Origin of the sequence: Clostridium ihumii AP5, from assembly GCF_000612845.1 — a bacterium.
Lineage (GTDB): Bacteria > Bacillota > Clostridia > Clostridiales > Clostridiaceae > Clostridium_J > Clostridium_J ihumii.
In genome coordinates, this window is record NZ_CCAT010000083.1 from 1 (window position 1) to 115,343 (window position 115,343).

At 26.2% G+C, this 115,343-nt stretch carries 98 protein-coding genes, 1 riboswitch and 1 other annotated feature (1 of these 100 running past the window's edge); of the genes, 85 read left to right on the top strand and 13 right to left on the bottom strand.

What is annotated here, in order from left to right; genetic code table 11:
* The coding region (locus tag BN346_RS21355; protein WP_040329927.1) for a DUF7507 domain-containing protein at positions 1-6,740 on the top strand (6,740 nt) is incomplete at its 5' end.
* A 113-nt stretch (positions 6,741-6,853) separates the two neighbouring features.
* Here the strand turns inward: BN346_RS21355 and BN346_RS15830 are convergent.
* Positions 6,854-7,279: a hypothetical protein gene (locus tag BN346_RS15830; protein ID WP_040329928.1), complete on the bottom strand. Its 426-nt coding sequence runs from the start codon at positions 7,277-7,279 to the stop codon at positions 6,854-6,856.
* Between the two features lie 850 nt (positions 7,280-8,129).
* Here BN346_RS15830 and BN346_RS15835 point away from each other — a divergent pair.
* The 12 genes from BN346_RS15835 (at position 8,130) to BN346_RS15890 (ending at position 20,660) form a co-directional block, all read left to right on the top strand.
* Positions 8,130-8,588 carry a hypothetical protein gene (locus BN346_RS15835; RefSeq protein ID WP_040329929.1) on the top strand — a complete coding sequence of 153 codons (459 nt, stop codon included), beginning with the start codon at positions 8,130-8,132 and terminating at the stop codon, positions 8,586-8,588.
* A gap of 80 nt (positions 8,589-8,668) precedes the next feature.
* Positions 8,669-9,124 (top strand): hypothetical protein, encoded by a 456-nt coding sequence (locus tag BN346_RS15840; RefSeq protein ID WP_040329931.1) that lies wholly within the window; start codon positions 8,669-8,671, stop codon positions 9,122-9,124.
* Entirely contained in the window at positions 9,125-9,628 is a 504-nt protein-coding gene (locus BN346_RS15845; RefSeq protein WP_040329932.1) for a hypothetical protein, read from the top strand. It begins immediately after the preceding gene.
* A gap of 210 nt (positions 9,629-9,838) precedes the next feature.
* Positions 9,839-10,963: an SEC-C metal-binding domain-containing protein gene (locus tag BN346_RS15850; RefSeq protein ID WP_040329933.1), complete on the top strand. Its 1,125-nt coding sequence runs from the start codon at positions 9,839-9,841 to the stop codon at positions 10,961-10,963.
* Positions 10,964-11,469: 506 nt separating this feature from the next.
* Positions 11,470-12,180 carry an EcsC family protein gene (locus BN346_RS15855; protein ID WP_040329934.1) on the top strand — a complete coding sequence of 237 codons (711 nt, stop codon included), beginning with the start codon at positions 11,470-11,472 and terminating at the stop codon, positions 12,178-12,180.
* 91 nt (positions 12,181-12,271) lie between these two features.
* Positions 12,272-12,727 (top strand): hypothetical protein, encoded by a 456-nt coding sequence (locus BN346_RS15860; protein WP_040329936.1) that lies wholly within the window; start codon positions 12,272-12,274, stop codon positions 12,725-12,727.
* A 194-nt stretch (positions 12,728-12,921) separates the two neighbouring features.
* A complete protein-coding gene (locus BN346_RS15865; protein ID WP_040329937.1) occupies positions 12,922-14,571 on the top strand; it encodes a ribonuclease J in 1,650 nt (549 codons plus the stop codon).
* Positions 14,572-14,855: 284 nt separating this feature from the next.
* Positions 14,856-15,545, top strand: a complete 690-nt coding sequence (locus BN346_RS15870) for an NAD(P)H-hydrate epimerase (RefSeq protein WP_051540458.1) — start codon at positions 14,856-14,858, stop codon at positions 15,543-15,545.
* A gap of 96 nt (positions 15,546-15,641) precedes the next feature.
* Positions 15,642-16,832, top strand: a complete 1,191-nt coding sequence (locus BN346_RS15875) for a pentapeptide repeat-containing protein (protein WP_040329938.1) — start codon at positions 15,642-15,644, stop codon at positions 16,830-16,832.
* 151 nt (positions 16,833-16,983) lie between these two features.
* Positions 16,984-17,745: a MerR family transcriptional regulator gene (locus BN346_RS15880; protein WP_081771044.1), complete on the top strand. Its 762-nt coding sequence runs from the start codon at positions 16,984-16,986 to the stop codon at positions 17,743-17,745.
* A gap of 119 nt (positions 17,746-17,864) precedes the next feature.
* Positions 17,865-19,316 carry a UDP-N-acetylmuramoyl-L-alanyl-D-glutamate--2,6-diaminopimelate ligase gene (locus tag BN346_RS15885; protein ID WP_040329940.1) on the top strand — a complete coding sequence of 484 codons (1,452 nt, stop codon included), beginning with the start codon at positions 17,865-17,867 and terminating at the stop codon, positions 19,314-19,316.
* Between the two features lie 504 nt (positions 19,317-19,820).
* Entirely contained in the window at positions 19,821-20,660 is an 840-nt protein-coding gene (locus tag BN346_RS15890; protein ID WP_040329942.1) for a GNAT family N-acetyltransferase, read from the top strand.
* A 48-nt stretch (positions 20,661-20,708) separates the two neighbouring features.
* Here the strand turns inward: BN346_RS15890 and BN346_RS15895 are convergent, their stop codons facing one another.
* Complete coding sequence (locus BN346_RS15895; protein WP_040329943.1) at positions 20,709-21,254, bottom strand: NADH peroxidase; 546 nt, start codon at positions 21,252-21,254, stop codon at positions 20,709-20,711.
* A 280-nt stretch (positions 21,255-21,534) separates the two neighbouring features.
* On the opposite strand from BN346_RS15895, the gene BN346_RS20685 reads away from it, so the two are divergent.
* Positions 21,535-23,856 carry a sensor histidine kinase gene (locus BN346_RS20685; RefSeq protein WP_051540459.1) on the top strand — a complete coding sequence of 774 codons (2,322 nt, stop codon included), beginning with the start codon at positions 21,535-21,537 and terminating at the stop codon, positions 23,854-23,856.
* Positions 23,857-23,952: 96 nt separating this feature from the next.
* Here the strand turns inward: BN346_RS20685 and BN346_RS15905 are convergent, their stop codons facing one another.
* Entirely contained in the window at positions 23,953-24,396 is a 444-nt protein-coding gene (locus BN346_RS15905) for a DMT family transporter (RefSeq protein ID WP_040329944.1), read from the bottom strand.
* Between the two features lie 16 nt (positions 24,397-24,412).
* Positions 24,413-24,835, bottom strand: a complete 423-nt coding sequence (locus BN346_RS15910) for a DMT family transporter (protein WP_040329946.1) — start codon at positions 24,833-24,835, stop codon at positions 24,413-24,415.
* Between the two features lie 375 nt (positions 24,836-25,210).
* On the opposite strand from BN346_RS15910, the gene BN346_RS15915 reads away from it, so the two are divergent.
* The 9 genes from BN346_RS15915 (at position 25,211) to BN346_RS15955 (ending at position 35,979) form a co-directional block, all read left to right on the top strand.
* Positions 25,211-25,906: a cyclic nucleotide-binding domain-containing protein gene (locus tag BN346_RS15915; protein WP_040329947.1), complete on the top strand. Its 696-nt coding sequence runs from the start codon at positions 25,211-25,213 to the stop codon at positions 25,904-25,906.
* A gap of 97 nt (positions 25,907-26,003) precedes the next feature.
* Positions 26,004-26,708 (top strand): ABC transporter ATP-binding protein, encoded by a 705-nt coding sequence (locus tag BN346_RS15920; RefSeq protein WP_040329948.1) that lies wholly within the window; start codon positions 26,004-26,006, stop codon positions 26,706-26,708.
* Between the two features lie 2 nt (positions 26,709-26,710).
* Positions 26,711-29,953 carry an ABC transporter permease gene (locus BN346_RS15925; protein WP_040329951.1) on the top strand — a complete coding sequence of 1,081 codons (3,243 nt, stop codon included), beginning with the start codon at positions 26,711-26,713 and terminating at the stop codon, positions 29,951-29,953.
* A gap of 123 nt (positions 29,954-30,076) precedes the next feature.
* Complete coding sequence (gene trmB / locus BN346_RS15930; RefSeq protein ID WP_040329952.1) at positions 30,077-30,733, top strand: tRNA (guanosine(46)-N7)-methyltransferase TrmB; 657 nt, start codon at positions 30,077-30,079, stop codon at positions 30,731-30,733.
* Between the two features lie 128 nt (positions 30,734-30,861).
* Positions 30,862-30,964, top strand: a riboswitch (TPP riboswitch).
* Positions 30,965-31,117: 153 nt separating this feature from the next.
* On the top strand, positions 31,118-31,714 hold the full coding sequence (gene thiT / locus BN346_RS15935) for an energy-coupled thiamine transporter ThiT (RefSeq protein WP_040329953.1): 597 nt from the start codon (positions 31,118-31,120) through the stop codon (positions 31,712-31,714).
* A 308-nt stretch (positions 31,715-32,022) separates the two neighbouring features.
* Positions 32,023-33,258 carry an ABC transporter substrate-binding protein gene (locus BN346_RS15940; protein ID WP_423219658.1) on the top strand — a complete coding sequence of 412 codons (1,236 nt, stop codon included), beginning with the start codon at positions 32,023-32,025 and terminating at the stop codon, positions 33,256-33,258.
* Between the two features lie 5 nt (positions 33,259-33,263).
* Positions 33,264-34,133, top strand: a complete 870-nt coding sequence (locus BN346_RS15945; RefSeq protein WP_040329955.1) for an ABC transporter permease — start codon at positions 33,264-33,266, stop codon at positions 34,131-34,133.
* A 3-nt stretch (positions 34,134-34,136) separates the two neighbouring features.
* Complete coding sequence (locus BN346_RS15950) at positions 34,137-34,946, top strand: ABC transporter permease (protein WP_040329956.1); 810 nt, start codon at positions 34,137-34,139, stop codon at positions 34,944-34,946.
* Positions 34,947-34,962: 16 nt separating this feature from the next.
* Positions 34,963-35,979 (top strand): ABC transporter ATP-binding protein, encoded by a 1,017-nt coding sequence (locus BN346_RS15955; RefSeq protein ID WP_040329957.1) that lies wholly within the window; start codon positions 34,963-34,965, stop codon positions 35,977-35,979.
* Between the two features lie 117 nt (positions 35,980-36,096).
* On the opposite strand, the gene BN346_RS15960 is transcribed toward BN346_RS15955, so the two are convergent.
* The gene (locus BN346_RS15960) at positions 36,097-36,834 is read right to left on the bottom strand and encodes a trimeric intracellular cation channel family protein (protein WP_040329958.1); all 738 of its coding nucleotides are present in this window, start codon (positions 36,832-36,834) and stop codon (positions 36,097-36,099) included.
* 276 nt (positions 36,835-37,110) lie between these two features.
* On the opposite strand from BN346_RS15960, the gene BN346_RS15965 reads away from it, so the two are divergent.
* Positions 37,111-37,524: a hypothetical protein gene (locus tag BN346_RS15965; protein WP_040329959.1), complete on the top strand. Its 414-nt coding sequence runs from the start codon at positions 37,111-37,113 to the stop codon at positions 37,522-37,524.
* 145 nt (positions 37,525-37,669) lie between these two features.
* Here BN346_RS15965 and BN346_RS15970 read toward each other — a convergent pair whose 3' ends face one another.
* The 4 genes from BN346_RS15970 to trxA form a co-directional block, all read right to left on the bottom strand.
* Complete coding sequence (locus BN346_RS15970; protein ID WP_040329960.1) at positions 37,670-39,073, bottom strand: alanine/glycine:cation symporter family protein; 1,404 nt, start codon at positions 39,071-39,073, stop codon at positions 37,670-37,672.
* A gap of 483 nt (positions 39,074-39,556) precedes the next feature.
* The gene (locus BN346_RS15975) at positions 39,557-40,705 is read right to left on the bottom strand and encodes a double-cubane-cluster-containing anaerobic reductase (RefSeq protein ID WP_040329961.1); all 1,149 of its coding nucleotides are present in this window, start codon (positions 40,703-40,705) and stop codon (positions 39,557-39,559) included.
* 554 nt (positions 40,706-41,259) lie between these two features.
* On the bottom strand, positions 41,260-42,120 hold the full coding sequence (locus BN346_RS15980) for an NAD(P)/FAD-dependent oxidoreductase (protein WP_040329962.1): 861 nt from the start codon (positions 42,118-42,120) through the stop codon (positions 41,260-41,262).
* Between the two features lie 12 nt (positions 42,121-42,132).
* A complete protein-coding gene (gene trxA, locus BN346_RS15985) occupies positions 42,133-42,444 on the bottom strand; it encodes a thioredoxin (RefSeq protein ID WP_040329964.1) in 312 nt (103 codons plus the stop codon).
* Positions 42,445-42,899: 455 nt separating this feature from the next.
* On the opposite strand from trxA, the gene BN346_RS15990 reads away from it, so the two are divergent.
* From BN346_RS15990 to BN346_RS16010, 5 genes are all read left to right on the top strand, one after another.
* On the top strand, positions 42,900-43,382 hold the full coding sequence (locus BN346_RS15990; protein ID WP_040329965.1) for an LURP-one-related/scramblase family protein: 483 nt from the start codon (positions 42,900-42,902) through the stop codon (positions 43,380-43,382).
* Positions 43,383-43,505: 123 nt separating this feature from the next.
* Positions 43,506-44,282 (top strand): ABC transporter ATP-binding protein, encoded by a 777-nt coding sequence (locus tag BN346_RS15995; RefSeq protein ID WP_040329966.1) that lies wholly within the window; start codon positions 43,506-43,508, stop codon positions 44,280-44,282.
* 3 nt (positions 44,283-44,285) lie between these two features.
* Positions 44,286-45,929, top strand: coding sequence for a hypothetical protein (locus BN346_RS16000; RefSeq protein ID WP_040329967.1), 1,644 nt, complete (start codon positions 44,286-44,288; stop codon positions 45,927-45,929).
* Positions 45,930-46,407: 478 nt separating this feature from the next.
* On the top strand, positions 46,408-47,223 hold the full coding sequence (locus tag BN346_RS16005) for a RelA/SpoT domain-containing protein (protein WP_040329968.1): 816 nt from the start codon (positions 46,408-46,410) through the stop codon (positions 47,221-47,223).
* A gap of 126 nt (positions 47,224-47,349) precedes the next feature.
* Positions 47,350-48,267 carry a DMT family transporter gene (locus BN346_RS16010; protein WP_040329969.1) on the top strand — a complete coding sequence of 306 codons (918 nt, stop codon included), beginning with the start codon at positions 47,350-47,352 and terminating at the stop codon, positions 48,265-48,267.
* Positions 48,268-48,321: 54 nt separating this feature from the next.
* Here the strand turns inward: BN346_RS16010 and BN346_RS16015 are convergent, their stop codons facing one another.
* Complete coding sequence (locus BN346_RS16015; RefSeq protein ID WP_051540460.1) at positions 48,322-48,837, bottom strand: ferritin-like domain-containing protein; 516 nt, start codon at positions 48,835-48,837, stop codon at positions 48,322-48,324.
* A 198-nt stretch (positions 48,838-49,035) separates the two neighbouring features.
* On the opposite strand from BN346_RS16015, the gene BN346_RS16020 reads away from it, so the two are divergent.
* The 8 genes from BN346_RS16020 (at position 49,036) to BN346_RS16055 (ending at position 58,157) form a co-directional block, all read left to right on the top strand.
* The gene (locus tag BN346_RS16020; protein WP_040329970.1) at positions 49,036-50,115 is read left to right on the top strand and encodes a uroporphyrinogen decarboxylase family protein; all 1,080 of its coding nucleotides are present in this window, start codon (positions 49,036-49,038) and stop codon (positions 50,113-50,115) included.
* A 653-nt stretch (positions 50,116-50,768) separates the two neighbouring features.
* Positions 50,769-51,746 carry a DUF4003 family protein gene (locus BN346_RS16025; RefSeq protein WP_040329971.1) on the top strand — a complete coding sequence of 326 codons (978 nt, stop codon included), beginning with the start codon at positions 50,769-50,771 and terminating at the stop codon, positions 51,744-51,746.
* 408 nt (positions 51,747-52,154) lie between these two features.
* Entirely contained in the window at positions 52,155-52,523 is a 369-nt protein-coding gene (locus BN346_RS16030; protein ID WP_040329973.1) for a GntR family transcriptional regulator, read from the top strand.
* Position 52,524: 1 nt separating this feature from the next.
* Complete coding sequence (locus BN346_RS16035) at positions 52,525-53,400, top strand: ABC transporter ATP-binding protein (protein ID WP_040329974.1); 876 nt, start codon at positions 52,525-52,527, stop codon at positions 53,398-53,400.
* A gap of 2 nt (positions 53,401-53,402) precedes the next feature.
* Complete coding sequence (locus BN346_RS16040) at positions 53,403-54,173, top strand: hypothetical protein (protein WP_040329975.1); 771 nt, start codon at positions 53,403-53,405, stop codon at positions 54,171-54,173.
* Between the two features lie 495 nt (positions 54,174-54,668).
* Positions 54,669-55,142 (top strand): HAD family hydrolase, encoded by a 474-nt coding sequence (locus BN346_RS16045; RefSeq protein ID WP_040329976.1) that lies wholly within the window; start codon positions 54,669-54,671, stop codon positions 55,140-55,142.
* A gap of 92 nt (positions 55,143-55,234) precedes the next feature.
* Positions 55,235-55,461, top strand: a binding site (T-box leader).
* 173 nt (positions 55,462-55,634) lie between these two features.
* Positions 55,635-56,918: an aspartate--tRNA(Asn) ligase gene (aspS, locus tag BN346_RS16050; RefSeq protein ID WP_040329977.1), complete on the top strand. Its 1,284-nt coding sequence runs from the start codon at positions 55,635-55,637 to the stop codon at positions 56,916-56,918.
* Between the two features lie 516 nt (positions 56,919-57,434).
* A complete protein-coding gene (locus BN346_RS16055) occupies positions 57,435-58,157 on the top strand; it encodes a LytR/AlgR family response regulator transcription factor (protein ID WP_040329978.1) in 723 nt (240 codons plus the stop codon).
* Between the two features lie 33 nt (positions 58,158-58,190).
* Here BN346_RS16055 and BN346_RS16060 read toward each other — a convergent pair whose 3' ends face one another.
* Positions 58,191-59,552 (bottom strand): MATE family efflux transporter, encoded by a 1,362-nt coding sequence (locus BN346_RS16060; protein ID WP_040329979.1) that lies wholly within the window; start codon positions 59,550-59,552, stop codon positions 58,191-58,193.
* Positions 59,553-59,748: 196 nt separating this feature from the next.
* On the opposite strand from BN346_RS16060, the gene BN346_RS16065 reads away from it, so the two are divergent.
* Together BN346_RS16065 and BN346_RS16070 are read left to right on the top strand one after the other, a co-directional pair.
* Positions 59,749-60,555 carry a MerR family transcriptional regulator gene (locus BN346_RS16065; RefSeq protein WP_040329981.1) on the top strand — a complete coding sequence of 269 codons (807 nt, stop codon included), beginning with the start codon at positions 59,749-59,751 and terminating at the stop codon, positions 60,553-60,555.
* Positions 60,556-60,622: 67 nt separating this feature from the next.
* Positions 60,623-62,062 carry a lipopolysaccharide biosynthesis protein gene (locus BN346_RS16070; RefSeq protein WP_051540461.1) on the top strand — a complete coding sequence of 480 codons (1,440 nt, stop codon included), beginning with the start codon at positions 60,623-60,625 and terminating at the stop codon, positions 62,060-62,062.
* Positions 62,063-62,086: 24 nt separating this feature from the next.
* On the opposite strand, the gene BN346_RS16075 is transcribed toward BN346_RS16070, so the two are convergent.
* Positions 62,087-63,262 (bottom strand): aminotransferase class V-fold PLP-dependent enzyme, encoded by a 1,176-nt coding sequence (locus BN346_RS16075; RefSeq protein ID WP_040329983.1) that lies wholly within the window; start codon positions 63,260-63,262, stop codon positions 62,087-62,089.
* 190 nt (positions 63,263-63,452) lie between these two features.
* Here BN346_RS16075 and yedE point away from each other — a divergent pair, with 190 nt between their 5' ends.
* The 29 genes from yedE (at position 63,453) to BN346_RS16220 (ending at position 94,719) form a co-directional block, all read left to right on the top strand.
* Positions 63,453-64,541, top strand: a complete 1,089-nt coding sequence (gene yedE, locus BN346_RS16080) for a YedE family putative selenium transporter (RefSeq protein ID WP_040329984.1) — start codon at positions 63,453-63,455, stop codon at positions 64,539-64,541.
* Entirely contained in the window at positions 64,534-64,740 is a 207-nt protein-coding gene (locus tag BN346_RS16085; RefSeq protein ID WP_040329985.1) for a sulfurtransferase TusA family protein, read from the top strand. Before yedE ends, BN346_RS16085 begins: the two co-directional genes overlap by 8 nt.
* A 1-nt stretch (position 64,741) precedes the next feature.
* Positions 64,742-64,981, top strand: a complete 240-nt coding sequence (locus tag BN346_RS16090; RefSeq protein WP_040329986.1) for a putative Se/S carrier protein — start codon at positions 64,742-64,744, stop codon at positions 64,979-64,981.
* 458 nt (positions 64,982-65,439) lie between these two features.
* Positions 65,440-66,348: a hypothetical protein gene (locus BN346_RS16095; RefSeq protein ID WP_040329987.1), complete on the top strand. Its 909-nt coding sequence runs from the start codon at positions 65,440-65,442 to the stop codon at positions 66,346-66,348.
* Positions 66,349-66,642: 294 nt separating this feature from the next.
* Positions 66,643-67,698, top strand: coding sequence for a uroporphyrinogen decarboxylase family protein (locus BN346_RS16100; RefSeq protein WP_040329988.1), 1,056 nt, complete (start codon positions 66,643-66,645; stop codon positions 67,696-67,698).
* A 106-nt stretch (positions 67,699-67,804) separates the two neighbouring features.
* Entirely contained in the window at positions 67,805-68,479 is a 675-nt protein-coding gene (locus tag BN346_RS16105; protein ID WP_040329989.1) for a response regulator transcription factor, read from the top strand.
* A gap of 1 nt (position 68,480) precedes the next feature.
* Positions 68,481-69,509, top strand: coding sequence for a sensor histidine kinase (locus tag BN346_RS16110; protein WP_051540462.1), 1,029 nt, complete (start codon positions 68,481-68,483; stop codon positions 69,507-69,509).
* Between the two features lie 88 nt (positions 69,510-69,597).
* A complete protein-coding gene (locus tag BN346_RS16115; RefSeq protein ID WP_040329990.1) occupies positions 69,598-70,362 on the top strand; it encodes an ABC transporter ATP-binding protein in 765 nt (254 codons plus the stop codon).
* Positions 70,349-72,253 (top strand): FtsX-like permease family protein, encoded by a 1,905-nt coding sequence (locus tag BN346_RS16120; RefSeq protein WP_040329991.1) that lies wholly within the window; start codon positions 70,349-70,351, stop codon positions 72,251-72,253. Before BN346_RS16115 ends, BN346_RS16120 begins: the two co-directional genes overlap by 14 nt.
* Before the next feature lie 1,135 nt (positions 72,254-73,388).
* Positions 73,389-74,012 carry a DUF4004 family protein gene (locus tag BN346_RS16125; protein WP_040329993.1) on the top strand — a complete coding sequence of 208 codons (624 nt, stop codon included), beginning with the start codon at positions 73,389-73,391 and terminating at the stop codon, positions 74,010-74,012.
* Between the two features lie 124 nt (positions 74,013-74,136).
* Positions 74,137-74,517, top strand: coding sequence for a DUF2089 family protein (locus BN346_RS16130; RefSeq protein ID WP_040330309.1), 381 nt, complete (start codon positions 74,137-74,139; stop codon positions 74,515-74,517).
* A 27-nt stretch (positions 74,518-74,544) separates the two neighbouring features.
* On the top strand, positions 74,545-74,988 hold the full coding sequence (locus BN346_RS16135; RefSeq protein WP_040329994.1) for an SHOCT-like domain-containing protein: 444 nt from the start codon (positions 74,545-74,547) through the stop codon (positions 74,986-74,988).
* A 35-nt stretch (positions 74,989-75,023) separates the two neighbouring features.
* The gene (locus BN346_RS16140) at positions 75,024-75,278 is read left to right on the top strand and encodes a hypothetical protein (RefSeq protein ID WP_040329995.1); all 255 of its coding nucleotides are present in this window, start codon (positions 75,024-75,026) and stop codon (positions 75,276-75,278) included.
* A 25-nt stretch (positions 75,279-75,303) separates the two neighbouring features.
* Complete coding sequence (locus BN346_RS16145) at positions 75,304-76,302, top strand: ABC transporter ATP-binding protein (RefSeq protein ID WP_040329996.1); 999 nt, start codon at positions 75,304-75,306, stop codon at positions 76,300-76,302.
* 9 nt (positions 76,303-76,311) lie between these two features.
* Positions 76,312-77,136: an ABC transporter permease gene (locus tag BN346_RS16150; RefSeq protein WP_040329998.1), complete on the top strand. Its 825-nt coding sequence runs from the start codon at positions 76,312-76,314 to the stop codon at positions 77,134-77,136.
* 10 nt (positions 77,137-77,146) lie between these two features.
* Positions 77,147-77,962 carry an ABC transporter permease gene (locus BN346_RS16155; protein ID WP_040329999.1) on the top strand — a complete coding sequence of 272 codons (816 nt, stop codon included), beginning with the start codon at positions 77,147-77,149 and terminating at the stop codon, positions 77,960-77,962.
* Positions 77,963-77,992: 30 nt separating this feature from the next.
* On the top strand, positions 77,993-79,285 hold the full coding sequence (locus BN346_RS16160; RefSeq protein WP_040330000.1) for an MFS transporter: 1,293 nt from the start codon (positions 77,993-77,995) through the stop codon (positions 79,283-79,285).
* 1,088 nt (positions 79,286-80,373) lie between these two features.
* Positions 80,374-80,940, top strand: a complete 567-nt coding sequence (locus BN346_RS16165; protein WP_051540485.1) for a CNNM domain-containing protein — start codon at positions 80,374-80,376, stop codon at positions 80,938-80,940.
* Between the two features lie 351 nt (positions 80,941-81,291).
* Entirely contained in the window at positions 81,292-82,044 is a 753-nt protein-coding gene (locus BN346_RS16170) for an ABC transporter ATP-binding protein (protein WP_040330001.1), read from the top strand.
* On the top strand, positions 82,031-82,852 hold the full coding sequence (locus BN346_RS16175; RefSeq protein WP_040330002.1) for an ABC transporter permease: 822 nt from the start codon (positions 82,031-82,033) through the stop codon (positions 82,850-82,852). The genes BN346_RS16170 and BN346_RS16175 overlap by 14 nt, the downstream gene beginning before the upstream one ends.
* 97 nt (positions 82,853-82,949) lie before the next feature.
* Positions 82,950-83,969: an ABC transporter substrate-binding protein gene (locus tag BN346_RS16180; protein ID WP_040330004.1), complete on the top strand. Its 1,020-nt coding sequence runs from the start codon at positions 82,950-82,952 to the stop codon at positions 83,967-83,969.
* A gap of 170 nt (positions 83,970-84,139) precedes the next feature.
* Complete coding sequence (locus BN346_RS16185) at positions 84,140-85,312, top strand: MalY/PatB family protein (RefSeq protein ID WP_040330311.1); 1,173 nt, start codon at positions 84,140-84,142, stop codon at positions 85,310-85,312.
* A gap of 144 nt (positions 85,313-85,456) precedes the next feature.
* A complete protein-coding gene (locus BN346_RS16190; protein ID WP_040330006.1) occupies positions 85,457-86,038 on the top strand; it encodes a biotin transporter BioY in 582 nt (193 codons plus the stop codon).
* A gap of 392 nt (positions 86,039-86,430) precedes the next feature.
* Positions 86,431-88,140, top strand: a complete 1,710-nt coding sequence (locus tag BN346_RS16195) for a methyl-accepting chemotaxis protein (protein ID WP_040330007.1) — start codon at positions 86,431-86,433, stop codon at positions 88,138-88,140.
* Positions 88,141-88,635: 495 nt separating this feature from the next.
* Complete coding sequence (gene deoD / locus BN346_RS16200; protein ID WP_040330008.1) at positions 88,636-89,337, top strand: purine-nucleoside phosphorylase; 702 nt, start codon at positions 88,636-88,638, stop codon at positions 89,335-89,337.
* Between the two features lie 567 nt (positions 89,338-89,904).
* On the top strand, positions 89,905-91,587 hold the full coding sequence (locus BN346_RS16205) for a carboxypeptidase-like regulatory domain-containing protein (protein ID WP_040330009.1): 1,683 nt from the start codon (positions 89,905-89,907) through the stop codon (positions 91,585-91,587).
* A 284-nt stretch (positions 91,588-91,871) separates the two neighbouring features.
* Entirely contained in the window at positions 91,872-93,830 is a 1,959-nt protein-coding gene (locus BN346_RS16210; RefSeq protein WP_051540463.1) for an OPT family oligopeptide transporter, read from the top strand.
* A gap of 130 nt (positions 93,831-93,960) precedes the next feature.
* On the top strand, positions 93,961-94,299 hold the full coding sequence (locus tag BN346_RS16215) for a PqqD family protein (RefSeq protein WP_040330011.1): 339 nt from the start codon (positions 93,961-93,963) through the stop codon (positions 94,297-94,299).
* A gap of 63 nt (positions 94,300-94,362) precedes the next feature.
* The gene (locus BN346_RS16220) at positions 94,363-94,719 is read left to right on the top strand and encodes a hypothetical protein (RefSeq protein ID WP_040330012.1); all 357 of its coding nucleotides are present in this window, start codon (positions 94,363-94,365) and stop codon (positions 94,717-94,719) included.
* A gap of 29 nt (positions 94,720-94,748) precedes the next feature.
* Here the strand turns inward: BN346_RS16220 and BN346_RS16225 are convergent, their stop codons facing one another.
* Positions 94,749-97,397: a cation-translocating P-type ATPase gene (locus BN346_RS16225; protein WP_040330013.1), complete on the bottom strand. Its 2,649-nt coding sequence runs from the start codon at positions 97,395-97,397 to the stop codon at positions 94,749-94,751.
* Positions 97,398-98,548: 1,151 nt separating this feature from the next.
* Between BN346_RS16225 and gcvT the strand changes: the two genes are divergently transcribed.
* From gcvT to BN346_RS16310, 17 genes are all read left to right on the top strand, one after another.
* Positions 98,549-99,661: a glycine cleavage system aminomethyltransferase GcvT gene (gene gcvT / locus BN346_RS16230; RefSeq protein ID WP_040330014.1), complete on the top strand. Its 1,113-nt coding sequence runs from the start codon at positions 98,549-98,551 to the stop codon at positions 99,659-99,661.
* A 28-nt stretch (positions 99,662-99,689) separates the two neighbouring features.
* Positions 99,690-100,082 (top strand): glycine cleavage system protein GcvH, encoded by a 393-nt coding sequence (gene gcvH / locus BN346_RS16235; protein WP_040330016.1) that lies wholly within the window; start codon positions 99,690-99,692, stop codon positions 100,080-100,082.
* 2 nt (positions 100,083-100,084) lie between these two features.
* Positions 100,085-101,425: an aminomethyl-transferring glycine dehydrogenase subunit GcvPA gene (gene gcvPA, locus BN346_RS16240; RefSeq protein ID WP_040330017.1), complete on the top strand. Its 1,341-nt coding sequence runs from the start codon at positions 100,085-100,087 to the stop codon at positions 101,423-101,425.
* Entirely contained in the window at positions 101,425-102,882 is a 1,458-nt protein-coding gene (gene gcvPB, locus BN346_RS16245; RefSeq protein WP_040330018.1) for an aminomethyl-transferring glycine dehydrogenase subunit GcvPB, read from the top strand. Before gcvPA ends, gcvPB begins: the two co-directional genes overlap by 1 nt.
* 437 nt (positions 102,883-103,319) lie before the next feature.
* A complete protein-coding gene (gene lpdA, locus BN346_RS16250) occupies positions 103,320-104,705 on the top strand; it encodes a dihydrolipoyl dehydrogenase (RefSeq protein WP_040330019.1) in 1,386 nt (461 codons plus the stop codon).
* Between the two features lie 302 nt (positions 104,706-105,007).
* Positions 105,008-105,982 carry a lipoate--protein ligase gene (gene lplA / locus BN346_RS16255; RefSeq protein WP_040330020.1) on the top strand — a complete coding sequence of 325 codons (975 nt, stop codon included), beginning with the start codon at positions 105,008-105,010 and terminating at the stop codon, positions 105,980-105,982.
* A 265-nt stretch (positions 105,983-106,247) separates the two neighbouring features.
* Entirely contained in the window at positions 106,248-106,742 is a 495-nt protein-coding gene (locus BN346_RS16260; RefSeq protein ID WP_051540464.1) for a GNAT family N-acetyltransferase, read from the top strand.
* A gap of 194 nt (positions 106,743-106,936) precedes the next feature.
* A complete protein-coding gene (locus tag BN346_RS16265) occupies positions 106,937-107,290 on the top strand; it encodes a DUF3785 family protein (protein WP_423219659.1) in 354 nt (117 codons plus the stop codon).
* Between the two features lie 88 nt (positions 107,291-107,378).
* Positions 107,379-107,705, top strand: a complete 327-nt coding sequence (locus BN346_RS16270) for a DUF1904 family protein (RefSeq protein ID WP_040330022.1) — start codon at positions 107,379-107,381, stop codon at positions 107,703-107,705.
* 229 nt (positions 107,706-107,934) lie between these two features.
* Entirely contained in the window at positions 107,935-108,786 is an 852-nt protein-coding gene (locus BN346_RS16275; protein ID WP_040330023.1) for a DegV family protein, read from the top strand.
* A gap of 187 nt (positions 108,787-108,973) precedes the next feature.
* Positions 108,974-109,471 (top strand): transglycosylase SLT domain-containing protein, encoded by a 498-nt coding sequence (locus BN346_RS16280; RefSeq protein WP_040330025.1) that lies wholly within the window; start codon positions 108,974-108,976, stop codon positions 109,469-109,471.
* Positions 109,472-109,541: 70 nt separating this feature from the next.
* Entirely contained in the window at positions 109,542-110,306 is a 765-nt protein-coding gene (locus tag BN346_RS16285; RefSeq protein WP_040330026.1) for an ABC transporter ATP-binding protein, read from the top strand.
* Positions 110,293-112,203, top strand: a complete 1,911-nt coding sequence (locus tag BN346_RS16290) for an FtsX-like permease family protein (RefSeq protein ID WP_040330027.1) — start codon at positions 110,293-110,295, stop codon at positions 112,201-112,203. The genes BN346_RS16285 and BN346_RS16290 overlap by 14 nt, the downstream gene beginning before the upstream one ends.
* A 670-nt stretch (positions 112,204-112,873) precedes the next feature.
* On the top strand, positions 112,874-113,569 hold the full coding sequence (locus BN346_RS16295; RefSeq protein ID WP_040330029.1) for a response regulator transcription factor: 696 nt from the start codon (positions 112,874-112,876) through the stop codon (positions 113,567-113,569).
* A 3-nt stretch (positions 113,570-113,572) separates the two neighbouring features.
* Entirely contained in the window at positions 113,573-114,550 is a 978-nt protein-coding gene (locus BN346_RS16300; RefSeq protein ID WP_040330030.1) for a sensor histidine kinase, read from the top strand.
* Positions 114,551-114,565: 15 nt separating this feature from the next.
* A complete protein-coding gene (locus tag BN346_RS16305) occupies positions 114,566-115,318 on the top strand; it encodes an ABC transporter ATP-binding protein (protein ID WP_040330031.1) in 753 nt (250 codons plus the stop codon).
* Positions 115,308-115,343, top strand: the start of a protein-coding gene (locus BN346_RS16310; protein ID WP_040330032.1) for an FtsX-like permease family protein. It continues 1,836 nt past the right edge of the window; the window shows 36 of its 1,872 coding nt (coding positions 1-36); its start codon is at positions 115,308-115,310; its stop codon lies off the right edge, out of view. Before BN346_RS16305 ends, BN346_RS16310 begins: the two co-directional genes overlap by 11 nt.

The following is a 115,343-nucleotide window of genomic DNA, read 5'->3' on the forward strand; positions in this document are numbered from 1 at the left end:
TATTACCAAATCCAAATCCTGTACAAAATATAGGAATAGTAACAGTACCAGGACTTCCACCAGTAAATACAAATCCAGTAAATACTACAATAAATCATGCAGATCTAATAAGCCAAGGAAATTTAGTTAAATCCGTAGATAAGACTGTAGCTACTGTTGGAGAAACTGTAACTTATACAATTAAAGTAACAAATACAGGAAATATACTTGCAAATCCAGTAACACTTACAGATGTAGTACCAAATGGAACAAGTTATAAGACTGGTACGTTAACAATAGATGGCAATCCAAATGGAGGAAATCCAAATAGTGGAATAGCAATAGGACCAGTAAATCCAGGTCAAACAGTGACGGTAGTATTTGGGGTAGTAATAAATACTTTACCAAATCCAAATCCAATGCCAAATAGTGCGAAAATAGATTATCAGTATCTAGTAAATCCAAATGGAACGCCAACAGAAGTTACAGGAAATAGTAATACAGTAGAAACAGCAGTTGGAGATATAAAAGTTAATAAATTAGTAGATAAAGCGTTTGCAGATTTAGGTGATACTATAACCTATACAGTAACAGTAAACAACCCAGGAATAACACCAGTAAATAATGTATTATTTACGGATGCATTACCAAGTGGAACAAGTTATGTAAATGGCTCATTAACAGTAGATGCACCATTTACTGGAATAAATCCTATGACAGGAATAACACTAACAAGTGTAGGTTCAGGTCAAACAGTAACAATAACTTGGAAAGTTACAGTAGGAAATGTATTACCAAATCCAAATCCAGTACAAAATATAGGTGTAATAACAGTACCAGGATTACCACCGATAAATACAAATTCAGTAGATACTACAGTAAATCATGCAGATTTAATAAGCCAAGGTAACTTAGTTAAATCCGTAGATAAGGCCATAGCAGCAGTTGGAGAAACTGTAACTTATACAATTAAAGTTACAAACACAGGAAATGTAATGGCTAATCCAGTAACACTTACAGATGTAGTACCAAATGGAGCAAGTTATGTAACAGGAACGTTAACAATAGATGGAGTTCCAAATGGAGGAAATCCAAATAACGGAATAGCAATAGGACCAGTAAATCCAAATCAAACAATAACAGTAATATTTAAAGCTAAAATAAATACAATGCCAAATCCAAATCCAATGCCAAATACGAGCACAATAGATTATGAGTATTTAGTAAATCCAAATGGAACACCAACTGAGGTTACAGGAAATAGCAATACAGTAGAAACAGCTGTTGGAGATATAAAAGTTACTAAAGTTGTAGATAAAGCATTTGCAGATTTAGGAGAAACTATAACCTATACAGTAACAGTGAATAATCCAGGAGTAGCACCAGTAAGTAATGTATTATTTACTGATGGAGTACCAAGTGGAACAAGTTATGTAAATGGTTCATTAAGTGTAAATACAGCTTATACAGGAACTGATCCAGCATCAGGAATAACACTAACAAGTGTAGGTGCAGGTCAAACAGTAACAATAACTTGGAAAGTAACTGTAGGAAATGTATTGCCAAATCCAAATCCAGTAGAAAATATAGGTATAATAACAATACCAGGACTTCCACCAGTGAACACCAATCCGGTAGAGACACAAATAAATCATGCAGGACTACAAGGCATAAAAGAAGTAGATAAAGTAGAAGCAGCAGTAGGCGAAACTGTAACTTATACAATTACAGTAACAAACACAGGAAATGTTATAGCAAATCCAGTAACACTTACAGATGTGGTGCCAAATGGAACAAATTATGTGAGTGGAACATTGACAATAGATGGAGTTGCAAGTAGTGATGATCCAAGTACTGGAATAAATTTAATATCTATGTCACCATTACAAACAAAAGTAGTTAAATTTAATGTGATAATAAACAAATTACCTGTTCCAAATCCGATGATAAATTCAGGTGATTTACAATATCAATATCTAGTAAATCCAAGTGGAAATCCAATACAAGCAAATACTAAAACTAATGAAGTAACAACAGCAGTTGGAAATGTTGTGGCACAAAAATCAGTAGATAAATCATTTGCAGACCTAAGTGATACAGTAACTTACAAGGTAACATTAATAAATTCAGGAATAGTAGCAGTAAAGAACGTATTATTTAAAGATGCAGTACCACAAGGAACAAGTTATGTAACTGGTTCATTGAGTATAGATGCACCATATGCAGGAGTGGATCCACAATCAGGAGTTACTATAGCATCTATAAATCCAGGTCAAACAGTAACAATAACTTGGAGAGTTTTGGTGGGAAATGTAATACCAACAACAAATCCAATAGAAAATATAGGAACTATAGAAGTGCCAGGAACAACACCAGTTAATACTAATCCTGTTGAAACTCAAGTAAATCATGCTGATTTACAAATTGCAAAAGCTGTAGATAAAATTGAAGCAGCTGTAGGACAAAATGTAGTTTATACAATTACAGTAACAAATACAGGAAATATAGTAGCGAGTCCAGTTACAGTTACAGATTTGGTTCCAAGTGCAACAAGTTATGTGAATGGAACACTAAAAATAGATGGTGTTACAAGTTCAGATAATCCTAATACTGGAATAAATTTAGGAGCCATAGCTGTAGGTCAAACAAAGGTTATAGTATTTAGCGTAGTGATAAACACATTACCAAATCCAAATCCAATGAAGAATACAGCATTAGTAGATTATGAGTATTTAGTAAATCCAAACGGAGCACCAGTAGAAGCATCAAAAAATAGTAATATAGTAGAAACAGGAGTAGCAGATGTAAGAATTAACAAATTAGTAGATAAAGCATTTGCAGATTTAGGAGAAACTATAACTTATGCAATAACAATAAATAATCCAGGAATAGTAAATCTAAATAGTGTGTTATTTACAGATGGAGTACCACAAGGAACAAGTTATGTAAATGGTTCATTAACTGTGGATACAGCATATACAGGCACTAGTCCACAAACAGGAATAACAATAACTAGCATAGCACCAAAGCAAACAGTAACAATAACTTGGAAAGTAATAGTAGGCAATGTAATTCCAAATCCAAATCCAATAGAAAATACAGGAATAATAACTGTTCCAGGAGCACCTCCAGTGACTACTAATACTGTAAAAACTACAGTAAATCATGCAGATTTGGCAAGTAATGGAAATCTTGTTAAGCAAGTTAATAAAAATTTTGCAGATTTAGGTGAAGTAATAACCTATACAAAAACTATAACTAATACAGGAAACGTGCCAGCAAATAATGTTGTTTTAACTGATATAGTACCAAATGGAGCATCTTATATAAATGGAACTTTAACAGTTGATGGTGTACCAAATTCAAGCAATCCAAATACAGGAATAAACATTGGAACTATAAATCCAAATCAAAGTGTAGTTGTAGTATTTGATGCAAGGGTAGACACATTACCAAATCCAAATCCAATGCCAAATAGTGCAGATGTAGTTTACAATTATGTAGTAGATCCTAATAAACCAGCAGCAAATGGTTCAGGAACTAGTAATGTAGTAGAAACACAAGTAAATCATGCAGATTTAATAAGTTCTGGTAATTTTGTAAAAACTGTTGATAAGGCAATAGCTGATGTAGGAGATGTAGTAACTTATACAGTAACAGTTAAGAATACAGGAAATGTAGCAGCAAATGGAGTAGTGGTAACAGATATAGTACCAAATGGAGCATCATATGTAAGTGGAACATTGACAGTTAATGGAGTAGCAAATATAAGTGATCCTAATAATGGTGTAAATATTGGAAGTATAAATAGTAATCAAACAGTAACTATAGTATTTAAAGTAAAGATAAATACTATACCAAATCCAAATCCAATGCCAAATAAAGCAAGTGTTGTTTATAATTATATTGTAAATCCGACAGAACCACCAGTAAGTGTAACAGGAAATACTAATATAGTAACAACACAAGTAAATCATGCTGATTTAGTTAGTCCAGGCAATTTTGTAAAAGCTGTAGATAAAGAGTTTGCTGATGTAGGGGATACAGTGACCTATACAATAACAGCTAAAAACACAGGAAATGTAGCAGCTAACAATGTTGTAATAACAGATACAGTACCAAATGGAGCATCATATGTAAATGGAACATTAACTGTGAATGGAGTAGCTAATGCAAGTAATCCAAACAATGGAATAAATATAGGAAATATAAATCCAAATCAAACAATAAGTATAGTATTTGATGCTAAAATAAACACAATACCAAATCCAAACCCAATGCCAAACAAGGCTGAAGTTGATTACACTTATATTGTGAGTTCACAACTTCCACCAGTGGGCGTAAATGGAAATACTAATACAGTTTTGACTACAGTAAATCATGGCGAAATTCTTCCTGAAAATGCAGTTAAGAGTGCAAATAAATCAGCAACAACACCAGGTGATTTAGTGACTTATACAGTAACTTTAAGAAATACTGGTAATACAGCTATTAATAATGTAACAGTTACAGATGTAGTACCTTCTGGAACTACATTCCAAACAGGCACTGTTACTATAAATGGAATAGCAGATGTAAATGCAAATCCAACAGTTGGAATAAATGTTGGAACTATAGGAGTAAATGAAACTTGTACAGTGACTTTTGTTGTTAAGGTTGAAAGTGATACAATAGAAACATTAACTAACAAAGCAACAGTTGATTATAGTTATGTAGTTAATCCAAAAGAACCACCAAAGAATCAGACAGTTGATACTAATACTGTAAGTATAGATAATTTAATTCCTAAATTAACAATAGTAAAAACAAGTAACGTTTCAGGAGCATTAGTTAATGATATTATAAGATATACTTTAAATGTAACTAACTCAGGACAAGTAAATTTAACAAATGTAATAATTAAAGATGTATTAACATCAAATCTTCAATATGCTAATAATCTAACAGTAAATGGTATATCAACTACAGGAGATATAACTACAGGAGTTAATATTGGGAATTTAGCTATAGGTTCAAATAAAGTAGTATCATTTGATGCAAAAGTTATTTCTATACCAGCTAGTTCAAAAGTAATAAATTCAGCAACTGGTAGTTATAGTTATACAGTTTCAGGAACAAGGTTTAACGGAGAGACAACAAGTAATGATAGGATAGTTACTATTTATAATCCAAAATTAACATTAACAAAGGTAAGTGATAATAATGCTGTAGTTGTTGGACAAAACTTTAATTACGTTATTAATGCAATTAATGAAGGCGATATTATAATAAATAATGTTATTATAAAAGACGCACTTCCAAGTGAATTTAAAGTTGAAACAATAACAGTTGATGGAAATGTTGTAAATGGAGATATAGGTGCTGGCATAAATATAGGAAATTTAAATGTAGGTGTAAATAAAGCTATAGTTTTATCAATAAAAGTTTTAGAAGACTTGAAAGATACCTTTAAAAATATAGTTAACGGAACTGGAACTATAAATGTAGATCCATCACAAAATCCTAGATCAGTAAATGGTAGTGCAACAGATACAACAGGAGTTACAGTTTATAATCCACAGCTAAGTTTGGTGAAAACTGCTAGTTCTAAATATGTTGTTTCAGGAGATATAGTAACTTATAAAATAGTTGCTAAAAATACTGGAGATATTGCATTAAATAATGTAATAGTTTCAGATATATTAAATTCTGGACTTCAATTTATAAGTGGAACTGTAAAAATAAATGGAGTATTAAATAAAGATGGATCAATTATTTCTGGTGTAAATATAGGAACCTTAGATATCGGAGCATCAGTAGTAGTTACTTTTGATGTAAAAGTTATAGCTAACGTAAGTGGAGATGTTCAAAATATTTCAAGTGGTAGCTATGAGTATACTCTTCCAGGCAAAAAACCACAAAATGGAAGCAATAATAGTAATCCAAATGTTATAAATGTTAATATTGCAAATATAACAGTAGATAAATCTGTAGATAAAAAAGAAGCATCATTGAATGATATACTAACTTACACTGTTAATTTGACTAATGATGGAAATTTAGATGCTATAAATGTAATATTTAGAGATATTTTGCCACAAGAAGTTACCTTAATTGATGGATCATTTACTGTAAATGGAATTGTTATAAATAATGTTGATTTAGCTAAGGGCGTAAATATTGGAAATATAGCTAAGGGTAAGACTAGTACAATTCAGTATAAAGTAAAAGTTATAGACAATAATTGTAATGGAGTAGTTGTGAATTTAGCAAATGTAACTTTCCAATATATATTGAAAGATGGAACAATAGGAACTAAGACAAGTGAATCAACAAGTAAATCATCAACTACAGTAAAAGTTAATATTTCAAACTTTAAGCAATTAAGTGTAGATGAATATTTAGCAATACCATCACAAAAACCAAATATGGAAAGTATAAATAATATTACAGCAACTGCTAAGATAGTTTCTTCATATGTTATTAACACTATAGAGAGTACTTCAAAGGAAGGTCAAATATTATCAGGATATAAACTAATAATAAATGGAGTACTAGAACAAGCATTAGAATATACTGCTTGTGATATGGAGCAAACAGTTCATTCAGCACATTATTCTGTACCATTTAGCACATTTATAATTTTGCCATCAACTTATAGTAAAGGTAATAATATAAATGTAGAAGCAATTGTAGAAGATGTTTATTATAAACAAATAAATGAAAGAGAATTCTTCAAGAATGTAACACTTTTAGTAGTTGCAAATATTATGAAATGCTAGATAGTAAAAGATAAAATATATTTAATTTAAAAAAACTTAAATTATAAAATAAAAAAAGAAGAGCTATCTTATTCTAAAGTTATATAAGATAGCTCTTTATTAAATTAATTTTATCAATTGATAGAAAAAACTAAGGATATATATTCTAGAATAGTTCGATTATTTATGTATTTTATATTAGTTGCATCTATAAAACTTTTAATGTTAAAGTTTAAATTTTCATAGTTTTCATATGAATTTGAAGGGAGTGTTACCAATGAACATTTCCTAAGAGAAGGTAAAATTGCAATAAAGATGTTGTTATTTTCATTATTACTCAGATATTTAAGGGAGTGATTTATTTTATAATCAATAACAAGTTGATAACCAGATAAATAATCACCACTAAATGAACGGGCAATAGGTGTTGAAATTATTTTTTTATCTACAATTTCTATATCAGTTATTATGGAAATTGGAACTTTTATATCCATAGCGTTTTTAGAAATAGAAATATAATTTGAAAAAATTTCGTTTTTAAATAATGTTAGTTTGCTCAAATTCTTTAAACCTCCTTTTCTATTTTTAAGATAGATAATTTTATGTAGGTACTTTAAATTATTAATTTATAATTGTTTCCCTATATAGGGTTCCAAGTTGAAACTTTAAATAATAGCTTTCTCAAATGATATTATTAAGCTTACAGTTTATTCTAATATCATGTTTGGACCCAAGTAAAAAGTAAGAGTGAAGAGTGAAAAGTTATGGTTAATATTACTCACTTCGTTCTTAATATTTAAAATAGGAATACTTAAAAACTATGTTTTTATATTGTTTTCAACTGATTTGCTTTGCAAATTTAATAAAAAACCATTGTTTAAAATTGGAAATCTAATTTTTACATTCACTTTCAATTTTTAATTTTCCATTTTCAATTAAATTAATTAGAATTCTAAATTGAAATAAGAGTAATTTCATTTTTAAGCTTGGAATATTATATAAAAATAAAAAACTATATTTATATAATAATATAAAAGTTTAATTCAATTTATGCATACAGTGTATACATAAAGTCATATATATATATTGAAATTGAAATTTAATTATAGTTAATAAAATACAAAGTAAAATTTACTAATTAAAATTAAAAACTAATGAATTAATTGATAAGTTATATAATTTAACAAAATATAAGTATGAATCATATAATATAAATAGGGTGTATATAGGGTTCCAAGTTAATCTTCATAATTATTAGTTCCAAAACTTGGATAACCTTAAGAGTGAGACTAGCTCGGAATCATTTTAAAGTAAGCATCTCTTTTAAAAGTAATATATTTACAGCTAAAAAAATACTTTTTAATTCGAGCTTGTTTCCCTATATAATTAGTATCTTGAAAGGGGGATAAAATGGAAGGAGAATTTTCCCTAAAAGAATTATCCAATAATACTAACAATGAAAAATATGGAGAAAGAATCAAATTTAATAAGTTAGCATCTTTTAATAAGATAGTATATATAGATAATAGTGAATTAGAATATTGTTATACTATAGAAAATTGCTCTCAACTTAAGAGTGAAGCTATAAATTTTATGGTAGAAGAATGTGAAAATGAGTATAAGTTAGATGTAACATTAAAAAATAAGGAATATGTAAAAATTTATGGACAAGTAAGATATACTCAAAAAGATATGTTAGCAAGTGATGTAATTGTTACATTATATAAATTAAGCATTTTAAATTTTAAGGAAGAATATATTCCCATATGTGAAACTATTACTGATTCTATAGGAGTTTTTCAATTTGTATTACCTATAGATATAGAAAATGATAATTATAAGATTAAATTAAGTGAAATTGCTATATAAGTTATAAAATAGCTCTGATTATATTTTATAAACAGGGCTATTAACTATAATTATTTGTGTAAGAAAAGGACGAGGAGGATATGAAAAATGATTTACAATATATAACTGATAAAATTTTATATGAAGATAGAAGGTTATTTAAGGAATTTAATATAAAAAAGACAATTTATATAAAAGAATTTTCAAATGGAAAAGATAAAATATTAGATATAAAAGTAAAAGAAGTTTTAAATAAAAAAAGATTTATAAATACTCCAATGGGTATATCATTAGATGGGAAAATTTTAACAGGAATAAAGATTAAGTTAAGTTATCTATTAGAAATAAGTATTAAATATATAAGCAATGATTTGAATGGAGAATTAAGAATATACAAAACCAATGTATGGGTAAATAGCAGCATTAATTGTGATGAAAAGATTTTAAAAGATAATAATTTTTCTTCAAAAATATTAATTGAAGATGTAAAAGTAGTAAATTTAAATGAATTATTTTTATATATTACAGGATTTATAATGTTGGAAGAGGATTTTTAAATGGAGGATAATGAAAACAAAGTTATATATATAGGTGTTAGTGATCATCTACCAAAGCTACCAAAATATTTTTCCGAATTAGATGCAGGAATAGAGGTAGATTTCAAAAAATATAAATTAAATATATCTAATATATTATCTATAGATTTAGATACAGAACTTTTAGATAAGAGAATTATTGAATTAGAGAAGATGATTTCAAATGATGGACAAATAGTAACTAAATATACATTAAAAACTAATATATTAGTAGATTTGAAAATCAAATGTATGACTAGTAATGATTTATCTATGGTTAGAATTGTACATGAGAAATTTATAAAAAGCATAATGATAAGTTTACCTGATAAGGAAAAAGATATAGATACAAAAAAGTTATTTAAACAGAATAGATTAAAATTAGAAACTTATGTTGAAGACATATATTGTGAATTATACAATAATAAAATGAACTGTCAAATAGCAATCTTCATAAATTGTAATTTTGTAAATATTAACAATTAGTATTCAAATTAAGTAGTTTAATTACTTTATTTGAATTTTTTTACTTTAAAACTTGCATAAAAATATGATAAAGTTATAATAAATAGTAAAGTGTAAAAATAGGACTAGATTATTATTTTGTAAAATAATAATAAATTTTAGTCTATTTAAGGTAGTTAGAACGTTAAAACTACTAAAGAAAATTAAAATATTTTGGGAGAGAGTTTACGAATGATTGATGATATTCAAAAGAATATAGTTGAATTAAATAAAAGTTTAGCTATTAAAAAAGAAATAAAATATAATTTAAAAGATTGTTTAAGTGATCTTACAAAAAATAATTTAAATGAATTAGCTGCAATATATCAAGTTGTTGGACGTCATAAAATGAAAAAAGATGATTTAGTTTCAACATTATTTGATTCAATGCAAAACGAAGATGTAATTTATAATGACTTAATTTCCATAGATGAAAATGGTATGGAATTACTTAAACAACTTCAAAAAGAGAAATGTATAGAATGTACTACATCTCCAGTATACAGTTATTTATTTTTATATAATGTAGGTGTTATATTTACATATGTTAAAGATGATAAAGTATTTATGGTTATGCCTAAGGAAACAAAAAAAGTTATAGCAAAAGTTGATTTTGAAAAATTAGCTTTAGAGCAAGAAAGATATAGAAGTATAGAAAAGTATCTTGTTGCTTTTTCTAACTTATATGGAATATTTGAACCAGAATTACTTATTGAAACATTTAACGAACAAAATAGTGAAAAGTTAGATGATAAGGAATTAGAAATTGCATTAAATAAGTTTATTGGTAAAACTGGGCTAGTTGATATAGTAGATGGTGAAATTGTTCATGAAGCTTTATTATCAGTAGAAGGTGATATAGAGCAATTAAAAGAGTTAAGAAGAGGAAAAGAGTATTATAAAGCTAATGAAGAAACTGTAAATAACTATGCTCATGATGGATATATAGATATAACTGATGAGCATATAAAGTTTAAAACATATTTAGAAAATATCTGCAATGATGATGATAAGGTAAGTAAGATATTTGAAGATATATGTATAACATTAAGTACTATAGATTTTGATGCTCATGATTTAGGTGGATATTTACAAAGAAATAATATAGAAATAAAGAATAGTAAACAATTTGAGGAAGTTTTAAAATTAGTTATAAATGTTAGCAACAATACAAGAAAGTGGGCTAATAAAGGATTTACAGCTAATGAAATTTCAAAAGAAGTATTAAATGACAATGCTATGAAAAAAGTAGTTGGAAGAAACGACCCATGCATATGTGGTAGTGGGAAAAAATATAAAAAATGTTGTGGGAAATAATTAGTTAGATATAAAATACTGTTATCAAGATAATTTTTAAATTATCTTGATGCAGTATTTTTATTTTAAAATGAAATTATAATATATAAGATTATACATATGTTAATTATAAATTTAAGATATAATTAATATATAGGAATACAAGTTGAAACTTTAAGTTACTCATGTTTCAGTTGAGAAAGATAAATTGAAAGTGCTATACAAAATTAACAATTAACGATGAACAATTAACAATGAAGGATAAAACTGACGTCTCAGTTTTTTGAATTAAATTTTATAATAATTTGCAAAGCAAATTAGTTAACGAATAAAAAAATAGTTTTTTATATTTCTATTTTAGATATTAGTAATGAAATGAGTAATATCAACCATCATTGTTAACTGCTAATTGATAATTGTTAATTGGTTACAAATATGATAATAGAATAAATTGTAAGATTAATAGTATCATTTGAGAAAGCTATTATTTTAAATTTAAACTTGGAATCCTATGAAGTGGAGGAAGTATGGATTATAATGAATTTGCAAAGTTAGAGCTGGAGAGATGGAAATATGATATGAAAAAGAAGCCATCAATATTTGATATGGCATCAAAGGGTATTCAAAATAAGTTTAATGGAATTTTGCCTAATAAGTATCATGAATTTATGACTACAGCTATAAAGAATATGGTTAAAGCAGTATTGTTTGGGTCTACGTATTTGACTAAAAAGCCATATTTGGGACTAAGTTTAAAGGAACGTGAAGAATTAATTATTGAAAAGACTAAGTTGTATAAGAATACTGCAATTATAGAAGGTGCTGGAACAGGGGCTGGAGGTATAATGTTAGGACTTGCAGATTTTCCATTGCTATTAAGTATAAAGATAAAATTACTTTATGATATTGCTGCAATTTATGGATTTGATGTTAAAGATTATAAAGAGAGAATATATATATTAAATATATTTCAGCTAGCTTTTTCCAGTCAGGAACATATAAATAAAGTATTCCATAGAGTAGAATATTGGGAGGCATATGTAAATGGATTGCCAAGTGATATAAATTCACTTGATTGGAGAGAGTTTCAGGAGCAGTACAGAGATTATATAGATTTGGCAAAACTTTTGCAAATGGTTCCAGGGATTGGAGCATTTGTAGGTGCATATGTAAATAATAAACTTGTAGACAAATTGAGTAAAACGGCTATTCAAGCATATAGGATGAGAGTTTTATAAATTATATTTAGAAAAGGTTACACTTACGTAAATGAATGCATATTATGTAAATAATAGAAACAAATCGGTACGTGAAGGAGGTAATCTTTATATGGAAAATAAAATTTATTGCAAGGAGATACCTTATGCAGCAAACTTATGTATTAAAGCATCTAAACCAAGTATTAAAAGTGTTAATAAATCAAATCTTAAGATAAGAATGCTAAGTTGTAAGATAATTAAAACTTGCCTAGGAAATAGATTACTTATAAAGGGATATAAGCTTACAGAAGTGAATTATAAACCTAATGACAGTAAAGAGAGAAATACATTTATAACATTCAAGCAACCATTTTTAGAAATAGTACCATTAAATAAAGATGGAGATGTAAAAATTCGCAATGTTGTACCTAAAGTAGAATTATGTGAAATTGAAAAGGCAAATGAAAGATGTTTTCAAGTTTTTGCTTTAATTAGTATACAAGTAGAGGTGGAGGAAGAAACTCAAGAACAAGTTTTTGATAAACATGAATATGATAATGAAAATGACATAGAGGAAGAAGAATAGAGAAAATACATTGTTTAAAAATTGAGATTTTGAGTTTGTAAAATTAGAAATAAGTATATCTTATTTCTAATTTTTTATTTTAAGAATTTAATCTATAACATTAGGAATAATAATAAATAAAAAAAGCAAGAAATTGAAAATGTAATGTTTCATAAAAATAAATTTTGAAATCACAGTGAATAGGAGGAATTTATATGGTTAAAGTTATTCCTTTAGGCGGACTTGGAGAAATTGGGAAAAATATGACGGTTATTGAGAGTGATAAAGAGATAATTATAATAGATTGTGGAGCTGGATTTCCAGATGAAGAAATGTATGGAGTAGATTTAGTTATTCCTGATATAAGTTATTTAAAAGAGAAAAAAGATAAGATACGAGGAATATTTATAACGCATGGACATGAAGATCATATTGGAGCACTTCCATATATTCTAAAACAAATTAACATACCTATTTATGGAACAAAGTTAAGTATCGGGCTAATAGAAAATAAATTAAAAGAACACAATATATTTTCTGAATGCAAATTAAATGTTGTAAATTCAGGTGATAATATAAGTTTCAAAGAGTTACGAGTTGAATTTATTAGAAATACTCATAGTATAGCTGATTCATGTTCATTAGCAATTCACACTCCAGAAGGAACAATAATACATACAGGAGATTTTAAAATTGATTATACACCTATTGATGGATTAGTTATGGACTTAGAAAGAATGTCAACATTAGGCAAAGAAGGAGTTCTTCTTTTAATGGCAGATAGTACTAATGTTGAAAGAAAAGGTCATACTATTTCAGAAAAAGCTATAGGGGATAAATTAAATAGAATTATTGAAAATGCTGATGGTAGAGTAATAGTAGCTACTTTTGCATCTAATATACATAGAATACAACAAATAGTAGATGCATCAATAAAGAATAATAGAAAAATTGCATTTAGTGGTAGGAGTATGGAAAATATATCAAATGTTGCTACAGAACTTGGCTATTTACATATTGAAGAATCATACAGAATAAGTATTGATGAAATAAAAAATTATAGAAATGAAAATATAACTATAATAACAACGGGGAGTCAAGGAGAACCAATGGCAGCGCTTGCACGAATAGCTTTTGGAACACATAGAAAAATAAGTATAGAACAAAAAGATTTATTTATAATTTCAGCATCACCAATACCAGGAAATGATAAACTTATATCAAGAGTTATTGATGAATTATTTAGAAAAGGTGTAGATGTAATATATAAAGATTTAGAGGAAATTCATGTGTCAGGTCATGCATGTCAAGAAGAGTTAAAATTAATTCATGCACTGGTTAAACCTAAATATTTTGTTCCTGTACATGGTGAATACAGACATTTAAAACATCATAAAGATTTAGCAGTATCTTTAGGTATGAAAAAGGAAAATGTTTTTATTTTAGAAACAGGAAAGGTCTTAAGTATAGAAAATGAAGAAGCAAAAATAAATGGAAGAGTGAAAACAGGAAAAATATTTGTTGATGGTTTAGGTGTTGGGGATGTAGGTAATATTGTTCTTAGAGATAGAAGGTTCTTAGCAGAAGATGGAATGCTTACTATAGTTGTTGCAATAGATAATGAAACATATAGTATAGTAGCAGGTCCAGATATTATAACAAGAGGATTTGTTTATGCAAAAGAAGCTGGTGATTTAATAAATGAAATGAAGGATATTGCAAGAGTTGAGCTTGATAAATGTTTAGAAAATCAGATAGTAGAATGGTATGTTTTAAAAAATAATATGAAGGTAGCTTTAGAAAGATATATATATGAAAAAACCAAGAGAAGACCAACTATAATACCTATAATAATGGAAGTTTAAAATAATTTTAAAGAATGGTTTTTTATTAGATTTGCAAAGCAAATTGGTTGAAAATAATATAAAAACTTAGTTTTTAGGTATTTCTATTTTTAATATTAGGAATGAAATGAGCAATATTAACCATAAATGTAAATTTTCAATTGTAAACTGGTTCCAAATATAAATATAGTAATATAGTTAGTATAATTTGATAAAGAGATTGCTTTGGATTTGGAACCCTATAATGTATTATAATTTTATATGTAAGAAAGTATAAAGAGTTTTGTTTATTTGGGGGGAGTATTATGATTAATGTTAATGCAGAAACTATGAGAAGTATAGATAAATATTGTATAGAGGTTCTTGGGATAAGTGGAATGATTTTAATGGAAAATGCAGCTATTAAAATATTTACTGAAGTTAAAAATGAGTTAGTTAAAAATAATGGACAATATATAAGTATTTTTTGTGGAGTTGGAAATAACGGAGGAGATGGTCTTGCAGTAGCAAGGCATTTGTATTTAAGTGGATATACAGTAAATGTGTTTATTTTAGGAAAACTTGAAAAAGCAAGTAATGATTTTAAAGAGAACTTTAAAATCATAAATAACATAAATAAATTTGATGATATGAAGATAAATATAGAGATGGTTACAGAAGAAAATATTAATTTTATAAATGAGAAAATTAGAAATAGCCATATAATTTTAGACGGAATTTTTGGTACTGGATTAAAAAGAAAAGTTGAAGGAGTATATAAAGAAGTTATTTTAACTATAAATGAAAGTGGCAAACATATAATGTCTATAGATGTACCATCTGGACTTGATAGTGATAATGGAATTGAATTAGGGGCAGCTGTTAGAGCTAATAAAACCATAACTTTACAATTAAAGAAAAATGGATTTTTAAATGAACAAGCAAGAAAGTATTGTGGAAAAATAAAAATAGTTGATATAGGAATACCTGATTTTGTTATAAATAAGTTTTTATAAAATATTTAAAATAATATTTAGTACATATTTACTGTTAACTTTGAAAATACTAAATTAGACTTTCTAATAGTTAATTTTCTTAGTGGAGGATTAAATATGGGATATATTAATTTTAAAGAAGAAGTTTCAGTTGCAAAGACTGAATTAATTAATAGAATAAATAACAATGAAAATATATTAAATAAAATGAAGAAAGATAAATCATTAGCTAAAGGATTTAGTCCAGATAAGGATTATAGTTATAAAGAAACAGAAGATGTATTAATAGGGAAAAATACTACAGAAGATGAAGAAAGTTTTTTAATTATAAGAAATACAGATTTTGTATGTGCTAAGTTTATTCAATGTAAATTTGAAAATGTAAAATTTATAGAATGTAATTTTATAGGATGTATTTTTGAAAAATGTAAGTTTTGCAATGGTGGAGTAGTTTTTGATAAATGTAATTTTATTAAAGATGATAGCAATAAAACTCCATCATTAAACAAAGAAGATAATTTCAGTTGTTATTTTAAAGATTGCAAATTATATGCTAAGTTCTTAAATAGTAAAGTAAGTTATGCAATATTTGAACAATGTTTAATGAAGAATACTAATTTAGAACAAAGCAATTTTAGCAATGCAATTATTATTTATAGTGAATTAAAAATGTTTATAGTAAAAGATTGTAATTTAACTGGAACTAAATTTGTTAAAACATATATTAGTGATTTAGAATTTAGAGATATAAATAAAACTAAGTTAGATGAAAAAACTTTTTTTGATAAAATAGAAGTTAGAAAAAAAACAAGAGATGAATATGAAGGATTATATACTGTTTATGAGACATTAGCAGATAAGTTTAAAGAAAACACGTTGAATAACAACTTTGGTGAATACTATTACTTATGCAAAACTATGCAAAGAAAAACGTTAAAATTAATACCTAGAATTGGTTCATACTTATATTTAGTTACATGTGGTTATGGTGAAAGACCTTGGTATGCATTAATAACATCATTAGTACTAATTTTTATATTTGCTGTTATTTATTTATTTAGTGGAATAGATTTAGAAGGAGATGCAATTCAGTATACAGTTAACACAATTTCAACTATATCATTTAAAGATTTTATTATGCATATGAATGAAACATTAAACTTAAGTACAGGAGCATTTGTAGGAGTTGGATACAATAATGCTAAACCAACAGAAATAAGTTACACTGTAGAAAATATAGAAATGATAGTTGGGGCAATAATGATGGGCATTGGTGTAGGAACGGTAACAAGAAAATTAGTAAGATAAATTAAAACATCTATATTTTTAGATGTTTTTTTATTTATAAATGAATTAAAATTTTGCAATAAAATATATTAAAAACTTTATGATTGAATGAAAAAAGTATTGACTCTAACGTTACGTGACAAATTATTATTAGTTTATGGGAGGTGTTAAAGTGAATTATAAAATTAAGGAATTATCAATTTTAGCAGGTGTAAGTGTTAGAACACTTCAGTATTATGATGAAATAGGAATTTTAAAGCCAAAATCAGTTAATGAACATGGTTATAGACTTTATAGTGATAATGAATTAGAAAGATTGCAGCAAATTTTATTTTTTAAGGAGTTAGATTTTTCTTTAATAAGAATAAAAGAGATATTAGATAATCCTAATTACGATAAAGAACATGCAATGAAACTTCAAAAAGAATTGTTAATTGAAAAAAGAAAAAGGTTAGATAAAATAATAAACTTAATAAATAAGACAATAGAATGTAATAAAGGAGAAATAGAAATGAGTAAAAAAGAAATGTTTGAGGGATTTAGTATGAAAGATGTAGAAGCATGTAAGGAGAAGTATTCTAAAGAGGCGGCAGAGAAGTATGGTAATACAAAAGCTTATGATGAATGCACAAAGAAAACAGAAAAATATAAAAAGGATGATTGGAATAAAATCAATGAAGATGCTAATGAAATATATAGGAATATTGCAAAACTAATGGATAGGAAGGCTGATGATAAAGAAGTACAACTGTTAGTTGAAAAGTGGAGAAATCATATTTCTAAAAATTTCTATGATTGCACTCCAGAAATATTTAGAGGTCTTGCTAAAATGTATGTACAAGATGAGAGATTTACTGAAAATATAGATAAGTTTGGTGAAGGACTTGCTAAGTTTTTAAGCGAAGCAATGATTGTATATTGCAATAGACTTTAAAATTAATTATATAATAGCATTTTTTACAATGAAATTAGCATTTTAAACAATAAACATTGCAAAAAACAACTATATAATAAATATTATAACATTAAATTTGTATAGTTGGAGGATATGTTATGAAAATATATGAATTACTTGATAGTATAGATTATGAAATACTTCAAGGGGATGTAAGTGGAGAAGTTAATAATATATGTTGGGATTCAAGAAAAGTTAAATTAGGTGACTTATTTATATGTGTAAAAAACAGAAATATTGATAGACATGATTTTATAATGGAAGCAATATCAAATGGAGCGAAGATAGTTGTTGTTGAAAAATTAGTAGAAAGTATCCCAAAGAGTATAACATTAATAAAAGTTAATGATTCTAGGAGAGTCATGGCTCAAATTGCAAATAAGTACTATGGAAAATTATCCGATAAAATTAAATTAATAGGGGTAACTGGTACAAATGGGAAAACATCTATAGCTTATTATGTTTATGAGATTCTTGAAAAAATGAAAATAAAAACTGGAATTATAGGAACTATAGAGAACAGTGTATGCGGTAAAAAATTAAATATAGAAAAATTAAATCCTACTACGCCAGATTGTATTGAACTTCAAAAAATGTTTAAAGAAATAATAAAGAATGATGCAACACATATAGTTATGGAAGTATCATCTTCAGCATTATCTCAGGATAGAGTATATGGGTGTAATTTTGAGATAGGTATATTCTCAAATTTTACTCAAGATCATTTAGAAGAGCATAAAACTATGGAAAATTATAAAAAAGCAAAAATGAAGTTGTTTAATATGTGTAAAACTGCAATTATAAATATTGATGATTCAGTTGGAAAAGAAATTGTAGATAGTAAATGTTGTGATATTATAACTTATGGAATACAAGGAAATGCAGATTTTAAAGCATCTGATATAATATATTTAAATAATGGAATGAAATTCAAACTTAGATATAAAAATTATGAAAAGGAAGTTTATTCTAAATTAAGTGGTAAATTTAATATTTATAATATACTTGCAACTATTGCAACTTGTTATAAATTAAAAAAAAATTTAGATGAAATAATATTATATATTAGTAAAATAAAGGGAGAACCAGGTAGATTTCAAGTAGTAAATAATAAAAAAGGAGTTATGAGTATTGTAGATTATGCCCATAATCCTAATAGTTTAGAGAATATATTGAAATCAGCACGACAAATATGTAATAAAAGGGTTATAGTTGTATTTGGGTGCGGTGGAGATAGGGATAAAAGTAAAAGATCCATAATGGGGAAAATAGCAGGAGAACTAGCTGATATGTGTATATTAACGTCAGACAATCCTAGAAATGAAGAAGCTAATAAAATTGTAGAGGAAATAGAAAGTGGATTAAAATATACAGAATGTTGTTATAAAAAAATAGTAGATAGAAAAGAAGCCATTTTATATGCAATAAAAGAAGCAAATCAAGATGATATTGTAATCATTGCTGGAAAAGGACATGAAAAATATCAAATATTTAAAGATAAAACAATATATTTTAATGATGTGGAAATTATAAAAAATTATGATGTATAAAATAAGAAGTCAATTCTTTAAAGAGAGTTGACTTTTTATTTTTAATTATTTTCTCAAATATCTGTTTAATAATGCGTTGAATGTAGCCAAGCTCTAAAGCAATGCTTGTATATTTCATTAAAAGTATAATGACTTATAGCTAAGTTCAATTTTAAAGTAAGTGTAGCTAAATTTTTTGTGTTATTATGATTTACAATCAGCATCAATTCTAACTTGTAGGTTAGGTCTTGAATAATTTAAAAAAACTTCAATTAAAAAGGTTTGCATGTTTTAAGAATGGGATTTGAATTGATTATTTACAAATGAATAGCCATTTCATAGAAGTTTTCAGTGAAATGTTTTAGTAAAGTATCATTGAAAGAAATTATAGAAGATTTGGAGAAAAGCAAAAATTATAATTTTAAGTTTACTTATTTTTACTGCAATGATAAAATTTAAAATATAAAAACCACACAATGAGATGGTTGTTAATGAAAATTTTTACATTTAACAAGGAGAAGTATTATGATAATTTATAAATCTTTGAAGGACGTTTCATATGAGGAAATTTCAAGATGTTTCAATCTCGCTTTTTCTGATTATAATTTGCCATTGCAGTTAACCGAAAAACAGATTCAAACTCACTTTGAAATGAGTGGAGTGAATAAGGAATTGTCATATGGAGCATTTTTAGATAATGAAATGGTAGGATTTATTTTTAATTCATGTAACATTTATAATGAAGAAAAAGTGGTGTTTGATGCTGGTACAGGTGTTGTGCCCGAACAAAGAGGGAAAGGCGTTTTTACTAATCTCTTTAATTTTAATGAACAAGAGCTACAGAAGTATAAAATAAAGAAATACTATTTGGAGGTTTTGCAACAAAACAATAAGGCAATAGAAGCATATAAAAAGAATGGATTTGATATTGTAAGAGAATTTTCTATTGTAAAAGCAACTAACACTGGACTAAATATTACTACAGAACCGATGGATTACATGGAACTTAGCGATTTTAATATTTCAAGTATAGAGAATTGCAATTTAGTAAAACCATCATATGAACATAGCACGAATGTGTTAAAAATAAATTCTGACTGCTATAGTGTAGCTTTTACAGAAAAGGAGAATAAAGTAGTGACTGCATTTTGTATTTTCTCTAAAGTAACAGGTAGCATTGTTCAGCTTGGATATACCAATATAGAAGATTTGAAAATAATTATTGAACAATTACTATTAAGGTTCAAAGACGTTACAATTAAAAATATTGACATTAATTATTCTGAGGTATTAAATTTACTTCATGATATAGGTTTTCATGAAATCACAAAGCAATTTGAAATGTCAAAGAAAATGTGCAATTAGATATAAATAAAAAATCAACTCTTAAAATAGAGTTGATTTTTATTATTATTATTTTCCAAAATATCTATTTAATAATCCATTGAATGCAGCTCCATGTCTTGCTTCATCTTTACACATTTCATGAACTGTGTCATGAATAGCATCTAAGTTTAATTTTTTAGCTAGTGTAGCTAAATCTTTTTTACCTTGGCATGCTCCGTGCTCAGCATCAACTCTAGCTTGTAAGTTAGCTTTTGTATCAGCTACAACAACTTCACCTAAAATTTCAGCAAATTTAGCAGCGTGCTCAGCTTCTTCCCATGCTATTCTTTTATATGCTTCAGCAACTTCAGGGAATCCTTCTCTATCAGCTTGACGGCTCATAGCTAAATACATACCAACTTCAGTACATTCTCCTATAAAGTTAGCTCTTAATCCTTCGATAACTTCAGCATCTATATCTTTAGCAATACCAATTCTATGCTCATCAGCAAATGTCATAGTATCACATTTTTCTATAAATTTATCAGCTCCAACTTTGCAAACTGGGCAAACTTCTGGTGCCATTTCTCCTTCATGAATATATCCACAAACTGTACATACAAATTTTTTCATAATTATATACCCTCCTAAAAATTCAAATCAAATTTCGTTTAGTATGAAATATGTTAAATTATTTTATTTATTTTCCTTACAAGATTTAGTATACCAACTTAAATAATGAATGTCAACAAATAATTAATATTATTTACAAATAAATTTGTAAATTTTATAGTAAATAATATAAAAAAATGTATATTTGTGTTATAAATAAGATGATAAAGATAAATAAGATGTTATAATTTAAATATGTAATATTTAGGCCTTTGGTATAATTTAGGGGGAATAAAAATTTATGAATATAGAATTAACAGGATCAACGGAAAAAATATGGTTGCTTAGATTTAATAGAATTGCAACAAGGTTAATATTTTTAATAAGTATTATATTTATATTAGGTATGTCATTTATAAGTGAAACTCCAGGTTATGAAATTAAATTTATATATAATTTGAAAGTTGTAAATTCTACGCTAGCCATTATTTCTATAGCTAGTTGTTGGTCGTATTATTATATGCATAAGAAAAATGATTTTTTTATAATTGCATTAATGTATTTAAGTTTTGCGATAGAAAGATTTTTAGTAAATGCTATGTTTGATAGTATAGAGTATGAACAATTTGCAATTTTAAATGCATCAATAATACCATATGCAATGAGAGCTATATTGATAACATATACAATTATTGAAGATAATAAAAAAATAGATAAATTTTTAAGCAAAAAATTTATTTTAGCCAGCTTAGTATGTGTTGCAACATGGGTGTTAATTATGTTAGATAAAAGATCTATAGTAAATAATTATAAAAATCAAAATATTAAGTTAATAACATTTGTAAATATAATATTTATAATTTATTATTTTAGTATAATAATTGCTTGGAGTATAAAAAATATTAAAAGAAAAGATTGGTTATATACAATATTTATTATTAGTATGAACTTTTTTACGTTAAGAAGAATTTGTGTGGTAAGATTTCTAAATATAAAAAATATTAATTTGTATAATATAGGCAATATATTTACTTTTATTGGATTTTCAGTCGTGATTTTAGGTTTATTTATTGAAATGGATATGAAAATGAAAGAAAGTGAAGTCTTAAAAAAAAGATTAAAACTATTTTATGATATAACAGAAAATAATCAAAGTAGTGGTGTCATTATATGTGAAGAAGGAACTGAGATTATTTATACAAATAAATTAATAAGACATGAACTTAGTAAGGGCAATGGAGAATATAGAAATTTAGAAGAGTTCATAAAAAATTATATAAAAGATATAAATAATACAAAAAGCAATAGTAGTGAAAAGAATGCATTTAAGGACATAGTTTTTGATGATAATGAAGTTAGAAGTATAAGTGTAGAAAAAATGAAGGTAGGTCATGGAAATATAGAAGTAGCTACTATTATAGATGTGACAGAAGAATACGTAAAAAATGAAAAGTTAAGAATAAATGAAGAAAAGCTTAAAACTATAAATGACAATATAAAGGATTTAATTATAACTATAGATAGTGAAGGATATATAACATATGTTAACAATACAGTAATAGAAATTTTAGGATATACAGAAGATGAAATTAGAAAATTTAGGTATATAGATTTAATGACAATAACAAAAGAAAATTATGATAAAAATTTAAACTGTGGACAAGGTAAACTTTGGATAGAACATGATATGAAATGTGTAAAAGGAAATAATATACCAGTAGAGTCATTAATAAGTCCTATGATTAATGATAGAGGAAAAGAAATAGGAAGAATAATAGTAGCTAGAGATTTAAGCTACAGAAAAGTTGTTGAAAATTTACAAAAACAATATGAAGAAATAAAAGAGTATGATAGAGTAAAAACTGAGTTTTTTGCTAATCTTTCACATGAAGTAAAAACACCAATAAATGTTATTTATTCATGTATACAGCTTTTAGAGAGTAAGAAAAGCAATGATAGTTACAATTTTGAAACATATTATAATAAGTATGAAGAAACTATGAAACAAAATTGTTTAAGATTATTAAAACTTGTAAATAATTTGCTTGATATTGTAAAGATAGATTCTGGTTTTATAAAAATGAATTTTGGTAATTATGATATTGTAAACTTAGTTGAAGATATAACTTTATCAGTAGTACCATATGTTCAAGTTAAAAATATAAATATTATATTTGATACAGAAGTGGAAGAACTTATTATAAGGTGTGATCCAGAAAAGATTGAAAGAATAGTACTTAATTTATTATCAAATGCAATAAAATTTACTGAAAATGATGGGAATATATTAGTAGACTTAAGTATAGATGAAGAATGGGTTACTATAAAAGTTAAGGATGATGGAATAGGAATACCAAAAGAATTAAGAAAAATTATATTTGAAAGATTTATTCAGGTTAATAGTGAGAAAAGTAGAAAGAAGGATGGAAGTGGAATTGGATTGTCATTAGTAAAATCATTAGTGGAATTACATGATGGTAATGTATTTTTAGATGATAATGTAGAAAAAGGTAGTGAATTTGTAGTTAAGTTACCTAATAAGAGAATAAATGAAGATATAGAAGAAGTTAAAAATTATGAAAAAAATCAAGGTAAATTATCTGTAGAATTTTCGGATATATAAAAAGTTAAAATATAAATTGAAATAACTTTTTAAAATAGGTTTTGAAATGAAGATGAAATGCTATAAAGCTATGATTATTAATAATCATAGCTTTATTTATATAGACTTAAAATCTTTTTTATCAATTAATATATTTATAATTAATCCAATTAATACAAATAAACCTCCAATTATTTTACCTTTGGGTATCATGTCTAAAGTAATATAATCAATTAATATTCCAGTAAATAGTTGACCAACAAATATTATTATTGTGGCATAAAACACTGAAATCTTAGGTGTTACATAATTAGAAAGAAGTATTACTAAAACTCCAATTCCACCACCTATATATGCAAATAAAGGTATATTAAAAAATGAAATAGTGGACAATAATGGGAGTTCTTTCGTGAATAATAAAAATAATATAGAGGTTAGTAAACCCACTAGAAAATTATAAAAGGTGCCTTCAAGTAAACCAAGTTTATCTGCAAGATTAGAATTTAAAATTCTAGCAATTGTTATGGTGACACCTGCTAAAATACCAAGTATAAAAACCAATGTAAATCCCTCATTTCTAATAAATTGTCATTATGATAATTCCTATAGTCATCAATGCAAAACCTAAGATTTTCTTTTTGTTAAATTTATTTATTTTCATACCCAATAGTCCGTAATGATCTATTATCATAGATGTCAATGATTGTCCTAAAAGGCCTAAAGATAAAGTAAGTGAAATTCCAACAGCATTAAATGAGATATTATTAAATAAAACAGTTAAAACACCTATGGCTCCAGCACTATAAAGATATAAGGGGATATTTTTATTAAATATAATTTTTCTCTTAGAAAATAACATTACGAATATTGTAGATAAAAGACCAACTAGATGGACTATAACAGTGGATGTATAATTACCGATATTTTCTGATAAAATTCCATTAAATGTAGTCATTAGAGTAATCAATATACCTATTAATAGACAATATAAATTATTCATTAGTATCACTCCTTAAACATTTCATAGTATGAACAAATATGAATAAAACATACTATAAGGGTTAAAACTTAAAGTTTAAGTTTTAAGGTATTTTTTATAATAAAAGGACAGTAGAGGCTTAATCTACTGTCTATAAATATAATAATGGTAGTTGCAAAGTTAGACATATCATTTGTATGTGATGTTTGGGTAAATTTATATAAATCACTTGTAAAATTTATCATACGGAATGAATAAGTGAAATTTAAACTTTGCTTTCAGAAATAAATTATTTCCTTGTATATTAAATTAACACAAAAATTTACGATATATATATGACATATGTCATATGCGTAGTAAAATAATATAAAATATTTTAATTTGGAGGAAAACATTTTGGTAGAGATTAAAGAAGATAAAAAAATAGATAAATATATAAAAAAATATAAATTAGATGAAATATTTAGTGTAGATATGAAACCATATATGAAACTTTTTAAAATCAATAAAGGTGAATACATATGTAGAGCTAATGAAAAAATGGATAAGTTATTTTTTTTAGTAGAAGGAAAGGCGAAAGTTTATATTTCTCTAGAAAATGGTAAGTCATTATTGCTTACTTTTAATAAGCCATTAGAAGTTATAGGGGATATAGAGTGTGTAAAATTGGATAAGAGTGATTCAAATATAGAAGTTATAGCGGAGAGCTATTGCGTAGCAATTGATTTCAAAGATATAAGGAAATATGCAATAAATGATTCTAAATTTCTAATATATATGATTGAAAGTTTAGGAAAAAAACTTTCAAGAAGTTCTAAACATAGTTCTATAAATCTTTTATATCCTTTAGAAAACAGGCTTTCTAGCTATTTGCTAGCAACATCAGTAAAAAAGAGTAATGAAGATTTTAGATTAGTTACAGAATGCAACTTGATAGAAATGTCTGAACTATTAGGTTGCAGCTATAGGCATTTATTGCGTACTTTAAAAAGTTTAAGTGAGATGGGGGCTATAAAAAAGTCAGGTTATTTTTATGAAATTGTAAATAAGGAAATTTTGGAGAATTTAGCAAGCGATTTATATGATGAATAGATTATAAATTAAGATATATTATAATTATAGAATTTTAAAAAAATCATATATAATTATAATATATTTTAAATTATGAAAACTAAGAGGAGAAAAATTTATGAATAAATACATAGAGTTTATAGATGTGAAAAAGACATACAAAATGGGTGAAGTTGAAATAAAAGCATTAGATGGAGTAAATTTTTCTATAAATAAAGGTGAATTTGTCATAGTTGCAGGGGCAAGTGGTGCTGGGAAAAGTACAATTTTAAATGTACTTGGAGGCATGGATACTGTAACAACAGGAAAAGTTTTGGTAGATGAAAGTGAAATAAGTAGTTATAATCAAAAGCAATTAACTACATATAGAAGGTATGATATAGGATTTGTGTTTCAGTTTTATAATTTAGTACAAAATTTAACAGCACTTGAAAATATAGAATTGGCAACACAAATTAGTAAAAATCCATTAGATCCAGAAAAGACACTTAAAGATGTAGGCTTAAAAGATAGAAAAGGAAATTTTCCAGCTCAATTATCTGGTGGAGAACAACAAAGAGTTGCAATTGCTCGTGCTTTAGCCAAGAATCCCAAATTATTATTATGTGATGAACCTACTGGAGCACTTGATTATAACACCGGGAAAGCAATATTAAAGTTACTTCAAGATACTTGTAGAGAAAAGGGCATGACAGTAATTGTTATAACACATAATTTAGCATTAACAGATATGGGTGACAAAGTTATAAAAGTTAAAAATGGAAAAGTTGATAGTATAACTATAAATGAAAATCCTACTCCAGTAGAAAGGATTGAGTGGTAGTTATGAATAATTCTATAAGAAAAGATACTTTAAGAGAAATAAAAAAATCTTTGGGTAGATTTTTATCTATATTTGCAATAGTAGCCATAGGTGTAGCTTTTTTTTCTGGAATAAATGTAGGTTCTCCGGATATGAAAATAACTGCGGATAAATATTATGATGACTACAATTTTATGGATATTCAGTTAATATCAACATTAGGATTTACAAATGAAGATATTAAAGCAATAAATGAAGTAGATGGTGTTAAAGGAATATATCCAACATATTCTATGGATGTTATTAGCAATATAAAAAATGTTGAGACAGTATTAAGAATTCATGGGTTACCTAAATATGAAGATACAAAGGATAATGAAAATTATATAAACAAAGTAAAAATAGTAGAAGGAAGATATCCAGAAAAATCTAATGAATGTCTTGTAGAAAATAGTAAAATAGCAGATTTTGATGTAAAAGTAGGATCAAAGTTGAGTCTTCAGTCTGGAACAGATAAAGATATTAAAGATAGTCTAAAAGAAAATGAATATACTGTAGTTGGATTAGTAGAGACACCATATTATTTATCTTATGAAAAAGGAAACAGTAATATAGGAAATGGTTCTGTTGGAAACTACATAATGATTCCACAAGAAAATTTTAAAAGTGAAGTATATACGGAAACTTTTATAACAATAAATAATGCTAAAGAAAAATTTACATATGATGATGATTATTTTGATGTTGTAATTCCAATAAAAGACAAGCTTGAAGAGGTTGGAAAAGAAAGAAGCAAAATAAGGTATCAGGAAGTTATAGTAGATGGAAAAAAGAAAATTGCTGATGGAAAAGAGCAATTAAAAAATAAAAAGTTAGAGGCTGAGAAAGAATTAAACATAGCAAAAAATGAAATAGAAAATTCTAAAAAAGAATTAGAATTGGCACAATCAGAGTTACAATCCAAACAGAATGAATTTAGAGTATTTATTGAGAATGCCGAAAATGAAATTTCTAATGGATATTCTGAGTTAAAAAAAGGAGAATCTGAATATAATAGGGGTTACAATGAGTTTATAAGTAAAAGAAAAGAAATAGAAGATTCTATTAGAATTGGTGAGGAGCAAATTAAAGCTAGTGAAAATGGAATTAATGAACTAGAAAATAAAATATCCAATTTAAAATTAATGCTAAAAACAGATATTGAAGAGGATGATAAAGAGAAAATACAAGAGCAAATAGTAATATTAGAAAATATATTAAATGAAAGTAAGAAAAAGTTGAACTTAGCTAAAGTTGAATTGAATAGTAAAAAACAAATGTTCACTGAGAATGAAAGCAAATTAGCTTATAGTAAAGAACAATTAACATTAGCAAAAATAGAGCTAGATAAAAATAATGAAGAATTAATAACAAAGAAAAAGGAAGCGGAAAATCAGTTTATTGAAGCACAAAATAAGATTAATAATGGAAAAAGTGAATTATCTAAAGGTCAGTTAAAATATGAAGAAAGTAAAAAGAAAGCAGAAGCAGAATTTTTAAAGGCAGAAAAAGAGATAAATAAATCTGAAGAAAAATTAAAAGATATAAATGAAGTAAATTGGTATGTTCTTGATAGAAAATCTAATTATAGTTTTGTAGACTATGAAGGGTCTGCAGATAGAATAGAAGCAATAGCAAAAGTGTTTCCATTATTCTTCTTTTTAGTAGCAGCATTAGTTTGTTTAACAACTATGACAAGAATGGTTGATGAACAAAGGGAAACAATAGGAACGCTAAAAGCATTAGGATATAATAAAGCAACTATAGCATCTAAATATATTTTATATGCAGCATTTGCAAGTGTAAGTGGAAGTATATTAGGTATAGCAATAGGATTTACAGTATTTCCAACAATAATATTTAATGCATATGGAATAATGTATTCTATGCCAAATGTAATATTAAAGTTTAATTGGTATTATGCTACTGTATCCACTGTTGCTGCAGTTTTAATAACTACAATGGCTGCAGTATTTGCGTGCAATAAAGAACTTAAAGAAACACCATCTATTTTAATGAGACCTAAATCACCGAAAAATGGTAAACGTATATTTTTGGAAAGAATACCTTTTATATGGAAAAGGTTTAGTTTTACTGAAAAAGTTACAGCTAGAAATATATTTAGATATAAGAAACGTTTCTTTATGACAGTAATAGGTATTGCAGGGTGTACAGCATTGCTTTTATGTGGATTTGGTATAAAGGATTCAATAAAAGCTATAGTAGATAAGCAGTTTGGTGAAATATATAAATATGATATGTCCATAAATATTGATTTTAACCAGAGGGAGAATAAATTAGATGAATTTAAACATACGTTAAAAAATGATAGTAGAATATCAGATTATATGATGTTACAAAGTAAAAATATAAAAATTTCATCTAATGATATAGAAAGGGATGTAAAATTTATTATTCCTGAAAATAATGATAGATTAGAAGAGTTTATTTCCATGAGAAACAGGAAGAGTAAAGAAACTTTAAAACTAAATGAAGATGGTGTTATTATTAGTGAAAAAATAGCAAATCAGCTAAATGTTAAAGTTGCTGATGTTATTAAGGTAAAGGATGGAGAAAAGGAATTTGAAATTAAGATTTCAGGAATTACAGAGCAATATACGTTTCATTATTTATATATGGATAAATCACTTTATGAAAACAAAACTAAAAATAAAGTTGAATTCAATGAAATTATAGCAAAAACAGTGGATAATTCTAAAAATTTTGAGGGTGAATTGTCTAAAGATATTATTTCCAAGGAAAATGTAAAATCTGTAGGATTTAATTCTGGAATAAAAAATAATTTTAAGGATACAATATCCAGCTTAAATTATGTTGTTTTAGTAATGATAGTATCTGCTGGAGCATTAGCGTTTGTAGTACTGTATAATTTAACAAATATAAATATTAGTGAAAGACTAAGAGAAATTGCAACAATTAAAGTTTTAGGCTTTTATGATAATGAAGTTGCTAAATATGTCTATAGGGAAAATATCATTTTAACGGTTATAGGTATAATTGTAGGACTAGGTTTAGGAGTAGCCTTACATAAATACATTATGTTAACTGTAGAACTTGAAACTATTATGTTTGGAAGAAGCATAAGAAATATTAGCTATGTATATTCATTTTTATTAACTTTCATGTTTGCCATAGTAGTTAATTTTACAATGTATTACAAATTAAAAAAAATACAAATGGTTGAATCATTAAAATCAGTAGATTAAAAGTTAAATATAAGTTGATAGAATTTAAGTAAATATGTATAATAATTGAGTATAAAATATAAGGAATGAAATTTAAGAAAACAATCCTTGATAAAATAAAAGGTAAGGATGGAGCGAATAGATATGAGAATGAGAAGAAAGCCTTGGGCTAGACCAGAATTAGAAGAATGTAGTTTTTTTATAACAAATCCTACTGAATATAAAGGAAAGTGGAGTGAATCTTTCACTAGAAATCAGCCAATATACTTAGAACTAGGATGTGGAAAAGGAACATTTATGGCTGTACATGCAGCAGAAAATGAAAATATAAATTATATAGCAATAGACATAAAAGATGAAGTACTTGTTTTAGCTAAAAGAAATATAGAAGCTTCATTTGAGGAAAAGGGAAGAAAAGTAGATAATGTAAAATTAATGGCACAAGAAATTGCTATTATTGATGAAATGTTAGATAGCAATGATAAAATAGATAAAATTTATATAAACTTTTGCAATCCTTGGCCTAAGGAAAGACATAAAAAAAGAAGATTAACACACACAAGACAATTAAATAAATATAGGGAATTCTTAAAAGAGGACGGAGAAATCTGGTTTAAAACAGATGATGATGAACTTTTTGAAGAATCTTTAGAATACTTTAAAGAAAGTAACTTCAAAATAGAATATATAACATACGATTTACATAACAGTGGATTTGAAGGTAATGTGACTACAGAACACGAAGATATGTTTAGTGCACAAGGCATAAAGATAAAGTTTTTAAAAGCAATTAAAAATTAATTTTAAATTTAAGCATAGGTATATAAATAAAAACCCTATGCTTTTTTCTTTTATATATTTTACAGATAATTGTAAAGAAACTATAGATGTTTTGTAAATTTTGAGTTATAATGATAATGAAAAATATAATAATTAGCTAGGGGTGCCTAAGTGGCTGAGAGATATTTATAAATATTAACCCTTGTACCTGATATGGATAATACCAGCGGAGGAAAGCAAAGTTTAAATTATGTTTATGTATATAATTAAAAACTTTATATAAAGTTAAAAGCTATATTCCGTATGGAGTATAGCTTTTATTTTGTATAAAATATTTGAAAATATCAGAAAAATGAAAAGAAAAAACTAATTATTAAATAATAAAATTATTTAGGAGGAAGGAAAATGGTTATTTTCGCAACAATTCTTAGTATTGTATTAATGATTTTTTATGTTGTAGATCTTATCAAAAATGCAAAATTTAATGTTAAAAATATAGTTATGATAGGGATGTTTAGTGCAATGTCCTTTGTATTATATTTGATTGAATTTATAAAATATCCTCAAGGAGGGGGAATAAGTTTGTTTTCAATGATGCCAACAATGATATTGGCACTATTATATGGTAGACAAGCAGGACTTACAGGAGGAGCTATATTTGGTTTGTTAAAACTTTTAAATGGAGCAACTATAGTTCATCCAGCACAATTTATATTAGATTACTTACTTGGTGGAATGGCACTTGGACTTGCAGGTACATTTGGTAGGGAAAAGAAATCTAATGTAATTGCAGGATGTTTATTTGCAGCTGGATTAAGTGTATTATCAATGGTAGTGTCTGGTGCTGTTTTCTTTGGACAATATGCACCAGCTGGAATGAATGTTTGGTTATATTCATTAATATATAATTTATCATCAGCTGGTGTTGAAGGATTATTAACAACAGTTCTTGTAACTGCAATGCCACTTAAGAGATTAGAAAAAGCAGCAAAAGTTAATTAGATATATATGATACTAAAAAGTGGAGAAGTTTATTTTCTCCATTTTTTTATTTTGCATTAAATTAATTAAGTTGAAAATTAATTTAATGCAGTACAAATAAACAGTACTTATTTAAATAATAAAATATGTTTTTGATAATAATAATTATAAAGATTAATTATTATTAAATTTTATAAATAAAAGAAAAACAACTATTTAAATGTCTTATTTTACTAGGATTAAATAAAGTTATGTAGTATTCTGTATATGTATAATGAAAAATATACCAATTTAAACAAGTTAAAAAAGGAGGAATAAATTTGAAAAAGATAGTTAAAAATCTCGTATTAATAATGACAATAGCTATTATGTTTGTTTTTGTAGGATGTTCTAAGGAAAATAAAAAAGAAGAGGCAAATGAAACTAGAGGAGATTTTAAGGAGATAGCAGAAAATGCCAAGGGAACTACTGTGAATTTTTATGGATGGGGAGGAGACGAACACACTAATAGGTGGATAGATACTATACTTTCAAAGTATGTAAAAGAAAATTATGATATTACATTAAAAAGAGTTCCTATGGATATAGATCAAATTCTTAATAAGATGATTGGGGAAAAGCAAGCAGGAAATAAAGAGGGTGCAGTTGACTTAGTTTGGATAAATGGAGAAAATTTTTATACTGCAATGGAAAGTAAATTATTATATGGACCTATTACACAGTACATTCCAAATTATGAAAAGTACTTGGATGGAACTTCAGATGAAGCAAAATATGATTTTGGATATGAAATTAAAGGTCATGAAGTACCATATGGAAAAGCTCAGTTTGTTTTAATAAATGATTCTAATATTACAAAAGAAACACCTAAAAATACAGCGGAGTTATTAGAGTTTGTAAAGAAATATAAAGGTAAAGTTACATATGCAGCACCACCAGATTTTACAGGAAGTGCATTTGTGAGAAATATTATATATGAAACAGTAGGATATGATAAAGTAAAAGATTTAAGTGGTGATAAGGAAGAGGTTAGAAAAGCTATAAAACCTGCTATGGATTATCTTAATGAATTAAAGCCTTATCTTTGGAATGAAGGAAAAACATATCCAGCATCAACATCACAAGTAGAAAATATGTTTGCAGATGGAGAGCTTGTTATGACTATGTCATATAATCCTAATTCAGTAGCAACAATGATAGAAAGTGGAAGATTTACAGATACATCTAGATCTTTTATATTTGATAAAGGAACAATAGGAAATACACACTTTGTAGCAATACCAGAAAATGCATCTAATATAGATGGAGCATTAGCTGTGATTAATGCAATAATTAGTCCAGAAATGCAATCTTCAAAATACGATCCTAAAAATTGGGGTGATTTGCCTGTAGTGGATTTTGATAAACTTAATACTGAAGAAAAAAATTTATTTAATTCAGTTAATGCGGGAAAAGGAGTTATACCTTCAGATGAACTTTTAGAAAAAAGAGTTCCAGAAGTACCAGCAAAACTAGTACCAGTAATAGAAGCAATATGGCAAGAAGAAGTTGCAGCTAGAGGATAATTATAATGCATAAAAAATTAAAACCATATATTATGATCATGCCTGTACTAATGCTAATGATATTATTTATCCATGGACTTATTAATGGTATAATTCAAAGCTTTGGTATAATTCCAGCTATTGGACTTAAAGATTTTACATTAGATTATTATAAAATGATATTTGAAAATAAAAACATAATACTGGGAATTAAACAAAGTATATATATATCATTGGTTTCGTCTATTTTTGCAATCATTATAGGAATTGTTATAAGTTATGTGGTTTCAACTACTGGCTTAATGAAAAGAAAAATCTTTCAATTATTTAAAATACCAATAATAGTACCACATATGGTTTCAGCCTTACTTATAATAAATATATTTTCACAAAGTGGAATTATATCAAGGATATTTTATTCCTTAGGATTTATAGAAAACCAAGAAATGTTCATAAGCTTACTATATGATAGAAATGGAATTGGAATAATACTTGCATATTTGTGGAAGGAGATACCTTTTGTCATACTAATAGTATCTACTATAATGGCTAATATTGATTCGTCACTAGGAGAAGCTGCTATAAATTTAGGTGCATCTAAATTTAAAACATTCTTTAATATAACATTGCCACTATGCAAAAGCACAATAGCAACTTCATTTATAATTATATTTGCATATTCCTTTGGTGCTTATGAAATTCCATATTTATTAGGACCAACTAGTCCAAAGGCATTGCCAGTAATGGCATATGTAGAATATATTCATCCAAGTCTATTAAATAGACCATATGCAATGGTGTTAAACAGTATTATGGTAATAATATCAATAATTTTAACTTATGTATATTACAAAATCATTCAAACAAATATAGTAAAAGCACAGGGAGGACAATAGAGAATGAGGAATAAAAATATATTAAAAACAGTTTTTATATATTTAGCATTATTTTTTATAATCTTTCCTGTTCTTATTTTGATATTATGGAGTATTGCGGGAAGGTGGTCTTTCCCCAATATATTTCCAGAAACATTTTCAACTAGAGCAATTAAAGAGTTGTTTGGAGGATATTCAGGAGCTATAAAAGTACTTTTAAACAGTGTTTTAATATCTTGTATAGTGGCAATTATTTCTGTAATCATAAGTATTCCAGCAGCAAGAGCTATTACAATGTATAATTTTTATGGCAAAAACATTTTTAAGTTTGTAATACTTATGCCAATAATAGTACCAGCTACAGCTTTTGGAATGGGGATTCAAATATTTTTTATAAAAATGGGGATAAATGATACAGTAGTAGGTGTAATATTAGTACATATAATTGTTTGTATTCCATACACTATGAAAATTATATCAGAAGTAACAGAAGCTGTCGGAAATAAATTAGAAATGCAAGCAAGAGTATTAGGAGCATCGCCATTAAAAGCATTTATCAATATAACTATACCTATATTGATGCCAGGTATAATATCATCATTTAGTATGGCTTTTATTATTTCCTTTAGCCAATACTTTTTAACTTTCATAATTGGAGGTGGACGAGTAGTTACTTTCTCCATGATTATGCTTCCATATATTCAAAGTGGAGATAGAACCATTGCATCAGCTTATGGAGTTATGTTTATAATTGCTACTTTAGGTGTTTTCATTTTATTTGAGAAGCTTATAAAAAAATATTATGATATAGAAAACACTTATTTTTTCGGATAAAAAGGAGCAGTATTTAATGCATGAACTAGTGTTGAGAAATATTAAAGTTGAATTAGGAAAAAAAATTATAAATGAAAATATAAATTTAAATGTTGAAAGTGGTGAAATGATTTCACTTTTAGGAGCATCTGGATGTGGAAAAAGTACACTTCTTAAAACAATATCAGGTCTTATAGAGCCAACAGCAGGGGAAATACTTATTGATGGTAAAGATGTGAAAGATTTTCCACCAGAGAAAAGAGGAACAGTAATAGTATTTCAAGATTTAAGACTTTTTCCGAATATGAATGTAATTGAAAATGTAGAGTTTGGACTTAAAATGAAAGGTATAAATAAAGATGATAGAAAAGAAAAGTCAAAGATAATGCTTGAAAAAGTTGGTCTTAAGGGATATGAGAAAAGAAAAGTTTATGAACTTTCAGGTGGTCAGAAACAAAGGGTAGCATTAGCTAGAGCAATAGCAAGTGAACCAGAAATACTTTTATTAGATGAACCATTTTCAAGTTTAGATGAAAATTTAAGATATAAAATGAGAGATCTTGTTATGAAGTTACAAAGAGAAATGGGAATAACAACAATTATGGTTACTCATGATAAAGAAGAAGCTCTTTTGATGTCAAATAGAATAGCTATGATGATAAATGGAGAAATAGTCCAATATGACAAAGCAAAAAAGGTATATAATAATCCATGTTCTAGAGCGGTAGCAGATTACTTTGGTGATATGAATTATATAGATGGAGTATGCAAAAATGGTGTATTTACGAGTAAGATAGGTACATATAACACATCATTGAAAGATGGAAAGTACACATTAATGATTAAACCTAAAGATATTAAAATTTTAGATAGTGATAAAGAAAGTGAAAGTAAAATATTAAATGTAAAATATTTAGGTGATAAATATAGTTTAGTTGTGTTATATAAAGATATTGAATTAATAGTTGAAACTTATAGAGAATATGATTTTGTCATTGGACAAAATATAAAAATAGAAGTAGATACAGAAAAAGCTATATTTTATATGATTTAAAAGTGTTTCATAACAAAAATCTTCTGTTACCCAAAAAATGACCAAATTCATTTTTAGAATTTGGTCATTTTATTTCTTAGGGCTAATTATTTAATTTTGATACAGCCCTTTTAAAATTTAATTTTTAGCAACATTTCGGCTAAGTGCTAAATTTGGTAAGTTCCAATTAAATTTTACAGAAAGTATTCTAAATGTAAAAGTTATAAAAGAACAAATATAAAGAGCATTTACACGTGGTACATAATTATGTAAAAACCAAAATGATAATCCACCTAAAATTGATGCAAGTGCATAAATCTCTTTTTTAAAAACCATGGGAATATCTTGTACAAATACATCTCTTACAATTCCACCACCAATACCAGTGATTGAACCAAGACATATAACTAAAAATAAATTGGCAAAATTATTAGATATAGCTATATTAGCACCAACGGCAGTAAAAACACCTAAGCCGATAGCATCTAAAACAATATTTATTTTCCTAAGTATAGCAGTTCTTCTACGCAAAAAGTCAATTCTTTGTTTTAGTTCTATACGTTGCATATCCTCATTTGAAGTTGAAAATTTTATTTCTTTTATTATCCTATTATATGTTATTTTAGAAATTAAAGTATATAACCCTATTACAACTATTGCAGTAAGTATACTTATAAAACAGTAAAAAGGGTTTTTAAAGGCATTTGGAGGATTAGCACCAATTAAAATATCTCTAAAAATTCCTCCGCCTACAGCTGTAACTACAGCTAATGTCAATATTCCAAATAGATCTAGTTTTTTTTGAATAGCTATAAGTGTGCCAGACACAGCAAAAGCTACCGTTCCAATAAATTCAAAAATACTTAATAAAAACATAATTACTCTCCTAAATAAAATATAAAACATAAAAAAGTAATAAAAATTTTAATATAGTTTACATTGCCAAAGTAAATTATATAATAAAAAACTGGAAACTTGTACATTTATTTGAAACAATTATAGAAAAGTCCTAGATTATAGAGAGTTTTAAAATAATGTATTGATTGAATTTCAGTTAATGGTATAATGGAATAATTGTTATTTAAATTATTTTATAAAAGATATATGCAATTTAAATGATTAAATAAAAAAGTGAAAAGTGAGATTAATTAAATGGAAAATGAAAACTTAGAAAAATCAATAGTTAGATTAGATAAGGATATTGCAGCATTAAAAATAGCTAAAAAATACTTATCTAATGAAGCTGAAATTGAAAAAGTTAGAGAAGAATTAAATCAAAAAAGACAATTATTAGCTAATGAATTATATAGTCGTGACTATATAGCATATGACGAATGTTGTGAAATAATTGGAGATATGTTAAATAAAAATTTAGATAAAGATGAACAAAAAGAGTTACTTGATACTATAAAAAGAGTATATGAAAGACAATCACCAAATGCAAGTAAAGGAAACAGTGGACTAAATGCATGGTTAAAGGAAATGGACATTGAATATAAATGGATAGAAACTGAAGACAGTGATTGGGCAACACTAATAATAACTGGATTTGGAATACATAAGTAAATTTATTTTTATATTAGTATAAAATGTGAATTGAAAAATATATATTGAAAATATATATAGAAAAACAAGCTCCAAGATATTTTAATTTGGAGCTTGTTTAAGTTCAATAATATATTTAAAAAATTTTAATTTATGGAAAATTAAATTAATTAGACCATTCAGTAGCATTTTCTAGTCCAGGAATAGATGATGCTTTGAAAACAGGTTTTTTGATTCCTTTAGCTTTTTGGGCTTTGTAGTCATTTAAGGCTAGGAATGCAAATTTACCTATACGAGTTATTGTTATTAGGTTGATTATAGCCATTAATCCCATGAATAAATCGGCTAAGTTCCATACTAACTCTACTTTTACTAAAGAACCAAAAAGAACCATAGCTACAACAAAAAATCTATATATATTTAAAGATACTTTACTTGTATTTATAAATTCTATATTAGATTGTCCATAATAGTAGTTACCTATTATAGAACTAAAAGAAAATAAGAAAATACAGAATGCTATAAAGTAATTACCAAAAGCACCAATTTGAGATGATAGTGCATATTGAGCTAATTCTATTCCAGTTAAAGCTGAATCAGCATAAGCACCAGGAATTAGAACTATAAATGCAGTACAAGTACAAATTACTAATGTAGCAATGAAAATTCCTAAAGTTTGAACAAGTCCTTGTTCTACTGGATGAGATGCTTCAGCAGCTGCAGCAGCGTTAGGTGAACTACCCATACCAGCTTCATTAGAGAATAATCCTCTTTTTATACCTTGCATAAGAGTAGCAGTAAATCCACCAACTGTAATAGATTTAAATCCAAAAGCATTTTGGATAATTAATTTAAGGATTCCTGGAATAGCTCTAAAGTTTAAAATAACAACTAAAAGAGCAACTACTATATACGCCATTGCAAAAAATGGAACGATAACTTCAGAAACTCTTGCAATTCTAGTGATTCCACCGAATATAACTAATGTTGTAAGACCAACAAGAACAATACCCATAACTGTTCTGTTTATTCCAAAAGCTGTATCAAAAGCAACAGTAACAGTATTAGCTTGTACAGCATTAAATATTAATCCAAAAGAAATTGTTATAAGAATTGAAAAAATAATACCAAGCCATCTTTTATTAAGTGCTTTTTCCATATAATAAGCTGGACCACCTCTGTAAGCATTACCATCTTTAACTTTAAAGATTTGAGCAAGTGTACACTCAACGAATCCAGATGCTGCACCTACTAATGCTATAAGCCACATCCAAAAAACAGCTCCAGGGCCTCCAATAGCAACAGCAATAGCAACACCAGCAATATTACCAGTTCCAACTTTTGATGCAGTACTTATGCAAAAAGATTGGAATGATGATACTTTACCATCTTTATTATTTTTCTTGTCTTCAGAATCAGAAATAAGTCTAAACATTTCTTTGATATGTGTAAATTGAACTAAATGTGTTTTTATAGAGAAGTATAACCCAAGTATTAATAGCAGTGCAATTAATACATATCCCCATAAGTAATTGTTTGCCAAACTAATAAAGTCATTAAAAAAGTCCATTAAATTTCCCCCTCGGATTCATAAAAATTTATATACAAAGTTTTATAAATGTATTCCCGTTTAAATATAAAACCTTATAAACCATAGCTAAATGTTTCTAATTTTGAAACTATATAAAAATTAATTAAATTGATCTGTAAATATATATGTTTACAAAAAATACATAAATATTAATATATGCAATTAATCTATGTATATAATTATGTACAATTTTCAGAAAAAAATCAATATTTAAAAGACAAAAAATATAAAAATATGTAAAAAAATAAGGAATAATCCATAATATTGAGAAAAATGAATAAAAATATATATAATCCAATTTTATATATTAGAAAAAGTTTATTTAAAATATAAAATAAATAGAAGATATGTTTTATCTAAAATGTATGAAAATACATAAAGGTATAGTAAAAAAATTACTTTTTAATATATAAATCTAGTAATTTTATAAAATACTAGATTTATATATTAAGATAATTAAATTTAGAGCATTTCAATAAATGCTTGGATTCTTGTGTTTAATTGACCAATGTCTGTAGTTGAATAATCAGTTTCTATTTTCATATATGGTTTATTTTTTTTAGTTGTAATAAAATTTTGAATTGTAGTAGCTTCAACATTATATGTATGACAAGCCTGTAAAACAACATCAACAACACCATCAACTTTGTATTCATCTACAAGGTATGATAGATATTCAAGTCTATTATCATTAGGACTCATACAAGCACATGCAGTTCGTAGATACCTTTCAGTTAGAGCATCAATAGGATTTTTAGTTTCATCAACTAATAGACTTTCATCTTTAGCACCACTACAATTTTCATAACAAACAACAACTCCACCATTAGATTCAATAGCAGTTATAACTTTTTCAGTTGAGTCGCCTAGTGGACAACCAGTAACGAGAATTCTTTTTGAAGAAGGTGAAACAGGTCTTATGTCGTTGTTATAATTTTTCATTGTTTCATCTATTATTGAATATATATCATTAATTTCTTTTTCTTTATCTGCTATGTAAAGAGTTCCTTGAATAACTTTTCTTAAATCATATCCAGTCATAGGGGGAGGACAAAGTTTAGATAATCCATAGTAATTTCTAAGAGCTTGTCTTTCTCTGTTTTTTAAAGAAATTTTTTCTTTTAGTTTTTCTTCTGTTATTTCAACATTAAACTGATTTTCTAATGTTTCTTTAAGTTCAACTATAGATGCCCTGTAATAATCGTAAGATGCTTTTCCATACGGTGTTTGTGGTAATTGCATAACATGCATAGGTTTTTTCTTTTTTAACAATTCATACATCTTTTTTTTACCATCACAAGTAGTTTCTCCAAGCAACATATCAGAGAAATAGTAAAATGGGCATTTTTCTGATATGGCATATCCATAACTAGATTTAATTAATGGACATAAATTACGAGGTAAATCCTTTTCTGCATACTCTATTGGTTCTTCATCCATTCCACAAAGCCAAGCAGCTACAGCATCAGAGGCAGCAATAACTTCCCAAGGAGCAAAACCACAATAAACTCCTACAATTTTTTTTCCCTCATCTTTTAATTCTTTAATTTTAATAAAAGCATTTCTACGAGCTTCGCTAAATTCATTTATAAAATCAGGTAATTTATTCATCATATAATCCTCTCTATCTATAAAATTAATCAATTAGAAATAATTATATTATAAATTTCATGGAAAATAATAGGATTATTTAAAAATGTAATACTTAAATGCTTTCTATAGGAATCTAAGTTAAAACTTTAAGTTATTGATGATTAAGTTGAGAGTTCTAATTAATTTAATTGAAAATTGAAAATGGAAAATGGAAAGTGAATGTAAAAATTGGATTTCCAATTTTAAAGAACGATTTTTTATTAAATTTGCAGAGCAAATTAGTTGAAAACAATATAAAAACGTAGTTTTTAAGTATTTCTATTTCAAATATTAAGAACGAAGTGAGTAATATTTACCATAACTATTCACTATTCACTCTTAGTTCTTAATTGGTTCTAAATATAAAAATAGGAATAACATATAATTTTAGTAGTATCTTTTGATAAAGATATTATTTGAAATTTGAACTTGGCCCTATATCAGCTGAATTTTAGAATTATAAAAAAGTAGATATATGAAGGATTTTAAATAATAAAAGAGCTATGATATAAAATACATAGCTCTTTTATTATTTATTTATTTTTATCTAAATAAGATACTGCACTTAATGTGGCAATTAATCCTTCACCGGCACTTTTTATGTATTGATAAGGCTTTCCAACTATATCTCCAGCAGCAAAGCAACCTTTGATATTAGTTGACATAGTTCTATCTACTATGATATGACCATCTTCAACTTGAAGTCCAGGCATTAAATTTGCTGGTGAAATACTGTCTTTCAACATAAACACACCATCAACATCGATAGTAGTTTCTTTAAGAACTAATTTGCTTACTAATGTATCACCTTGAACTTCTATTGGAGTATCCTTTAGTATATTTATGTTTGAATTAACATTAGGTTCCTCTTTATACATAGGTATATAATAGACTTTTGAAGCAAGTTCAGATACATAGTTAGCTTCTTCTTCAGCTTCTTTGTTGTATCCAACTATTGCAACAACTTTTCCACGGTATAGAGGAGCATCACATGTAGCACAATATCCAACACCTTTGCCTAAGAATTCTTCTTCACCTTTTATAGGTTTTGTAAACTCTACACCAGTTGCAAGTATTACAGTAGTTGCTTCATAAGTTTTGTCATTTACCATAAGAGCAAAATAACTACCCATAGAGTAAATTGCATTCACTTTTTCTTCAGTTATTGTAATATCCATAGTATTTATATGGTTTTTAAAATGTTCTTTAAGTTCAGATCCGTTTGAATTTGGAAAGCCTAAATAATTATTAATTTTAGGCGCTTTACTAATTTTGGGACTTAGCTCAGAAGAACCAAATAGTATAAAATTTTTATTTCTTATTTTAGCATTTATTGATGCAGATAATCCTGCAGGACCACTGCCTATAATTGCTATATCATATCTCATATTAATTACCTCTAATTTCTATAGGTGAGCTTTAATTTTAGCTTCTAGATTTTCTTTTGGAATAAATCCTACCATTGTTTCAACAGCTTTTCCATCTTTGAAAATCATAATTGTTGGAACACTAGAAACAAAATATTTACGAGCTAAATCAGCACTTTCATCTATATCTACTTTAAAGAATTTGGCTGTGCCATTCATTTCATTACTTAATTCATCAAATACTGGAGCTAACATTTTACATGGACCACACCAAGTTGCAAAGAAGTCAATCACAACTACTCCATTTGAAATTTCAGAATCAAAATTACTATTATTTAATACGTTTGCCATTTAAATTACCTCCTATTTGTAAGAAAATATCAGATATAATGAAAAATTATATCATCAATAAAAAATTAAGATTTATTTTAAAGTTATGTTTCCCATTATTTAAATTAAATAAACTGTAAAAATAAACTACACTATATATTTAATAATTATTATTAAATAATATCAGATATTAATATAAAAATCAATAAAGGTAAAACAAATCTTTTATATTCATATATTATAATATATGAATATAAAAATTTAAAGAGATATTTATTAAATTTATATTAAACTTAGAAAGATTTAAGATTAAGTTAATGTTAAATAAAAATTTATGATATATAATATAGAAAATATAATTTATATTTAAGTGTTAATTAAAATTAAATTTTAAAGAAAGAAATTTAAATTACTAAATTTCAAGCAAGGGAAATTTTAGAAGTTTAATTTTTTATAGATAGACATGGAGGATTGTTATGAAATATTATATAAAAGAAAAATTGATAGCTATAGGAAGTAAGTATGTTGTAACAAATGAATATGGTATGGAAGAGTATTTAATAGAAGGAGATAAGCTTGATATAGGTAAAAACATATCTATTTATGATATAAATAAAACTGAGAAGTTATTGTATATGAAACAAAAAATTAGATTAGGAACACATAAATATGTTGCCTATAATAGAAATAATGATGAAATTGCAACTATAGAAAAAGCATTTTCATTAATGAAAGCTAGCTATAGTATATCTGGATTAGTTGGAAATATTAAATTACAAGGTGATACATTAAGAAGACATTATGAATTAATAAAAAATGGAAAAGTAATAGGAAGAATCGATAAAGGATTAAGTCCAAGGGATAAGTATTCATTAGAAGTTTATGATGAGAATTATAAAATATTTTTTATAGGTCTTACTGCAATGATAGATTTAGTAAGTTTCCATGGGGATAATTAGAAAAATATTTAAAGTATAAAATAATTACTTTGATGAAAAATATAACCAATATGTTTATTAATTATGTATAATTAGGCTAGTGAAATTTTTATTTCACTAGCTTTTTTTATTGGAGGGGGACTTATGGAGAAAATTATAGAAATAAGAAATTTAACTAAATCATTTGGAAGTAAGAGTGTTTTAAAAGGAATTAATTTAGATATATACAGAGGAAATATAATAGGGTATATAGGGCCTAATGGTGCAGGAAAAAGTACTACTGTTAAGTTGATATTAGGATTAATTGATGGATATGATGGAGAAATAAAAATTTTTGGTGAAGAAATCAAAAATACCAACGGGAATTACAAAAAGAAAATTGGATATGTTCCAGAAGTTGCAGATTTATATGAAAGTTTAAGTGCTAAAGAGTATTTAACATTTATAGGTCAGTTGTATGGAATGGACTATGATGAAATTGATAATAAGGCAAAGAGACTAATGGATGTATTAGGAATTGGTGATGCATATAATTCTAGATTGTCATCTTATTCTAAGGGAATGAGGCAAAAAGTTATGATAATTTCAAGTATAATTCATAATCCAGATATATTATTTTTAGATGAACCATTAAGTGGGTTAGATGCTAATAGTGTAATGATTATAAAAGAACTTTTAGCAGAATTTGCAGCTAAGGGTAAAACCATATTTTATTCATCGCATATAATGGAAGTTGTAGAAAAAATTAGTGATAGAATAATACTGATTGATAAAGGAGTAATTGTGGCAGATGGAACATTTGAAGAGTTAAAACATAGTCATAATGAAGGTTCACTGGAAAGTATATTCAACGAACTTACAGGTTTTGATATGCATAAACAATTGGCTGAAAGAATAATATCAATAGTTGAAGGAGAATAAAATATGGAGGATTTTAAAATATTAAAATTAGTAAAAAAGTTTGAATTTTTATATAAAAAAATTGGCGTAGATTATGACACTATGATACTAATTCTTAGAATGAAACTGACTATGGATGGAAGGAAAATTCCAACTGTCTTAAGTGGCAGTCAAGGAAATGATGATAAAGATAAAAATCAATTTAAGAGATCATTAATTTATTATTGTATATTAGGCCTTTTATGTATGATGATGATTATTATAGATGTAAATATAATGATACAAATGACTATTTATTTTGGAATGATTATGTTTATGATTTTTTCAGTGTTTATATCAGATTTCTCTTCAGTAATATTAGATGTTAGGGATAAAAATTTAATAGGTATTAGAGGGGTAGGTTTAAAAACTGTTAATGCTGCAAAGATAACACATATAATGATTTATATACTTCAAATAACACTTGCGTTATGTGGATTTTCGATACTAGCATCTTTTAAATATGGTATAACATTTTGTTTAGTATTTATATTAGAAATAGTTTTTATAGATATTTTTATGATAACAGTTACTGCACTTTTATATTTTGTAATACTAAAGTTTTTTGATGGTGAAAAATTAAAAGATATGATAAATATTGTTCAAATAGTTTTAACTGTTGTTATAGTAGTCATGTCACAATTAATGGGAAGAATATTTAATGTAGTAGAAATTAGTAGTGAGTATAATATAAAATTGGTACATTGTTTTTTACCACCTATGTGGTTTGCAGCTCCTTTAGAAATGATTAACAAGGGAAGCGTAGAAAAGGATCTTTTGATATTAACAATGATTGGAATTATAATACCTATCATTGCAATAATTATTTATTCAAGAATTTCAAACTCATTTGAAAATTACTTAATAAAATTAAATAGTAGCGAAAGTAAAGTTAAGAAAAAAAACACATTAGCATTTAAGTTAAGTAAGTATATATGTAGAGATAAAGAAGAAAGAATGTTTTTTAATTTTTCTCATGAAATAATATGTAAAGAAAGAGAATTAAAATTAAAAATATATCCAGATGTAGCACTTTCACTAGTATTTCCAGTTATATTTTTATTTATTGCTGGAGAAAATGAAGGAGGAATTTTAAATGCATTAAATCAGTTAAAAAATTCAAATAGTTTTTTGACAATGTATTTGATGTTAATAGCTATACCATCAATTACAATGATGATGCAGTACTCTGAGAATTACAAGGGTGCTTGGATATACAATGTTGTGTCTATAGAAAATAGAAAATTAATGTATAGAGGATGTATAAAAGCATTTATATACAAATTTATTATACCAATGTTTATAATATGCTCCTTGATTTATATAGCTATATTTAAAACTAAAGTTATAGTTCATTTAGTTGCTATGTTTTTAGTTATGCTTATTACTATTGTAGGTTCATTTAATATTACAGAAAAAAATTTACCATTTAGTCTAGCATTTTCAGTAAATAGTAAAAATCAAAATATAGGTAAGACATTATTATTAATGGCAGTAGTAGCTATTTTTGCAATAGTACATTATGTATTATTAAAAATATCTATGGGAATATATATTTATATTGGAGTATTAATTTTAGCAACAATTATCGTATGGAATAAAGGATTTAATGTAAAAGAAAAAAGTTAAACATAGAAATAAATTGTAACTTTTGAATTTGAACTTGGAACCCTATATAGGGTTAAAAGCTGAAAAATGAAATTATTCATATTTCAGTTGGAAAAGAGCAATTTAAAGTGTTGTACAAAAATTAACAATTAACGATGAACAATTAACAATGAAGGATAAAACTGAAAGCTGAGTTTTTTAAATAGATTTTTAAAATGATTTGTAGAACAAATTAATTAAATATTATATAAAAACCTAGTTTTTATGGACTTCTATTCAAAAATATTAGGAACGAAGTGAATAATATTAACCATCATTGTTAATTGCTAACTGTTAATTGTTAATTGTTTTCAACCATGATATCAGAATAAACTGTAAGATTAGTACTATCATTTGATAAAGATGTTATTCTGAATTTGAACTTGGAACCCTATACTTGAGTAAAATTTTTAATGTGTTAAAATTATAAATAAAAATATGTATTTGGAGTTATAACGTTATGAATAAAAAACTTATAAAGGAAGATTTCTTTAAAAAGTATTCTTTTGCAGAAGATGAAATTGAAAAATATAATATGAATTGGGATACTTTAAGCAATATATATGAAGATTTTAATAGATATAAAGATACTTATGAAACCCAAGCAAATTTTATATCCAACACTCTTAGAAGACATAGTAAGATACATACTGTGAAAACAAGAGTGAAAAATGGAGAAAGGTTAATTGAAAAAATTATAAGAAAAACACCTAATAGAAAAGATAAATATGGTGAAGATTTTGAATTTAATTTAGAAAATTACAAAGAAGAAATAAACGATTTAATAGGTATTAGAGCTATTCATATATTTAAACAAGATTGGGAAGAAATACATAAGTTTATTCTTAGCACATGGAAGGTAATTGAGATTACTGCAAATGTTAGAGAGGGAGACAATACAGATAGATTTGAAGAGTTAAATATAGAAATTCAATCAAGAAAATCAGGATATCGTTCAGTTCATTATCTTATAGAATTTTATCCAACAAGCCAAAGAGTTATAGCAGAAATTCAAGTTAGAACTATATTCGAAGAAGGCTATGGAGAGATTGATCATCAATTAAGATATTCGCACAAAGAAATTCCAGAGGTTTTAGAGTCTAATTTACTACTATTTAATCGTATTGCGGGAAGTGCTGATGAGATGGCATCCTTTATAAATTTACTTAGTAAAAATTGGAATGAGATGGAATGTGGATATAAATCTTTGATAAAGGAAAAAGATGAAGAATTAAGATATTTAAGAGAAAGATTAAATTCATTAGAAAATAAATAGATTTTAGAAAGTAGTATTGAAAAATTTAATACTACTTTTTTATTGTCTAAAATATACTATTACTTTTATATGTATTTTGTAATATAATTCAATAGGAAAATAAATTTATTTATTGGAGGGGGAGAAATGAAGGATAGAAACAAAGGAATATTATTAGTTGTAATTGCTACAATTTTTTGGGGCATAATGGGAGTGACGAGTAGAAGTTTAGCTAATGCAGGCTTAGATCCAATGAGTATATCTTTTTTTAGATGTATAATAGCAAGTGTAGGATTTTTATTATGGCTTCTTAAAACTAACAAAGAAGTTTTAAAAATTGATAAAAAAGGAATTATAGTATGTAGTTTATATGGAATATTTACATTTGCATTATGCTTTGTTGCATTTAATATGTCGGTGGCTAAAATTCCAATATCTATAGCCACAGTTTTAATGTTTACGAATCCAATATGGGTTACTATTTTTAATGCCATATTCTTCAAAGAAAAAATAACATTAAGAAAAATAATTGTAATTATATTTGCTATGATAGGTTGTTTATGTATAGCAAATGTATTTAGTGGTGAAAAAATACAATTAGACACTATAGGGGTAATAGCTGGTGCTGTAACAGGGATACTGTTTGCTTTGCAAATTGTTATACCAAGGTTTTTTGAAAATACATATAAAAAAGATACAATGCTTATATATGGATTTATAGCAGGAACAATATTTTTAGCACTATTTACTGATTTTTCAGCTATTAATAAAGCAATTAGCACTAATTCTGAGCCAATAAAAGTTATATTAAATATATTATCCATAGGACTTTTAAGTACATTTATATCAAACACTTTTTATGTAAAGGCTACGGAATATATAGATACAGGGCTTACAAGCATATTAGTTGCTTTAGAACCAGTGCTTGGAAGTATATTTGCATTTATAATATTTGGTGAGACTTTAAATGGAATTCAAATATTTGGTGCATTAATAATTGTACTTTCAGCAATGTTGCTTGAATGTGATTTTAAGAGATTTAAAATATTAAAATTTAGCAAATAGATAAATAAGAAATGATAATGTGAAGTAATTTTTACATTATCATTTCTTATTTTTTTATATGAGCTTTTCATATAAATTACTAAATAATTTTAAATGAAGTTCTTCATCCATTATAATTCGTTCTATTATGGCTTTAATGTACTTATCATCTATTAAAGCTAAAGTTTGAATATATTGTTCAATGGCTTTTTCTTCAGCATCAATATCATCTAAAATCATCTCAGGTAAAGTCTTTCCATAATCTATAAATTTAGGGGTCCAATCTAGAAATTTACCTTTTCTGTTTATACCATATTTAGGACTACAACCAAGTAAAGTTACAATTTCACCAAGCACTTGTAAGTGCATCATTTCTATCATTGCAATTCCTTTAATAGTTAATGAAACTTCAGTATTATCATGAAATGCATATATTTCATGATAAATATATTGAGTAACTGCAGTAAACTCAGAAACCATTCCACTGTAATTTTGAAGAATTAAGTTAGCATATTTAGAATTTTTACTTTCAACTTTAATAGGAGGATAAGGCAAATTTACTTTAAATTTATCCATATTCATAGATGTCATAATTATCTCCTTATATAAAATAATTTTAATAGTATTTTATTCTTGGAAAATTTTAATAGAACAAGAATAAACTATATCAATTTCTAATAGAAAATAATCATTTATAGAAATTTCATATGATTAATCAAAAGTAATTTAATAAATGTAATATATAGATATAAGCAAATAAAATTATTATGTTATAGGGTGGTATGAAAGATGTATAAAGATAAGATGACTCCAATGGAAAGAGCAAGAGCAATTACAAGAGGAGAAGAAATTGATAGAATTCAATGTAATCCTAATATTGCAAATGGAAGTGCAAAATATACAGGGTTCAAGATAGGTGATTTTAATACTGATGCAAAAGCACTTGCTAAGGCAACTATAGATACATATAAAAAATTAGGTTATGATAGTGTACGAGTTTTCACTGATTTATTTATTTTAGCAGAAGCTATGGGTGCTACTATGAAATATCCAGAAGATAATACTGTAGATTTGTTAAAACCAGCTATTGATGATATTAAGGATATAAATAAAATAAAAACAATAAATCCATACAAAGATGGAAGAATACCAGTTCAATTAGAAGCTATGAAGAGGGTCGTAGATGAAATTGGAGATGAGGTTCCTTGTGCTACAGCAATAATAGGGCCTTTTACTAATGCATCTTTTTTAATAGGTGCAGAGAAGTTAACTAAAATGCTTATAAAAGATGAAGAATCTGTATTTAAACTTATGGATATATCACTTGAAAGTTGTTTTAGATTTATAGATGCTGCAATAGAAACGGGAATAGGATTTAGTATTTCAGAACCTATGGCGTCATGTACTGTTATAAGTCCTAAACATTTTAAGAAATTTGTTAAACCATATTTAGAAAAAGTAATAGAATATTTAGCACTAAAAAATAAGAAAACGGCTATACATATATGTGGGAAAACGGAAGGACTTTGGGATGATCTTAGTAAGATGGGATTTAGTGGTTTTAGCATAGATAATGTTGTAAGTTTAAAAGACTGTGTAGATAAAATAGGTAGTGAAATAAAGATAATGGGTAATATTCATCCAACAACAGTAATGTACAGTGGAACAGTTAATGAAGTTAAAGTAGAAAGTTTAAAATGTATTAAGGATGGATATAAATCACCAAAGGGGTATTTGTTAATGTCAGGATGTAGCTTGCCAGTAGAAACAGATATAAAGAATTGTGAAGCAATGATGGATATAGTAAGAGAACTTGGTTGGCCAATTACTGATGAAAAAATAGAGAATTTAATAAAAAAATATATTTAAAAAATAGCTGAGTTTTTCTCGGCTATTTTTTATTTAAAGGTTAGTTTTGAATACTGTTAAATTTTGATATGTATACAAAATGAGTGTTATTAAGAAAGAAATTTAATATAGATAGCTTGGATAATTTAAATAAATATAGTAAAGTAAAGCTATATAGGGTTACTGAAGAATGAAATTATTCAAATATAAAATTAGAGTTTTAATTAATTAAATAATTAAATTGAAATTTGAAAGTGAATATTAGAATGGAGTTTCTAAGTATTGTTATTCTAAAATGTCATTACTACATTTGCATGAGAGAATTCATTCTTGCCAAACATTATTAGAAAATGTTGTTTTTAAGCGTTTATATACAAAGCAAAGACCGCCAAGGTTAAAACCTCAGCTACGAAGGTACTATAGCTTTTATCTACAAAGGAAAAATAAAATATTACAATTGAACTATATGAGAGGGTTCAACCTTGCCTAGCGACATTTGGATATATTATCTTATAATTCTAAATGTATTCCTATTATTATATATAGAACCAATTGATAATTATTCATTGTCAATTTTAAAAATATAGATTTAAAATTAATATTAATATTCTTAATTTAAATATGTATGAATTATAATTCAAGTTTGGAGTTCTAGAGTTAAAGGAGATGTGGAAATGATTAAAAATGTATGTGATTTATTAGTTAAAAATTCAGATGAAGTTAAGAAGGCAACAGGGTTTTGGGGTTATGATATGATGAATAAAGCAGCAGCTTTATCAGCTACATTAAAAGGTGAAGTTTTGGATTCAGAAAAATTAAAAGAAAAAATAGAGATGATAAAAAAGAACACTTCAGCATTTTCATATTTTAGAGGTATAACTCAAACAATTTTAGCAATGGAATGTTCTATAAATAATTATGAGAAAGACGATTTGCTGAATATATTAGAAATATATAAATCTCTTAAAAGCGAAGGTGCATCAAGCTCAGAATATTTAGTTACATGTGCTTTAAACATATATAAAAATAGATATAAGTTTGAAATTTCAAGTATGGTTAGAAAAACTAGAGAAACTTATAAAGTTATGAGAAAAAATCATCCATTTTTAACTGGTGCAGAAGATTATATTATGGCGAGTATAATATCATTTAAAGCTATTAATATAGATGATGCAACAGTTGAGATTGAAAAGTGTTATAGGTATTTAAAAGAAAGATTTATGGCAAGTGATGAACTTCAAACATTATCTCATATTATGTATTTTGTGCCTGGGGAAGCTAAAGAAAAATGTTATGGAACAATTAATTTATATGATATGTTTAAAAATGAAAAAATTAGAGTTAGATATGTAAAAACATTATTACCAATTTTAGATTTAGTTTGTGAAGATAAGGGAAGATTAATAGAAGAAATTAAAAATACTGATGAGTATTTAAAACAATTTAAAGGATTTGGAAATTTATCATTAGGAAAAGATCTAAGATGTCTATTTGCTGCAAGTATTATATTGTCCGAAAATAGTAAGGAATATATTGATGAGATAAGTGGAATTTCGGAAAGTATAATTACTAATATTATAATAGCTATGCAAATAGCACTAATGACTGCAGTAATAGCTTCATCAGCTGCAGCAGCGAATAGTTCATCATAAGGAAATTTATCAAAATAAATTATTCAAAACTTTAAAATTAAATATAAAAAGATAATATAGGAATACAAGTTTGAACTTTAAGTTATTCATGTTTCACTTGAGAAAGAACAATTTGAAGTGGTATACAAAATTAACTATTAATTGTTAATTGGTTCCAAGTATAATAATAGAATAAACTATAAGATTAGTAGTATCATTTAAGAAAGATGTTATTTAAAACTTGAACTTGGAACCCTATAGAATAATGAATAAACAAATTAAGTTTATAGACAAAGCGTGTGAAAACATGCTTTTTTTATTTTTTATAAAAATATGGTTGCATTTTTATTTAATAGTAGTATTATATAAGTATAGGTTAATTAGTTAAGTAATTAACCACTACACTAATAAGGTAGGTGAGACTAGAAAATGAAATTAATATTAAATGAAAATGAACCGATATTTACCCAAATAGCTAGAACTATAGAAGATGAAATAATAAGTGGGGGAATAGCTGAAGAGGACCAAATTCCATCTACAAATGAATTATCTAAGTTATATAAAATTAATCCAGCAACTGTTCTTAAAGGTATAAATACATTAGTTGAAAGAAATATATTATATAAAAAGAGGGGTATTGGAATGTTTGTATGTGAAGGAGCTAAGAAAATTATAAAGGATGATAGAAAACAAAGCTTTAAAAATATATTCTTGAAAAATTTATTAAAAGAGGCAGAAACATTAGAGATAAGCAAAGAAGAATTAGTAGAAATGATTAGGAGTTGTAAGGAGGATTAAAATGGATAAAATAATTGAAGTAAAAAATTTATCATATACTTTTAATAAAACACAAGCTTTAAAAAACTTATCTGTTAACTTTGAGGAAAATAAAATATATGGATTATTAGGAAAAAATGGAGCTGGAAAAACAACATTAATAAATATAATTACTAGACAACTTATAAATAAAGAAGGAGAAATAAAAATATTTGGTAAGTCCATAAATGAAGATATTACTTTGTTACAAGATTTATGCATAGTAAAAGAAAGAGAATTTTACAATTTAGATAAAAAAGGAAGAGATGTATTAGATATATACAGTTTATTCTACAAAGATTATGATAAAGAATTAGAGAAAAAATTATGTGATTTTTTTGAATTACCATTAAAAAAAAGTTATAAAAAGTACTCTAGAGGTATGAAAACATTAATATCTAATATAATAGGAATTTGTTCAAATGCAAAAATAACTATATTTGATGAACCAACAATAGGTCTAGATGCAGTTAATAGAGAACATTTTTATAATATTTTATTAGAAGAATATATAAAAAAACCTAGAACTATAATAATTTCAACACATCTTATAGAAGAAGTAGATAATTTACTTGAACATGTAGTTATAGTAAATAAAGGAGAAGTTATTTTAGATGAAGATATAGATAATATAAAGCAGAAATCATATTTTATAACAGGAAAAAAAGAAGATTTAAGTAGTTTAAAAATATTAAATGATAAAAAACCTAAACAAGAATTTGGAAGCACAGAGGTATATTCATATTATGGTGAACTTTCTGATGAAGATTTAAATACTATTGATGAGTTAAATATAAATTTAGAACCTATGGGACTTCAAAAATTATTTATAGAAATGACAAAAGGAAAGGAGTACTAATCATGGATAATTTAAAAACGTATTTAAACTTCTTTAAAAGAAACTATAAAAAAGATTATATTACTTATGCAATCACAGTAACTATTATAAGTTTAATATTAGTTGGTTTTACTATATGGACAAGTAAAGTATCATTAGCACCAGAAATGTCCTTTGCTTATTCCATAAGTGGCTTAAATTTAATATTTCTATTTGTTATGGGAATACTGTGGGGAAGTAAAGATTTCGCAGGAGCTATGACTATAAGAAGTGATAGGAAAAGTTATTTTAAAGCAATGATTATATTTTCAATAATTTCAATTATTGTAATGTGTATATTAGATATGTTTATAGTTGGTATAAGCAATTTTATTATAAAGATTTTCACAGATAATGTAAAAATAAAGTCAATGACTACAGTTAATTTTGATGGATTTGTATTGAATGATTTAACAAAGAATTTAAGTATAGTACAATTATATATGCTTAATGCAATTAGAATTTTTACTACTATGATGTTTGGTACCTTTTTAGGAGCATTTGCATATAGATTGAGAAAAGTTACAGCAGTTATTATATATATTGGTGCACCAACTTTAACGGTAGCATTATTAGCTAAAATAGCAATGGTTAGCGATATAGTAAATAAAATTATAAATTTAATATATGCTATTGGAGAAAACTTCTATACTTTAAGTATATTTTATATGGTATTGTCAATCGTATTTATAGCACTTTCTTATCTATGTTTAATAAAAGCACCTATAGGGGAATATGCACATGATTGGTTATAATGCAAAGTAAAAATAAAAGATATAAAATTTGAAATTATATAATCTATAGGATTTCAAATTCAAATTTAAAGTAATGTCTTTTTCAAATGATACTACTAATCTTACTGTTTATTTTATTATCATGTTTAGAACCAATTAACAATGATGGTTAATATTATTCACTTCGTTTTTAATATTTATGAATAGAAGTACATAAAAACCAAGTTTTTATATAATCTTTAAATAATTTGTTGTACAAATTATTTTAAAAATCCATTAAGAAACTGAGATTTCAGTTTTATCCTTCATTGTTAATTGTTCATCTTTAATTGTTAATTTTGTTAATATACCTTAAATTTTTTTCTCAACTGAAATAAGAATAACTGCATTTTTAAACTTGTTTCCATATATAAGTGATATCTTTTCTTTTATTGGATTTAGTAATAATTGTAGAATTTAAAATGAAAATGATTTAATATAGCAAAAGGATAATACAGTTTATAGGATGTGAAATTTTTGATTAATTTTAATGTACCAGGTGAAGGTGAATTTCAAATAAAAAATGTAGTGTTTGATTTTAATGGGACTATTGCTAAGGATGGATTAGTGTTAGAAGATTTTAAGGTAAAAGTAGAGGAGTTATCTAAAAAAGATGTAAATATTTTTGTAGTTACAGCAGATACATATGGTTCAGTTAGAGAGCAGTGCAAAGACTTACCATTACAAATAAAAGTTTTTGATAAGGATAATGCAGCAGTTGATAAAAGAAGAATTGTTGAAATGTTGAGTTCAAAAAATACTGTAACTATTGGAAATGGAAATAATGATGCTTTAATGTTTAAAGAGAGTGTATTAAGTATATGTATTATAGGGCATGAAGGCTGTAGTACAAAAGCTCTTTTAAATTCAGATATTGTGGTTAATAATATAATTGATGCAATAGATTTGTTATTAAATGTTAACAGATTAAAAGCTACTTTAAGAGGGTAAAACTTATTATGAAAAGACAAAAAAATCAGAAAATAAACAATTAGTAGTTGACATAGTTAATATTTAGGCATATTATACATATAATATAAAAATTAAATTCAATGAAGAGAAGAGTAAATATTAATTAATATTCAAAGCGAGTAGAGAAATGGTGAAAGCTCTATAAGAAAATTATTATTGAAAGACATCTCAGAGAAGTTTGTTTGAAAAAGCTTTTTATTAGAACAAATCGGATTCCACCGTTATAAGGATTAGAGATAACTTAAAAATTTAAGTTAAATTAGGATGGTACCGTGAAATTAATGCTTTCACTCCTATTATTAGGAGTGGAAGCTTTTTTTATTAGAGTTGGGCCCAATCAGTAAAAATACATTGTACAATTTTAATTTATATTTGTTTAAGTTAAAAAGAGTGGCAACGCGAAATTTTCGCCTCTTGAATTTGTTAATAACAAGTTCAAGGGGCGCTTTTTATTGAAAAGGAGTGATTTTTATGAAAAGAATAATGATAAATAAATTATATAAATATATTAATGAAAAGGTATTGATAAAGGGATGGATATATAGAGTTAGAAAACTTAAATCTATAACATTTGTAATTGTAAGAGATAGAAGTGGTTTAGTTCAATGTGTATTAGATAATACGGATGAATTTAATTTAAGACTAGAATCAGTTATAGAAATTGAAGGTAAAGTTAGATATGGAAAGAATAAATTTGCAGATTTTGAAATTGGAGTTGAAAATATAAAAATTTCAAATGAAGTTAAATATGAGTTGCCAATAGAGATAAATAAAGATGAGTTGGAAGTAAATTTAGACACTATGCTTAACAATAGAGTTTTAAGCTTAAGAAATCAAAAGAAAAATGCAATATTTAAAATAGAGGGGTTAATTGCACAGGGATTTAGAGAATTTTTAATAAATGAAGGATTTACTGAAATTTTCACACCTAAAATAGTTTCTGAGGGTGCTGAGGGTGGAACTGAAATGTTTGAGGTTAAGTATTTTGAAAACAAAGCATATTTAGCTCAAAGTCCACAATTTTATAAGCAAATGATGGTGGCGGCAGGATATGAGAGAGTATTTGAAGTTGGTGCTGTTTACAGGGCTGAAGAGCATAATACTAATAGGCATTTAAATGAATATATAAGTATGGACCTTGAAATGGCATTTATAGAAAATGAAGAAGAAATTATGGCTATGGAAGAAAATTTATTAAAATACATTTTAGAAAAGTTATTGAAAGAAGGAAAATTGTATATTGATATTTTAGAAGCACAAGTTCCTAAAATAGAGAATACTATACCAAGGGTATCATTTAGTGATGCAATAGAAATATTAAAAGATAAATATAACAAAAATGACTTAGAAGGGGATTTAGATCCAGAAGCTGAAAAACTTTTAGGAAAGTATGCAAAGGAATATTTAAATAGTGATTTTATATTCTTAACAGACTATCCAAGAAGAAAGAGACCAATGTATACAATGCCCAAGGGTGAAAATATAACACATAGTTTTGATTTATTGTTTAGAGGACTTGAAATAACAACTGGAGGACAAAGAATTCATGATTATAATATGTTATTAGAAAATATAAAATATAAAGGATTAAATCCTTATGACTATGAGGGATATACCAATGTATTTAAGTATGGAATGCCTCCGCATGGTGGATTAGCTATAGGTCTTGAAAGGCTTACAGCACAAATTTTAAATATTTCAAATGTAAGAGAAACATCATTGTTTCCAAGAGATAGAACAAGACTTATACCATAAATATAATTTAAAATATATACAAAATAATAAATAATCATAAATAATATACATGATGTATAGATATAAATTAAAGGAGCTACTAAAAAGCTCCTTTAATTTATTCATACTTCAATTGATAATTTTATTTCTAGATTTTAATCTATATTTTTAAAATTGACAAGGGATAATTTACATTAGACAGTGAATGTGAAAATTGAATTTCCAATTTAAAAGAATGATTTTTTTATTAAATTTCAATATCAAGTTAGTTGAAAATAATATAAAAACATATATTTTTCACTTTTCACTATTACTTCTTACTTGGTTGCCCATATAAAATAAACATGAATTTAACTTGAAATATTATATTACAAAATTTACAATATATATGATATATCTAAAAATAAGTAAATATATAGAGTAAAAATATAAATAATTAACTTATACATATATTATTTATGAGTTACTTAAATAATTGTTATATAAATTGAAAATGCATATTGAAACTCTATGATTGGGTTAATTGGGGGGAGATTTATGGAATATAATATTGCTATATGTGATGATGAAAAAATTTTTAGAGAGATAATTAAAGATAACATAAAGCTTGGTTATAGGAAGATAAAAAACAAGGCAAATGTTGATGAATTCAGTAGTGGAGAAATTTTAATTTGTGAAGTAAAGGAAAACCCCAAAAAGTATGATATATATTTTTTAGATATAATAATGAAAAACATTAACGGAATAGATATAGCAAAAGTTATAAGAAGCTATAATCCACTTGCAATAATTATTTTTATAACATCTTCAACAAAACATGTATTTGAGGGGTATGATGCAGGTGCATTTAATTACTTATTAAAACCTATAGATGAAAATAAATTTAATGAAGTTTTTTTCAATGCAATAAATATTATAGAGTTAAGAGAAAAAGAATTTTTTGTATGCAAATATAAAAGCACTATAGCTAAGATATTGTTAAGAGATATAGAGTTTTTTGAAAGCGAAAAAAGAGTGGTGAAAATTCATACAAAAGATAAAGAGTATATATTTTATGGAAAGTTATCAGATGTTGAAGAAGGATTAAACAAAAAAAGTTTTATTAGATGCCATAAAAGTTATATAGTTAATATAACTAAAATAAAAGAATTGGACAAGATGATACTTTTACTAGAGTCAGGAAAAGAAATACCAATAAGCAAAACGTATTTGGAAAATACTAAAAAAGGATTTATAGAGTATTTAGGTGAGTGGTGGTAAAATAACTAAAGGAGATGCAGAGGCATCTCCTTTTTATGCACTTAAAGTATCAGTATCTTCATTTATATTTTTTAAAAGTAGCTTTCTTAAAATTATCAGAGATACAAATAGGCATAAACCTTCAGAAATTATAGTTACATACCAAATACCAGATCCACCAAATATTTGAACCATTCCAAATAGTACGATAGATACAAGTACAAAACCTCTTAAAAGAGAAATTAAAGTAGCATTCATGGGCTTTTCTAAAGATGCACAGAATCCAGATATAAGAATGTTATAACCAACAATTAAAAAAGAAAAAGAATATATTCTAAAGGCCTTAACAGAATAATTAAATAAATCTAGATTATCAGAACTTATAAATACACCTACAATTCCTTTTGTAAATAACATTGAAACACCAAAGACTAAAATAGATGCAAAAGTTATAGACTTAATAGCCATATTTAATAATTTTTTTATAGTTACCTCATCTTCTCTTCCATAATAAAAACTTGTAAGTGGTTGCATACCTTGAGTAATACCTATCATTGTCATCAATACTAAGGTACTTACATAACAAATAATACTATAAGTTACAATACCACTTTCTCCAATATTTCTTAAAATAGATTGATTGAATAAAAGTATAACTATACCAGAAGTAAGTTCTGTTATTGCGTCAGGAAAACCAATAGATAAAACTCTTCTTATAATACTAAAATCAAATTTAAATTTAACAAAATTTAATTTAGAAGCTGACCTAAAGAAGTGGAAAGTAAAAAATATAGTTGATGCAACTTGGGAAATTCCTGTAGCAAAGGCAGCACCTTTAACACCCCATTGAAAATGAATAACAAATATATAATCAAGAATGATATTTGTTATAGCTGAAATAACAACACCTATTATTGCAAGTTGTGGAAACCCATCTGTTTTGGTCAAAACTTCTAAACAGTATGAAACTATAAAAAATCCGTTAAAACAAATAATTATTCTAAGGTAATCTTTAACCATGTGAATTGTAGTGTCTGTTGCACCTAAAAAGAGTGATATTTTATCTAAATTTAGTAAGCTAAATATCATTATTATAAGTGAAAAGCAAATCATTGAAATAATATTAAAAGTAAAAACTTCATTTGCTTTTTCATTTTTATTTTGTCCAAGATAAATAGAAATAATTGTAGATGCTCCAGTTGAAAATAGCATAGAGCAAGCAAAAATTAAATTTACAAAAGGCATGGCTATATTAACGGCAGCCAAGGCAGAAGAACCAACACCTCTTCCAACAAAAATGCCATCGGCCATAGTATAAATTGAATAAACCCACATAGCGGCAACTGATGGTAATAAATAATTAAAAAATTTCTTTTTCAGTGCCGACTTATTGGCGGCTACATCTAAATTTGACATAAAAAAATCTCCTTAAAATTAATGTTTATATAAGTTGCTAATAAATACTAATTAAAATCATCATAACTTAAAGAAATTTAAAATTTAAGTTAGAAAATAAGACTTATTGCAACATATATACCTTATAATTAAATTATAAACCTTGGTATAATACTAAGGTCAAACACAAATAAAATAAATTTGAAAGGAAAATGAAATGAAGGATTATTATAAAATTGGGGAAATATCTAAAATTTATAATATAGGAAGAGATTCTCTTATGTATTATGAGGAAATCGGTATATTGAATCCAATAAGGGATATAAATGGATATAGACTTTATAACATAAGTGATATATGGAAATTAAACTTAATAAAAGAATTAAGAGCATTGAATTTTTCTATGAAAAGAATAAAACAGTATATAGACAATAGAAGTATAGAATGTACTAAAGATGTTTTGAATGAAGAAATAGAGTTAATAGATGAGAAGATAAAAGAATTAGAAAAACAAAAAAATAATATAAAAAGAAGATTAAATAATATAAATGATGTTATCTATAAAAGTAAATTATATGAAATAGAAGTTAAATATATAAAATCAAGAAAAGCATTAAAGTTAAATGGAAATATATCAAGAGATGAAGACGTGGATTTTTTAGTTAAAAAATTACAAAAAGAGTATGAGGATAAATTTTATGTCTTGGGAAATAATAGCATTGGAGCTATATATAATATTGAAAAAATAAAAAATAGTATATTCAATGAATATAAATCCGTTTTTTGCCTTTTAAATGAAGAAGATGAAAAATACAACTTAGTATTAGAAGAAGGTAGATATGTTATTTACACATATAGAGGTTCTTACAGTACAAATAAAAATTATATACCAAAGTTATTAGAATTTATAAAAGAAAATAAATATAAAATAAAAAATGACCCTATAGAGATATATAAAATAGATATACATGAAACTGCAAATTCAGATGAATTTATAACAGAAATTCAAATACCTATAGAATAATTAATTTGACAAAAATAGTAAAAGGATATATTATATTGGAAATAAAAGGGCATTAAGGAGAATAATAATGAAAGAAGAAGGGTTGTTGAAAAAATTCACATCATTTTCTTTTGGGACTATTATAGCTACTATTTTAGGAGTTATAACAGTGCCAGTAACTACAACAATATTTTCACCAGAAGCAACAGGAACTTTTGGATTTTTTACATCTATAGGTGGATTAGTTTTATCATTAGCTATATATGGAATGGATCAAGCATTTGTAAGATTTTTTTATGCTGAAGAAGAATGTGATAGGGGCATACTTTTATATAAGTGTTTAAGAATACCAATTATAAATATAGCTATATTAACATTAATATCTTTAATGTTTAGAAAGATGATATGTAATTTTATATTTGGGGAATATTCTCGTTTTTTGATAATAGTTTGGATTTTAAATATAGTTTTTTTAGTATTGAATAGATTTTCACTTATGGTTATAAGAATGGAACAACATTCTAAAAGATATTCAATGTTGACTATTTTATCTAAAGTATTTAACTTTGCAATTATGATTTTAGCATTTTTATATTGGAAAGATAATTATATATGCTTGTTAATAGCATATATTTCTTCAAATGTTATTATAACTATACTTGCAATAATTTCTGAACAGAATTATTGGATTAAAAAGCAAAAAGATAGGAAAATAAAAACTTGTAATAAGGATATAATTTCTTATGCTAGACCATGGATTGTAATAAGTGCATTAACTTTTATGTTTCAAACAGTAGATAGGATTGTAATAAAATTTGTTTTAGGTTATAAAATGGTTGGAATTTATAGTGGTGCAACTACAATAGTTAATTTAATAGGCACTATTCAAGCTTGTTTTTGCACATTTTGGGTTCCAGTAGCTTTTGAAAGATATGAAAAAAACCATAATGATTTTGAATTTTTTGAAAAAGTAAACTTTAATATATCTTGTGTTATGTTTTTGGTAGCAATTTTAATAATAAGCTTCAAAGATATAATAATATTGTTTTTAGGAGCTAGATTTAGAGAGGGTAGGTTTATAATACCATTTTTAAGTTTTATGCCAATTATGTATACAATATCTGAGACAACTGTTATTGGAATAAATTTCAACAAAAAACAAGAAAAGCACATATACATATCACTTGTATCTTCAATAGTAAACATTATAGGAAATATTGTATTAGTTCCTATGATAGGTGTAGTTGGAGCAGGGATTTCTACAGGATTATCTTATATATTATTTTTTATAATGAGAACAAATATATCATTAAAATATTATAAAGTAAATTATAATTTAAAGAAATTTTACACTATGACTTTTATAATAAGTTTATATGCACTTTATGCAACATTTAATACTATTAATGTTTTATATGCATTATTAGGTTTTATTAATCTCATTATATTAATAATTTTATATAAAGAATCATTCAATTACGGTATTAGTTATATAAAAAAATTTATGAAAAATAAATCATTGAAATAAAGAGAGAGAACTTACTAATTATATTTAGTAGGTTCTTTCTTTCAAATTGTTATTTTTAATAACTTTATTTAATGCATCTATTGTATAATTAACATCGCTTACAGTATTAAAATGGCCGAAACTAAATCTTAAAGTTCCATGAGGAAATGTATTTAATGTTTTATGTGCAGAAGGAGCACAATGAAGACCACTTCTAGTAGAGATACCATAATACTTGTTTAAGTGATGTGCTACAATGCTATTATCTAAATCCTTAAAATCCAAGGAAACCACAGAAGTTCTATTTTCAAGTAAATCACTTCCTATAATAAAAGAACTATTCATGTTTTTTATTCCCTCAATAAATTTTTTCGTAAGATAAAGTTCCTTTTCTTTTATTGTATTTGTTCCAATGCTATTTAAGTAATGTAAAGCTGTATTTAATCCAAAAATGCCAGGTAAATTAAGAGTGCCGCTTTCAAATTTATCAGGCATATAATTAGGTTGAATTTCATACTCAGAAAGGCTACCAGTTCCACCTTCAATTAATGGATTAATCATAGGAACAATATTATCTTTTATTAAAAAACCACCAGTACCTTGTGGTCCTAAAAGACATTTATGTCCGGTAAAACAAAGAATATCTGCATTTAATTTATTTATATCAATATCTAAGAATCCTGCTGTTTGAGCACAGTCTACAATAAAAATTATATTGTGTTTTTTTGCAAGTTGTCCAACTTTTTCTAATGATAATATAGAGCCACAAACATTAGAGGCTTGAGTCATTATAATTGCCTTAGTATTTGGGCGTATAGAGGCTTCAACATCATTAGGATTTAAGAAGCCTAAATTACTACATTTTATTTGGCTAATAGATACTCCTAACTCTTTTAAAGAAGCAAGTGGTCTCATAACTGCATTATGTTCCATGGAAGAGACAATTACATTATCACCTGGCTTTAATAAACCTTTTATAGTCATGTTCAAACTATAAGTTATACTTGGTGTGAATATAACGTTTTCAGGTTTGTCAAATTTAAATAAGTCGCAAATAAGTTCACGAGTTTCAAAAATTGTATTTTCAGCATCAATAGCATCATAATAAGCACCACGATTTATGTTACAACCTATATTATTTATGTAATTTAGCATTGATTCACCTACATTAGGTGCTTTGGGAAAAGAAGTTGCACTATTATCTAAATAAACTTTTCTCATAAAAATACCTCCTTCAAAAACATCATTATTCATAAAGTCAATAGATATAGAAGTAATGATTGAATATTTCAATTTAATTAAAACTATAACATTTGATAGAATGGACATGGAACGATTTAGATAATTTTGAATTATCTAAATTTATTTTACTTTTAATTAAATTTTAACAAATAAAAGGGGGATAGTAAACATGAAAGAAAAAAGAGGAATTATAATTGGTGGGGCAATAATTGGATTTTTAGCAGTACTTTCAGTTTATTTTGGAAATCCTAAAAACATGGGTATTTGTATTGCATGTTTTATAAGGGATATTGCTGGTGGTCTTGGATTACATAATGCTAAAGTAGTTCAATACATAAGACCAGAAATTTTAGGAATGATTTTGGGAGCATTTGGAATCGCAGTTTATAAAAAAGAATTTTCAACAAGAGGTGGATCATCGGCCTTCTTAAGATTCATTCTAGGTGGAATGGTAATGATAGGGGCATTAGTGTTTTTAGGATGTCCAACGAGAATGGTTTTAAGACTTGCAGGTGGTGACTTTAACGCTATATTTGGAATTGTTGGATTTGCGGTAGGTATAGTTATTGGAATAGTATTCTTAAATAAAGGTTTTACATTAAAAAGAAATTATAAACAAACAAAATTAGAAGGATATGTTCTTCCAATAATAAATGTTATTTTATTTGTATTAGTAGCTATTGGTTCAACATTGCTTATATTTTCTAAAGAAGGACCTGGTTCTAATCATTCACCAGTTTGGTTTGCTTTAATAGTAGGATTAGTAGTTGGTGTTATATGCCAAAGAACTAGACTTTGTATGGTTGGCGGAATAAGAGATATGATTTTATTTAAAGATTCATATTTAATATGGGGATTTATAGCAATGCTTTTAGCGGCATTCATAGGAAACTTAATTTTTGGATTTTTCAATCCAGGGTTTGCAAAACAGCCAGTAGCTCATACTGAATGGGTATGGAACTTTTTAGGAATGGTAGTTGCTGGTTGGGGTTCAGTTCTTTTAGGAGGATGTCCAATGAGACAGTTGGTATTATCTGGAGAAGGCAATGTAGATTCAGTAATAACAGTTTTAGGAATGCTTGTTGGAGCAGCATTTTGTCATAATTTTAAATTGGCATCATCACCAGAAGGAGCAACTCCAAATGGAAAAATTGCAGTAATTTTATGCTTTGTAGTTTTAGGTGCTATATCATATTTTAGTATACCAAAGAGTTCAAATGTGAAAAACAAAGTAAAGGGGGAAGTAACAGTTGATTAAAATAGATGCTAGAGGAATATCATGTCCACAACCAGTATTAATGACTAAAAAAGGATTAGAAAATCACAAGGAAGGTATTATTGTTTTAGTTGATAATAATACAGCAAAACATAATGTGGAAAGATTTATGAAAAATGCAGGTTATAATGTTTCAATAGAAGAAAATAACGAGGAGTTTGCTTTAAAAGCAACAAAGTAAAATGAATTATTTAGCAACATTTTTTACACATTCAGGAGCAATAAAATTTAAAAGAAACTTAATTAAAAAAAACATTGAAAATGAAGCATTACCTGTGCCAAGACAACTTAGTTCTAACTGTGGAATAGGTGTTAAGTTTCTAATAAATGAAAATATAGAAGAAGTATATAATGATGATATAGAAAAGATATTTAAAATCGAAAAAGAGGGATATAAACTTTATAAAGATTTTGATGAATAAATTAAAGGGATAGTTCATTTATGAACTATCCCTTTAATATTTAAAAGATTGAAAAGAATATTAATTTATATACAATTTTCATTTAAAAAATTATGTTGTATAATTCTTAAAGTAATATAGTTACAGATTTAAAAATAGTTTTGAATTCGAGCTTGTTTCTCTATAGAAATGTGTATGTGAATTTTTAATTTTAATAAAGTAGAATAAAGATTTTAAATTAGTTAAAAACAATGAATTTAAGAAAGTTATAGAAACTGGTAGGTGAAATATATGAAAGAAAAGATTAAAAAAGTATTATTAATTGGTGCAATTTTTGCAGTAGGAATAGTTGTATGTTTATTTTATTATAGTGTGAAAGCTAAAATGGCTGCATAAATGAAAGAATCCCCCTTAATGTAAAGTTTAATTCAAAAAAATGTAATTTTACTTTATAATAGTATTAAGGGGGATTAATTTTTATGTTTGATAAATTATTAGGTTTTTTATTAGGTATAGTTTGTATAATATTTGTTTTAAGTGCATTTTTCTGGGAAAGTAATGTTACAGTTATATGCATTATATTATTGATAGTAATACTACAAATTATAAATCCTATTACTGAAATTAAAAAAAATAGGAAAGATATTAGTGATGTTGAAAGAAAAACTTTTAAGCGTGAAGTGTTTAATTTATTTGAGGGGAGTATATGCTTAGTAACTATTGTTTTAATCACATTTTTAGGTAGTGATATTACAGAAAAAACATCAAGGATGATAAATATAATGTTTTATTTAAGCTTAACCATAATAAATGTGGATCTTATAAGAATTATAATAGTAGATTTTAAGAAACAACATTCAAATAAAGACAATTATAAGGAAGAAAAGGAAAAAACATTAGGGGACAGAATAGGTGTGTATATATTTGCATTTATGATTATTACATCATATACATTACCAGCAATAGGGACTTTATTTCAATATAATAATATTATAAGTGTGCATGATGAAAATCAAGAAAAAGATATAGGGATATATGTAACAGTTAATACTAATAATAAAAATAAATATGAAGTGAATGATAAAGAAAAAGTTAAATATATAAAAAATGCTTTAAAAGATTGTAAGATTCAAGAGCTTAAGGGATATGAATATGTTCAATATAAACATAATATTGGAATTAAGAAAAATGTGAATTTATATTTTACGCCTATGATATATAAATCACCTATTATAAATGAACTTCAATTTGATACAAATGGAAAAATATATATTATAGATCATATTCATAATAAAAACTTTATAAAAAGATTATTTAGCAACGATAATAAAATATATAAACTTATAGATACTAATACTAATTTATACAAAATTTTAGAAAGTATTTAACTGTTTTAATAAGTAAGTTAACATATATTATATAAATTTATAGGACTCATATTTTTATATGAGTCCTATTTTTTTGAAAAATTATTTATTAATATTTAATTTTGAGTTTATTAGATTTATTTTTCTTTTCCAATACAATTTAATACCAAATGAAATATGATTAAAAACATATTTAATATTTTAATAGGTAAGTTAGTAACTATATAGATTTCATATTAGACAGTGAAGTAATGGCATAGTAATATGTTTATTAATTTGTGTAAGAAAAGGATTAAATTTTATGGGGGGAATATTATGTTGGAAAAAATGAGTTCTGGTGAAAGAATGTTAGGTGTTATAACAAAAAGTAAAATAGATAGGGTTCCAGTACTAGCTATGGGATCAGCATATGAAGCTTATTTGTGCAAGAAAACATTAGAGGAATACTACAATAATCCTAAATTAGTTTATGAGTGTCAAAAGTGGGTACATAGCATGTTACAAGACGATGGCGGTGTAGGATACAATATTCCAGGTGGTTATAATTTAGATTTTGGTGGAGAGTTGAAATATTCGAGAAATCCATGTGTACAGCCTATAGCTAAGAAATTAATAATAAATGATATTAAAGAAGTAAATGATTTAAAAGTACCTGATTTGAAAAAGGCACATTTAACTAAATTGTCTATGGAATTTGATAGGATTTGTATGGATAATGGAGAAGGGGTTGGTGTAACTGCAGGTTCACCTATGGAAGTTGCTAATGATCTTATAGGTATTAATAATCTTGTGAAATGGACATTAAAAGAACCAGAAGCAATACACAAAGTACTTAGGGTAAGTACAGATTATCTGTTAGAAACAATTAAATTGAGAATAAATGAATTTGGAGCTGAAAATTGTGGAGCATTTTTACCATTACCATTAGAATCACATCATATAATTTCACCTAAGATGTTTAAGGAAATATCGCTTCCTTATATAAAGGAAATATTTACATATTTAATTGATGCAGGTGTGAAAAAATGGACTATACATTTATGTGGAAATCATATAAATAATATAGAAACAATTTTAGAAGAACTTCCAATAGTGCCAAGGACTGTTTTTAGCATAGGTGGAGAAATGGAATTAGAAGAGGTATCTAAAATAATAGGCAAAGACCATATTTTAGCTGGAAACTTATCTACATCTATAATAAATGTAGGTACACCACAAGAAGTATATGATGAAACAACAAGATTATTAAAAAAGGTGATGAATAGAGAAGGTGGATATATAATGTGTCCTTCATGTGCAATACCACCTAAAACTTCGGCTGTAAATATACATGCTATGATTAAAGCTGTAAAAGATAACGGAAAGTATTAAATATAATAAATGATGGGATGTATAAAGTTTTATACATTCCTATATTTTTTTAATCAGTGACTAAAATTTTTATGTTTTGTATAATTATTTTATAAGAGGTGATTTAATGTATAGAATTTTTATAGTTGAGGATGATAAAAGTTTAAGTAAACAAATTAAGGATGGACTTGAAAAGTGGGGGTTTAAAGGTATAGAAGTAGATGATTATGAGAATATAGTAGAGGAGTTTAATTTAACATGTCCAGATTTAGTATTGATGGATATAAATTTGCCTTGTTTTGATGGATTTTATTGGTGTAAAGCAATTAGAAATATTTCTAAGACTCCTATAATATTTTTATCTTCTAGAGATAGCGATATGGATATAATAATGGCTGTGAATCTGGGGGGAGATGATTATTTAACAAAACCATTTTCAATGCAAGTTTTAATAGCTAAAATACAAGCATTACTTAGAAGAACATATTCATATAAAGAGGAGGAAAGTAATTTAATCCAAATTGGTGAAGTAATATTAAATTTAAATAAGGGAAGTTTGAGCTATGGAGAAAAAAACATTGAACTTACAAAAAATGAATTTAAAATACTTCAAATACTTATGAGCAGTAGAGGAAAAATAATAAGTCGAGGAAGGATAATGGAAGAACTTTGGGAAAGTGAAGAATTTATAAGTGAAAACACTTTGTCTGTAAATGTAAATAGATTAAGAAAAAAATTAAGCGATATAGGTTTAGATGAGTTTATAATTACTAAAAAATCTCAAGGATATATGGTGGAATAATATGTTTTTTAAATATATAAGAGAAAAATATATACATATAATATATTTTTTATGTAACTTTATAATATTAAATTTAGTTATTTACTTAAGTCCTATTATTGATTTAGAAGGTACAGAGACATATTATCTAAATTTTTTAATGATAGCTGCATTTTTAAGTATATATGCTATTGATTTTTATAAATGGCATAAACATATAAAAGAATTAAATCAAAATAAAGATACATTATTAAGCTATTATGATAACTTAAAATATAAAACAATAAAAGATGAGATAATTTTAGAATTTATGAGAACAACAGAAATATTAAATGAAAATAGAAATTTAGAATTACAAAAATCACAAGATGAGGTAATAGATTATATTACTAATTGGGTACATCAAATAAAAATACCAATATCAGTTTTAGAGTTAGTTATAAAGGATATGGAAGACAACTTTTTAGATTATGAAGCTTGTAAAAAATTGAGGATTGAAGTTGAACGGGTAAAATTTTTAATAGATCAAGCTTTATATATAAGTAGAGCATCTTCATATAGTGAAGATTTTAAAATAGAATATGTCAATTTGAAAGGTATTATAAATGAAGTTATAAAGAAAAATAGAGTTTTAATAATACATAATAAAATAGAAATAGATATACAGGAATTAAATTTTGAAGTTTTAACAGATAGAAAGTGGATTATTTATGTAATTGAACAACTTATAAATAATAGTTGTAAGTATATGAAAGACAATGGAAAAATAACTATTGGAGCAGAAAAAAATGATAAGGGAATACATTTATTTATAGAAGACAATGGAATAGGAATAGAAAGTGAAGATTTAAATAGAATTTTCTACAAAGGTTTTACGGGGAATAATGGCAGGAAAATAGCTAAATCTACAGGTATGGGTCTTTATATATCTAAAATGATTTGTAATAAATTGAATCATGATTTATATGTTAGTTCAGAGGTTAATAGGTATACAAGATTTACAATAGGTTTTTATAATATTTCAGATTATTTTAATCTTACACAAATGTAACTTTAGATAGATAATTTGTTAGCTAAAGTGATGGCTTGAAGATGAGTATCCATTTAAAATATAAGTATAAGAAAAAGGAGGTACGATGATGGAAATAGTATTAAAAGCCAGTAATTTGAGAAAGCAATATGGAACAAGAGGAATTATGTGTAATGCATTAGATGGTATAGATTTAGAAGTTAAAAAGGGTGAATTTTTAGGGATAATGGGTCCTTCAGGAGCAGGAAAAACTACACTTTTAAATGTATTGTCAACTATAGATGTACCTACAGCTGGCGAAGTTTATTATGAAAATAAAAGTATAGTTAATATGAAGAATAAGGAGCTTTCAAAATTTAGAAGAGGTAATATAGGGTTTATATTTCAAGACTATAATTTATTAGATAGTATGACTATAGAAGATAACATTGCATTACCTTTAGCATTATCAAAAATGAATAGCGATGAAATAGAAAAAAAGGTTAAAAGTCTTTCTGAATTTTTTGGAATAGAAAAACAACTAAAAAAATATCCATATGAATTATCTGGTGGTCAAAAGCAAAGAGTAGCAGCAACAAGAGCACTTATAACATCACCATCAGTAATATTTGCAGATGAACCAACTGGAGCATTAGATTCTAAATCAGCATCAGAGCTTATGGCTTGCTTATCAAAAATGAATGAAGAATTTAAAACTACTATAATTATGGTAACTCATGATTCATTTTGTGCAAGTTATTCTAAAAGGATATTGTTTATAAAAGATGGTAAAATACATGCTAACTTAGATAGAGGAAACTCTAGAAAAGAATTTTTCAATAGAATAATGAATTTACTTTCATCTATGGGAGGCGATATAAGTGAACTCTTTTAAACTTTCCATGATGAATTTAAAACAGAATATAAAAAATTATGCATTGTATTTGTTTGCTATGATTTTTTCGGTGGTAGTATTTTATAATTTTGTATCAATTTATTGTTCAAAAGAATTTAGCAGCAATATGGATGCTCATTTAGTTGCTCAAGGTGCATCCATGTCAGCATCAATGATATTGATATTATTTTTTATATTTTTTATAAACTATTCTAGTAAGTTTTTTATAGATAGACGAAAAAAAGAATTTGGTATATATACATTTATGGGGATAGAAAATAGCAAAATAGCATTGATATTTGCTGGAGAAGGGCTATTAGTAGGTATTCTATCATTAGTCATAGGTCTTATCATAGGAATTATAACTAACAAAGTATTTCTTATGGCGCTTACAAAAGTAGCTATGCTTGATAATGTAATTAAATTTACTATAAATAGTAAAGCGCTTATAGAAACTTCAATCATATTTTTTATCATATTAATTGTTGTTTTTATAAAAGAGTATTTATTAATAGTAAAAAGCAGCACAATAGAACTTATAAATTATTCTAAGATAGATGAAAAAATCCCTAAAAAAAGCTATGTACTAGGAATTTTAGGAATATTATTGTTGTTATTATCATATTTTCAAATAATAAATGCAAACAAATTAAAGATTGATATGAACTGTGCCATAATAATAGCAGTAGTTGGAACAATTATAAGCACATATTTAGTTTTTTATGGATTCTTTCCATTAGTAATTCAAAGCATTATAAAAAATAAAAAAATTCTTTATAAAGGTGTAAATATAATAAGTTATTCTAATATAATTTTTAGAATAAAAAATAATTACAAAACATTAGCAGCTGTTACTATCTTAGTTACCAGTGCAATGACTGCTTTTGGAACAGTATACTCACAGAAATACTTTATGAAACAAAATTACAGAACAGAGGTTCCATATGCAGTTAGTTATTTAAGTAATGATGAAAATGAAGATAAGAAAATAAATGAAGTTATAGAAGAAGATAATAAGAAACTTTATGAAAATAAATTTGAGATATTATTTAAAGATAATATTAATAAAACAGAAGATTCAATGGTTATAGGAAGATATTCAGACTTAAAAAATGGTATAGAAAAGCTTGAAATTAAAACTGCTAAAAGTAATTTAAAATATAAATTAAATGATGATGAGTGCATATTTTTATGGAGACCAGGTGTAACAATGTCACTTGCAGAACCATTAAGAAAAATTAATATAGGAAATGAAGAGCTTAATGTAATAACAGAGATGAGTTCACCATTTCTTGGTAGCATAGTAAATTCATCTGTAATTCTAATAAATGATGAAAAGTATGATGAAATTAAAAGTGATTATAACAAAGCATACTATCATGGAGTAATGCTTGAGAATTTTAATGATACAGAAAAAATAACCAATGATTTACTAAGTTTAGGAGAACAAGCATTTTATACTGAAATGGGAAATTTTCCATTTTACACATCATATATAGCAGATGCTACAAAATATGATTTTTCATCAACAGTATATTTTATAGGAAGTTTTCTAGCAATAGTATTTGTTATTTCTATTGGAAGTATAATGCATTTTAAATGTTTAGGTGATGCAGATATAGATAAAATCAAATATGATTCACTTCAAAAAATGGGTTTAAATGAAGAAGAATTAAAGAAATCTGTATATAAGCAAGTTGGAATATTTTTTGTTTTACCTGTATTGCTTGGAACAATTCATAGTTTAGTAGCTATAAAAGTTTTAAGTGATATCATGAAATGTAATATAATTATACCAACTATACTTACAGTAGTTTTATTTTTAATAATATATATATTATTTTATGTATTTACATCTAAAAAATATATAAAAGTACAATTAAGAAAATAATAATACAAAAAGAAAAGAGATTAAATTAATGAAATCTCTTTTCTTTTTTATGTTAAATTTTTAAAAACAAATAAATAATAGAACAATGTTTTGTTGTAAAGGTGTATAATATAGGGAAACAAGCTCGAATTCAAAATTATTTTTTAAGCTGTAAATATATTGCTTTAAAAAGAACTGTTCACTTTAAAATGATTCCGAGCTAGTCTTACTCTTAAGGGTGTCCAAGTTGAAAAATGAAATTATTTAAATATTAAATGAGAATGGTAGTATTCCAAGAAACAGTAATTATTTAAAACGTTATTCATAAAAATTTCAAAGAAACTCTAATGAATTTGCTATTTTATTTCCAAGACTAAACGGCTATAAGTGAACTAAATTAAGAGCTATGTAATTAAATTCTAGTCTATTTTTCATAATTCTTCGTCAGCAATTCACATTAATAAAATGACATTATTGATGCGAATTACTTCCTTGATTTATAAAAAATATACATTGAATTTTCAATTACATATTTCTAAATTTAGTTCACACGACGTCCTGTCTAGGCAGTCGCTGAACCCGTCCTTGGGTTCAGGTCTTGAAAATAAAACACAAATTAATAAGAGTTTCTAAATCAATTTTAAAAGAAATACTAATTTAAATAATTCCTGTTTCTTGATAAAAGAAAAAAGTTTTTCAATTGAGAAAGATGTTATTTAAAATTTGAACTTGGAACCCTATATAGGAATACAAGTTGAAATTTTAAATTATTTTTATTTAAGTTGAGAAAGAACAATTTAAAGTATAGTAGCAAAATTAACAATTGACGATGAACAATTAACAATGAATGATAAAACTGAAATCTCAGCTACGAAGGGAATAAATGATAACTTGTCCCAAATCTCTGTAGGCGAGAATTCATTCTTGCTATTACACGTTGGTATTTTTAGAATCATAAAATTATTGATTTAAACGTAGGGTGGAATTCATTCTACCTGGACTTAGGTCAGTGTGGAAATCAAAGACCGCCAAGGTTAAAACCTCAGCTACGAAGGTGCTATAAAAGATTAACAATTAATTATTAATTAGTTTCAAATATAAATATAGTAATAAACTGCAATATCGTTAGTATCACATTTGAGAAGGAGAGGTTAGTATGAGTGAAAAATTAATTTCTAAAAAAGAATTATTAGAGTTAACAGGTATCTCTTATGGACAGTTATATAGATGGAAAAGAAAAAAGTTAATACCAGAAGAATGGTTTATAAAAACAGCTACATTTACAGGACAGGAGACGTTTTTACCAAAGGATAAAGTGTTAGAAAGAGTTGAAAAAATTATAGAACTTAAAGATGAAGTATCATTAGATGAACTTGCTAGTATGTTTTCACCAAGCTTCAATGAAGTAATTATAGACGAAGATAGACTCATAAGAGAAAATATAATTTCAGTAGGTGCAATGCAATTATATAAATATAATTTTGGAGAAAAAGAAAAGTATAATTTTTACGATACAGTAGTATTAAATATATTTGAAATGTTAATAACTGTGAGTAATGTTAAAGTACAGAGAAGTGTAGAAATAATAAAAAAACTAAAAGATATAGAAAAGGAAATTAAGGAGAAAGATTATAATTTGGTAATAGCAAAGATAAAAGAATGTGATGAAAAAATGATATTTTTATATTGCGGAGATGTTATTTTACTAGATGATTATAATATTCTTAAAGAGATAAGTATAAATGAAAAAATTAGTGAAATAAAAGAAAAATTAATATAACAATTAAAAATATTTATTTTAATAACAGCATAAATAAATAAAATTAATATAAAAATTAATTTTATTTATAATTATGTTTACAAAAGTTAAAGAGAAGCATATAATATTTATTAAGGAGGAAGAAATAATGTATAAAGTACTAAGTAAATGTCCAGTATGCAATGAAAAGCTTAAGATAATGAAATTAAAATGTAGCAAATGTAATACAGTTATAGAAAATGAATTTTCGTTTTCTAAGTTTGAAAGTCTTTCAAAGGAACAGTTAGAATTTGTAGAAGTATTTTTAAAGTGTAGAGGAAGTATAAAAGATGTAGAAAAGGAATTAGGTATATCATATCCAACAGTAAGAGGTAAATTAGACGATGTTATAGAAAATTTAAACTTAGAAAAAAATGATATAGATAAAAGTAGTGAAAAGAAATCTTTAAATGATAATAACAAGATTTTAGATATGTTAGAAAAGGGTGAAATAACACCTGAAGAGGCTATGAATTTGTTAAAGTAAAAATTTATATATAAGGGAGAGAATAAAATGAAATCAGAAGTAATGAGAATATTAAAGATGGTTGAAGATGGGAAAATAGATTCAGAAGCAGCTGCAAAGCTTATAGATGCTTTAAATAATGGTGAAGAAGTAATTATAGAAAATGATAAACCTAAGAAAAGTGAGAAAGCTTTTTCAAAAGAGGAAATTAGTGATGCAGCACAAAAATTTTTAGAGGAAACACCAAAAAATGGTGAAATGATGCTATATGTTTTTGTAATGTCAGGAGATGGAGATAAAGTAAAGGTGAAAATACCTATAAGTTTTATAAAAACAATATTAGATGCCACTAATAAAATGCCAAGTATGAAGGAATTAGATGATAAAGTGGATATGGAAGTTATAAAACAAGCTATTGAAAATGGTGTTTGTGGAAGAATTGTAGAAGTTGAAAGTGCTGATGGTGACTTTGTTATAGTAGAAATAAAATAGAAGTATAAATAATGTTTATTAAAAGGGTGAAAAATATGTGGATTACTATTAAAGAAAGTGGACATAGGGGTTTCAAAATCCCTATTCCTATGTGTTTTATTGGATTAGGAATAAGTATTGCAGGCAAAGCAAGTAAAAAAAATATCAATGAAGATTTAAATAAAGTATTTGAAAACATGGATAGTAGAGAATTAAAACGTGCATTTAGAAAGTTAAATAGAACTTGTAAGGGAATGACAATAGTAGATGTGGAATCAAAAGAGGGGGATCATGTGAAAATAGTAATTTAACAATCAGTTAAAGGGGGAGTGGGGTATGGAGAAAATTGTAGAAGTTAAAGATGTAAAAAAAACATTTATAATAAAAAAGAAAAAATTTTTTAGGGTAGTAGAAAAAACTGATTTTAAGGCAGTAAAAGGTGTAAGTTTTGAAATTAATAAGGGTGAAATATTTGGGCTTTTAGGACCTAATGGTGCAGGAAAAACTACAGTTATAAAAATGATAATGGGGCTTTTAAAACCTACATCCGGGACTGTTTTAGTAAATGGTGTAGATACAGATAAAAAACAAATTAAAGCATTAGCCCAAATTGGAAGTGTGTTAGCTGGCGATAGAAGTGTATATTGGAAATTAACAGCTAGAGAAAATTTAGAATATTTCGGAAATTTATATGGATTATCAACTAAAGAAGCTAAAATACGTACAGAAGAAATACTAACAAAGCTAGGAATTATTGATAAAGCTGATGTAACTGTGGAAAAATTTTCTACTGGAATGAAACAAAAAGTTGCGCTAGGTAAAGCACTTATACCTAATGCACCAGTAGTTCTTTTAGATGAACCTACATTAGGATTAGATCCTCAATCAGCATTAAATTTAAGAGAAATAATTATGAAATTGAAAGAAGAGGGAAAAACAATATTACTTACAACTCATTATATGGAAGAAGCAGATTATCTATGCGATAGAATAGCAATAATTGATAATGGAAAAGTTATTGCATTAGACACAAGTGAAAAATTAAAAGAAGAAGTTAGTAAAGTTAAGATTATTAAACTAGAAGTTGATAAAATTAATACAAATACAGTTGAGAATTTAAAAAAAATAGCTTATGTGGAAAATGTTTTAGAAAATTATTTAGAAGATACGGGGAATTATGAGATTTTAATTCACCATACTGATGGAAATGAAATAGTTCAAGAAATAATAAATATAGTAACTAAAGAAAACTTAAGTATAAAAAATATGAATGTATTAAAACCTTCTCTAGAAGATGTATTTATAAAGCTTACTGGAAAAGCTTTAAGAGAGTAGGTGTTTTAAATGTATAGAATAAAAACTATAAAAAATATAGGAAAAAAGGAATTCTTAGAACTTATTAGATATAAAGACTGGATAATAAATATGCTTATTTGGCCAGTTATATTTCCACTTTTATATATATTAAGTGCCGTAGCATTGGCAGGGAAAGATGGCAGTGGACTTAAAAATTTTGAAGCATTAACAGGAACTACTGATTATAAAAGCTTCATATTAATTGGAAGTATGGTATATATGTGGGTAAATATGACCATGTGGAGTTTTGGAACTTTTTTAAGACAAGAACAAAAAAAAGGAACATTGGAATCGTTGTGGATATGTCCTATAAAGAAATTTGATATTTTATTAGGTGGTGCATCTATAACAGTAATACGTTCAGCACTTTATGTTTTAGTAAGCCTTTTGGAATATAAGATTTTATATGGAACACAATTTCAAGGTGGAATATTAGAATGGATAGTAATTTTTATAGTATTACTTCCAGGAGTAATAGGAATTGGGGCAATATTCTCATGTTTAGTATTTTGGGTTAAAGAAGCTAATGTAGCAGTAATGTTAGTAAGAGGATTAGTAATGGCTCTTTGTGGAATAAGTTTTCCAATAATAATTATGCCTAATGTATTACAAGGGGTTTCAAAATGTTTATCTTTTACCTTTGGAATTGAAGCAGCAAGAGGGATTATGATTAATGGTTTAGGAATCTCAGGAGTAAAAGAAGATTTGATTAAATGTTTATTAATAGGAATTATATATATAATTATTGGAAGAATATCTTTTTATTTTGTAGAAAGAAAAGTTAGAGTAGAAGGATCATTATCTAGATTTTAAGGGGGGTATCATGGATTTTAATCATATTTTAAAAGTTATAAAACAAAAGATAATAATTAAAATGAAAATTTATTTTAGATATCCATTGAATATATTGAGTGTAATACTTCAACCCATAATATGGTTAACACCATATTATTTTATGAATAAGGTGTTTGGAAATGGTAGTTCTTTTAAGCAAATGACGGGTTCAGATAATTATATGGAATTTATAGTATTAGGGTTTGTACTCGCATCATATTTAACAGCAGCTATGTGGGGAGCAGGTTTTAGTTTGAAAGAAGAAATGTGGGATGGTGTTTTAGAGTCAAATTATACAATGCCTGTTAGCAGGGTAGTTCTTATGATTTCAAATATTCTATTTGAGTTTATAATGGCAACAATAGAAATAGTACTTACAATGACAGTTTGCTATTTTGCATTTAATATTAATGTGACTCATGGAATTTTAAAATCTTTAATATTTATAATACCAGGAATAATTTCATATATAGGAATAGGATTAATTATAGGAAGTATAGTATTAATACTAAAAAATGCTAACACTGTTGTTGATGTATCAAGTGGTTTAATGCAAGGATTTTCAGGTACAGCATTTCCAATCGAAATATTCCCAAAAGCACTATTGATTATAAGTTTTGTATTACCATTAACATATATGAATGATAGTGTAAGAGCTTTAATTATTGGAGTAAATCCAATAATAGATTTAAAATATCAATTTGTTATATTGATATTTATGATGTTTATTTTTTTAGCATTGGGAATATTTATTTTTAATAAAGTAGACAATAAATGTAGACAAGAAGGTATAAGTGGATATTAAAGCTTAATTATAAGTAAATAGGGGGCAAAAATGGGAGAGGTAGAAATTGTTAAGGAAAAAAATATAAAACTTTGGAATAAAAATTTCTTTTTATTATGGCAAGGTCAATTAGTTTCTGTATTAGGAGATGTTTTATATGCTATAGCACTAGAATTTTGGATTTTTGATGTTACAAAATCTACAGCACTTATGGGGACGTTGGCAGCACTAACCATGTTACCAAGAGTAATACTTGGTCCTTTTGCAGGTGTGTTTGTAGATCGATGGGATAGAAAGAAAATTATTGTTTTAACGGATTTCATAAGAGGTATATTTGTAACATTTGTTGGAGTTGCAGCTTTGTTAGAATTTATTGAAGTTTGGATGGTGTTTATAGTTGGGATAACTAATGGATTATGTTCAGCATTTTTTAATCCAGCTGTGTTGTCAGTAAAACCAGATATAGTTCATAAATCTAAAATAGTCAAAGCAAATTCAGTAACAAGCATTGCACAATCTGGAATGGACATGCTTGGAAATGCAATAGGGGGAATATTATATGTAACAATAGGAGCACCATATATGTTTCTATTTAATGGAATTTCATATATATTTTCAGCTTTTACAGAAATGTTTATGAAAATACCTAGAATAGAAAGAAAAAATGTAGATGCTACATTCAAAGAAGATTTTAAAGAAGGATTTAAGTTCATATGGAGTTTTAAGGCATTCAGAAATGTGTTTATATTTGCATGTGGAATAAATTTATTTTTTCAAGGTGCATTAATTTTATTAGTACCTTATTTTAAGCAAACATCGTTTTTAGGACCTAAAAGATACGGATTTGCGATGACTATTCTTGCTATAGGAATGATGAGCGGAAGCATATTATTGTCTATATTAAACTTAAATAAAGATATAAAATATAAGCTATATAGAATATCTATAGTCCTATGTACACTTGGATTTTCTACAACTTCATTAATTAGAAATTATAATATTATTTTAATAGTCCTTTTTTTAAGTGCATTTCTAAATGTAATATTTAACACTATATTTAATAGCGCTACAATGATGATTATTCCAAAAGATATAAGAGGAAAGGTTAATGGGATAAATAATGCATTATGTATGGGATTAATGCCACTAGGTTCATTGATTGGTGGTGTTCTAGGAGAAATTATCTCCATAAAAATGGCAATACTTATATTATTTTCATTAAGTTTTATTATGTCGGTTGGATGCATATGTGTAAAAGGAATGAAAAATGTAATTGAATTTGAAGGTGAAGGTAAAGATATAGATGAGCTAATAAATTCTACTAACGCATTATATAATAAATAGAAATTTTAAGATTACGATTTCATAAAAATAAAATTGTAATCTTAAAATCTACAACAAGGGGGAAGTGGAAGGTATTATAACAATATGGATAAGTTTATAACAAATTACACATATATATATGGTAATATTCAATAATATTTTAAAATTCAGCAAAATTAATTAAGTAATAGAGATATATAATAGTGTAGAATTTAAAAATAGAAGTGCTAGTTATCTACAATGTGATTTAAGATGATTGAAGAATTTAGTTATTTAAAAGAGTTTATTTTGAGTTAAATTGAACTTTTTAAGATATTTACTTTTAAATGAAAACACCGTATAGTATATCTTAACAGAATAAGTGGTGCAGTATCCTAGTCAGGTAAATATCTTTGAGGACGGGGCTAAAAATCCGTTGAAGAGCATATCGATGAAGTTCCTGGTGCTGGCTTGAGACGCCCAGTTTTGGGCTGGTGCTGGGAGTTAAGGTTGTGGGACAATCACAAAGGCATGTGAAATTGACTCCTACTTCCGTGGAGACCATTGTATGTGCTTTAGGAGAGATATCTAAAGTACGGCAATGGATTAAACCTGCAATGTGGTAAACTTAGCTATGTGCAGAGTAGCTTGCCTTGAGTGATATAGGGGGAGGTAATAGAGGAGGTATTATTTCTTAGGCCAAGAGATAGTACTTATTGCTTACTGAAACCTATATTGCAAAAGAGGATAAAAAGATATCCAACTGTTGAGGAAATCTCCTAGGCTGTTTAGAAATAAGGCATATTAGGGATTAAGGTGCAGACTAAGTGGCAATCTAGCCCTATAGTAGTAATGCTATAGATAAGGTATTAAAAGGAAACTGCTGAGATGGCGACATCTTAGTTACTTTATGGGAAATCCTGCTAGACCTAAGCTGCAAAATTAACTTAATATGCTACCACTATTTCATGTATAAACATAGATATACAAATATAATTTGAATTATGAATATAAAATTGAAAATAGATTACAATATATAAAGATAAAGTTTTAATGTATATACTTATATTAAAACTTATTAATTTTTTAGGAGGATATAATTGGGGTCGTCGAGTAAAAAAGGTAAAGCTATGAAAAAGGATAAAAGTGATCGAGGGTGGCTTATAATTATTGTTATAACTACTTTTATGATAAGTGGAACTGTTTCGTTAATATCAGAATCAACATTGTCTCAAGTTAATGTAGTAGTAGCATTAATAATATTATTTGTAATAATATTATTAGGAGTTATATTTGATATTATAGGTACAGCAGTTACAGCTGGAGATGAAACACCTTTCCATGCAATGGCTGCAAAAAAGATAAAAGGTGCAAAAGTAGTTGTAAAATTAATAAGAAATGCAAGTAAAGTTTCAAATTTTTGTAATGACGTTGTAGGTGACGTTGCAGGAATTATAAGTGGATCTGTAGGTGTTGTAATTGTTGCAAAAATACTGGAAACTAATAGAGGGTTAAATCAAATATTAGTTAGTGCATTAGTGAGTGCTATAATTGCGGCAATGACAGTTGGTGGAAAAGCTATGGGTAAAAAGTTTGCTATTTCTAAAAGTAATGACATACTTTTTAAAGTAGCAAAAGTTATATATTTTTTTCAACAAATATTCAAAGGGAAAAATCCTTTTAAGAATACAAAATAGACTATGGAAGATTTCTATAGTCTATTTTTTTATGGAAATTTATAAATTATTTTCAATGTACAATTTTAGGTTATTTTTTTACAAAAATATTTATAAATATAAAAAATAACAAATAAATCATCACAAATTATGTAATATTTAAATAATATATGTATATAGGTAATATTATTTAAGTCATAGGAAAACAATATAATATTTTGAGTTATTTAAATTTCAACTATTAAGTTTTAGCTGGTTCCAAATATTAATTATTAAATGTATAAATTAAAATTATTTTGGAAGCCTATATTAATTTTAAAAAAATAGAATTCAAAAGTTAAATTGGGATCCTATAATATGGGGGTGAAATTTATGTCCTCTATTGTGGATGTTAACAATATAAATATGACTTTTTATACATTGGAAGGTGAATTAAATGTTTTAAAGGATTTAAGTTTTTCACTAGAAGAAGGGAAGATATTAGCACTTTTGGGACCATCGGGTAGTGGAAAATCTACAATGCTTAACATTTTAAGTGGTTTACTTAAACCAACATCAGGTGAAATAGATATAAAGGGTAAAATTGGATATATGTTTCAAAGAGACAATTTGCTAGAGTGGAGAACTATAATGAATAATATAACAATTGGACTTGAAATACAAAATAAATTAAATAATGAAGCCATGAAGAAAATAGAACATCTTCTTAGAATATATGATCTTTGGGATTTTAGAAATAACTATCCAAGAGAATTATCAGGAGGAATGAGGCAAAGAGTTGCACTTATAAGAACACTATCTGTTGATCCTGATATATTACTTTTAGATGAGCCGTTTTCGGCATTAGATTATCAAACAAGATTGTTAGTTAGCGATGATATATATAAGATTATACAAAATGAAAAGAAAACTACTATATTAGTAACACATGATATATCAGAGGCAATATCTATGGCAGATTCTGTTGCTGTATTATCAAGGAGACCTGCAAATATAAAGGCAATACATGATATAAACCTTACAGTTAAAGATGAAAAAACACCATTAACCGCAAGAAAAGCACCAGAGTTTAAAGATTATTTTGATACACTATGGAAGGAGCTTGATGTAAATGAAAAAGAATAATAGTTCCTTATCTGGATATGAGAAATATCTAAAAGAAAGAAAAACAAAAAAAATAAAGATACTTTTTTGGCAAATAGCTATTTTAATAATATTTTTAGTTCAATGGGAGATACTGGCGAGAATTGGAGTTGTAGATACATTTCTATTTAGTAAACCTTCAGATATTTGGGTTCTTTTTAAGGAATATATGGGCAATGGTGAGCTATTTAGGCATATAGGTATATCTGTATGGGAGACTGTACTAGGATTTACAATAGGAACTATACTGGGTATTATAATTGCAATACTTCTTTGGTGTTCTAAAACAGTTGCAAAAATATTAGATCCATTTTTAGTTGTATTAAATGCACTTCCTAAAACTGCATTAGCACCAATTCTTATTGTTTGGGCAGGGGCTGGTATAAAAGGAATAGTTGTGATAGCTATAACAATTTCAGTTGTTACAACAATATTATCAGCATACAATTATTTTATAAATGTAGATGAAGAAAAAGTGAAAATGCTTAGAAGTTTTGGGGCTACAAAAGGACAAATATTAACAAAGCTTATAATGCCATCTAATATAGGCAATATAATAAATATAGTAAAAATAAATATTGGAATGTCATGGGTAGGCGTAATAGTTGGAGAATTTTTAGTATCACGGTATGGTATAGGATATCTAATAGTATATGGAGGTCAGGTATTTAAATTAGATTTAGTTATGATGGGAGTAGTTGTACTAGCTATATGTGCGCTTATTATGTATGAAATTGTTAATGTAATTGAAAAAGTTTATAGAGCAAGACAAAATGTAGAAAACAATTAATAGAAATTAAATTTTAAATTTATATTATTAAAAAATAAATGTATAACCTAAATATTTTGATTTAAATATTATAAGAGCAATAAAAAGGAGTATAAAAATGAAGAAATTCAAGAAGCTGACAGCTATAATAACTAGTTTATTTATGTGTACGCTTATTTTTTCAGGATGTAGCAAGTCAAATGATAAGTTAACTAAAATTAAATTAGCAGAAGTTACTCACTCTGTATTTTATGCACCACAATATGTTGCAATAAATGAAGGCTTTTTTAAAGAGCAAGGTATAGATATTGAGTTAATGGCAGCACAAGGAGCAGATAAGACTATGGCCGCATTGGTATCTGGGGAAGTTCAAATAGGACTTATGGGACCAGAAGCATCAATATATGTTTATAACAAAGGAAGCGATAATTATGCTATAAACTTTGCTCAACTTACCAAAAGAGATGGAAGCTTTTTAGTTGGTAGACAAAAGGAAGATAAATTTAAATTTGAAAATTTAAAAGGAAAAGAAATACTTGGCGGAAGAAAAGGTGGAGTGCCTGAAATGACATTAGAATACACTATAAAAGATAATGGCATTAAAATAGGAACAGGGAAAGATGAGGCTAATGTAAGAACAGATATACAATTTAATGTTATGGCAGGTTCATTTACAGGAGGAGAAGGAGATTATGTTACATTGTTTGAACCATCAGCTACTGCAATGGAAAAAGAGGGTAAAGGTTACATTGTAGCATCTATAGGAGAAGCATCAGGTGAAATTCCATATACAGCTTATTCAGCAACTAATAAATATATTGATAAAAATAAAGATTTAATTCAAAAATTTACAAATGCAGTTTATAAAGGCCAACAATATGTAAAAACTCACAGTGCAGAAGAAATAGCAAAATCAATAGCACCATTTTTTAAAGATATAAAAATGGATGATTTAATTACAGTTGTAAATAGATATAAATCAATAGATGCATGGTGTGAAAATCCAATACTTGAAGAAAAGAGTTTAGATAGACTTATGGAAGTTATGGAAAAAGCAGGTGAACTAGATAAGAAAGCTCCATATGATAAAATTGTAACTAGAACCTATGCAGAGAAAACAATAAAAGATAACAAATAGGAAATGAATTATTTATAGAAATTTTAAATACTAATTAAGGTTGTTAATGATTGAAAAAGTAGATAGTATATAATTAAAAGGGATAAAATTGCAAAAATTTTTAATTGTATAATAAAAATCATTAGCAATCTTTTATTTAATTAATTCAACATATGTGGAGGATAAATATAATTATGTACAGTTTTGAAAAAAGAGTTGATAGAAGCAATAGCAATTGTATTAAGTGGGATACAGTTAAAGAACTTTATGGATGTGAAGAAGTTATTCCAATGTGGATAGCTGATATGGATTTTGAAATAGAACCATCAATAGTTAAGGCTATACAAGAAAGACTAGAACATTCAGTTTTAGGATATACATTTACACCTAATTCATACTATGATGCAGTAATAAGTTGGTTTAAAAAAAGATTTGATTGGAATGTAGAAAAAGAGTGGATTAAATTTTCTCCAGGAGTAGTACCTGGTGTAAATAGCATAATTGCTGCATATACAAAGCCGGGAGATGAAGTAATACTTCAAACACCAGTATATCATCCATTTTATAAACTAGTAAAAAATAATGGGTGTCAAGTTATAGAAAATCCATTAATATATGATGGCGAAAAATATGATATGGATTTTGAAAACTTAGAAAGCATAATAACTGATAGGACAAGAATGATAATACTTTGTAGTCCACATAATCCAGTTGGAAGAGTATGGACTAAAGATGAATTGAAAAAATTAGGAGATATATGTATAAAGCATAATGTTTTAATAGTTTCAGATGAAATACATGCAGATATAATATATAAACCTTATAAGCATACAGTATTTAGTTCTATAAGTGATGAATTTGCTGAGAATTCTATAATATGTACTGCTCCTAATAAAACATTTAATATAGCAGGACTTCAAACTGCAAATATAATTATAAAAAATGAAAAACTAAGAAAAGAGTTTGATATTCAATTAGATAAGCATTGTGTACATGAACCAAACGTTTTTGGAGCTATAGCACAGGAAGCAGCTTATTCAAATGGAGAAGAATGGTATAATGGACTTATGGAATATTTAACTGAAAATCTTAAGTTTACTATAGATTTTTTTGAAAAAAGAATACCTAAAATTAAACTAGTAAAACCAGAAGGTACATATTTATTATGGTTAGATTGTACAAATTTAAATATGAATGCTTCAGATTTAAAAGATTTCTTTGTGAAAAAATGTAAAGTTGGATTTAATGATGGTAGTATGTTTGGGATTAAAGGTGAAATGTTCCAAAGAATGAATATAGCTACAAGTAGAGAAATTATTAAAGATGCATTAGAACGAATTGAGAGAGAAGTTAATAAGTTATAAAAATATTATTAGAGAACTTAAAGTGTTGTTTTTAACAGCACTTTTTTTATTTGAAAGGTAAACTTATTTTGAAAATAGGTTTACAAATATAATGTTTCTATGTATACTTATTTAAGAAAATATAAGGTTGGGGGAGTGAACCTAATGTATAAGACGAGAAATTTAATATTAGTATCATTATTTACAGCATTGACAGCTATAGGTGCATTTATAACAATACCAATACCTGTAGTTCCATTTACACTTCAATTTTTATTTTGTGCATTTGCAGGAATATTATTAGGTGCTAAACTAGGGGCTTTATCGCAGTTATTGTATGTACTTATTGGATTATTAGGAGTACCTGTATTCACACAAGGTGGGGGAATTGGATATATATTAAAACCGACTTTTGGATATTTGATTGGATTTATTGTAGCAGCATATTTTATAGGAAAAATAACAGAGAAGATTAAAGTATTGACTATAAAAAATTCATTATGTTCGATACTTATAGGATTATTTTTTGTATATCTTTTTGGGGTAGTGCATTTATATCTTATAAAAAATTTGTATTTAGGAACTTCAAATTTTGGGATAATGACAGCTATTTGGTCCGGTGCTATAGTATGTTTAGGAGGAGATATTTTACTTAGCATAATAACTTCAGTGGTGGCAGTAAAAATCATACCTGTAATAAGAAAAATTGGTTATGCACCATATAATAAAAATATTAAAAGCAAATAAAAAAAGCTTTAAAAAAGTTAATAAACTTTTTTAAAGCTTTTTTTACAATGAAATATAGGAATTTGAAAAATGTACTACTAAATGATAAAATGTGACATAAACACTAATAAAAGTATATTAAGAAGATACTGAAAAAACATTTAAATTAATAGGAAAATTAAATAAAATATTGAAGAACTTTTAGGAAACTTCGAGATTATAAGAGAGGGAAATAAAGATTTAAATATAGCATTGTAAGGAGGGATAAATTTATAAAGTAGACTTTAACTAAAATTCTATTGAAAGCTTAGGTTGCTTAAAAGAGTAGTTTATATTTTAAGTATTATATAAAAGGCTAGGGTGAAATTATTATTCTAGTCTTTTTTGTGAGAATAAAGAATAGGACGGTAGTTATGAGAAATAAAAAAGTAGGTGTAAAGCTTGTAGTTTCATTTTCAATAATAGTTCTCTTTATATTTATAATAGGATATACATCTAGTAGGGAACTAAAAATTGTAAATGAAATTCATAAACAAATTCAAATCAATGATAATGGAAATATATCATTAAAAGATATTCAAAAAAATATATATGATATAAGTTGCACATTTGCAGAAATAAATTTAAAAGATAAATCAGATTTTGAAAATCAAAATAAGAAAATTCAACAATCATTAAGTAATTTAAAAAAAGCTTTTGAAATTTATGATGATGAGGATACAAGTGGTGAATTTTTAGAAGGCGAAGAAGAAATATATAATGTTTTTGTCACTCAGTATGATAGTTACAAATCTAAAATAGATGAAATTTCAGCTAATGTAAAAAAAGATAGTACAAAAAATATTAATGAAATGTACATAAGTTATCAAGAAATAAAAAATAACTTAGTGTTAGCAGCAGATAAATTAGTTGAATTAAATGATGCTAATACAGAAAAATTACAGATAGAGGCTGAAAAAATAACTAAATCAAGTAAGTTTCAAGTATTTTTAATGTCATTTATAGGATTAGTAATATCAGTACTAATGGCTATAAGAATTATTTATGATATTAAGAAGCCATTAGAAAGCATGAAAAAGTTTGCAAATGAATTAGCTCATTATAATTTAAATTATGATGTTACTATAAAGAATAAAGATGAGTTTGGCGAAGTTGCAACAGCACTAAAAAATATTAGAGAAAATATGCGTGATATAGTTAGTATTTTAGATAATAAATCTACAGAATTAACAGATGAAAGTAATAGATTATCAGATAATATAGAGAATATAACAGGAAAATTCGAAGATATAAGTGAAGAAAGTTCAGAGATTGCAGCACAAGTTCAAGAGGCAACAGCTGCCACAGAAGAAATATCAGCATCAGTAGAAGAGATTAATTCAAGTGTAGAGGAACTAACAGCAAGGTCAACAGAAGGTAGTAATAAAGCTATAATGATAAAAGAAAAAGCTATTAAATCTAAAAACATGATTAATGATTCTAGAAAAGTTTCATTAAAAATTTATTATGAAAAGCAAGATGGTATAGTAAAAGCTATAAAAGATGGAGAAGTTGTTAATGAAATAAAAGTTATGGCAGATGGAATAGCGCAAATAGCAGAGCAAACAAATCTTTTAGCATTAAATGCTTCAATAGAAGCAGCAAGAGCAGGGGAACAAGGAAAAGGTTTTGCTGTAGTTGCTAATGAAGTTGGATCGTTAGCAGAACAATGTAAGGAGACTGTTTCTACAATTCAAGGTACTGTAGAAAAAGTTGAAAATGCATTTAAAAGTTTATCAGAAAATGCAAATGGAATTTTAGAATTCTTAGATGGACCTATAACTAGAGATTATGATGAATTTGAAGAAGTAAGCGCACAATATGAAGAAGATGCTAATTTCATAAGTGAAATGTCAGAAGATATAGCTGCGATGACAGAAGAAATAAGTGCAACAATAAATGGTGTAGCAGATGCAATTCAAGGTGTAGCAGCATCTTCACAACAAGCTAGTGAAAGCACAAATAAAATAAGTGATGTGATAAATACATTAAATACAAGCATGGAAAGTATAGATAAAAATTCACAAATTCAAGCAGAGTTAGCAGAAAGTCTAACAGAAGTTATAGGAAAGTTCAAAATATAAACTAAGTAATACTCTTTTAAGCAACCTAAGCTTTCAAACTTTTATAGGGTTCCAAGTTAAAAAATGAAATTATTCTTATTTAAGTTGAGAAAGAGAAATTCAAAGTATAGTACAAGAATTAACAATTAACGATGAACAAGTAATAGCTACAGTTACTATTAAAACTATGGTTAGTAAGAATATTATAATGGGGAATTTATTCTCAAAAATGAACCTTTTATGGATAAATATTATATTAATTTTATTTGAAGTACAAATAAAACATTGTAGCGGGGATTTCAATACCCGAGGATATTCACAATCACTATTCACTCTTACTTTTTACTTGGTTCTCAACATGACAATAGAATAAACTATAAGCTTAATAGTATCATTTGATAAAGAGGTTGTTTTAAATTTGAATCTGGAACCCCATAGATGTATGTTATAATTATTAAAGAAAATAATATATTAGATAAATAATAAAATTGAAAGCATGAAGAGGAGTGAATAGATATGGCAAAACACTTACATATAATGGCTGAAGAAGGTTCTATAGCAGAAAAGGTTCTTTTACCAGGAGATCCACTAAGAGCTAAGTTTATTGCAGAGACTTATTTAGAAAATCCTGTTTGTTATAATGATGTTAGAGGAATGTATGGATATACAGGAACTTATAAAGGCGAGAGAGTTTCTGTGCAAGGAACTGGAATGGGTCTTCCATCATTATCTATCTATGCAAATGAACTTTTACAGTTTTATGGAGCTAAAAAGTTAATAAGAGTAGGTAGTTGTGGAGCGATAAATAAAGATGTTAAAGTGAGAGATATAGTGCTTGCATTAAGCGCATCTACAAACTCTGGAATAAATAGAAGAAGATTTAATGGAATGGATTATGCACCAAGTGCTAACTTTGAACTTTTAAGTAAGGCGTATGATTTAGGGAAAAGCAGAAACTTAAATGTAAAAGTAGGAAATGTATTGTCTAGTGATTTATTTTATGATGACACAGGCATGGGAATTCAAAAATGGATTGATTACGGAACATTAGCAATCGAAATGGAGAGTGCAGAGTTATACACATTATGTGCAAAACATGGAGCTAAAGCATTATCTATTCTTACAGTTTCAGATCATATAATAACAGGAGATGAAACAACACCAAAAGAAAGACAAGAAACTTTCACAGATATGATGGAAATAGCATTAGAATTATAATAATATAGAAGTTGGCTACAGTTAGATTTACTTAAATTTGACTGTAGTTTTTTTATTTAATGTGAAATTTAATTTTTGTATACAAGATTGAATACACTTCATTTGTAGGTAAATTTAAATTACTCTCCTCAGTAGGCGAGAATTCATTCTTGCAAAACTTTATTTAAATGTATTATTTAAATAATATATATGAAAATCAAAGACCACCAAGATTGAAATCGAAGCTATGAAGGAAAATAGAAAATTATATTAACCTATGTGTGTGAATTTAAATCACGCTCCTCAGTAGGCGAGAATTCATTCTTGCAAAACGTTATTTGAATGTATTATTTAAAAAATATATATGAAAATCAAAAATCGCCAAGATTGAAATCTCAGCTACGAATGAAAAAAGAAAATTATATTAATCTATATAGGTAATGATTTAATCTTTTAAAAGGGTATTTCAATTATAAATTTACAACAGTATTACTAAATTTTAAATGAATATATAAATAAACATGATAAAATAGAGATGAAGGTGAATTTAAAAAATTATTGATATAGATATACGAGGGGGAGGTCTATATGAAAAAAAAGATTAAAGTGGTAGCAATATTAACATTATTAATTGGTGTTATAACAATTGGTAGTATTGTATTTGCTAAAGATGGATGGGGATTTAACAGAAATATAATGCCGCATGATTTAATGCCATTTGTAAAGTTTGATAAATTAGAAGATGAATATAAAATTTATTCTAAAGTAGAAAAAGATGGTGAAAATTTAGTTCTGGCTAGTGATAAAGATGAAAATGTAATAATAGAAAGAGAAGATGAAGGTAATCCATATCAAAGTTGGATTTTAGAATTGAGTTGGGTTGATAGTGATAATTTTTTCGAAAATGATAAGTTTGCAGGAACATATTATACAATAAAAAATAAGGCAACTGGAAAGTATCTTTATTTATCATCTTTTTCACACTTGGATAATAAGGGGTTAACAACTAAAAAACTAGAAGGTGGTTCACATTTGTGTTCTATGGAATATTGTTTTGGATTTGGAACTGGCGAGTTCTCAAAGCAAACATCATTAGGTGATGATAGATTTGATTTAACTAGAACTAATCCAAACTATTATTATATACAAAATTCCTTTGGTGGATTAACAGTTACAAGGGTAAATGAAGAAAAAACAGCAACAATTCAAACTTCAAAAATGGATTTTAATAAACAAGATGAGTATATATTTACATTCAAAAAAACTAAAAGTTATAAACATAGTATAAAAGGACAAGTGTATCAATTACCATTATCCTATGATAATAAAGAATATAATTTGATAAGTGAAGCTAGTATATATGAGAAGAATTCAATAAAAGATATGGTAAAAAATGATGGCAAGGATTTTGATAAGTTGCTAAATGAAAATAAGGTTATAGATGATTGTAAAGTTGAGATAGTAAATAAAGCAGATGATGATAAGTTAAAATTAAATAGAGATGGGACTTTTGAAATCTTAACAAATAAAGATGAAATAGAAATAAACTTAAAAAGAGATGGATATGAAGATGTTGGAGCAACAATAAATATAAAAGATTGTGAAAAAAGCGAGTTTCTAGCTTTTATGAAAGAATTTAAAGAAGTAAAAACAGTATTAAAAGGAAAAGTATTAGAAGTTACTGGAAATGATAAAGCGGGAGTATTTTATACAGAACAAAGTAGCACAAAAGGAATATCAGCTAAAATAAAATTAATAGATTCAGAGGGAACTTCCAAAGAACTTAGATCCAATAGTAGTGGTATATTTAGTTTTGAAGATATGGCATTAGGTGAGTATAAGTTAGATATTAGTGCCAGCGAATATGATACTAAAAAGATAAATGAAAGTAAAATAGTTTTAAAAGAAGAAGAAAATAATATTTACATTTATTTGGAGAGAGAGATAAAAGATGATGGTAAAAATCCTGAAGCAGAAATTATGTTTGAATATAATTCAGAAGATGAAGGTGCATTTACAAGTGCAAAATCTACACTTACTAATTATAGTGAACCAGTTTATGTTTTAAAAGGTTGGATTGAATATAATGATGGAACAAAAGAAAAATGGGATGTTGATAAAGATAAAAAAAATCTAATTGTAAAATTTGATGATAAGAGTGTAAAAAAATCGAGTATAAATAAAAATGCAGTAATATATTATGAAATAGTTGATATGAAAGGAAATAAATCTACTATTTCAGAAACATTAGTATTAAAACAGGATAGATAATATAAAAGCAATGATAAATTATAAAAAATAATTTATCATTGTTTTTTATTTTTAAAATTAAATTTAAATATATTTAATTAAATTGTGGTAAATATTTCATGACAACTTATTATCAACTTAAGTTAAAATCTGAATTTAATTTTTATAAGTTTAAATTAATTAAAATTCATGTAAAAATTTACTTAATTTACACTTAGTTAATACTATAAATACATAAAGAAAAATAGAATTAAATATAGGAGTAAAATATTCAGGGCTAAACCAAACATAAAGGGGGATTATTTATGAAAAAAGGATTACCAGAAGGGGCATATGGACTGAAAGATGGGCAGAAAAAGTATATTCCATATATTCCGGCTAATAAAATAGTTCCGGAATTTACAGTATTATCTGTTGTTGTAGGTATTATTTTATGTATTATTTTTGGTGCTGCAAATGCGTATTTAGGTTTAAAAATTGGAATGACTGTTTCAGCATCAATTCCAGCTGCTGTTATTTCAATGGCAATTGTGAGAGTTATACTTAAAAGAAAGTCAATACTAGAAAACAATATGGTGCAAACAATAGCATCAGCAGGAGAGTCTTTAGTTGCAGGAGCAATATTTACATTACCAGCGTTATTTTTATGGGGAGAAGACCCAAATGCATTTACAATGACAATAATAACATTAGTTGGTGGTGTGTTAGGTGTTGTATTTATGATACCTATAAGAAGATATTTAATAGTAAAAGAGCATGGAACATTACCTTATCCAGAAGGTGCAGCTTGTGCTGAGATTTTAGTTGCAGGTGAAGGTGATGGGTCTAGTGCTAAAATGATATTTATAGGTGGAGGTATTGGTGCATTATACAAACTATTTGGTGATGGATTTAAAATGTTTCCAACAGAAATAGAAAAAACTATTCCAAACTTCTCAAATGGAACAGTTGGTATGGATACACTTCCAGCACTTTTAGGTGTAGGTTATATTATAGGACCTAAAATATCTTCATACATGCTTATTGGAGCATTATTAGGATGGCTTTGTTTTATTCCTATGATTACTTTCTTTGGTAGTAGTGCAACAGATGTTATATTCCCAGCAAAAGATGTTATAAAAAATTTAAATGCAGGAGCTATATGGTCAAATTATTTAAAATATATAGGAGCAGGTGCAGTTGCTGCTGGTGGAATAATAAGTTTAATAAAATCTTTACCAACTATAATATCATCATTTAGAGATGTAATTAAAGGTGCAAAAGGTAATGAAAAACAACTTCAAGTTGAAAGAACTGATAAAGACTTAAGTAGCAGATTTATAATTATTGTACTTGTAATTTCAATAATAGCTATAGCAGCATTTCCACAAATTCCAGTTGGAATATTAGGAGCAATATTGATAGTTATATTTGGATTTTTCTTTGTTACAGTTTCATCTAGAGTTGTAGGTGTTGTAGGTAGTTCTTCAAATCCTATATCAGGAATGACAATAGCGGCTTTATTATTAACAACAATAATATTAAAAGCCACAGGAATGAATGGAAAAACAGGTATGATATCAGCATTATGTATAGGTGCAGTTATTTGTACAGCTTCAGCAATAGCAGGAGATACTTCTCAAGACTTAAAAACAGGTTATTTAGTTGGAGCAACTCCATGGAAACAACAATTAGGAGAGCTTATAGGTGTTGTAGCAGCAGCTATATCAGTTGGATTTATAATGATTGCATTAGATAAAGCATATACTTTTGGTTCAAAAGATTTTGGAGCACCACAAGCTGGGCTAATGAAACTTATAATAGAAGGAATTATGGATGGAAACTTACCTTGGAACTTAGTATTTATGGGCGTTATGACATCAATAATATTTGAAATATTAGGTGTAGCATCATTACCAGTTGCAATAGGTTTATATTTACCAATACATTTATCAACACCAATAATGCTTGGTGGACTTATCAAAGGTGGCTTTGATATGCTTACTAAGAATAAAGACAAAGATAAAAAAGAAGCTGTTAATCAAACTGGTATATTATATGCATCAGGACTTGTTGCAGGTGAAGGACTCATGGGGGTAGTTCTTGCAATATTTGCAATAGCAAATGTTGATATGGCAATGAAGAATCCTATACTAGGACAGTTTGGTTCATTAATATTGTATTTGTTATTAGCATTAAGTTTTATATATATTTTGAAAAAAGGTATGAATGATGATATAAATAAAAATTCTAATAAAAAGTCTAAACAAAAAATAAAAGCATAGATTAATATAAATGATGAATGGAATAATTATGTTTCATTCATCATTTTAATATAGAAATTAGACATAAAACTATAAATTTAAAACTATAAATTTATAAAGAGATAAATAAAATAAAAAGGTGAGGGAAGTTATGAAAAAAACTAAGAATGATAACATATTGGAGAAAGTGCCATTTAGAAATGAAAAAATTAATTGGGATGATTCAGGAGAAAGTATAGTATTAATCATAAAAAGAGATTCTTTTGCTGAGAAGATAATGCATAAAATTTTTAAAAAACCTGAAGTTATAAAAATAGAATTAGAGAAAATAGGATCAACTGTTTGGAGATTGTGTGATGGACATAATAATGTATATGAAATATCAGAAAAATTAAAGGAAAGTCATGGTGAAGATATAGAACCAGCACTTCCAAGACTAATAGAGTATATAAAAATTCTTATTAATAATGGATATATATCATTGAAGTAGTGATTAAAAATACAGTAATTAAATATAAATAAAGTTGGTAAGTAAAAATAATGGGAGGTTAAAATGATAAAATATATTATATATATTGTACTTATTATGATTGTAACTATGTTATTTATATATATAGGAATAATAAAAGATAGACAGTTAGGGATGAATCTTATGGACAAACTATATAATAAATGTTGTAATAAAGTTTTGAAAAATATGAAGGTAACCAAGAAAATGTCTGCTGTTGAAATAAGAGAATTAATAAAAGACGAAAAAGCAAGTGTAATTTGGAGTAAAAAAAAGGTTGGTGTTACAAATAAAATACAGTTTACTAATTATGTTATAGAAGGATTGTTAAAATTGAATGAAATAGAACTTATTGACAAAAGTAAAAGAATATACGGATTGAGTGAGAGTTCAAAAAAATAGAAGTACTTTTTAAGTACTTCTATTTTAAATTATAAACTTATTGTTGATTTTTCAGTAGAAAGAATTTTTGAAAATTTTCTATCATCTACAATAACTTTTTTTATTTGAATTATTAAAGTTGGTATAAATGATAACAAATATATTAAACCTAATTGTTGTATTGAAAGTGTTGATACTTCAAATAATGATTTTAAAGGTGGAACAATTAAAACTAATGTAAGCATAATGAAGCCTGATAAAAATGCTAAAATACTATACTTATTAGAGTTAAGTCCAAGTTTAAATATTGATAAGTTTCCTCTACAGTTAAAACCATGAAATAATCTAGCAAGGCAAAGTGTTGCAAATGCCATTGTACTAGCAGTAGAAGCATCACCTGTTTTTAGTCCTGTCATAAAGGCAATTATAGTAAAAATAGAAATTAATAGCCCTTCAAGTGAAATAGCTTTTACAAAATCTTTAGTTAAGATAGAATCCTTAGCATTTCTAGGTTTTTCATTAAGAATATCATCATTGCCAGGTTCAACACCAATTGCTATAGCTGGAAGGCTATCTGTAAGCAAGTTTATAAATAATAAGTGAACAGGTGCAAAAGGCATTGGTAATGCTAATAATGATGTAAACAATATAGCAATTATTCCAGCAGTGTTTCCAGATAGTAAAAATCTAATAGAATTTTTAATATTTCTATAGACATTACGTCCATTAGCAACGGATTTTACAATAGTTGCAAAATTATCGTCAGTTAAAATCATGGAAGCTGCATCTTTTGAAACTTCTGTACCAGTTATTCCCATGGCAATACCTATATTAGCTTGTTTTAATGCTGGAGCATCATTAACACCATCACCAGTCATTGCTACTATATTGTCTTTATCTTGAAAAGCTCGTACTATTCTTATTTTATGCTCAGGAGAAACTCTAGCGTAAACAGAGATTTTATCTACTTTTTCTCTTAATTCTTCATCAGAAATTTTTTCTAGTTCTAATCCTTCCATAGCAAGATCACCGTCTTTAAAAATTCCGATTTCCTTAGCAATAGCACAAGCAGTTATTTTATGATCCCCAGTTATCATAACAGGTTTTATACCAGCTTTTAAACATTCGCTTACAGCATGCTTTGATTCTTCTCTAGGAGGATCAATCATTGATATTAAACCTAAGAATGTATAGCCATATTCATCTTCTAAAGAAAGAGAATAATCTTCAGATATTTCTTTATATGCAAAAGCTAAAACTCTTAAGCCATTTTCAGAAAAAGATTTGTTAGTATTTTGTATATTTTCAATATCCTCTTTTGTAATTTCTTTTATACCATTAGAAGTTTTAATATATTTGATTCTATTAATTAAAACATCAAGGGCACCTTTAGTAAACATTAGATTATTATTGTTTAAATTATGAGAAGTACTCATTAACTTTCTATCAGAGTCAAAGGGTATTTCTGATATTCTAGCATAAGAATTTCTAAGAGATACTTCATCTAAATTATATATTTTACCTAAGTTAACTAAAGCAACTTCTGTAGGATCACCAATTTCATTATTATTAATAACTGTTGAATCATTACAAAGAATGGCTGACTTTATTAATAAATCTTCAGTTTCATTAGATAAATCATATTCATTAGAGTTTATAATTTTGTTATCAACAAAAGATTTTTTTACAGTCATTTTATTTTGTGTAAGTGTTCCAGTTTTGTCAGAGCATATTACAGAAACACATCCAAGTCCTTCAACAGCTTTTAACTGTTTAACAATAGCATTTTCACTAGCCATTTTTTGAGTTCCTAATGCAAGAACGATAGTTACAATTGAACTTAAGGCTTCTGGAATAGCAGCAACAGCTAAAGCAACAGCAAACATTAAAGAATCTAATATAGGGGTTCCACGATATACGTCAATTCCAAATATAACAACTGAAATAGCTAGAATTATAATAGCTAATTTCTTACTGAAATCATCTAAGTTAGCTTGTAATGGTGTCTTTTTAGCTTGAGTATTCTCAAGAAGAGATGCAATTTTACCAATTTCCGTATTCATGCCAGTATCAGTAACTATAACAGTAGCTCTACCATAAGTTACTAAACTACCTGAGAAGACCATGTTTTTTTGATCACCAAGTGCTAGTTCTGTAGAAGATATAACGTCACTAGTTTTATTAACACTTTCAGATTCTCCAGTTAGTGAACTTTCATTAACTTGAAGTGAATAATTTTCTATAACTCTACCATCAGCTGCAACTAAGTCACCAGCTTCCAAAATTAAAATATCTCCAGGTACAACTTCTCTAGATGGTATCTCAGTTTTAACACCATTTCTAATTACCTTTGAGTTTGGTGCAGATAAAGCTTTAAGGCTATTTAGTGATTGTTCAGCTTTAATATGCTGAACAGTACCAAGTATTGCATTTAATGTTATAACTACAAAAATTACTAAAGTACTTTCCATATTACCTATAGCCATGGAAACAAAACCAGCAATTATAAGGATAAGAACTAATAAATCTTTAAATTGCTCTAAAAAAATTACAAAGGTACTTTTCTTTTCTTTTTCTTTAAGTTCATTTGGGCCATGTTTTTCATTTTGTTTTTTTACCATTTCGTCATTAAGTCCTTCAAGAGAAGAATTTAATTCATTTAAAATTTGATTTGTTGATTGTGAAAAATAAGTTTTCATAAAATAAGTACTCCCTCCTATATTTTTACATCTAATTTAACAAAAAAGACCTTTGACATAGATTTCAAGTCTTATTGAAATCTATGTCAAAGGTCTTGTAACCAACTTTCAATTGGTATATATCTCCAGGCAAATTGCCGGAATGTTGAAGATACATTTATAACTACTCCCCTTTAACATGGGATTAATTTTATTAAATTATGTTTTAATAATATATTTATTCTAAATAAAAGTCAATAGATATATCAAATAAATTTATAATAATTATATTAATATAGTCTATGACTAAGATGTATAAATGGAACTAAAAGTTGTAAGTTTTAAATAATGATAATTTGAAAATATTGTTAAAAATTAAATTTACAAATGCATTTAAAGTTTATTTATATTTAATAAGGTTTAAATTTTAAAATAATATATTACAAATTAGTGAGATTATATAAATAAAATAGAAATTAGATAGTAGTAATAAAAACCTAAACAAAGCACCAAATTTATGCTTAAAAATATAAAAATTTAGATATATTAAAAAAGTATAATTTAAATCAAGAAAATATAAAAACATAACTTTACCGAATTAGTATAAAAAAATATATAAAAATCTTAATAAGAATCTAAAAAATAAAGTTATAATAACTATATAGAATAGATGTAATTATAAGTATTTAAAATATAAATAATTACTATTTGAAATCTAAATTACCAAATTAAATATTTTAAAAATTTACAATAACAAATGTATAAATATAAAACAAATAATATATTTAATTATGTATATGGTTTACAAATAATAGAAACGCAATTATAATGAAAGTAAATAATAGAAAATTTAGAAAATTATATAAACTTAAACAATTATTTAACAAACTTAATATAAATTTTAGTTATAAAATTTATATTAATGAATATTTAATATTATAAATAAGTATAGGATTACAATTAGCAAAGTAGGTAATAAATTATTGATTTAAAATTATTGTTAATTTTGAAATATTTTCGGGCTGATCTTATTATTTATAAAAATAAAAGCAAAACATTAAAATAATTATTAAGATTTGAATTGAAATATTAGATATTAATAATTATTAGTATCTTTTATATATTTTAATTTCATTATTGAAATTAATATGATAATTGGGGGGTATATTTAAATGCAAGAATTAAAAAAAACTCCATTAAGAGGAGTGTATGAACAGTATGGTGGAAAAGTTGTTGAATTTGCAGGCTATGAACTTCCAACACAATTTAAAGGCTTTTTACATGAACATGAGACAGTAAGAGAAAGAGCAGGATTATTTGATGTATCTCATATGGGGGAAGTTACAGTAATAGGTAAGGATGCACAAAAATTTGTTCAATACTTAGTTACTAATGATGTTAATACTCTTAATGATAATGAAGTTTTATACACTTTTATGTGTAAAGAAACTGGTGGAGTAGTAGATGATTTATTAGTTTATAAATTTAAGGAAGATGATTTTTTCTTAGTTATAAATGCTAGTAATAAAGAAAAAGATGTTAAGTGGATATTAGATCATAAAGGTAATTTTGATATTGAGATAAAGGATGTATCAGAAAATATTGCTCAATTAGCATTACAAGGTCCAAAAGCTCAAGAGATTCTACAAAAATTAGTTTCTATGGATTTAAATGAAATAAAATTCTTTAAAGCTAGAAGAAATGTAATTGTGAATGGGAAAGAATGTTTAGTATCAAGAACTGGATATACTGGGGAAGATGGTTTTGAAATTTATTGTAAACCAGAAGATGCAGAAGAACTATGGAATGCTATGTTGAAAAATGGAGAGGAATTTGGGGCAGAACCAATAGGTCTTGGAGCAAGAGATACATTAAGATTTGAAGCAACATTACCTCTTTATGGAAATGAAATGGATGAAAATATAACTCCATTAGAAATGGGATTTGGATTCTTTGTAAAATTGAAAGTTGAAGAGGATTTCATAGGAAAAGATGCACTAATAAAACAAAAAACTGAAGGAATAACTAGAAAATTAGTTGGTTTTGAACTTTTAGATAAAGGAATTGCAAGACATGGATATGAAATTCTAAAAGATGGAAAAGTAATAGGACATGTAACAACAGGATATAAATCACCAACATTAAAAAAATCAATAGGACTTGCATTAGTAGAGATAGATTACACTAAAATTGGAACAGAATTTGATATAAAAGTTAGAAATAAAGAATTAAAAGCAGTTGTTATAGACAAGAGATTTTATACAAAGAAAACTCAAAGTAAATAGATATTTTAAATAAATAGGGGGTATAAATATGAAAGTATTAAATAATTTATTATACACAAAGGACCATGAATGGATAAAAGTTGAAGGAAATAAAGCATATATAGGTATAAGTGATTGTGCTCAACGTATGCTTGGAGATATAGTTTTTATAGAATTACCAGATGTTGATGATGAATTAGAAAAAGGCGATAGCTTTGCAACAATCGAATCAGTAAAGGCAGCATCAGATAGTTATATGCCAGTATCAGGAACAATAGTAGAGGTTAATGAAGAATTAGATGATAATCCAGCAGCATTAAATGAAGATCCATATGAAAATTGGATGATAGCTATAGAGTTAAAAGACGAAAAAGAGTTAGAAGAATTAATTAAACCAGAAGATTATGAGAAAATTTGTGATGAGTTAAGTAAGGAGGCATAATGATGTTTCCTTATATTCCAAATACAGAAAAAGAAACTAAAGATGTATTGGATTTTCTAAAAATGAAATCAATGGATGACTTATATTATGATGTAAGTGATGACGTTAAGCTTAAAAGAGATTTAAATTTAGAAAGTGGATTATCAGAACTTGAAGTAGAAAAACGTTTAAAAGATATGAGTATAAAAAATAAATCAATAGAAGATTTAACATGTTTTCTAGGAGCAGGAAGTTATGATCACTATATTCCTGCAGTTATAAAATACTTAACTGGAAGATCAGAATTTTATACAGCATATACACCATATCAAGCAGAACTTAGTCAAGGAACACTTCAATCTATATTCGAATATCAAAGTATGATTTGTAACTTAACAGGAATGGAAGTTTCAAACTCATCTATGTATGATGGTGCAACAGCAACAATGGAAGCTGCATCACTTGCAGTTGTTAGTACAAAAAGAAAGACTGTAATAGTTTCAAAGTCAGTAAATCCAGAAACAAGAAAAGTATTAAAAACTTATTTAAAATTTAAGGGACACAATTTAATTGAAGTAGATTTAAATGATGGAGTAACTGATATTGAAAAGGTAAAAGAACTTCTTAATAAAGATGTGGCTGCTGTAATTATTCAAACACCTAATTTCTTTGGTTTATTAGAAGAGGTTGAGGAGCTTGAAAAAGTTGTTCATTCAAATAAATCATTACTTATAATGAATGTTGATCCAATATCACTTGGAATATTAAAAAGTCCAGGCAGTTTAGGAGCAGACATAGTAGTAGGTGATGGTCAATGTTTAGGTGCTAATATGAGTTTTGGGGGACCAGGACTTGGATTTATGAATACAACTAAAAAGCTTATGAGAAAAATGCCAGGTAGAATAGTTGGAGAGACAGAGGATGTTGATGGAAATAGAGGATTTGTTTTAACACTTCAAGCAAGAGAGCAACATATAAGAAGGGAAAAGGCAACTTCTAATATTTGTTCAGATCAAACATTAATGTCAATTGGAGCAGCTATGTATATGGCTACACTTGGAAAAGAAGGAATAAAAGAAGTTGCTAAACAGTGTCTAGCAAAATCCCATTATGCTTATAATGAATTAATTAAGAGTGGAAAATATAAACCAGTATTCAACAAACCATTCTTTAAAGAATTTGCAATAAGATCAGAAGCTTCACCTTGTGAGATTAATAAAGAATTATTAAAATCTAATATTTTAGGTGGATATAATTTAGAAAAGGTTTACCCTGAGTATGAAAATTCAATGCTACTTTGTGTAACAGAAAAGAGAACAAGGGAAGATATAGATAAATTAGTAAAAGTGATGGAGGCGATATAATGGGAAAGTATAATAAAGTTATATTTGAGCTGTCATCAGAAGGTAGAAGAGGCTATAAACTTCCAAAGTTAGATGTACCAGAGGTAAAGCTTGAAGAGATTCTTCCTGAAAATCTTATAAGAAAAGAAGAATTAGAACTTCCAGAAGTTAGTGAAGTTGATATTGTAAGACACTATACAGCTCTTTCAAATAAAAATTATAGTGTAGATAAAGGATTTTATCCATTAGGTTCATGTACTATGAAATATAATCCTAAAATAAATGAAGATATGGCAGTACTTTCAGGTTTTTCTAAGATACATCCATGTCAAAGTGAAGAGATATCACAAGGTGCATTAGAACTTATGTATGATCTTTCCGAAAGATTAACAGAAATAACTGGTATGGATGATTTTACATTGCAACCAGCAGCTGGAGCACATGGAGAACTTACAGGACTTTTATTAATAAAGGCATATCATGAAAATAGAAAAGATTTTAAGAGAACAAAAATAATAGTTCCAGATTCAGCACATGGAACTAATCCAGCAAGTGCAGCAGTTGCTGGGTTTGAAGTTGTTGAAATAAAATCAAATCCTGATGGAAGAGTTTCTTTAGAAGAACTAAAAAAAGCTCTTAATGATGAAATTGCAGGTTTAATGCTTACTAATCCAAGCACGCTTGGATTATTTGAAAAAGATATAAAAGAAATAAGTGAATTAGTTCATGAAGCTGGTGGACTTTTATACTATGATGGCGCAAATATGAATGCTATTATGGGAATAACAAGACCAGGAGATATGGGATTTGATGTTTGTCATTTAAATCTTCATAAAACATTTTCAACTCCACATGGTGGTGGTGGTCCAGGATCAGCTCCAGTAGGGGTTAAGAAAGAATTAGCAAAATTTCTTCCTTATCCAATTGTAAAAAAAGAAAATGAAAAATATATATTAGATTACGATAGACCAGACTCAATAGGAAAGATTAGAAGCTTTTATGGAAATTTTGGAGTTATGGTTAAAGCATATTCATATATATTGACAATGGGAAAAGAAGGTTTGAAAGCAGCATCTCAAAATGCAGTTTTAAATGCTAACTATATAAAAGAGTCATTAAAAGAATATTATAATTTAGGAAAAGATGATGTATGTAAGCATGAGGTGGTTTTAAGTACATTAAAAGACAATCCACATCATATTGCTACTATAGATATAGCTAAAAGGCTTATAGACTATGGAATTCATCCACCTACAGTATATTTTCCACTTATAGTTGAAGAAGCTTTAATGGTAGAACCAACTGAAAGTGAAAGTATAGAAAATTTAAATGAATTCATTGAAGTAATGAAAAAAATAGCAGTAGAAGCTAAGGAAAATCCTCAATTACTTCATGAAGCTCCTCACAATACTCCAGTAAGAAGATTAGATGAGGTAAAAGCAGCAAGGACACCGGTATTAAAGTGGTCTAGCAAATAATTAAAAAGGGTTAAGATTTAAGAAAAGTGTATATAGGCAATTCTTAAGTCTTAACTTTTTTATTCTATAGGGATACAAGTCTAAACTTTAAGTTATTTATGTTTTAGTTGAGAAAGAGCAATTTGAAGTGTTATACAAAATTAACAATTAACGATGAGGGATAAAACTGAAGTCTCAGTTTATTTGAATCAATTTTTATGATAATTTGCTAAGCAAATTAGTTTGAAAACAATATGAAAATATAGTTTTTATGGAATTCTATTCATAAATATTAAGAACGAAGTGAATAATATTAACCATCATTGTTAATTGTTAACTGTTAATTGTTGATTGGTTCTAAACATGATAATAAAAATAAACTGTAAGTTTAATATTATCATTTGATAAAGATACTATTTAAACATTGATTATTATAAATATTTATAGGGGGTTATGATATGAAAGATATAATTGTAATTGGGGGAGGACCAGGAGGTTATGTTGCAGCTATAAGAGGTGCACAATTGGGTATGGATGTTGCTGTAGTAGAGATGGATAGTTTTGGTGGGACATGCTTAAATAGAGGATGTATCCCAACTAAAACATTATATAGAAGTGCAGAAATAATGAAAACACTTAAACATATTGATGATTTTGGTATAGAGGTAAATGATTACAAATTAAATGTAGAAAAAGTACAGGAAAGAAAAGCAAATGTGGTAAATACATTAGTTGGTGGTGTAGAACAATTATTAAAAGGAAATAAAGTTGAAATTGTAAAAGGAAAAGCTTTTTTACAAGATAAAAATACAGTTAAGGTTGAAACAAAAGATGGAGAAGTAATTTTGGAAGGAAAGAACATAATTATTGCAACAGGATCAAAGCCAGAAATGCCTAATATTAAGGGGATAGAAAATGAAAAAATTATAACTAGTGATGAAATTTTGGAATTTAAAAGCATACCTAAGGAACTTGTAGTTGTTGGTGGTGGAGTTATAGGTATGGAATTTGCAAGTATATTTAATGCTATGGGAAGTAATGTTACAGTTATAGTTGCAAGAGATTCAATATTATATGATGTAGATAGAGAGTTAACTAAACGATATACAGCTATGGCAAAAAAATCTGGAATAAGTATAAAAACATCTACTAGAATTAATGAATTTATTGATGCTGGAAATGAAGTTATTATTAAGTGTGAAGATAAAAAAGGAGATGTAGATTTTAAAGCAAATGAAGTTTTAATAGCAAAAGGAAGATATGGGAATTTTGATGGCATGAATTTAGAAAAAATAGGCATAGAGCATGATAGAAAAAGAATAAAAGTTGATAAAAACTATAAAACAAATGTAGAAGGAATATATGCTATTGGAGATGTAAATGGAATATCATTGTTAGCACATGCTGCATCACATCAAGGTGTAGAGGCAGTTGAATATATTTGTAAAAATAAACAATGTCATGAATCAATAATTCCAGGATGTATATTTACATTTCCAGAAATAGCAACTGTGGGTATGACAGAAGAAGTGATAAAAGAAAATAATATACCATATGTAAAAAACAAATTTTTATTTGGAGCTAATGGAAAAGCTTTAGCATTAGGTGAAGGTGAAGGATTTGTTAAAGCAATATGTAATAGTGAAAATCATAAATTATTAGGTATTCATATAATGGGACCACATGCTTCAGATCTAATTCATGAAGGAGTAGTTGCCATAGAAAAAGGAATGACTGTAGATGATTTTAAAGAAGTTGTGCATGCACACCCAACACTTGGAGAAGCTTTCCATGAAGCAATAATGGGATTAAATAAGGAAGCTATACACAGTATAACTAAATAATTTCTATATATAGGGTTTTAAGCTTAAAAATGAAATTATTCAAATGTTAACAATTAACAAAGAATGATAAAACTGATTTCACTTTTCACTCTTAACTCTTACTTGGTTCCAAATATAAAAATAGAAATAAACTGTAAGCTTAATAATACAATTTGAGAAAGACATTACTTTAAATTTGAACTTGGAACCCTATATAAAATTAGAATTATCAAAGAGTAGAGTTAGAAGGAGAAAATTGGATTAGAACCATAAGATAAAATTATTATTGTAACATTGAAATCTTACAAATGGGGGATTAAAAAATGAGATATATTGATAACTTGAGTACTGAACCATATTTTAATTTGGCATCAGAGGAGTACTTCTTAAAAAACACTGAAGAGGAGTACTTTATACTTTGGAGAAATGAGCCTTGTGTTGTAGTTGGAAAAAATCAAAATACTTTATCAGAAATAGATTTAGATTTTATTGAAAAGAATAATGTTAAAGTTGTAAGGCGTCAAACTGGTGGTGGTGCTGTATTTCATGATTTGGGAAATCTTAATTATACTTTTATAGTTAATGACGGGAAAAGTTTCAATGATTTTGAAAAGTTTAGTATACCAATAATAGGTGCGTTGAAAAATCTTGGTATTAAAGCGGAATTTTCTGGTAGAAATGATTTAACTATAGATGGAAAGAAGTTTTCCGGAACAGCTCAATGTAAATATAAGAATAGAGTTATGCATCATGGAACATTACTTTTTTCAGCAGATATTTCAAATCTAAGTGGAGCATTAAAGCCTAAAAAAACAAAATTTGAAGGAAAAGCAGTTAAATCTGTTACAAGTAGAGTTACAAATATAAGTGAATATTTAGAAAAAAAGATATCTGTATTAGATTTAAAAAAAGAAATATTTAACTATATAACAGAAAATGAGAATAGTGCAGTGATAACTAATTTTACAGTAAAGGAAATAGAAGAAATAGAAAAAATAAAAAATAAAAAATATAAAACTTGGGATTGGAATTTTGGAAAATCACCTAATTATAATTTTTATAACGAGTGTAAATTCAAAAGCGGCACTATAGAATTAAGTATTAAAGTAGAAGATGGAATAATGAAAAATGTAAAAATTCATGGTGACTTTTTTGGTGTTAAAGATATAAGTAATATAGAAAAAATCTTAGAGAATAAACCACATAGGAAAAATAATATAAAGGAAGCATTAAATGGAATAAAAATAAATGAATATTTTGCAGGAATTGAATTAGATGAGCTTATGAATTTATTTTAAAATATTTTTTGAATTACACTATTGAAATTTTCAAATTATTCGAATATATTATATGGAGAATAATTACAAAATTTAAATAATAATCTAAGTAGTGTTTATGTAATTATTACAAAGAATATTAACTTTGAAATAAATATTAATAATATACATTAAATATTGTAACAATACAATATTTAATGTATATTACAATATGGATATATTTTACTTAAGATATAGAAATTTTAAAAATACGGTTTAATAATAGTGTAAGGGGATATGAATAAGGATGATAAGGTTGGCATTAAAAAACGATATAGATAATGTTGAGCAGATAGTTCACGAAAGTAAGTTATTAATAGAAAAACAAGGACCTGTATGTTGGGATATAAAATATTCTAGTGGAGATAACATTGCCTTAGATATAAAAGAAAAAGCTTTATTTGTTCAAGAAATAGAAAGGAGAATAGTTGGATTTATATGTGTAAATAATAAAGAAGTAGAAGGATACGAATCTATTAATTGGAGCTGCAAAGATAATTTTTTGGTTATTCATAGGATTTTAGTAGATAGAAGAATTAGACGAAATGGTGTTGGTACTATGCTAATGAAATTTACTGATGAACTTGCAAAAGAAAAGGGTGTAAAAAGTATAAGAGTAAATATATATAGTTTAAATATGAATGCACAAAATTTTATTGTTAATTGTGGTTATAAAAAGGTAGGGGAAATTTTTATACATGGAGTAAAAGAATATTTTTATTGCTATGAAAAAATTTTATAAAGAATTTATATTACTTTCTTTCAAATGTGATTAATAATTATGGAGTATATTTAAAATTATGTTATACTCAATTTAATTAAGGCATTTGAAAGAAAATAAAAATTAAAGTTAAATATGAAAGGAATTTTATAATGGAATATAAATTTAAATATGAAGATGAAGAATATGCTATTTTAAAAGAGAATTGTGAGTACATATTAAATGATGAAGAAAAGGAAGTTAACGACTTTAATATTGATAATGTTTTAGAACTTTTAAATAATTGTGACGAAGTTTTTTTTGATAAAGAATATTATAGTGATCCTTGTGAAGTTTGCTTGGAAGGAAAAAAAGAAAAACTAAAGTTTTTTAAATTTCTAGAATATCATTTTTACATATTCACAAAAGAAGAGAATTATGTAATTAGTAGTATTTCAGAAGAATATAAAAATACTTCTTTTATGAAACTATTAAGAGATAGAAAAATAGACAATAGTTATATAGTAAGTATTATATATTGTCCTTATTGTAAAAAATATACTATAGAAATAGAACAATGTGAAATGTAGATTTAAGTATTGAAAAATAAATATATTTTTTGTGAGAAAAATTTGTTATAATTAGTATCATTCAAAAAAATATGGAAAGGGTGTTTTTATGCCTATATTAAAAGTTACTGGTGTAGAAGAGAAAAAAGTATTAGAAGTAAGTGAAGAATTAATAAATGAACTTGAAAATATAATAGAGTGCCCAAGAGATTATTTTTCTATAGAATTTACAAATTCAAAATACATAATGGATGGAAAAATTGTAATGCCACCTACTATAATTGAAGTATCATGGTTTGACAGAGGACAGGAAGTTCAAGATAAAGTAGCATTAGCTATAACTAAATATTTTAAAGATGAAAACAAAGAATGTGTGGATGTTATTTTTAATAATTTAAAAGAAGAAAGATATTATGAAAATGGAAAACATTTTTAAATGTTAACACATTTTATACATATGAATTAAGACATAATTTATATAAACTATATAGAATAGCAGGTATCTAATTAAGTATTTAATTAGATACCTGTTTTAATAATTATTTAAAACTGTTATAATACTTAATAATATATATAGAAATAATGTGAAAAGTTAGATTGTTTTTTCTATGCAATAAATAAGTAATTTTTAAGTATATACTTAATTTTTAGTGGAGGTAAAGACTGTGGGCGTAAAAATAATAACGGATAGTACTAGTTATATACCAAATAAATTCATAGAAGAATATGATATATCTATAGTATCTTTAAATGTATTATTAAATGAAAAGAGTTATAGAGAAGTTGAGCTTGAAAATGAATTTTTTTATGAAGAAATGTCAAAGGCGAATGAAATCCCAACATCATCACAACCAAGTATAGATGAGTTTTATAATGCTTACGAGAAAATCGCTGAACAAGGAGATGATATTGTAGGATTATTTATATCATCTGATATGAGTGGTACATATTCAACATCAAATTTAGTTAAAGATATGATATTAGAGAAATATCCAAACTGTAAAATAGAACTTATAGATTCTCGTTCTAACTGTATGCAGATGGGGTTTGCTGCCATGGTAGGTGCAAGGATTGCTAATGAAGGTAAAGATATATGTGATGTAGTAAATGGTGTTAAAGATGTTATAAATAAAAGTAGATTTCTATTTGTACCAGATACATTAGAATATCTAAAAAAAGGTGGAAGAATTGGTGGTGCAGCTGCATTGTTTGGTGCAATTCTTCAAATAAGACCTATACTTACAGTTGTTGATGGAAAAACTACTGTATTTAATAAAGTTAGAACTAAGAAAAAAGCTGTTGAAAAAATTATAGAAACAGTTGTATGTGATATAAAGGAAAATGGGATTGGAGAAGTTATAGTTCATCATATTAATTGTGAAGAAGAAGGATTAGAGCTTGCTAATAGATTAAGAGAAGAGCTTAACGTAGATGTAACTATACAATCTATAGGACCTATAATAGGATTACATGTTGGACCTAAAAGTGTAGGTGTAGCTTATTATACTAAAAATTAAATTGTGAGTAAAAATATAAGTATCAAGAAAAGAACACAGTATTCAGACTGTGTTCTTTTTTTCTTACAAGCATGTAATGTTTATGAAATAAAAATCGATATTGAAGTTTAAAATTATTTATTAAAATAAAAACATAGAAATTACAAAAACAAATTAATAAATAGAAAATTAATGGAGGAATAAAATTATGAAAAAATTAATTATAGCATTAGTAACTGTTGGTATAGTTGGGGTTAGTGGAATATTATTTGTAAGACAAGGATTATATCCATTGAATCATAAAATAGAAATAAAGAAATATGCAGAAAAGTATAATGTAGAGCCTGCTTTAGTTGCAGCTACAATACATTTTGAAACAAATTTCAAAGAAACACCTTATAAAGAAGGTAAACCATCAGGGCTTATGAATATAAATGATGAAAGTGGAATAAGAATTGCGAATGAGGCAAATATAAAAATTGATAATAAAGAAGAGGTTGCACTTGCAGATAACAACATTAATATAGGTACATTTTATATATCCAAAATATTTAATGAAAAAAATTACAAAGAAATGATGGCAAAATGGATAGAAAGAAATGGAGAAGTAGAAGAAGCTGATAAAGTTTATGCAAGTCAATATTATGGAGAGAAAATAGAAAAACGAGAAAAAATATATAAATTCTTATATCCAAGTCTTAAATAATAGAACTAGTTAAATGCATTATTGTTGATGAAAAATTCAAATAAGCAAAGAATAAGTTGGAGGTTATTTCATGAATAAAGTATTAGAAATAAAAAGTGTATCAAAAGTATATAGAAATAAAGGCATACAGTATTCAGCGTTAAAAAATATTAATTTAAATGTATATGAAAGTGAGTTTATAGCAATTATGGGACCGTCAGGAGCAGGAAAAAGTACACTTTTAAATATTGTATCAACAATAGATAAGCCATCTAGTGGAGAAGTTTTGATAAATGAGAAAGATATATCAAAATTAGATAATAAAAAATTAGCTAAATTTAGAAGAGAAAATTTGGGATTTGTTTTTCAAGATTTTAATTTGTTAGATACGTTAACTATAAGAGAAAATATAGCATTGCCATTATCTATAAGTGAGGTGAATTCAAAAGACATAAAAAAATCAGTAGAGAATGTTTGTGATATATTGGGAATAAAAGAACTTTTAGATAAGTATCCTTATGAAGTATCAGGAGGACAAAAACAACGTACAGCAGCTGCAAGAGCTATAGTTAATAATCCATCTATAATTCTTGCAGATGAGCCAACAGGGGCATTAGACTCTAAATCATCCAAAGATCTTTTAGAAAGATTTGAAAAACTTAATGATGAAAATAATGCAACAATTATGATGGTTACCCATGATGCAAATGCTGCAAGTTATTGTAAAAGGGTTGTATTTATTAAAGATGGAATGTTATATAAAGAATTAAATAGAAATTCGGGCAGAAAGGCTTTCTACAAAGAAATATTAGATACCTTAGCATATATAGGTGGTGATTCCTATGACGATAATTAATATAGCTAAGCAAAATGTAAAAGGAAATATAAAAAATTATATTATATACTTAATGTCAATAATAATTTCAGTAACAATATTTTTTATATTTAAGTCTTTAGAATACAATGAATCTGTAAATTTAGCATTAGAAGGAAGTGCTAAACTTAGTGTGGGGTTTAATGCAGCATCAATGGTTTTACTGTTCTTTTCAGGTTTGTTTATATGGTACTCAAATGATTTTTTCTTAAAGAAAAGGAAAAAAGAAATTGGATTATATGCCATCTTAGGTATAGAAAATAAAAAAATAGGAAAAATTCTATTTTTAGAAACATTTTTTATAGGAATTATTGCACTTGTTGTAGGAATAATTTTAGGAAGTGTATTATCTAGAATTTCTACTTTATTATTAATAAAGATAATAAATTTAAATGTGGAATTAGGACAAGTTATAACTATAAAAGCAATAATGAAAACTGTAATATCATTTGTTGCTATATTTATTATAGTATCTTTTATAAGTGGATCTACAATTTATAAATTTGAACTTATAGATTTATTTAAAGCTGAAAATAAAAGAGAAATTGAACCTAAAGCATCATACTTTAAATCAATATTATCTCTAGTATTAATAATTTCTGGATATTTAGTCTATTTGGGAGCTATGAAATCACCAAGTTTGCAAATATCAATAGTACTAACTTTAATGTTAGTTGTAAGTGGAACATTTTTGTTTTTTTCATCTTTCTTAATTTATTTAACTAAAATAAAAAGGAAAAATGAAAAGAAGCATTATAAAGGACTTAATATGATAATAACGTCTAAATTATTATATAGAATAAAAGGAAATGCTAAAAGTTTAGCATTAATATCAGTTTTAAGTGCAACAACTATAACAGCAATGGGTATTACTATAAGTTATCATAATAAATTCATTGGTGATTTTGATGAAGTATATCCATATTCATATGTTGTATCTACAAAAGATAAAAGTTTAAATGAAGGTATACTAAATACTTTAAGTGAAGAAAATAATATAGAAGTAATAGGAAATACTAATGGAGAAATAACTGATTTAGAAGTAAGCATAAATGGAGGAAAGAATTTTGTTAAGATGATTCCACAAAGTTATTTTTATAGTATCAATAAATTAAGAAAAAATAAGTATACTATGGAAAAATTAAATAGTGGGGAATGTGCTTATTTTTACGAATATGGAGAAGGAAGTAAGAGAGAATATAAGTTTTCTACAGTAGACATAAAAGATAGTGATATAAAGCTTTCCATAAAGGAATACTATAAGGAAAATTTATTAAATGAACATATGTCTATTGAAACTATGGTTGTAAATGATGATGATTATAATAAAATTAAAAGTGCAGGAGAAATATATAATTTAAATTTATATCAAATTAAAAGTAATAATGATTTAAAAGTAACTGATGATAAAATTGAAAATATGGTAGATAAAAGTTTGTTAAAAGACAAAAATAGTAATAAAATGCTGTCATATTCATCTTATTATAAAAATTTAAAAGAGCAATCAGCATCTATTGGCGGAATGTTATTTATAGGTGTTTTTATAGGAATAGTATTTTTAGCTGCAACAGGAAGTATAATATTTTTCAAACAAATTTCAGAAGCAACAGAAGAAGTTAATAGATATAAAACTTTAAGAAAAATAGGTGTGGATGATAAAGATATAAAAATTTCAATATACAAAGAAATGTTGAATGTATTTTTAGCACCATTATTTATAGGTGTGTTTCATAGTACTATAGCTATATCATTGATATCCAATGCTTTTAACCAAAATATAATATTAATTTTAATAAAAGTATTAACTCCATATATACTAATTTATTTAGGATATTACATGCTAACAGCAAAAAATTATTACAATATAGTAAACAATTAAAATATATTTAAAAATATTTATAAGCAGGGTAAACACCTTGCTTATTTTTTCGACAAAGAGTATATAGGGTTATAGATGATAAACTAAGGATATAAATTAATAAAGGTATAAATTGAAAAGCAAAGTTGTAATACTATATAGGATTCTAAGCTAAAAAATGAAATTATTCAAATATTAAATGAGAATGGTAGTAGGAAAGGAAACAGTAATTATTTAAAACGTTGTTCATAAAAATTTCAAAGAAACTCTAATAAATTTATCATTTTATTTTCAAGACTAAACGGCTATAAGTGAACTAAATTAAGACCTATGTAATTAAATTCTAGTCTATTTTTCATAACTCTTCGTCAGCAATTCACATTAATAAAATGCCATTATTGATGAGAATTACTTCCTTGATTTATAAAAAATATACATTGAATTTTCAATTACATATTTCTAAATTTAGTTCACACTACGTCCTGTCTAGGCAGTCGCTGAACCTGTCCTTGGGTTCAGGTCTTGAAAATAAAAAATAGATTAATAAGAGTTTCTAAATCAATTTTTAAAGAAATACTAATTTAAATAATTCCTGTTTCTTGATGAAAGAAAAAAGATTTTCAATTGAGAAAGATGTTATTTTAAATTTGAACTTGGAACCCTATAATAGATTTTAAAAGGAGTGACACAGATGAGTTATAAAATAATGATAGTAGAAGATGATATGAACATATCTAAGTTGTTAGGTGATTATATAGAAAGATATGGATATGATGTTTGTAAAATAGAAGATTTTGAAGATATTATGGTGAAGTTTAATGAAGAAAATCCAAGTTTAGTTTTAATGGATGTTAATTTACCTAAGTTTGATGGATATTATTGGTGTACAAAAATAAGACAAAAGTCACTTTGCCCTATAATATTTATATCTGCAAGAGATAGTGAAATGAATCAAATAATGGCAATAGAAAGTGGAGCAGATGATTATATTATAAAACCATTTAATTATGAAATTGTAAGGGCTAAGATAAAAAGTAATTTACGAAGAGTTTATGGTGAATATGCAACAAACACAAATGAGCGAGTTGTTAATTTAGAAGGACTTATATTATATCCAGAAAGATTAGAACTAGAAATGAATGATAAAAAAATAATTTTAAGTAAAAAAGAAAGTGAACTTATAGATTGTCTTATGAGTAAATATCCCAAAGTTGCTACAAGAGATAATCTTTTGGAAAAACTTTGGGATGATCAGTTTTTTGTAGATGATAATACTTTAAATGTAAATATAACAAGAGTAAGAAAAAGGTTTTTAGAATTAGGTATAGAAAATGCAATTGAAACAGTAAGAGGTGCTGGATATAGAATTAATATAAGTTGGAGGTAGAAAATGAAACTTTTTATAAAAGATAATTTAGGATTTATATTAATATATATTTTTAGTTTTGTATTAGTTTTCTCATCAATGCTTATATTTCAAGGGTTTAATACAATAGGTAATTGCATTTACTTTGTATTTTTAAATTTATTTGTTTTAACAGTATACATGTTATATAGATATTATAAAAATAGAAAGTTATATAATGGATTATCTAATAAGTATAATAATTTTGAAGAAATAGTAAATGAATTTGGTAATTCATATTTAGGAAATGAATTAAATAGATTAACTAATGATATGTACGGATTCTATCAAGGAGAAGTAAATAATCAAATAAAAAATCAAAAAGAGCAATTAGATTTTATGAATCAATGGGTACATCATATGAAAACTCCACTTTCAGTAATTAAATTATATATGCAAGAATATGAAGATGAAGAATTTGTTGATGATATTAAAAGTGAAGTTGATAAATTAGAAAGAGGATTAAAACTTGCATTATATAATGCTAGATTGGAAGATTTTAGGAATGACTTTTCATTAAAAAAATTTGAACTGCAAGGTGTTATTAAGGAATCAGTGAATTCTTTAAAAAGTTATTTTATAAAGAATAAAATTTTTCCTAAAGTTCAAATTGAAGATAATATTATAATTAATAGTGATAAAAAATGGATAGAATTTATATTAGAACAAATTTTAATAAATAGTATAAAATATTCAGTGGGAAAGGGAAAATATGTAGAGATTATGGCTAAAAAGGAAAATGAAAAAGTAGTTATTGAGATTATAGATGATGGTATTGGAATTTCTAAAAGAGACATAAAAAGAGTATTTGAACCTTTTTATACAGGTAGTAATGGTAGAGAATATGGAGAATCTACAGGTATGGGGTTGCATTTAGTAAAAGATGTTTGTGAAAAATTAAATCATGAGATTTATATAGAATCAGAAGAAGGTGTAGGTACAAGAGTAAAATTAGTTATATAGAAAGTTGGTGGTTTAATGAATTTGCTTGAGACAAAAGGAATTTATAAGATTTATAGTAAAGGTGAGATTGCTTTAAATAATATTAATTTCAGATTAGAGGATAAAGAGTTTGTTGCAGTTATGGGACCATCGGGCAGTGGGAAAAGTACACTTTTAAATATTTGCTGTGGAATGATAAAACCATCTGTTGGAAGTATAATTTTAAATGAAAAAGAAGACATTGTTAAATATAATGATGAAAAATTAAATATATATAGACGGTCAAATTTAGGATGTGTTTTTCAAGATTTTAAGTTATTAGATTATTTAAATATACAAGATAATATAATACTTCCATTAACATTAGAAAAAGTAAATATTAAAGAAATAAATAGAAGACTTAAATGGTTAGTAGAATATTTAAATATAGAAGATTTATTGAAAAAGAAAATATTTGAGGTATCAGGAGGAGAAAAACAGAGAGTAGCTATAGCAAGAGCATTAATAATAAATCCCCAAATTTTATTTGCAGATGAACCAACGGGAAGTTTAGATTTTAAAAGTAGCCAAGATGTAATGAAGCTTTTTAGTAATATAAATAAAAAAAATGGCACAACTATATTTATGGTTACCCATGATCCATATGTAGCTAGTTTTGCTGATAGAGTTTTATTTTTGAGAGATGGAGTTATATATAATGAAGTTTATAGAGGTGATAATAAAGGCTTGTTTTACAAAGAAATCTTAGATGTTCTTTCTTTTCTAGGAGGTAGAGATTATGAATTTTGAAGAGATACTTGTAAAGAGTACCTTA

What these genes read in the sequence shown, in the direction of transcription:
- BN346_RS16060 (WP_040329979.1), bottom strand. Translation starts at nt 59,552, where the DNA reads ATGTCAAATTTAGATGTAGCCGCCAATAAGTCGGCACTGAAAAAGAAA.
- BN346_RS16000 (WP_040329967.1), top strand. Translation starts at nt 44,286, where the DNA reads ATGGAGGATTTTAAAATATTAAAATTAGTAAAAAAGTTTGAATTTTTA.
- BN346_RS16160 (WP_040330000.1), top strand. Translation starts at nt 77,993, where the DNA reads ATGGGAGAGGTAGAAATTGTTAAGGAAAAAAATATAAAACTTTGGAAT.
- BN346_RS15895 (WP_040329943.1), bottom strand. Translation starts at nt 21,254, where the DNA reads ATGAAAAAATTTGTATGTACAGTTTGTGGATATATTCATGAAGGAGAA.
- BN346_RS16010 (WP_040329969.1), top strand. Translation starts at nt 47,350, where the DNA reads ATGAAGGATAGAAACAAAGGAATATTATTAGTTGTAATTGCTACAATT.
- BN346_RS16145 (WP_040329996.1), top strand. Translation starts at nt 75,304, where the DNA reads ATGGAGAAAATTGTAGAAGTTAAAGATGTAAAAAAAACATTTATAATA.
- gcvPB (WP_040330018.1), top strand. Translation starts at nt 101,425, where the DNA reads ATGGGAAAGTATAATAAAGTTATATTTGAGCTGTCATCAGAAGGTAGA.
- BN346_RS16170 (WP_040330001.1), top strand. Translation starts at nt 81,292, where the DNA reads ATGTCCTCTATTGTGGATGTTAACAATATAAATATGACTTTTTATACA.
- BN346_RS16025 (WP_040329971.1), top strand. Translation starts at nt 50,769, where the DNA reads ATGATTAAAAATGTATGTGATTTATTAGTTAAAAATTCAGATGAAGTT.
- BN346_RS16295 (WP_040330029.1), top strand. Translation starts at nt 112,874, where the DNA reads ATGAGTTATAAAATAATGATAGTAGAAGATGATATGAACATATCTAAG.
- BN346_RS15910 (WP_040329946.1), bottom strand. Translation starts at nt 24,835, where the DNA reads ATGAATAATTTATATTGTCTATTAATAGGTATATTGATTACTCTAATG.
- BN346_RS15955 (WP_040329957.1), top strand. Translation starts at nt 34,963, where the DNA reads ATGCATGAACTAGTGTTGAGAAATATTAAAGTTGAATTAGGAAAAAAA.
- BN346_RS16065 (WP_040329981.1), top strand. Translation starts at nt 59,749, where the DNA reads ATGAAGGATTATTATAAAATTGGGGAAATATCTAAAATTTATAATATA.
- trmB (WP_040329952.1), top strand. Translation starts at nt 30,077, where the DNA reads ATGAGAATGAGAAGAAAGCCTTGGGCTAGACCAGAATTAGAAGAATGT.
- BN346_RS16280 (WP_040330025.1), top strand. Translation starts at nt 108,974, where the DNA reads ATGAAAAAATTAATTATAGCATTAGTAACTGTTGGTATAGTTGGGGTT.
- BN346_RS15995 (WP_040329966.1), top strand. Translation starts at nt 43,506, where the DNA reads ATGGAGAAAATTATAGAAATAAGAAATTTAACTAAATCATTTGGAAGT.
- BN346_RS16215 (WP_040330011.1), top strand. Translation starts at nt 93,961, where the DNA reads ATGAAAAAAACTAAGAATGATAACATATTGGAGAAAGTGCCATTTAGA.
- BN346_RS16105 (WP_040329989.1), top strand. Translation starts at nt 67,805, where the DNA reads ATGTATAGAATTTTTATAGTTGAGGATGATAAAAGTTTAAGTAAACAA.
- BN346_RS16040 (WP_040329975.1), top strand. Translation starts at nt 53,403, where the DNA reads ATGGATAATTTAAAAACGTATTTAAACTTCTTTAAAAGAAACTATAAA.
- BN346_RS16165 (WP_051540485.1), top strand. Translation starts at nt 80,374, where the DNA reads ATGAAAAAGGATAAAAGTGATCGAGGGTGGCTTATAATTATTGTTATA.
- BN346_RS16015 (WP_051540460.1), bottom strand. Translation starts at nt 48,837, where the DNA reads ATGACATCTATGAATATGGATAAATTTAAAGTAAATTTGCCTTATCCT.
- BN346_RS16035 (WP_040329974.1), top strand. Translation starts at nt 52,525, where the DNA reads ATGGATAAAATAATTGAAGTAAAAAATTTATCATATACTTTTAATAAA.
- BN346_RS15890 (WP_040329942.1), top strand. Translation starts at nt 19,821, where the DNA reads ATGATAATTTATAAATCTTTGAAGGACGTTTCATATGAGGAAATTTCA.
- BN346_RS16055 (WP_040329978.1), top strand. Translation starts at nt 57,435, where the DNA reads ATGGAATATAATATTGCTATATGTGATGATGAAAAAATTTTTAGAGAG.
- BN346_RS16270 (WP_040330022.1), top strand. Translation starts at nt 107,379, where the DNA reads ATGCCTATATTAAAAGTTACTGGTGTAGAAGAGAAAAAAGTATTAGAA.
- BN346_RS15835 (WP_040329929.1), top strand. Translation starts at nt 8,130, where the DNA reads ATGGAAGGAGAATTTTCCCTAAAAGAATTATCCAATAATACTAACAAT.
- BN346_RS15990 (WP_040329965.1), top strand. Translation starts at nt 42,900, where the DNA reads ATGAAATATTATATAAAAGAAAAATTGATAGCTATAGGAAGTAAGTAT.
- BN346_RS16290 (WP_040330027.1), top strand. Translation starts at nt 110,293, where the DNA reads ATGACGATAATTAATATAGCTAAGCAAAATGTAAAAGGAAATATAAAA.
- BN346_RS16135 (WP_040329994.1), top strand. Translation starts at nt 74,545, where the DNA reads ATGAAATCAGAAGTAATGAGAATATTAAAGATGGTTGAAGATGGGAAA.
- BN346_RS16070 (WP_051540461.1), top strand. Translation starts at nt 60,623, where the DNA reads ATGAAAGAAGAAGGGTTGTTGAAAAAATTCACATCATTTTCTTTTGGG.
- BN346_RS16300 (WP_040330030.1), top strand. Translation starts at nt 113,573, where the DNA reads ATGAAACTTTTTATAAAAGATAATTTAGGATTTATATTAATATATATT.
- BN346_RS16110 (WP_051540462.1), top strand. Translation starts at nt 68,481, where the DNA reads ATGTTTTTTAAATATATAAGAGAAAAATATATACATATAATATATTTT.
- BN346_RS15945 (WP_040329955.1), top strand. Translation starts at nt 33,264, where the DNA reads ATGCATAAAAAATTAAAACCATATATTATGATCATGCCTGTACTAATG.
- BN346_RS15865 (WP_040329937.1), top strand. Translation starts at nt 12,922, where the DNA reads ATGGTTAAAGTTATTCCTTTAGGCGGACTTGGAGAAATTGGGAAAAAT.
- BN346_RS15875 (WP_040329938.1), top strand. Translation starts at nt 15,642, where the DNA reads ATGGGATATATTAATTTTAAAGAAGAAGTTTCAGTTGCAAAGACTGAA.
- BN346_RS16005 (WP_040329968.1), top strand. Translation starts at nt 46,408, where the DNA reads ATGAATAAAAAACTTATAAAGGAAGATTTCTTTAAAAAGTATTCTTTT.
- BN346_RS16020 (WP_040329970.1), top strand. Translation starts at nt 49,036, where the DNA reads ATGTATAAAGATAAGATGACTCCAATGGAAAGAGCAAGAGCAATTACA.
- BN346_RS16210 (WP_051540463.1), top strand. Translation starts at nt 91,872, where the DNA reads ATGAAAAAAGGATTACCAGAAGGGGCATATGGACTGAAAGATGGGCAG.
- BN346_RS16115 (WP_040329990.1), top strand. Translation starts at nt 69,598, where the DNA reads ATGGAAATAGTATTAAAAGCCAGTAATTTGAGAAAGCAATATGGAACA.
- BN346_RS15965 (WP_040329959.1), top strand. Translation starts at nt 37,111, where the DNA reads ATGGAAAATGAAAACTTAGAAAAATCAATAGTTAGATTAGATAAGGAT.
- BN346_RS16075 (WP_040329983.1), bottom strand. Translation starts at nt 63,262, where the DNA reads ATGAGAAAAGTTTATTTAGATAATAGTGCAACTTCTTTTCCCAAAGCA.
- BN346_RS16195 (WP_040330007.1), top strand. Translation starts at nt 86,431, where the DNA reads ATGAGAAATAAAAAAGTAGGTGTAAAGCTTGTAGTTTCATTTTCAATA.
- gcvH (WP_040330016.1), top strand. Translation starts at nt 99,690, where the DNA reads ATGAAAGTATTAAATAATTTATTATACACAAAGGACCATGAATGGATA.
- BN346_RS16220 (WP_040330012.1), top strand. Translation starts at nt 94,363, where the DNA reads ATGATAAAATATATTATATATATTGTACTTATTATGATTGTAACTATG.
- BN346_RS16140 (WP_040329995.1), top strand. Translation starts at nt 75,024, where the DNA reads ATGTGGATTACTATTAAAGAAAGTGGACATAGGGGTTTCAAAATCCCT.
- gcvPA (WP_040330017.1), top strand. Translation starts at nt 100,085, where the DNA reads ATGTTTCCTTATATTCCAAATACAGAAAAAGAAACTAAAGATGTATTG.
- BN346_RS16155 (WP_040329999.1), top strand. Translation starts at nt 77,147, where the DNA reads ATGGATTTTAATCATATTTTAAAAGTTATAAAACAAAAGATAATAATT.
- thiT (WP_040329953.1), top strand. Translation starts at nt 31,118, where the DNA reads ATGGTTATTTTCGCAACAATTCTTAGTATTGTATTAATGATTTTTTAT.
- BN346_RS16150 (WP_040329998.1), top strand. Translation starts at nt 76,312, where the DNA reads ATGTATAGAATAAAAACTATAAAAAATATAGGAAAAAAGGAATTCTTA.
- lpdA (WP_040330019.1), top strand. Translation starts at nt 103,320, where the DNA reads ATGAAAGATATAATTGTAATTGGGGGAGGACCAGGAGGTTATGTTGCA.
- BN346_RS15845 (WP_040329932.1), top strand. Translation starts at nt 9,125, where the DNA reads ATGGAGGATAATGAAAACAAAGTTATATATATAGGTGTTAGTGATCAT.
- yedE (WP_040329984.1), top strand. Translation starts at nt 63,453, where the DNA reads ATGAAAGAAAAAAGAGGAATTATAATTGGTGGGGCAATAATTGGATTT.
- BN346_RS15960 (WP_040329958.1), bottom strand. Translation starts at nt 36,834, where the DNA reads ATGTTTTTATTAAGTATTTTTGAATTTATTGGAACGGTAGCTTTTGCT.
- BN346_RS16030 (WP_040329973.1), top strand. Translation starts at nt 52,155, where the DNA reads ATGAAATTAATATTAAATGAAAATGAACCGATATTTACCCAAATAGCT.
- aspS (WP_040329977.1), top strand. Translation starts at nt 55,635, where the DNA reads ATGAAAAGAATAATGATAAATAAATTATATAAATATATTAATGAAAAG.
- BN346_RS16205 (WP_040330009.1), top strand. Translation starts at nt 89,905, where the DNA reads ATGAAAAAAAAGATTAAAGTGGTAGCAATATTAACATTATTAATTGGT.
- gcvT (WP_040330014.1), top strand. Translation starts at nt 98,549, where the DNA reads ATGCAAGAATTAAAAAAAACTCCATTAAGAGGAGTGTATGAACAGTAT.
- BN346_RS16260 (WP_051540464.1), top strand. Translation starts at nt 106,248, where the DNA reads ATGATAAGGTTGGCATTAAAAAACGATATAGATAATGTTGAGCAGATA.
- BN346_RS15860 (WP_040329936.1), top strand. Translation starts at nt 12,272, where the DNA reads ATGGAAAATAAAATTTATTGCAAGGAGATACCTTATGCAGCAAACTTA.
- BN346_RS16305 (WP_040330031.1), top strand. Translation starts at nt 114,566, where the DNA reads ATGAATTTGCTTGAGACAAAAGGAATTTATAAGATTTATAGTAAAGGT.
- BN346_RS15975 (WP_040329961.1), bottom strand. Translation starts at nt 40,705, where the DNA reads ATGAATAAATTACCTGATTTTATAAATGAATTTAGCGAAGCTCGTAGA.
- BN346_RS20685 (WP_051540459.1), top strand. Translation starts at nt 21,535, where the DNA reads ATGAATATAGAATTAACAGGATCAACGGAAAAAATATGGTTGCTTAGA.
- BN346_RS16190 (WP_040330006.1), top strand. Translation starts at nt 85,457, where the DNA reads ATGTATAAGACGAGAAATTTAATATTAGTATCATTATTTACAGCATTG.
- BN346_RS16180 (WP_040330004.1), top strand. Translation starts at nt 82,950, where the DNA reads ATGAAGAAATTCAAGAAGCTGACAGCTATAATAACTAGTTTATTTATG.
- BN346_RS15970 (WP_040329960.1), bottom strand. Translation starts at nt 39,073, where the DNA reads ATGGACTTTTTTAATGACTTTATTAGTTTGGCAAACAATTACTTATGG.
- trxA (WP_040329964.1), bottom strand. Translation starts at nt 42,444, where the DNA reads ATGGCAAACGTATTAAATAATAGTAATTTTGATTCTGAAATTTCAAAT.
- BN346_RS15925 (WP_040329951.1), top strand. Translation starts at nt 26,711, where the DNA reads ATGAATAATTCTATAAGAAAAGATACTTTAAGAGAAATAAAAAAATCT.
- BN346_RS15870 (WP_051540458.1), top strand. Translation starts at nt 14,856, where the DNA reads ATGATTAATGTTAATGCAGAAACTATGAGAAGTATAGATAAATATTGT.
- BN346_RS15885 (WP_040329940.1), top strand. Translation starts at nt 17,865, where the DNA reads ATGAAAATATATGAATTACTTGATAGTATAGATTATGAAATACTTCAA.
- BN346_RS16285 (WP_040330026.1), top strand. Translation starts at nt 109,542, where the DNA reads ATGAATAAAGTATTAGAAATAAAAAGTGTATCAAAAGTATATAGAAAT.
- BN346_RS16095 (WP_040329987.1), top strand. Translation starts at nt 65,440, where the DNA reads ATGTTTGATAAATTATTAGGTTTTTTATTAGGTATAGTTTGTATAATA.
- BN346_RS16090 (WP_040329986.1), top strand. Translation starts at nt 64,742, where the DNA reads ATGAATTATTTAGCAACATTTTTTACACATTCAGGAGCAATAAAATTT.
- BN346_RS16125 (WP_040329993.1), top strand. Translation starts at nt 73,389, where the DNA reads ATGAGTGAAAAATTAATTTCTAAAAAAGAATTATTAGAGTTAACAGGT.
- BN346_RS15950 (WP_040329956.1), top strand. Translation starts at nt 34,137, where the DNA reads ATGAGGAATAAAAATATATTAAAAACAGTTTTTATATATTTAGCATTA.
- lplA (WP_040330020.1), top strand. Translation starts at nt 105,008, where the DNA reads ATGAGATATATTGATAACTTGAGTACTGAACCATATTTTAATTTGGCA.
- BN346_RS16100 (WP_040329988.1), top strand. Translation starts at nt 66,643, where the DNA reads ATGTTGGAAAAAATGAGTTCTGGTGAAAGAATGTTAGGTGTTATAACA.
- BN346_RS15855 (WP_040329934.1), top strand. Translation starts at nt 11,470, where the DNA reads ATGGATTATAATGAATTTGCAAAGTTAGAGCTGGAGAGATGGAAATAT.
- BN346_RS15850 (WP_040329933.1), top strand. Translation starts at nt 9,839, where the DNA reads ATGATTGATGATATTCAAAAGAATATAGTTGAATTAAATAAAAGTTTA.
- BN346_RS16175 (WP_040330002.1), top strand. Translation starts at nt 82,031, where the DNA reads ATGAAAAAGAATAATAGTTCCTTATCTGGATATGAGAAATATCTAAAA.
- BN346_RS15840 (WP_040329931.1), top strand. Translation starts at nt 8,669, where the DNA reads ATGAAAAATGATTTACAATATATAACTGATAAAATTTTATATGAAGAT.
- deoD (WP_040330008.1), top strand. Translation starts at nt 88,636, where the DNA reads ATGGCAAAACACTTACATATAATGGCTGAAGAAGGTTCTATAGCAGAA.
- BN346_RS16225 (WP_040330013.1), bottom strand. Translation starts at nt 97,397, where the DNA reads ATGAAAACTTATTTTTCACAATCAACAAATCAAATTTTAAATGAATTA.
- BN346_RS15920 (WP_040329948.1), top strand. Translation starts at nt 26,004, where the DNA reads ATGAATAAATACATAGAGTTTATAGATGTGAAAAAGACATACAAAATG.